We start from the raw sequence: 115,343 nt of genomic DNA, 5'->3' as shown, positions 1-115,343 counted from the left end.
GGAACAAGATTAATAATACGATACGCAACTGCTGTACCAGTTGGATTCGCTCCATACCAAACAGACGTTGAGGCTGTTTTCCATTGAACTTCTATCGCATTATAAGAACCAGCATCCCAAGTGAGTTTAGTCGCAGTTGCGCCTAATATTGCCGTTAATGCTGGAGCTTCGCAAGTAATAGCATCAACTCTTGTCGTAAATGTACCCTGATTAGCAATAGTAGATCCATTACTATATACAAGTACATAGTAAGTAGCACCAGCAGTAAGGCCATTTAATTCAATAACCTCTTCTCCTGCTGCCGTAGTAGCATTAGCACATTGCAAACTACCCAATGAACCACAAGCAGAACCACCCAATACGCTAACAACAGGATCAAAAGAACCTGTTCCTGTTACTGTAACGCGGTGTGTCATTGCACTTGTAGCAACAAATTTGTACCACACGTCATCGTCAGCAGTACCAGCACAACCAGCACCTGCCGCCGAAGCAGAAGAACCAACCGTTGTGCCAGATATAGCAGCAGCATTCACAGTAAGAGTGGTTGCAGCCGAACAGTTATCATTAACAGGAGCTGGTGCGACTGTTGTGAAGCTATAAACTACTGTTGTGGTAGCAGGGCCATTAGCGTTACGCGGAACAACTCTCCAATAATAAGTCGTGCTGTTGGCAAGCGTTGGTGTAAATGTATTAACCAAGCTATTGTTTACCACCAAAGCACCAGCAGACATACTTGTTACAGCCGTTTGGCTTGTGCTAAAATAGACATCATAACCACTAGGGAAACCAGAGCCAGCAGACCAAGAAAGAACTTGGCTCGTTGCAATATTAATTGCTCCATTAGCAGGAACAAGACTTGTTGCAGCAGAAGGCACAGTACCTGTCGTAGTAAAGCTACGAGTTTCGCAACTTACAGCACCTCCATTAGCATTCTTAGCAGTAACACGCCAGTAATAAGTAGTGTTTTCTGCCAAAGTAGCAGCAGGGATTGTGTAAATAGTTGGAGAGGTAACCACATTAGCATTTACAACATAAGAGGTAAATGAAGCTGAGGTACTTATTTGTATATCATAGCTTGTAGGAGCTATAGTACCTGCAGAAGCAGTCCACGATAACGCGTTACTGTTTGCTGGCACAATGGTAGTAGCACCAGCCGTTGGAGCTGTAAGCGTAGCACAGTTTGGAACTGGGCTATATACACCAATATTGAAACCTGTCGTTGGCGTACCACCATTAGCTGAGTGATAAACACGTACATAATAGGTACCCGCAGCTGTAATTGGTGTTGTTACTTCAGTTCCTCCTGTACTTGTATTATTCACACATTGAGCAGAAACCAGTGCACCACAAGCACCTGTATATACTTGCAACACAGGATTAAACCCAGTACCGCCAGTTACTTGTACCAGTACAGGATTTGTACCTGTTTTGGTGAAAGTGTACCAAACATCATCATCAGCAGTACCTGAGCAACCACTCGAAGATTGAGTTGCATTGGCTGTATTGCCAGAGGCAATAGGAGTCCATGTACTACCAGCCACAGTAAGAGCTACCGCACCCGCACAGTTATCATTAGCCGGCGGCGGAACAACAGCATAAACAGATAAATTAAATACACCTGAACTTGTTGTACCAATATCATAAACACGTACATAGTATGTACCAGCAGGCAAGTTGTTTACACGAAGTGTATCAGTACCACCAGCACCAGCAGAATTAATGTAGCCAATTTGTTTAAATGTACCATTGCCCAATAGAGTATCTAGTTGAATAACTCCATTAAAGTTATAACCACCCAATACGGATACTTTAGTATTGGCAGCAACAGTACTAGTAAACTTAAACCAAACATCATTTGCACTTACAGTACTACTATTCGTTCCTGTATATGTTGGATTAGTAGCCGTAGAGGCAGCTGTACGATATACAGTACAATAATCCACACTTACGCCCGACGATACAGCCACGGTTTTAGCAGTAGTAGGATTGTCATACGAAGGGGCTGCAAGCGTTGCTGTTGGCAGTACAGCCGAAGTATTTGGGGTAAATGAAATACGTGAATTACATTTTGGAACCCATTGCAAACTTGTAGGAGTTGCGCCAAAACTTGTAATGTTAGCACTTGTTTGTGCAATCACATTACCAGAAAGCGAACCGCTCAAACCTGTTGCATAAGCCCAAGAAGTGTTATTTGAACCATCAAAACCTTTCATTGAACCATACACAAACTCTAGTTTACCAGTTGCTTCATATAGTTTTACTTGATAGTTCAAGCTAGTTCCTGCATTGCTAGATCTCTCCATGCCAGACCATTCTACAGTCAATACACGGCTACCAGGAGCACCTGATATTTGATATTTAATAGGCGATGAAGTACTTGCCAAATAGGCTGCATTTCCTGTATTTCCTGCCAAAACCAAATTTGCCCAAAACGGCGCAATACGTTTATTGAAATACGCATCAATATAGCCTAATCCTTCCGTTGAAGAAGTGGGTGAGGTATAATTACTGCCTAATATCAAATCAGGATTAAAAGTCAAGAATCCATTTGTATGAACTCTAAAAGCATTCACTTTCACCCCTTGATATTTAAAATTAAAGCTAGTTAAATCAACAGCACCGCTCCATGCATCATCAGAAACAGTAGAGCCTCCACCATTAGAATTTAGCCAGCCTGAGATAGCAGTACCCGAAGGCAAGATCGAAGTAAAATCGGTACTATCAATCGCTATATCATACTTAAATGGAGCATAAGCATTTACACTCACAGGAGGCATAGCATCGTTAGAAGTATTTGCATCACCATCGATAGTAGTAGAGGCATTAAATACATAAGTACCAGTTACAGACATATCAAAGCTTGTACTAACATTTACATTAAGTGTTGCATTAGAAGCTAATGTTCCTGTACTAATCACAACGGGAGTTAAGTTTACTACTGTTGAGTTAGGCAATGTAACAGCAGCATTAACTGTCAATGGTGTTACTGAAAAATCTAATGTTCCAGAACCAGCATTCAGCACTGTTACAGTTACAGTTTGTCCCGCCGCAGCAGTCAGTCCCAAAGCAGGAGCAGTTATTGTCGTTGCTTTTACATCTGTAGGAAAATCTGAATAAATTTCAAAATCATCTACCCACAACGTAGGAGAACCAGAAGACCACACACTTCTAAAGCGAACCTTAGCAGCTTTACCCACATAACCCGCCGAAACAACCGCAGGAACATCAGCAAAACGAACTGATTTTGTAACGAAACTGCTTGAGGTAACGTGATTACTATTATTGATTGTATAGATTGGAATATAAGTTACACCACAATCAAAAGAGGCCTCAACCACAATCGTATTGCTTCCAATAGACAATGAAGAGCAAGTAAAACCACTTGTCATCGCATACTTAAATCGAACAGCCGAATTTGCAACAAGATTACCCATTTTAGGAGCAATTAGTTGAAAATTGGATCCCGAAGAATATGCTTGTCCAGTAATAGCACTATTAGGCAAGCATGGTGTATTTACAGAAACAGCAACATAGCCTTGAACACCAACAACTCCCCATCCATCAAAATTACCTTCAAAATCTTGTTGGTATGGATATGCCTGTGCTACTTCTACTGTGCGCGTCGTGGCGGCAATCGCATTGTTTGCGCTTGCGCCATCACCAGACATAACAGTTGTAGCATTAAAAGTGTAAGTACCGGCTGCTGTCATATCGTAAGTAGTCGAAACTACTACATCTTGCGTTGCACCAGCTACCAATGTGCCAGAACTAAGTACTACGGGAGCAATTGTAGTAACTGATCCAGACGGATTGGTTACTGCCACCGCCACAGTTACATTGTTAGTAGCAAAGTTAATAACAGAAGTACCTTCGTTTTTAATTTTAACAGTTACTGTTTCAGCAGAAGTATAACAACCTGTAGCTATAGGAGATACTAATGCATTGGCACTCATATCTATTGCAGGTACTTCTACAACAGCAATGTCGTCAACATACAAATAATATTGATCGGCTATTGAATAGGCATTAAATCCTACATAATAAACACCTGTTGATGGTGCTACAAATGTTTGGGCATCAATATTTGGTGTTATATTTACAACATTCGGATAGTCCGCTAATGTCGTTGTCATTCCTGCAACCGAAGCCACAGTACCATACGATACTTTTAGCTTCTCGGGATATGAAGCACTGTAACAACCATATCTGTAGGATACTTTGTACGTTTTTCCCGCTTCTAAATTAAGCCCTTCTGTAAAGAACCATGTATTCGCATCATAATCAATATCATACGAATATTGTAAGGTTTTACTGTTAAAGCCATTACCTGGAGCAGATGCAGTAACCCAATTATTACCACTAGTATTACCAGCATTAAATACAGAAGTACAATTTGGCATTGCAGGAACTGTTGCAGATTCAAAATCTTGTGTGTATGGTAGGTTTAAAGACACACAAGGTGTTGTAAACGGTATTGATGCCACCCAAGTACTTGTACCACTTACACCACAATTGGCACGAACGTATGCCGTATAAGTAGTTGTTGGTAGCAAACCCGTAACTGAAGCAGCAACCACACCTGCCGCTGTAGTACCACTTGCCGCTAATCCTGTAGAGCCACTTCCTGCGGCTCCACTTGTGCGCACTTCCCATTCATATCCACCTGTTGGTGCAGAAGTAGAAGCCGTCCAACTCAATGAAGCTGTGCCGCTTGTAAAAGAAGGAACAATCAAGCTTACTGGCTCTACGCAAGAAGGGGTTGTTTCTACCACAAAATCATCTACGTGAAAATCTATATCAAGAGATGTACTGGATGTCGTAGCCACAAATGCAAAACGTACCAAACCCGAATAGCTGCTTAATGCCACCGTTTCTGTTTGTCCCGTATTGCTATAAGACCCTGCCCCCGTATATGTTTTTAAGATATTGGCGTTAGACCATGTAGTACCACCATCAGTAGAAATTACCAAATCTACTTTATGAGTTCCCAATGTGGATTGAACCGTAGTTCCTGCATAGTTAGTTACTGCAATTTTATATTTCAAGCGATAAGCACCAGGTGTAGCCCCCAAATTTAGGTATTGAGACAATACCCAATCGTTTTTATTGCCGTACAGATTTATTTTAAAACCTTTATTTCCTGCTACATTCGCAAAATCAGATGAAGCCCATGCCGTTGATGTTCCGCTCAATGTAGAAGAGGCTGCTAACGTTCCTTTTGCCGAAGCCCAGCAAGAAGGAGGATAGGTATCAAACGTTTGTACCGCTGTTGGTGCATTTTCTGGGTTACACAATGTCGTAAATGTAGAAGAGGAGGCGACCCACGCACTATAACTGCCTGTACCACAATTGGCACGAACATATACAGTATAAGTAGTTGTGGCAGTAAGTCCTGAGACTGAAGCCGTAACCACACCTGCCGCAGTAGTGCCACTTGCTGCCAAACCTGTAGCTCCACTTCCTCCTGCTCCACTTGTACGTACTTCCCATTCATATCCACCTGTAGGGTTAGAAGGAGAAGCCGTCCAAGACAATGACGCAGAATTATTCGTAAATGATGATACCGTTAACGCTGTTGGCTCTACGCAGCTTGGGGCTGTTTCTACCACAAAATCATCTACGTGAAAATCTATATCAGGAGATGTACTGGATGTCGTAGCCACAAATGCAAAACGTACTAAACCCGAATAGCTGCTTAATGCCACCGTTTCTGTTTGACCTGTGTTGCTATAAGACCCTGCCCCCGTATATGTTTTTAAGATATTGGCATTAGACCATGTAGTTCCACCATCCGTAGAAATCACTAAATCTACTTTATGAGTTCCCAATGTAGATTGGGCTGTAGTACCAGCATAGCTAGTTACTGCAATTTTATATTTCAAGCGATAAACGCCAGGTGTAGCCCCCAAATTTATGTTTTGAGACAATACCCAATCATTTTTAGTATCATACAGATTTATTTTGAAGCCTTTATTTCCTGCTACATTCGCAAAATTACCTGAAGCCCATGCCGTTGATGTTCCGCTCAATGTAGAAGAGGCTGCTAACGTTCCTTTTGCCGAAGCCCAGCAAGAAGGAGGATAGGTATCAAATGTTTGTACCGCTGTTGGTGCATTTTCTGGGTTACACAATGTCGTAAATGTAGAAGAGGAGGCGACCCACGCACTATAACTGCCTGCACCACAATTGGCACGAACATATACAGTATAAGTAGTTGTGGCAGTAAGGCCTGAGGCTGAAGCTGTAACCACACCTGCTGCCGTTGTACCGCTTGCCGCTAATCCTGTAGAGCCACTTCCTCCTGCTCCACTTGTGCGCACTTCCCATTCATATCCACCTGTTGGTGCAGAAGTAGAAGCCGTCCAAGACAATGACGCAGAGTTATTTGTAAATGATGATACCGTTAACGCTGTTGGCTCTATGCAGCTTGGGGCTGTTTCTACCACAAAATCGTCTACGTGAAAATCTATATCAGGAGATGTACTGGATGTCGTAGCCACAAATGCAAAACGTACTAAACCCGAATAGCTGCTTAATGCCACCGTTTCTGTTTGTCCCGTATTGCTATAAGACCCTGCCCCCGTATATGTTTTTAAGATATTGGCGTTAGACCATGTAGTACCACCATCAGTAGAAATTACCAAATCTACTTTATGAGTTCCCAATGTAGATTGGGCTGTAGTACCTAGATAGCTAGTTACTGCAATTTTATATTTCAAGCGATAAACGCCAGGTGTAGCCCCCAAATTTACTTTTTGAGACAATACCCAATCGTTTTTAGTGCCATACAGATTTATTCTGAAGCCTTTATTTCCTGCTACGTTGGCAAAATCACCTGAAACCCATGCCGTTGATGTTCCGCTCAATGTAGAAGAGGCCGCTAACGTTCCTGTGGCTGATGTCCAGCAAGAGGCAGGATAAGTATCAAACGTTTGTAAGACTGTTGGTGCATTTTCTGGGTTGCACAATGTCGTAAATGTAGAAGAGGAGGCCCAGTTGCTATAGATACCGCTGCCACAATAAGAGCGCACCCAAAGTTTATAACTTGTGTTAGCCGCCAAACCCGAAGCTGAAGCCGTTACTACACCAGCCGAAGTCATGCCATGCGTAACATCGTTGCCAGTACCTGCAGAAAGAGTACTTGGCACAATTTCCCATTCATAACCACCCGTAGGGTTAGAAGTAGAAGCTGTCCAAGCCAACGACGCAGAAGAGGTAGTAATCGAAGATACCGCAAGAGATGTTGGTAGATTACAAGAAGGAGTAAACGATGATGAAGCAGTCCAAACACTTGTACCACTGCCTCCGCAATCCGAACTTACATAAAAATAGTGGGCAGAACCAGGAGTCAAACCTGTAAGGTTGGTTGTAAGCACACCCGCAGCCGTCGTACCACTCGACACTAAGCCCGTAACACCACTTCCTGCTGCCCCACTTGTACGTACTTCCCATTTATAGCCGTTAGAAGGTGCAGGAGAAGCCGCAGGCCATGTAGCCGTAGCCGTCGTAACTGCTACCGCAGACATTGCCACGCTCGCAGGAGCAACACAGCTCGGAGGTGTAAATGCATATATTTGACCAGTAGCTGGTTTGGCAGAAATATTGGCCGTTTCTACTGTAGAACTTACCGTAGGAGCTGTACCTGAACCATTAAGCGACAAATAAGTACCTGATCCAGTAGTAGCACCTGCTATACCGATGGAAGCAGTTCCTGAGCTAACAGCTCCAGACTCTTGCTGGTAAATAAACTCTATTTTATTTGTCCCCTCATACAACTTTACTTGAAAAGAAATCGTAGAACCTGTTGCATTATAGTTCCATTGCCAATTCAAATATTCAATAGTAAATACTTGAGAGCCTGCCGTTCCAGTAGTAATATATTTAGCAGACCCAGTACCACTTGCCCCATCCAAATCATCCCATAAAGGAGCTAAAAGAGGGCGGCGACCTGTTGTTGTTGCCAAATTATTAGTACTAGTAGTAGTAGCCGAAGTATTGAATGAAACAAATCCATCAGACGCTGCTATCACATTCGTATAGTTTACACCATTAAACGTAAACGTAAAGCCAATCGGAATAGACGTAGATGTTTTGAAATCACCTAAAAAGTCAGCAGCAGAGGTAGAGGTAGTAACATTTGTACCGCCACTAATCGGCGTAAACGTACCTGCTGAAGCGGCAAAACTATAACCACTTACTTGCCCCCACGTTCGGGTCGGAGACAGTACCACAGAGGCCAGCACCGCCACTACACCGAGCGCGCGCGTAAGCCATTTTTGAGGTTTGTACAGATAATTCATTTGTTAATAAACGGTTAATAATTGAAAAAATAAGGACTTATAAATAGTAGATATACTACCACTATATTCCATACAATTCTAATAATTAAAACATCATAACGCAAGTTTTACCCTCAAACACGCATTTTACTTCGATTAACATACTTATTTTTTCGACTAATTTTTTCGATATATCTAACCTTTATTGATTTTTTGATTTTTTTAATTTATTTTGGATAAAATATCCATATTAAGAATACATACAAAATATTTAAACCAAAAATACAGCCATATACAAAATTTTATTTCGAAAACACAGCTCACAATTTTCTCAAAAAAAATCCGAATTACTCTTATTTTAGATATAAAAAGCACAAGAGTGCCTTTATTTTAACAAATATTCTATATAAAAAATAATATTTAATACTAAAGTAATATTTAATTAAATTTACCTAAAAAAAGCCTGCACCCTCTCGGATGCAGGCTTTTTTTATAAAACAATCGCATTTTTACAGGCCACCCACCACGACTTCGGTCATGTGCGCAGGATCATAATACTGCTGCGCCAAACGCTGCAACTGCTCTGCTGTAGTGTTGCGTATGGCATCAATATACTGGTTATAGTAGTCGTATTTCAGCCCGTCGAAATGTACCGTTTTGAAGCGTTCGGCCAGTGCAAAAGGCGTGTTGATGGAGTTGGCAAAGCTGCCCAACATATAATTACGCACCGTATCCAACTCGTCGGTTGGTACAAGTTCCGTGCGCAAAATTTCCATTTCTTTATAAATTTCCTCAATCGTAGCATCAGCTACGTTTTTGTTCACGTCCGTACCGATTACCATGTAGCCGCTGTTAAACGTCGGCACAACCGACGAATGAATCCCGTAAGTATAGCCTTTTTCTTCTCGGATATTTTTCATCAGGCGAGAACCGAAGTAGCCGCCAAAAATTTCGTTGAGCAATTTTAGTCCCAAATAATCAGGGTGTTTGCGGCTCACCATCGCACGCCCCACGCGCACCGACGCTTGTACGCTACCTTCTTTGGGTAAGAAAAAACGTTGTTTATGTGCCGTTTCCGCAGGTGCGGCCACTAATTTTTGGGCAGGTACGCCAAACGTGATTTGTCCCAAAGTCTGATCTATGGCTTTGAGCAAACTGTCAGGATAATGCCCCGACAACATCACTTCAAAAGGCTGTACAGCAACGGTTTGAGCGTAATAATTACGCAATTGTTCGCTGTTTTGCGCCATGATTACTTCTTCCGAAAGTGCCACGCTCAAAGGGTGATTTGCCCCAAAAATTTCTTTTTTGAACTGCACACCCGCCAAATACGCCGTTTTTTCCAAATTAACGCGGTGCTGTTGCAGGCTAATATTTTTGAGGTTTTCCAGTTCTTCTTCAGGGAACGAGGCTTGCGTAACAATCTCGGCGATAAGCGGCAACAAATTCGGCAAAAACTTCGGCAGCGTATAAACCGATAAAAACGTGCGTTCCGCGCCAGTTTGCACTTCCATAAATGCGCCATATTGCGCGATTTGCTCGGTTATCTGCTTGGAAGTGTGGGCTTTCGTACCTTCGGCCAGCATTTTGGCCATAAAAAACGAAACGCCGTTGGCTGGCTGATTCACCGTGCCGCTATTAAAGAAAATTTCCAAACCTACTACTTCTTGTTTGCCCGCGTTGAGCGTGTAAAGGTTTGCGCCGTTGTGCAGGCGATGGCACTGCGCGTGCGGCATATCAAAATGCGTAATTGGCTCTATGGCAGGAGCTTGGGTTCTATCTAATGGCATATTTTGCTGTGTTAATACGCTTTACATTTGTAGCGCATATCCATAAATAATTACAATTTGTATTTTGGTAAAAACGACCGAAAACTACTTGTTTCGCAACTGCTCCACCTGATTGGGTGTAAGTCCTGTTACTTCTGCAACAAATTCATTATCAAGTCCTTTTTTGATTAAATTTTCGGCAATCATTCGCTTCTGCTGAAATTCTGCATCAGATTTTAGCGACAATATTTCACTGGCCTTATAATGCAAATAATCCAAGTATCGGTTATAGCCATATTGGTCGTCGGCAGGCAGGCGCATAAAATCCAACACCTCTCCTGCTTGCCGCAAACCTTTGGCCTTAAACTCGTCTTTCACTTCGCTATTTTTCAAGAAATAAATCCATTCGTCGAGCGTGTCTTTGGCCACATCGTCAAAATTATTCACCTTAAGCACATAAAATTCGGGGAAAATATCCGCCACATTTTCTTTCTGAAAAGCCGTTTTTTGTCGTTCCGAAAGTCCCAAAGTGTCGTGCCTATGCAGGCCATAAAAATTGGTAACACCTTTGTAAATGTAGTCTTGCCCTTGCCCCAAATCGAAATAAACGATATTGACCGAAATTATTTTCTTAATCTCGGCGTATGGCTGCCCCAAACGCAAATTTTCCGTCAGAATTTTGGACGCGCCATAAGCCATTCTTTGAAAAAAATCTATTTCGTAAGTATTCTGTATTTCTACAATAATGAGTTCATTTTTAGCATTTTGCGTAAGAATATCCACCCGATTAAACTTGTCGTCTTCGGCCTCTTGGTTGCTTTCGCTTTCCAAAATCCGCTCGATGCGAATATCCTCAAAAAGTAACTCACTCAAAAAACCTTCCAGCACACCAAAATTAGCTTTGTTGCGAAGTAGTTTTTTGACTGCCCAATCAAAACGAATTAGTTTTTTTTTCATCTGAAAAGATTATTTATAACACTAATAATCAACGCGTTGCATTTCGCGCTTGATGTCGCGGTCTTTGATGTCTTCGCGTTTGTCGTAGAGTTTTTTACCACGCGCCAAAGCAATTTCCAACTTCGCAAAACCCCTGTCGTTGATGAACATACGCACGGGAATAATCGTAACGCCGTTGTCCTGCGACTTGTCCAACAATTTTTTCAATTCTTTGCCTTTGAGCAAAAGTTTGCGGTCGGTTTTGGGTTGGTGGTTGTTGTATGTGCCTTCCGTGTACGTGGAAATGTGCATATTCACCACAAACAATTCCGTGCCTTTAAACGTACAAAACGCGTCTTGCATTTGTACTTTGGATTGGCGAATCGACTTGATTTCCGTTCCGCGCAGCACCATTCCCGCCACAAAAGTTTCTAAGAAATGATATTCAAACGAAGCACGTTTATTTTTGATATTAACAAATTTTTCGACTTTTTCTTTCTGAGCCATAATATTTTAACTAAAACAAGACGAAGGCCAAACGCCTTTCGCCACCTACAAAATTACGTTGATGTTGCAAAATAACAATTGGTTTGCAACAAGCCCCTACACTATCGTTTTTTAGTCCGTGTGCCGTGCCGCTGCTGCTCCTTAGCGTGCCGTTTGCACATTATTTTTTTAAGTTTTTGGAATAAAAACGTACTTTGGGGAGATTTTTATAAAAGAAATTGCGTTTTGTAACCGAACATTTCCTTCTTAAATCAGTTCCATGATAGAAAATATTTTAATACAACTCAAAGCCTACAAGAAAAAATATTACCAAAATCAGCTACTCAAAGGCGCGTTGCTTGGCGTTGGGCTGCTGGCCGCGGCGTATTTGCTGGTAAACGTATTGGAATATTACGGCAATTTTGGCAAAGGTGTCCGCACTACTTTGTTTTTCTCGTTTTGGGGTGTATTGGCATTTGTATTTGTGCGCTGGATACTGATTCCTGTGGCGCGATTGCTCAACCTCAACAAAGCACTTTCCGACGAGCAAGCCGCCCAGCAAATTGGTCAATTTTTCCCAGAAATAAAAGATAAGCTACTCAATACCTTGCAGTTGAGCCAAATGACCGTAGCCGAAAACTCTTTGTTGCAGGCCAGCATTGCCCAAAAAACGCAAGAACTTTCGGTCGTTCCGTTCACGCAAGCCATCAACTTCGGCGAAAACCGCAAATATTTGCGCTACGCCGTGCCGCCTATCGGAATAATCATACTTATATTACTTTTTGTTCCGCAGCTTTTCACCGAAAGCACTACGCGCATTTGGCGTTATCAGGAAACGTATTTACCCAAAGCTCCTTTCGATTTTGTGTTGCAAAATAGCGACCTAAAAGCCTATCAGGGAGAAGATTACGACATCAAACTACGCATTGCGGGGCAAGCCTTGCCAGCACAAGTCTATTTGCAACTCGACGGCAACCGCAAGCAAAAAATGGAGCTTCAGGCCAACGGCGATTATACATTTACCCTCAAAAATATTCAAAAACCCGTTGGTTTTTCGTTTGAAGCGGCAGGCTTTAACTCCGCCGAATACGATTTAGAACTCATCAGCCGCCCGAACCTGACAGGCTTTAACGCACGCCTCGAATATCCTGCATATTTGCACAAACGCAACGAAAATTTGAGCAATGTCGGCAATTTCACTGTGCCTGCGGGTACGCTTGTGCGTTGGGATTTTGAAGGCATCGCAACCGACAGTTTGTACGTGGTGGCTGGTGGCCAAATGCTGGCCGCCGAACCCGAAAGCGACAATCATTTCAAGGCTTCACGCAAATTTGTACGCTCCACCGACTACGAAATTAAGCTCAAAAACAAGCAGGCCGCCAACAAAGAAAACATCAAATACCGCGTGGACGTAATCCCCGATTTGCACCCACAAATTACGCTGGAGCAGTACCGCGACACGGCATTGTTCAATTTTATGGTGTTGGGCGGCAACATCAGCGACGACTACGGACTCACGCGCCTGCAACTCACTTACAAAGTAACCGACAGCAAAGGCCACCTTCGACAAAAGGAAAAACACGTGCCTATTCGCATCAATTCGGGGCAGGCAAGCCAAAGTTATTTGTACCAATGGAACATTGATAGTTTGCATCTAAAACCAAACGAAAGTCTGGAATATTTCGTAACGGTTTGGGACAACGACGGCGTAAGCGGTGCGAAAAGTTCGCGCTCGCGTAGCTATCAATTCCAAATGCCTTCGGCACAAGATTTTGAAAAAGAAATGGACGCTTCGGCAGAAAAAACCGAAAAAGCCTTAGACGCCAACACCAACAAAGCCAATGAGTTGCGTAAAGAATTGCAAAAAGTAAAAGACCGCCTCAGAGGAAAGAAAACGCTTTCGTGGCAAGACAAAAAAGCCATTGAAGAACTGCTCAAAAAGAAAGAAGATTTGCAAAAACAAATCGAGCAGATGCAAAAGGAAAACGATTTGAACAAAGAAAAACAAGAGCGTTTTGGGCAGCAGTCGCAGGACATCAAAGAAAAATATGAAAACCTGCAAAAGCTCATGAACGAACTTTTGGACGACAAAACCAAAAAGTTATACGAGGAACTCCAAAAACTTTTGGAAGAAAAAACTTCGCCCGAACAACTCCAAAACACGCTTGAAAAAATAGACAAGCAAGAGAAAAATTTGAGTAAAGAGCTTGACCGCGCCTTAGAATTGTTCAAAAAGCTACAATTTGAGCAAAAAATGGAACAAAGCGTGAAGAAGCTCGACGAGTTGGCCGAAAAACAAGAAAAATTGGCCGAAAAAACCGAGCAACAGCAGGACAAAAAAGGCAACGAGGCCGCACAAGAAGAACTCAAAAAAGAGCAAGAGGAGCTTAACAAAATGTTTGAGGAACTAAAAGAAGACCTCAAGGCCTTAGAGGAGTTGAACAAGGGAATGGAAGACCCATCGGAAATGCCCGACACCGAAAACGAACAACAAAACGTTGATAGTGAGCAAGAAAATAGCTCGGAGCAGCTCAACCAAAAGCAAAACAGCAAGGCAGCCAAATCGCAAAAAAATGCGGCAAAGGAAATGAAGAAAATGAGCAAGTCTTTGCAAGCCTCGATGGAAAGCCAAGAGAGCCAAGAAAACGAGGAAAACATGGAAGATTTACGTAACATTCTCGAAAACCTCATTACGCTGTCTTTTGACCAAGAAGATTTGATGAAAGAGTTTAGGCAAGTAAACCAACTCGACCCGCGTTATATCACGCTGTCGCAGCAGCAACTCAAACTCAAAGACGATGCCGTAGTAATCGAAGATAGTCTTAACGCATTGGCTAAGAGAGTGTTCCAAATTCAGTCGTTCGTAACGCGCGAAGTCGGCGAAATGAAAGGCAACATGGAAGAAAGCGTGGAAGCCATTCGCCAACGCAGACAAGGCGTGGCCGCAGGCAAACAGCAGTTGGCCATGACGTCTATGAACAATTTGGCTCTATTGCTCAACGACGTGCTCAAACAAATGCAAGAGCAAATGGCGCAGTCCAAACCGGGCAGCGGCAAAGGCAAAAAGAAAGGCAAGCAAAAAGGCGGCGCAGGCGGCATGAGTGAGTTACAAAAACAACTTAATCAGCGCATTGAAGGCCTCAAGAAAAGCGGAAAAAGTGGCCGCGAGCTTTCGGAAGAGTTGGCCAAATTAGCCTCCGAGCAAGAAGCCTTGCGCAAAGCCTTGCAGGAAATGGAAAAAATGTCTGGTGGTGGAGAAAATGGCGGTGAAGGCGGCGAGAAAGAAGGCGGCCAAAAGGCTGGCAACAAACTCAGCGAGTTGAAAAAAGAGATGGAAAAAACCGAACAAGATTTGGTGAACAAACGCATTACGCAAGAAACCATCAACCGCCAACGCGAAATTTTGACGCGACTTCTGGAGGCCGAAAATGCCATGCGCCAACGCGAACAAGACCCAAAACGCGAATCCAGAACGGGCAAAGAACTCACACGTCAAATTCCGCCATCGTTTGAGCAATATCTCAAGCAAAAGGAAAAGCAAGTGGAGTTACTCAAAACTATTTCGCCAGCGGTTACGCCATTCTACAAACAAGAAACGAACCGTTATTTCCAAGAATTGAAGAATTAGTTATACGACTGAAATAAAAAGGGAGACCATTAGGTTTCCCTTTTTATTTGTCCAAGGTCTTAATATTCCACTTAACACAGCTTTTAGGCCTCATTCTGGGAAATTAAAACGCCTATTTGGGACACTCAAAAACACTTTTGGGAGAGTTAAAAAATGGCTTTCGGGGCACTTGATTAGGTTTGCATCAGCGAATTTAATTTTTGTACCATGAAAAGAATAAACATACTCTTTCTTCTGCTGGTCTTGATTTTCAATCAAACGAAAAGCTTCGGCCAAAACAATGACGGCGCATTAGACCCCACGTTTACGTCTATGGCCAACGAACAAGTAAATGCCATTGCCGAGCTTTCCGACGGCAAATACATTATTATAGGCAAATTTACCCAATACGACGGCATTGCCCGAAATGGCGTGGCGCGGCTCAATGCAGACGGCACACTCGACCAAAATTTCACGGTCGGGACAGGCGCAAACGCCGAAGTAAAATGTGTGTTGGTGCAGCCAGATGGCAAAATCCTAATTGGTGGTTTCTTTACCCAATACAATGGCGTAGCCGTTTCGCGCATGATACGCCTCAACGCAGACGGTACACTCGATGCCACGAACATGCAAACCATGGCCAACGGCGATGTTTATACGATGACGCGCCAAACGGACGGCAAATATTTGGTGGGCGGCAATTTTACTACTTTCAATGGCGTAACCCGCAACCGCATCACACGCCTTAACGCAGACCTTAGTACAGATACCAGCTTCGCTCCTATCGGCGCGGGAGCTTCGATTTATACCATTACGCAGCAAACCGACGGCAAAATATTGATTGGCGGGCTTTTTGAGTTTTTCAATGGCGTGGCGCACAGCAAAATAGCACGCCTCAACGCAGACGGCAGTTTGGACAATACGTTTTTGGCACAACTTCAAACTGGAAGTAGTTACTATATCACGAAAATAGCGTTACAAAGCACTGGCAAAATTATTATTACAGGTTCATTTTATAATGTAAATGGCTCTAATGATAAATTATATATTACACGTTTGCGTGCCTCCGATGGCCTTAATGACGACACCTTTAATAACATTTTTTTAGGCACAGGCTCTAATCACGGAACAAATTCTTTTATCAATAATGCGATTGTTACCAGCGACGACAAAATTATTATTACGGGTCCTTTTACCGTATATAATACGGTGATACGCAATGGACTGGCACGCGTTACCGCCGAAGGGCTTTTGGATGATACATTTTTCCCTGGCAGTTCTTCTCTTGGTTTTATGACGCCAATCGGTCTAAATGCACAAGGAATGGGCTTATCGTACAATTCCACTACCAAAAAACTCATGGTAGTTGGTCAATTCACGTCCTATCACCTTACTACTACGAACGTAAATCGTGTGATTAGGGTAAAAATGAATGACTGCACCAACACAAACATTACCACACAACCCACAAGCCAAGCGGCGTGTTTGGGCGGCTCGGTAACACTAAGCGTAGCCGCAACGGGAAGCAATTTGGCTTATCAATGGAAAAAAGGAACGACCAACATCGGAACGGGCGCAACACTCACACTCAACAACTTAACTGCCGCACAATTCGGGACAGATTATAGCGTGGATATTACGGGCGGTTGCGGAACAGTAACTTCCAACACTTTCGCCATTACCCAAATGCCAGAGACCGTCATCAGTACACAACCAACAAGCCAAGCCGCTTGTTTGGGTGGTTCGGTAACGCTAAGCGCAGTCGCGACGGGAAGCAATTTGGCTTATGAATGGCAAAAAGGAACTTCTAACGTCGGGACAGGTGCAACGCTCACACTCAACAATTTGGTAGCCAATCAATTCGGGACAGACTACCGTGTTATTGTTACGGGTATTTGTGGTTCGGTTACTTCCAACACCTTTGCCGTTACGCAAAATGCAGCGACTGACATCAGCACACAACCCACAAGCCAAGCCGCTTGCTTGGGTGGCTCGGTAACGCTAAGCGTAGCCGCGACAGGTAGCAATTTGGCTTATCAATGGAAAAAAGGAACGACCAACATCGGAACTGGTGCAACACTCACACTCAACAACTTAACTGCCGCACAATTCGGAACGGATTATAGCGTAGTCGTTACGGGTGGTTGCGGTTCTCCAATCACTTCCAACACTTTCGCTGTTACGCAAAATGCCGCGACGGCCATCAGCACACACCCCACAAGTCAAGCCGCTTGTTTGGGTAGCTCGGTAACACTTAGCGTAGCCGCGACAGGTAGCAATCTTTCGTATCAATGGAAAAAAGGCGCGACCAACATCGGTACTGGTGCAACACTCACACTCAATAACTTAACCGCCGCACAATTCGGAACGGATTATAGCGTAGTGGTTACGGGTGGCTGCGGTTCTCCAATCACTTCCAACACTTTCGCTGTTACGCAAAATGCCGCAACGGCCATCAGCACACAGCCCACAAGCCAAGCGGCTTGTTTGGGTGGCTCAGTAACACTAAGCGTAGCCGCGACAGGTAGCAATCTTTCGTATCAATGGAAAAAAGGCGCGACCAACATCGGAACTGGTGCAACGCTCACACTCAACAACTTAACTGCCGCACAATTCGGAACGGATTATAGCGTAGTCGTTACAGGTGGTTGCGGTTCTCCAATCACTTCCAACACTTTCGCTGTTACGCAAAATGCCGCGACGGCCATCAGCACACAACCCACAAGCCAAGCGGCGTGTTTGGGCGGCTCGGTAACGCTAAGCGTAGCCGCAACAGGTAGCAATCTTTCGTATCAATGGAAAAAAGGCGCGACCAACATCGGTACTGGTGCAACACTCACACTCAACAACTTGACTGCCGCACAATTCGGAACGGATTATAGCGTAGTGGTTACGGGTGGCTGCGGTTCTCCAATCACTTCCAACACTTTCGCTGTTACGCAAAATGCCGCGACGGCCATCAGCACACAGCCCACAAGTCAAGCCGCTTGTTTGGGTAGCTCGGTAACACTTAGCGTAGCCGCAACGGGTAGCAATTTGGCTTATCAATGGAAAAAGGGTACAACCAATATCGGCACTGGTGCAACGCTCACACTCAACAATTTAACTGCCGCACAGTTCGGAACGGATTATAGCGTAGTAGTTACGGGTGGCTGCGGAACGGTAACTTCTAATACATTTGCTTTAACTAAAAAAGATACGTTCCAAACCGTGCTAAACATCAACTTGCCAGTAGGCCAAATCTACAACTTTGGTAGCCAAGTACTTTCGCAAGCTGGGATGTACAGCCTTACGCTTCCTGCTTCCAACGGCTGCGACAGTACCGTCATTTTGCACCTGTCGTACATTACGGGTATAGACGACCAACTCGCCACCAATGCCGCGATTTCTGCTTACCCGAACCCAAGCAAAGGCAAAGTATTTTGGAATATTGCAGAAGGCAAAACGGCTCAAATTCAAGTGTTTAATTTACAAAGAAAATTACTTGTAGCACAATCGGTTAGCACCAACAACAACACACTTGATTTATCGGCGTTGGCTTCGGGCGTGTACGTGGCACGTGTACGCGAAGGCAATCGCCAATATAATTTGCGCATCGTGAAAGAATAACACAGCCGCGATGTATTATCCCACCAAAAAGGCCTCTAAGTTTTAGAGGCCTTTTTGGTATAAATTAGATATATCAAATCCCTAACATTGTTTCTACTTGGGCTTTTTTCTCGCTGCCAATCGGCACGCGCTCGCCTGTGCTCAATTCCAAAACGCCATTGCCTGTCTTGGAGTAAGTACGCACGTATTGCAGATTGACGGTGTACGAACGATGCACGCGCAAAAAATTAGGCTTTTGTTCGAGCTTATCAAAATAACTTAAACTCTTGGAAATCAATATTTTTTCTCCCGAAATCATGTTTATCACCGAATAGCTGCGGTCGGCGGTAATCACCACAATTTCATCTATTTTGATAAGGCGTATGCCTTCGCTCATCGGCAAACTGATTTTATCCCACTGCGAAAACATCAGATTTTCCTCCGTGAGTTGCTTGTACAGTTTTCCGTTTTGTTGCTGCGTATCGCCCAAAAATCGTTTTTCGGCTCGCTTCAAAGCTCTGGCCAACTCGTCGGGCTGAAGCGGTTTGAGCAAATAATCAATCGCGCCAACCTCAAAAGCCTTAAGCGAATACTCACTGTAACCCGTCAGGAACACCGTACTGAAATTCACTTCTTCGGGCAAAAAGAACTGGAACAATTCAAAACCAGGGTATTGCGGCATTTCTATATCACTGATTACCAAGTGCGGATGGTGTTGCTTAATGGCAATAACGGCCTCTGGTACGGTGTGGCATTGCGCCACGATGGTATGCTCTGGGTGAAACTCGCGCAACAACCCCGCCACCGCTTTCATTACGTTTGGCTCGTCGTCAATCAGTAATATTTTTAGCATAAGATGTGTATTTGATGTGAATGAATGCTTTTGTTCCTAAAGGTAAACCATTGGCCAGCAAATCAGTATAGCCAAAAGTAATGTTGGTTTGTAGCAGCAAGTTGTAAAGATTTATTCGTTTGGACAAGGCATTGGTAGAAAAAGAAACGTGTCCGCTTTTGCGCTTTTGGGCGGCGGCCTCTCGGCCTATTCCGCTGTCCGTTACCTCAATTTGAAGGCTATTGTCGGCGGTATCCAACACAAAATCTATCAACAAACGCCGCTCTCCCGTCTGGTGCGCCAATCCGTGTTTGATGGCATTTTCTATCAGCGGATGAATGAGTTGTGTGGGAATATTTTTTTGCAAATTCAGTTGGCTGTCCGTCCTGATTTCCCAGCGAATGGAGTTGTCGAGGCGCGAATTTTCAAGTTTAATATAGGTTTCCAGATGCGTAATTTCGTCTTTAATACTAATCCATTTTTTGTCCGAAAAATCTAAAATTTTGCGCGTAAACTTGGCGTATTCGCCCAAAAGCTGCACGGCGGTTCGCTTGTCGCCGTCCATAATCATGCCCTGAATGGATTGGAGAATATTAAAAATAAAATGCGGATTCATCTGCGCACTCACCGCCGTCAGTTGCGACTCTATCAAAGCTAACTCATTGGCTTGCTGTTGTTTTATTCTTTTTATTCTAAAATAAATGAACACCAAACCAACCGCTAACACTGCCACTGCCCACAGCACTATTTTTAAACTTATGGTAAACGGCTTGGCCGACACCGTCCAAGTCAGGCGTTGGGTTTGGGCGGCATAAAACGGCGAACTTAACCGAAATTCGGCCCAATGCGTACCTGCGGTTTGGGCTATTAGTTGCCATTTTCCGCCACTTTTCGCCAAACTTTGCCATTGCGGTTGCTCGTCGGTGCGCACACTAATAGCCTCGATTTGCGCTTCACTCAATGCGATTTGTTCGTATTCAAAATCAATGGCCGCACCTTCGGCAATTGGGCTACTGTCCTGCAAACTCACCAACAAACGCGCCGTAGTGGCGGCAACAGGCTTTCGGCGGCTGATTCTGAACAAACCGCGCGTACCGACCACCCAAATAAATTGCGGAGAAAGTGCCAAGTTTTTTATTTTTAGAGACAAAACATCTTCCACCCCAAAAACGCATTGTTTGGCCGCCGTGTGCGGGTTTAACGCGATTACTTGCTGCTTTTTGTTGATATAAAAAACACCTTCTGCGTCGGCTGCCAATGCCATAATATATTCATTTTCAGAAAATTGCTGAATAAATTTCGGCCAATTATTTTCCAAAACTTCAAACTGAAATAAACCTTTCGTACTGCCTACCCAAAGTTGCGAACCACACACGGCCATACAACGCGCCGTAATGCTTTGGCCGTCAGGCGTGCGCAACTCGTGGCCGTTGCCGCTTCGGTCAAAAACCCAAAGTCCATCGTCATAACCGACGGCATACGCCCATTTTCCCGCCAAAGTTTGGCAACTAATCGCGCGGCCATTGCGCAAAGGCAAGATTTTACGCGTTCCCATCGCCACGCGCAAAGCGGCTTTTTCGGGTTCTTGAGGCGCATCAAAAATATTGGCCCCTACTACACAACTTTCTGTAAACAAAGCCATTAGCCAATCTCCGCCGCGCGTGCGGGTGGCCATTCGCCCCATCAAAGCCAGTTTTTGCAGTTGCAGTGTTTTGGCTTGCCAAATTCCTTCGCTGGTCAGCAACCTGCCGCCCGTCATGGGCTGAATGAAAGCAATTTCGCGTTTGGCGGTTTGTCCAGAACTCCACAACTGCGCGGCGGCGGTGTCCGTGCGATGCAAACGCCCGTCCAAATCGCCCAAAATGAGTTGATTTTTATCTACCAAAATGGAGCAAAAACGCTTGTCGGCAAAACTTTGCGCTATGCTCAAACTTTGCACCTGAAACAATTTTCCGTCCAGCGTCGAGAGCCAACGCGTACCACTTTCGTTGCTTACAATGTCGCTTACGCGCTCGCCTGCAAGCAGTTGCGTTGCGGGGACATTTTCGTTGGGCAAACAAATAGCCCCATCGTTGGTACAAAACCACAGGTTTTGGGCTTCCTGCACGCTATGAAAAACGCGCACGTTCGCCGCTATTTGCCCATACATTTTTCTACCCAAAAGTTCCACTAACGGAGCCGTGTACAAATTGCCTTTGTGCGTGCCAACAGGCTGGCCGCGCCACCACGTAAGCTGCAAATCCGTTTGCGCAAAAGGCGTTTGAACTTGCTTAATTCTTTGGTTTTCAGTAAAAAATAATTTGCCTGTGGCCGTCAGCCCCGCGATTCGTTGCGTTTTATTTTCTGTATCAAAAGTTGTAAAAACCTCGTTGGCGGGCAGTTTGAGCAAAGTGTCGGCGGTTTGGTGCGTGTAAGCAAGTATTGCTTTTTCGTAACAAATAAAAAGCTGGCGGCCTGCCGTGTTCATGTTGATAAGGCGGCCAAAATGCGTGGGAGTTGGCAGCACTTGCAGCGAGTCGGCACGCAACGTAAACACGTTACCCGAAAAGTTTCGACACCAAACCGTTCCGTCGGAGGTCTGGCACAGGCTCGACAAACTTTGCGCGTAGCGGCTGGGAGCTTCCCATTTTCGCACGCTTTGGCCGTCGTAGCGGTACAGCCCTTCGTCTGTGCCAATGTACAAATAGCCGTTGGGTTGGCCTATCATCAAATCATAAATTTCTGATGGAGCAATCCGCAATTTCAGGTTTAAATTTTCGGCAAAAGGCGTTTGCGCTTGACTCAATAATACATTGATTATCAAGAAAAAGCAAATTATAAACGGAATAAAAGTGTGTTTCATTGTGCCTTGAAAATAGCCAAATTCTTTGGGTTTTCAAGGGCAATTTTTAGAAGATTTTTACAAAAAAAATCAGCCCAATTTCAATTTGTTGCAGTGTCAATACAATTGAAATTGGGCTGATAGATTTATCCAAAAAACTTAGGCGATTTGCTCGGCCAAATCTTTTTCTACTTTCAAATTTTCGATAATAAAACGCTGACGTTCAGGCGTATTTTTACCCATAAAATAATTGAGCAACTTCGCAATTTGGGTTTCTTTTTGCAAAATAACAGGCTCCAAACGAATGTCTTCGCCAATGAAACCCGCAAACTCTTCGGGCGAAATTTCTCCCAAACCCTTAAAGCGTGTAATTTCGGGTTTTGGCCCTAATTTCTTAATCGCTTTCTGGCGTTCGGTGTCCGTGTAACAATACTGCGTTTCTTTTTTGTTGCGTACCCGAAACAACGGCGTTTCCAAAATGTACACGTGTCCGTTACGCACCAATTCGGGGAAAAACTGCAAGAAAAACGTAAGCAACAGCAAACGAATGTGCATTCCGTCCACGTCGGCATCGGTTGCGATTACGATACGATTATAACGCAAGCCTTCTATGCCATCTTCGATGTTTAGGGCGTGTTGGAGCAAGTTAAACTCCTCATTTTCATACACAATTTTCTTGGTCAGGCCAAAGCAGTTGAGCGGCTTTCCGCGCAAACTGAACACGGCTTGCAATTGCACATCTCGCGATTTGGTGATAGAACCACTCGCCGAGTCACCTTCTGTAATGAACAAAGTAGTGTTATGACGTGCGTCGTTTTTCTCGTCCGTGCGGTGTACGCGGCAATCGCGCAATTTGCGATTGTGCATATTGGCTTTTTTGGCGCGGTCGTTGGCCAGTTTCTTAATGCCCGCAATTTCTTTGCGTTCGCGTTCGGACTGCAAAATACGTTTGAGTAGCGCGTCGGCAGTAGTTGGGTTTTTATGCAAAAAATCGTCGAGGTATTTTTTCACAAAATCATTTACAAAACTACGCATCGAAGCACCTTCGGGGGCAACATTCAAAGAACCCAATTTTGTTTTGGTTTGCGACTCAAACACAGGCTCTTGCACACGCACACTGATAGCCGCCACGATAGAGGCGCGAATATCTGCCGCATCAAATTCCTTTTTGTAAAATTCGCGTACCGTCTTTACCACAGCTTCCCGAAATGCCGCCAAGTGCGTCCCGCCTTGCGTGGTATATTGGCCGTTCACGAACGAATAATATTCCTCGCCATATTGGTTGGAGTGCGACATCGAAATTTCTATGTCATTGCCTTTCAGGTGAATAAGCGGATAACGTAAACTTTCCTCGTCGGTTTTGTGGCGCAACAAGTCCAACAAACCATTTTGCGAAAAATACTTTTGTCCGTTATAGTTGATAGTCAGGCCAGCGTTCAAGAAAGCATAATTCCAAAGCTGTTCTTGTAAATATTCGGGTCTGAAATGATAATTCTTAAAAATTGTGTTATCGGGTTCAAAAGCAATAAAAGTACCGTTGCGCTCTTTGCTGGGTTGCTCGGCGGCATCGTTGTTTAGTATTCCTTTTTCAAATTCCGCGATTTTGGTTACGCCTTCGCGCACGGATTGCACCTTAAAATAATTGGACAAAGCGTTTACGGCTTTCGTACCTACGCCATTTAGCCCAACCGATTTTTGAAATGCTCCCGAATCGTACTTGCCGCCCGTATTGATTTTGGACACGCAATCCACGACTTTGCCCAACGGAATACCTCGTCCGTAATCGCGCACTTCCACCCGATGTTCCGTAATTTTTATATCGATAGTTTTGCCATAGCCCATCACGTGTTCGTCTATGCTATTGTCAATTATCTCTTTGACAAGCACATAGATACCATCGTCGTAGGCCGAACCGTCGCCGAGCTTGCCGATATACATACCCGGACGAAGGCGTATGTGTTCGCGCCAGTCAAGCGATTTGATACTGTCTTCGCTATAATTTACGTTGTTTGTTTCTGCCATTCTTTTTCTTACTAATCAAAAAAACGTCCGCAATTTAATGATACCTCTTCGAAAATACAGTGTTTAATTTTAAAATAAGCAATTGCCACCCAACGAATCTACAACCATTTCGCTATAAAACCGCAAAGGTATATTTTTTATAAAAAACTAAATATCAACCTTTTAAATATCAAAATACACCCTATAATTCGCTGATTATTAGCGTAAATTTTTTGCTATGGGTTCTTGTGCTTAAATTTGACGGCTCTAAACATAGCAACACAAAGCCGCTGGCGGTTTGGGAGGATTGTTAAAAAGATGTATATTTAACCCAAATAAATCTGTAAATTACAGTAAATCAGTTCGTTTACACAACTAAAAGCGCAATGATATTTTATTCTTCGTTATCAAAAAATATTCCTGATGCCAATGCTTGCCCCAAACGGCCAGTGATACTTTCCATAACGTTTCTGATTGCACTTGTATTGGCTTTGGTTGTGCCTTCGGGCGTGGTAATGGCGCAAAAAAAATCTAAACGTTCTATCAGTTACCGCGACAAGACTGTTTATACCAAAGTTCCCAAAAGCTCGCTAAAGGAAAAAAAACGTAAGAATAAAAAGTTTACGCGTTCGCAACTGCAATACAAAACATTGCAGGCCAAAAAGCAACGCGCCATGGAAAAGCGCGATAATAAGCGCAATACACGTTCTCAGTTGCAGTACCGCACTTTGCGTCCTGAAGACCAACGGGCCATGGAAAAACGCGACAATAAACGCGATACACGTTCGCAATTGCAATACAAAACACTACCGCCCAACAAACAGCGCGAAATGGAAAAACGCGACAACAAAAAATGGGCTAATTCAGAACTTCAGTACAGAACCATGCACCCCGAAGACCAACGCGCCATGGAAAAGCGTGATAACAAAAAATGGGCTAATTCGGAGCTACAATACCGCACCATGCACCCGCGCGACCAACGGCGCATGGAAAAACGCGACAACAAGCTTTGGACGCAATCGCAATTACAATATCACACCATGTTGCCGGAAGACCAACGCGCCATGGAAAAACGTGATAATAAAAAGTTTGCCAATTCTGAACTTCAATACAGAACCATGCACCCGCGCGACCAACGACGCATGGAAAAACGCGATAATAAGCTAATGGCCGATTATGACGCGGGCTATCTGAACAGCAAAGCCGAACGCCGCGCCCGCCGCAGGAGTTTCTTTTTTCCTGAAGAATATCGCGCCAATACGCCAATGGAAAAGCACCGTAAAGCACGTCATACTTCTCGCCGCATTGCCGACTGGGAAGGAGACATAGCCATACGCAAAAGCGGCAAAAATATGCACCCAAGTTCAGTGTATTTGGGGCGTGCTTACTCCAAATCATTAGAAGGCAAAGAGCGTTACAGAAAAAGAATGTTACGTAAAACCCGCCGCAACAAAAAAGAATATCTCCCACCTTATTTGCGCGAAAAAGAACACCGTCCGCGCTACGACAAAGAAGCCGAAAAAGGGATTTGGGAAAATGGTATTTGGGAATAAACAATTTATAATCAATCAATTATACTATGAATTGGATTGCACTTACGGCAGGCTCTACACTCGAACAAATCCAGAAAGATTCTGCCCAACAACCTATTCTAATTTTCAAACACAGCACACGCTGTTCGATTAGTGCCACTGCCCTGAGTCGCCTCGAAAGAGCTTGGCAGCAAGGCGACGTAGCCAATACACAAACCTATTTGTTGGATTTGATTGCCTATCGAGAAATTTCTAACCAAATTGCCCAAGTGTTTGGCATCGGGCACGAATCGCCACAAATACTGCTGATTCGCAATGGCCAATGCGTATTCGATGCAAGCCATTGGGATATTGATTACCAAGATATTAAACAAAAAATAAACGCATAGCGTTAGTACACTACACCAAATTTCAATTACCCAATTTTTTACACCAAAAATCTACCTATTACACCATGTACAACACCGAAGCACTCAAAGAACTGCTTTATAAAATGGCTGATGACCAGCTAATTATAGGGCATCGCAACGCCGAATGGACAGGCATTGGGCCTTTGCTCGAAGAAGATATTGCGTTTTCGTCGATGGCACAGGACAAAGTAGGCCAAAGCCATGCACTGTACAATATTTTGCATGAGTTGGGAGAAAAAGAACCCGATACTATTGCTTTCACGCGACCTTCCGAACAGTTTCATTGCTGCCAGTTAGTAGAATTGCCTATCGGCGAATATGACTTTTCGCTTATACGTCATTTCTTGTTTGATAATGCCGAGTTAGTGCGTTTTGAAAGTCTGAGCCGCAGCAGCTACAAACCGTTGGCGCAATTAGCCCAAAAAATAAAAGGCGAAATCAAATACCACGTTATGCACGCCAACACGTGGATAAAACAACTCGGCAACAGCACAGACCACGAAGCACAGCAACGTTTGCAAACAGCCCTCAACGAGGCCATGCCATACGCATTAGGGATATTCGAACCGTCGGCTTTTGAGCAAGAGCTCATCGCAGGAGGGATTTTTGAGGGAGAAAAAGCCATTCAAAAAGAATGGCAGCAACGCATCGAAAAAGTGATAGATAGCACCAATCTTATGATGCCAGATACTACGATTTTGGCCGCCAAAACAGGAGGCAGAGCAGGCCGACATACACCTCATTTACAACCACTTCTGAGCGAAATGGGCGAAGTGTTCCGCTTAGAGCCTGATGCAAAATGGTAATCTGCTAACGTTATGAAAACCATCACAGAAGCAGTCATTTGGCAATGGTTGGAGGTAGTAAAAGACCCCGAAATTCCGACACTTTCACTCGTGGACATGGGCGTAATTACGTCCGTAACACTGGAAAATACGGGAACTGTTCGCGTGGAAATGACTCCTACATTCACGGGTTGCCCAGCCATTGAGGTAATGCGCAAGGAAGTAGAACAAACACTCAAGGCGCATGGCGTGGAGCAAATGCAAGTGCGCGTGTCTTTTGATACGATTTGGACTTCTGACCGCCTGACGGAAAAAGGTCGCGCGGATTTGCTCAAATTTGGGCTTGCGCCTCCGCCAGTACATGAGCAAATATTTGACATAGATATACTTAGCCATGTACCTTGCCCTAATTGTGGTAGTACCGACACGGTTTTGCGTTCGCCTTTTGGCCCAACGCTATGCCGTTCGTTGCACTATTGCCACAGTTGCCGACAAGGTTTTGAGCAATTCAAACCATTATAAAATATTCTTCGATTATCAGTAAAAAAGATATGACTCGTTTTCGCGCTTTTTTTTATGCGGCTCTGGTGGCTGCCACTTTCCAAACGGCTTGTAACAATTCGGACAGTTCGGGCAATTTGTCGGTAGAACAATTGCAAAAACGCGCCGATTCGCTTAACGTGGAAATGGATAAGTCGTGGGCGGAAATGATGCGCTCCGACGACAAGAAAATAACTCATATACAATGGCTTATGAGCAAAATGGATTCGTTGGGTTATTGCCATACGGATTCGCTGCCAAGTGCCTGCGACACGTTGCAGAAATTATACACGCGCCTGACTAAAGAGCGTTATACGCCTGCAACCATGAGCAATAGTTTGCTTATCGACAACTACGATTTGCGTACCGATTCGCTTTTAGACGGCATCAGTCATGTGCTGGAGCAAAAACCAGACTCGCTGACCAACCCGACTATCAAAGATTTATACCAAAAAATCAGGCAAGCCGACGACAGCGTTATTTATTTCCATAGCCACTACGACAAGCAAGTGGACAGCTATAATGCCTTTTTGGATTTTCATGGCGAAACACTCGAAAAAGCAGGCTATCCAGCCGACCGCGTACGCGAAAAACCATTATTCAGACCTGTAAAATAACGCCTAATTATCAACTAAAAAGCCGCTGCAATCCATGAATTACAGCGGCTTTTTAGTATATCAATATTTTGTTTTCTTAAATAGCACCTTCCAATACTTCTTTGATAGGAACGCGTTTGCCATCTTTATAACTCACGATCCACGCGTCTTTTACGCCCATTTCGCGCAAATATTTCTTGAATGTGTCGGCCTCCCAATAGTCGCGGAAGTAGCCCAATGTATATTTTTTAGAACCGTCTTCGTCCACATCACCACTAAAATTAGGGTTATTGTTAAAGTATTTGGCCAAATCTTTATTCTTAAACGAACCAATCTGCACTTTAAAAATAATGCCTTTGCTCGAGCCTGCTGGCTTGGTTGCATCCACTTCGGTTTTGCCTGCTGTTTTAGCACCTGCACCACTCTTCTTTAGTTGGTCGAGTTGAGCTTGTAGCTTAGCATTTTCGGCTTTTGTATCGTTCAGCTCTTTTTGTGCATCGTTAATGATTTCATTCAGGCGTTTTACTTCGCCTTGCGATTGCTCACGTTCTTGCACAATTTTCTTAAATTCTAACGGGTCTGTTGCTTTCAGTTTCTTAGCCCATTCTTTTTTGTCGTCTTGCGAATACGCAACGGTTGCGGCAGTAAGTGTCAAGAGCAACCCCAGAAAAAATCTTTTATCCATATAGCCTGTTACGTTCAAATATGTAAGTTTTTGTGCATGGTGGTAAAAATACAAAAAAAAGATTAGCTACAAAGTATTTATTCCAAATCCCCACAAAAAAACCCCGAATGTGCTAAACAAACGGGGTTTTTCTCGTAAAAATAATGTTTTAAGTTTATTTCAAGCTACCAACCATGTCGGCAGGAATTACCCATTCGTCAAATTGCTCAGAGGTAAGCAAGCCCAATTCGATGGCTGCTTCACGAAGCGTTTTGTTTTCTTTGTGTGCCTTTTTAGCAATTTTGGCCGCATTTTCATAACCGATGTGCGGGTTAAGAGCTGTTACGAGCATCAAAGAGTTTTCAAGATGTTTCTTAATTACGTCGTAGTTTGGCTCGATACCTACCGCGCATTTGTCGTTGAACGAAACGCAAGCGTCACCGATAAGCGTAGCCGATTGCAACACGTTGGCAGCGATTACAGGCTTAAATACGTTCAATTCGAAATGGCCAGTTGCACCACCCACCGAAACGGCTACGTCGTTGCCGATTACCTGCGCACAAACCATCGAAAGAGCTTCTGGTTGCGTTGGGTTCACTTTGCCTGGCATGATAGACGAACCTGGTTCGTTGTCTGGGATAATGATTTCGCCAATACCTGAACGTGGGCCAGAGCTTAGCATACGCACATCGTTCGCAATTTTCATGAAAGAAACAGCCGCACGTTTGAGCGCACCCGAAAGTTCTACCATCGCATCGTGAGCAGCCAACGATTCAAATTTGTTTGGAGCAGTTACGAATGGCAAACCTGTAAATTCAGCAATTTTAGCTGCAACCAACACGTCATAACCTTTCGGTGTGTTAAGGCCTGTACCTACGGCAGTGCCGCCCAAAGCCAATTCTTTTACAGCTTCCAACGCATTACGCAAAGCACGAATGCTATTGTCGATTTGTTGTACATAACCCGAAAACTCTTGGCCAAGCGTAAGTGGTGTAGCGTCCATGAAGTGCGTACGACCCACTTTCACTACGTTCATATATTCTTCTGCTTTGCTGGCCAATGTGTTACGCAATTTTTGCATACCAGGGATTGTAACATTTACCACTTGGGTGTAAGCGGCAATGTGCATCGCTGTTGGGAAAGTATCGTTAGACGATTGAGACTTGTTTACGTCGTCGTTCGGGTGAAGCACTTTTTTCTCGTCCAAAAGAGAACCACCTTTTAGCACGTGCGCACGGTTAGCAACCACTTCGTTTACGTTCATGTTGCTTTGCGTACCCGAACCAGTTTGCCAGATTACGAGGGGAAATTCTGCATCAAGTTTGCCAGCGATGATTTCTTCGCAAACTTGCGCGATAAGGTCGCGTTTTTCGGCAGAAAGTACGCCAAGTTCATGGTTTGCATAAGCTGCCGCTTTTTTCAAATAACCAAAAGCATAAATAATTTCTTTTGGCATACTGGCCTCAGGGCCAATTTTGAAGTTGTTGCGAGAGCGTTCTGTTTGTGCGCCCCAATACTTCTCGGCAGGTACTTGTACCTCGCCCATCGTATCTTTTTCTATTCTGTATTGCATGACTTTTTATTGAAAAAGAAAATGAAAATATGTGAGTTAAAATTAACTGAAAATGAAATACTTATATATAAAATTGCAACCTTTTAGGGGTTTTATATAAAATCAAAATTATTTGCGTTGAAGCTGCGCGATGAAACGTTCTTTGTCCGAAATCACATCTAACAATTCTTTTACGCGACGCTCCGACTCTTCTTGCGTAGCTTGTAATTCTTCCGTGTTTTGGCGCATTTCTTCTTCTTGCGCACGCATTTGCTCGGCCTGCATTTGGGCATCAGCCAAAAGGCGTTTGGTTTGCTCATTGATGCGAATAGCCGACAAAGTACTGGCAATGCTTTCGCCAATTTTTTCCACAAAAGCGATTTGATGTTCCTCGAAAGGATGGAAAGCCGCCAGCTCTATCGCTCCAAAAACTTGTTCGTTGATTTTGAGCGGAACCACCAACAAATAACTTGGATTTTCGCCACCAAGCCCCGACGTAATACGCAAATACGAGGTTGGAATATCGGTGAGATAAATCGTATCGCCTTCGGCAACGGCCTCTCCTATCAGCCCTTCGCCAAGCTCTACGCGGCGTTGCAAATACTTCGTGCGGTCGTAGGCATAGCAGGCCAACATTTCGATGTACGTGTCGTGTTGGTTGGTGTCGTTGAGGCTGAACAAACCGCCTTGTGTGGCCTTCACATATTTCACCAAATTAATGATTACTTCGTGTGCCAAACCTTCGATGTTGTCGGATTGCTTGCGCAAAATTTCGCCCACGTGCGCCACGCCTTCCGTAGCCCATTGGCGTTTGGTGTCTTCGGCGGCCACTTGTTGCAGTTTGTCGCGCATGTTCACCAAAGAACCTGCTAATGTATTCTGATTCAATGTTTTATTTTCGTCGGTAAGGCCGTTAAATTCCACATCAAATTTGCCTTCGCCTACGCTGCTAATAAAGTTGATGGCGTTGGTAAGATTGGTAATGAGGCTTTGGGTAACAGCTTGCTCATCCGTAATATCGAGGTGATGCCCCAAGTTGAGCAACAAATTACGATTGTTATTGTCTATATTTTCAAAAATTTGGAGGCGTGACGCTTTTTGGTCGCGAGTATTTTTGATAGCAAATAAAATAATAGCTATTACAAAAATACTTCCTACGATTCGGAATACTTGGCTACTTTTATTCTGTCTGTCTAGGCTGTCGTTGCGTTCTGCCAACAAATCGGTTTCTATTTCGCTCATATCAGCAATAATGAGGCGAATATTATCCATTATGATGCGGCCTTTATCAGTTTTCACCAGCTTAACGGCTTCGTTCAAACCATTGTTGCGGCGAGCAGTAATGGAGTTTTCCATTTCGTCAAATTTTTCGGCAACTTTAGCTGAGAGTTTGGCCAAGTTCTTACGCTGTTCGGGATTGTCCAGCAGTTTTTTAAGATTGTCCAGTACGTTATTGGATTGCGTACGAGCTGCCAAATACGGTTGCAAATAATGTTCTTCTCCCGTAATCAAATAACCACGCTGGCCTGTTTCGGCATCTTTGATAGCAATCGAAAGCGCATCTACTTGTTGCAAAACATTATAAGTATGAATCAATTGATTGCTATTTTCTTCGAGTGCCGCATCATTAGAAAACGTAATAAACGTATTGACAATCAGAACAAAAACCGAAAAAGCAAGTAATATTTCGATGGTCAGGTTTTTGACTTTACGCCAAACGAGTTCAAAGTTTAATTCCGTCATATTTTTGCTACGTTAATGAGGATAAATTGCATCGGGTTGCTACTGGGCAAAAGTCGTAAAAAAATGCTTAAGAAACAGAAAAGCATTGTATAAAATCTGCTGGTAAAAATTGTATTAGTTGGCGGGTTTGGTACACCAAGCCGAAAGCCCCGTAATCATGTCGGCGTGGCCGAAAGCGTCCGAAGGGCGATCCGTGCGCACCAAAAGCCAATATAGCGGAAAAAGCGCATATCGCAAACCTTTGCGCAAAAGTCTGGGCGCAGAGCCATAGCCCACCCACATTCCAAGCATTTGCGCCAAAGCCCTATTCCAGCCTCCAAGCGAATGAAGTTCGGGTGGCAAAAAGCCAGCATTTTGAATATGTCTTCGGAGCGAAAAAGGCGTGTAACGATATTCGTCGTGTGGCACTTCGTGCAAAAGCCACAGAAACGGCACGGTCAAAAACAAGTTTCCGTTGGGGCGCAAAACCCTGAAAATCTCGCGCAAAACCGCTTCGGGGTCAGCGCAATGTTCCAGCACTTCTGTCAGGATTACAGTATCTACACTTTCGTTGTCGAGCGGAATTTTTTGGCCGTCCCACAACAAATCGGGCTGCGTGGTATAAACATTGGCCTTGTAGTCGTACACGTCCAAATCCAAACCAATGTATGTTGTTGCTTTGGTTACATTACTCAAAACCAGCGGTTTATATGGCATATTTCCGCAACCTACATCCAATACAACGCCTTTAAATTTGGGTAAATTTTGATGCAAAGCCGTTAGTACGCCTTCGCGGGTTGTGTAATGGTGCATAGACGATGGCCTACACTTTATTTTGGTAAAACCCGCCGACAAATCCTGACTCATCGAATTATTTTTAGTTGAAAAATCAATACAAAATGCTGCTTATACACGCCAAAGCTGCCGCCACGACGTGAATTTTTCAGAACGGTAAATGTATCCATAAAATTCGTATAGCACAAAAACCAAACTCGGCAAACTCGCCGTCAGTGTGCCCAACGCGATACCAGCCAAACCAAACCACCGATAAAAAATCAGCGATAACACAATATTCAAACCTGCTTCAAACAAAGAAAAATAAGAAACGCGTTTGTGTACGCCCATGCCCGTCAGGAACGCCGAAGGCACGTGCAAAATCGCATGTATCAGCATATAAAACGCAAAAATGCGCATAATGACAGGGTCAAAACGGCCCGTATCGTCGCCCAACCAAAGTTCCAACACTTTTATTCCCAAGAAATACAGAAAAAGAAAAGCGGGTACGGCCACCCCTGCCGTAAAAACCAACAAACGGTTATGAATTTGCAGCAATTCCGAGTATTTATGTTGGCTGTTGAGTGTCGTAATTTTGGGTAATTTCATGTCCGAAATTTTCATGATAAACTTCAGGGCAATGTCTGGAATGCGATATGTTTGGGCATACACGGCCACAAAAGCCGTTCCCGCCAACTTGCCGATCAGCAAATTATCCGAATAAAAAACGATTTGGTAGCCAATCCCAATCAAGAAATAATACAAACTTGGTTTGGCCATTTCTCGAAAAGTGATTTTGTCGTAATAATGATGGCTTAGGCGAAAATCTAATATCTTTTTTGCTTGCACGTACAAGGCGATCACATAGACAAACGTAACGCCAAACGTAGCCCAAACAATCCCAACAAGACCATAACCCATTTTTACCATCAAGAAAATGAGCAGGTTAGTAAAAATAATTTTGAGCAGTTCCAGAAAGTTTTTTTCTACAATCTTCGCCGACGAAAGCATAATGTTATAGAAAATAGAAGAAAGAAACGATAACAAAAACGTACCGTAAGCAGGCCAAAAAGCCAGTTTTGCCACGCGTACATTTTCGGGCGAAATCTTGAAAAAATGCTCCATTCCCCAATAAATCACAAAAGCGACTACCAAGCCCACCGCCGAAAAACCAACTAACGAATAAAAAACCGTACTAACTAACTTACTGATTTCCTGCGGGTTGTCGCGGCGTTTGGGCAGCTCGGTGAGCAGCGACTGCAAAAAGCCCATGTTCGATAGCCCAAAATAAGTGATGATGGTGGTGAGCAAAACCCAAATCCCGAACTCTTCCGTGTTGAGTTGCTTCCAAGTGTAAGGCGTGAGAAAAAACAAAGCAGCGTAATTAACCAACATGATTAAATACGTGCTGCTCAGATGTTTAATAAAATTTTGATTCTGGACTACTTTGCCTTTTACGTTTTTTATCATTGGCTTGAAAAATAAATTTTTATTGTTTTGGCTGCGCTGCTGGACAAGAGGCCAAAACTTTCTTGATTTCACGCACCGACTCCAACACTCGCGGCGAAGGGCGCGAAGTCAAATCGTCGTTGAGTTCGTACACGCATTTGTTGCGGTACGCATTCACTTGTTTTAGTTCGGGGTACAAGCTAAAAAACGTGCTGTCCATTTTTCCGAAAGTTCCCCCAAAAATAACGTCTGGATTCATCTTTAGAATGTACTCGCGCATGAGTTCGGGATAAATTTTAGCAAAAACCGTATCAATGGCATTCTCGCCACCCGCCAAACGGATTTTATCGGTCATCAATGTGTTTTTTCCGTAAGCATAAATCGGGTTTTGCCACGTGATAGCCAACACTTTAGGCCGAGTCTTCGGCATTTGGGCTTCGGCTTCAAACGTGCGCAATTCCGCTTCGAGCGAGTCGAGTACGTGCGTTGTTTTTTCGGGTTGTTGCATTAGGTTGCCCATCATGCGCAAATCGGCCAGCAAATCGGAAGCCGTAACGTAGCGTTGAAAATAGACAGGAATACCCAAACTTTTGAGTTTCTCGGCATTTTCGGGCGAGGTCATGCCTTCTTCCGTGAAAATAATATCAGGCTTTAGGCCTACAATCGTTTCTATGTCAAGCGGATACGCCGAAATTTTCTTTTTGTTTTTAACCGCTTCAGGATAATTACAAATGCTGGTAACGGCCAAAATTTGCGAGTCGGCACAAACAGCAAACAGCATTTCGGTCATGGCGGGCGAGAGCGAAACCACCGTGTGCGGCGCGTGTGGCATGATTATTTTATTACCCAAATCGTCGGTAAGTTGCAGCGACTGATTCGTCGCTTTTTCGGTCGGAGCACTACACGAACTGAGCAGGCCGCAAGCCAACGCAAGGCCAAAAAGTAATTTTCTGATTTGATTTATAAGGTGCATTTGTAATTTTGTTTGCCAATTTTAATGAGTTAGACAATTATGAGAGTTGTAGAAGAAATCGTACGTCCCGAATCCAAAATCACTATTTTTTCGTGGAACGGGAAATTTATTATTAAGTTCGAACAAGACGTTTTGGAACAAACCTACAAAGTAAGCGAACTTGACCTTACCAGCGAAGCCGATGTAAAAACGATTCTGTCTGAGGCGTTTATCGCAACCGTAGAACAGCGTTTTGCCCAAATGCGCAAGGATTTTTATACGGCAATGGACGGGATTTAATCTAAGTCCACGTGGTGTTTCCAACGCCTATGCGACCAAAGCCAGTTGGACGGTGCGCGGCGAATAGCCGCTTCCGTTTGCCTGACATAACCTTCCAAAATTTGGTGAGAATTTTTGTCGTAAGGCGGCTTGGCAATATCGTGATAGGTCACTTCATAAAACCCGCGTTTGACGCGTTTCATTTCAGCAAAAATAACAGGATAACCCAACGAGTAAGCCAACCGTTCCGTACCCGTAAAAAAGGCAGTCGGGCGATGCAAAAACAACGTTTTGTAGGCTAATTTGGGCGAAGATGGCGTTTGGTCGGCTACCAGTGCCACTACGCGCACTTCGTCTTTATAGCGGAGGCTTTCACGCAAAATTTGGGTGTCGGCAATGAGTTTTGCGCCAAAACGCGAGCGAATCGACAGCATTACTTTATCAAAAAATTGATTGTGCAAAGGCTTATACGCGCCGTGCGTCGGGTACGAAAAAGCCGTACCGCAACCTGGCAGCAACCATTCCCAATTGCATTGGTGTGTCGTCATAATGAGCACGGGCGTACCCGCGTCGAGCATATCAGTAAGGAGCGGTAAATTAGTGGTTTGGACGCGTTGTTGCATCTGTTCTACGTTCATATCCAGCACTTTAAACGTTTCCACAATCACATCGCATAAGTTGCGGTAAAAATCTTTACTGATAGCGTCCAGCTCGGCGGCAGATTTTTCGGGAAAACATTTTTGCAGATTTTCGATGATGACTTTACGACGATACCCAATCACGTGCGCCATCAGCACATACAAGAAATCTGAAATAAGATACAATGCCCAAAAAGGCAGTTTGGAGATAAGTCTGATAAAAAACATAAGTAAAAACAAAAGCCAAAATTGGGCGCAAACCTGTAAACTTAACAACAAAAATAGTAGGTTTGGGGCAAATGTAGCTCTAAGATGTAAGTGAGCGAAATTTTGCTATTTTTTTTCGGACTAAAAGAAAGCCGTCTAAATTTGTGCGGCAAACCTCCAGAACCTTATCGTACAACTATGGGATTATTTGATTCTTTTGGCAAAATGCTTAACGTAAATGAATTTGTGGCCAATCTGACGGGCTATTTGGAAAACCGCTTGGCACTGGCCAAAGTGGAGATGCGCCAAGAAATTAGCGATGCGATTGGCAAACTAATGTTTTTTTTGGTCATCGCATTCGTTGGCGTAATGGCACTGATAATGACCAGCATTACACTTGGTGCATTCTTAAATTTTATATTTAATAGTCAATTTTTAGGTTACTTAATCGTTGCTTTTTTATATATTACAACATTTGGTTTATTAATGCGCTTCAGGGAACACCCTACCGTAAAAGGTAAAATAAACAATGCCATATCTCGTTTTTTTAAAGAAAAAAATAAGTTAAACACCGATGAATCTCAACAATCCAGCAACACGCAATAGTTTCAGCAGCGACGACGACGAAAAAGACTTTTTAAGCCAAAGCACAGACCGCTTTAAACAAGCCCTCGAAACCCAATTACAAGATTTTAAGAAAAATGCTGGCTATTGGGCGCGTACAGGTGCAATTGTGGGCGGTGTGTTGGTGGTTACTTACTTTGTTACCAAAAAAGTTTTCTTCTCAGGAAAAAGTAAGAAACAATCTGGCAAAGCCGACGGCATAGCCGTAGCAGAACCCAAACAGGATTCGTTAATTATTTCTATGATAAAAAGCTCAATTGCAACGTTTTTACTCTCTATTGCCAGAGAAAAAATCATTCAATTTATTGAGCAAATGAACAACAAAAATGACGCAGGAGCCGACAAAAACGCTGTTTCAAAAACTTATTCAAAATAAACAATTAGGGAAGAAATCTTTTGCGGTGCTTATTGATCCAGACAAGGTCAATATGCACCGCCTTTCTGACATGGTGGCGCAATGCCATGCCCATGAAGTAGCCTATTTTTTTGTGGGCGGGAGTCTTATCGCCTCCGACGGGCTGCACAGCTTGGTTACGCGTCTGAAAGAATTGAGCGATATTCCTGTCGTATTGTTCCCTGGCAGTAATTTGCATTTGGTTTTTGAAGCCGACGCGATTTTGTTTTTGTCCTTGATTTCGGGGCGCAATCCCGAATTTTTAATTGGGCAACACGTAGCCGCCGCGCCATTATTGAAAAAAAGTAAATTAGAAATTTGGCCAACAGGCTATATGCTCGTGGATAGCGGCGTACAAACAACCGTTTCGTACATCAGTAACACGACCCCGATTCCTTACGACAAAAATTCGGTAGCAGCCTGCACCGCCATGGCGGGCGAAATGCTTGGCCTCAAACTCATGTATCTGGACGCGGGCAGCGGCGCACAAAAACCAGTCAGCGCACGCATGATTGCAGCCGTAACCAAAGCAACCGATACGCCCCTGATTGTAGGTGGCGGCATTACCAACGCGCAAGCGGCTCGCAGCGCATTGGAGGCAGGCGCAGACGTGATTGTAGTGGGCAATGGCATCGAAAAAGACCCTTCTTTGCTCGTAGAAGTGGCCAAAGCCGTACAGGAACTAAATGCAAAAACTGAATATCTGCCCTAAAACTTGCACGAAGTAGTTTGTGTGCGTTTTGGGAAAATAATACTCTTTTTTTATAAACACCCACCAAAAAATACAACCAACAAACATTGCTTTTGTACAAAAGCAATTACAATTATATCAAGGGAAAGCGATTACAAATCAATGTCTTGCACGATGTTTTACAAAATTAAATATGGCAAAACCAACAATATACCATATTTAACCAACCGACAAATATTCAAATAAAAAATAAACTATATAGTATAAACTTAACATAAAACAAGCAAGAAGCAGGCATTTTTACTGTAATTATTCGTGGGATAATGCTTTTTGTCAATCCTTTTGTATTTTTATTCTATATTTTTTATTAGGTTTGTAGCTACATTCGGGTAGAAAGTCCTAAGAAATCTATCTTCACAGATAAATCCTTTATATACTCCATGAAAAAGAATATTTTAAGCATTGCAATTCTAAGCACCGCATTACTACTGTATAGCTGTGGAGGCGAAACTAAAAAAGAAACAGAAGAAGACCCATTGGCTGAAACAGAGACTGCGACAGATGCAAACTCAGAGGTTATTTCTCCCGCGGTGTTCAATGATGTATTGAACTCCATCCCTTCTCCTATCGAAACCTCGTCGCTTATCAAAGAATCGGGCGGCAAATACGACAAAACGTTCCTAAATCCGACTAAAAATACAGGTAATTATACTACTAATTACTACAAAGCACTGAACCTGGGAATTTATGGCACGGATCTTGGTTACACGAATATGTACAGCCAAAGTCAGGATGCAATTTTCTACATGGACGCAGTGCAAGAAATGGCCAAAGGACTGAATATCAGCCAGTTTTTTGACATTACAACTATCAAGCGTTTGGCAACGAACAGCAACAATTTGGATTCGCTTTTATTGATTACAACTTCCAACTTGCAAAAAATCAATGTGCATTTGCAAGAAAAAAGCCAAGCGAATTTGAGTTTACTTATCGTAGCTGGCGGCTGGATGGAAGGTCTGCATCTGATTTGTAAAGTAGCAGAACAAAAACCAAACGACAAGCTCAAAGAAAAAATCGGCGAGCAAAAGATTATTTTAGGCCGTTTGGTGGTGCTGATGCGCAACAGTGCTAAAGACGAACAAACAAAAGCGTTTTTGGCTGACATCGAGAAACTCTCTGCTGCCTACAAAGACGTAACCATTAACGAGCGCATTGAGGGCGAACCCCACATGGAAATTGTAGATGGTATTCCGACTTTGGTGGATAACAAAACGACAACCGTATTCATTAGCGATGAGCAAATCAAAACCATTACCAGCCTCACTGCTGAAATTCGGGACAGAATTATCAACAAAAAGTAAAACCTTCAAAATTAATCACAACATGAAAAAGCTCCTTATCGCAATTGTAACATTTTGTTTCTTTGCCATGTTGCCGAAGGCTTCATTCGCGCAATGCGATGCCGAAAAGTTTATGGATAATTGTAACGCCAAGCTTGCCAACGGTTACAATTTCTTGAAAAGTTTCTCGATTGATGGTGGAAAAGCAACCAGCGGAAAAGTAGAATACTCTTACGTTTTCAGTAAAGACAGTAACTATTTGATGACGCTTTGTAGCAAGGAAGGCGATGCCAAGAAATTGGTTGTTACGCTTTTCGATGCTAATCGTAAAGAATTGGGCAGCAATTTTGATGCAAAATCAAACTCGTTTTTCCCTGCTTTTGCTTATAAGTGTTCTGCAACAGGCATTTATTACTTGTCATTCTCTTACCCTAACGGACAAGGCGAATGCGCGGGTAGTGTATTAGGTTTCAAACGCCAATAAATTAAGTCAAGAAAATGCAATATTTGAAAACAGCCTTTTTGTCTCTGGTAGTGATGGCATTAGCTACTTTAGCTCCAAATAAGTCTTATGCCCAATGCGATGCCGCTGGCTTCATCGACCACTGCAATGGCAAGTTAGTGAACGGTTATAACTTCCTTAAAAGTTTCTCCATAGACGGCGCAAAAGCTGGCAACGGTGGAAAAGTAGAATACTCTTACGTTTTCAGTAAAGACAGTAACTATTTGGTTACGCTTTGTGGAAAAGATGGCGATGCTAAAAAACTCATCGTTACGCTCTACGATTCGAACCGTAAAGAATTAGGTAGCAACTTAGACAAAGCCTCTGGGGCATTTTATCCCGTGTTTGGCTACAAATGCTCTGCCACAGGTATTTATTATTTGTCGTTCTCGTATCAGGGCGGCGGCGAATGTGGTGGTAGTGTATTGGGCTTCAAACGCTAAATAATTAGGCAAACAAAAAAGCTTTTTATTTGACCAAAATTTACACAAATAAAAAACCCGTATAGACTGGCTCTGTACGGGTTTTTTATTGGATTCGAGGTTAGGTTATTTTATTTTTTACCCAACTGATTGAGCAATGTTTCTACGGCTTTTTCCAATTGCTGGTCGCGGCCTTTTACTACTTGCTCGTATTCATTGTTTACTTTTACATCTGGCTCAAGTTGTTGGTTTTCAAGATATTTACCTTTTGTATCTTTCGCACCAACTTCAGGAATACCAAAATAAAGTGTCGGATCTTGGAGCGTTTCCCACCAAACGGCAGTCATTGTACCTGGCACGGGCATACCCACAATTTTACCAATACCCAACGTCTGGTACACATACGGGAAAGCGTGCGCATCAGAGTAGTTACTTTCACTTACCAGCAAGGCACTTGGCTTAGTCCATTTCGACATTGGGTCGTGGCCGAAATCCTGACCGCGCGGCGAAAGCGTAACGTATTCTTTACCCGTGAAAAGCGTCGCCAAGTCATCGTGCAACCAACCGCCACCATTAAAGCGCGTATCAATTACAATAGCTTCTTTGTCCGAATATCTACCCAAAACCTCCGAGTAAACTTCTCTAAAACTTTGACTGTTCATGCCTTGCACGTGTACATATCCCAAACGGCCACCCGAAAGTTTTTCTACTTGCTCGCGGCGGCGTTTTACCCAACGTTCGTACAAAAGTTCGTTTTCACGACCCACAGACACAGGTTTAATGGTCTCGTCGCGGCGTGTTGCGCCACCCGCTTCGGCGATGGTCAGCGTTACAGGTTTGCCCGCTTTGCGATTCAGTAACGGGTAATAATCCATGTCTGGGGTAATAAGTACACCGTCTATTTTTTCGATTACGTCACCCACTTTCACGGCTTTTTTGGTTTGTTGCAATGGGCTTTTGTCCATTATCTCCACGATTTTCAAACCATTGCCTTTGTATTTTGTATCATAAAAAGCCGCTAAAGAAGCCGTTTGGTCGGCTTGTTTGCTGCTATGACGGTAGCCCGAACCCGTGTGCGAAGCGTTCAACTCGCCCAACAACTCGCTTAGCATTTCCGCAAAATCGTAGTTGTTGTTGATGTGTGGCAAAAATTTGTTGTATGCTTTTTTGTAAAAATCCCAGTCCACGCCATGCAAAGCAGGGTCATAGAATTTCTTTTTCACTTGTCGCCAAGCGTGTTCAAAGAAATAGGCACGTTCGCCGCTGCGGTCAAGATTCATTTCACTTCTGTACGAAATGCCTTTTTTCTTGCCATCGCTCAACGAAATTTTGGAAAGCGAACCATCGGCCACCACAAAAAGACTTTCGCCGTCTTTGCTCATTTCCATACCCACCGAACCAGCATCTAATTTGGCTAACAACTTGGTTTCATGTTCCTTAAAATCGTTTACCCACAAATCAAAACCTTTTTCAAAACGGCTCATGTAATACAATTTCGTGCCGTCTTTGTTGAGGAATGCGCCACCGAGTTGCGAAGAATGAATCGTTAGGCGAACGCGACGATCTTCCAGATGCTCGAAATCTATTTCGATAGGCTTTACGCTTTCCTCCTTTTTGTCGTCGGACTTGCCTTTTTTGTCATCTTTCTTTTTATCGTCTTTTTTATCCTCCTTCTTGTCGTCTTTTTTGTTGGTTTCTTTCCAAGCCTCGTACTCCTCTTTGCTCATTACAAATTGATTGTAAGCATCTTGCGTAAAGAACAAAGCGTACATATCGTCTTGTGCGCCCCAACTGCCATGGCTGCGCATACCTTGTCTGTCCGAAGACCAAAGCATGGCTTTGCCGCCTAATTGCCAAATCGGGTTGGTATCCGAATAGCCGCTATTGGTCAAATTTTTCACTTTGCCTTTGCCGTCTGCCGAAATGAGACCAACTTCAGGCAAAAACAAATGCGTAGTAGCATAATTCACCAAAAACCATTTGCTATCTGGCGACCAGTTGTACCATTGGTCTCCGTCCGAATACGAATAGTTGTGTTCTTTGCCCAAAATCGTGCGAACTTGTTTGGTAGCCAAATTAATTACACGCAAAATCACGCGTTCTTCCAAAAAGGCAACTTCCTTTCCATCAGGCGAATACATCGGCTGAAAAGTTTCGGCTTCCGTTTCCAACAAAGGTTCTTCTTTGATTTCGGTTGCGTTATAGAAATGCTTTTCGTCTGCTTTCACCAATTTGGTTTGGTACAAATTCCAACTGCCGTTTCTTTCGCCAGCGTACAAAATAGATTTTCCGTCGGGGCTAAAACTCACATTGCGTTCTTGCTCTGGCGTGTTGGTAATGCGTTTGGTGGTACCGTATTCTACCGCCGTTACGAACACTTCGCCACGTTCCACAAACACAACTTCTTTGCCGTCGGGTGAAACAGATATTTCCGTCGCGCCATTACCAGACGTAAGCAATTCTTTATCCGAATTGGCAAACTCATAAGGCAACGTAACATTGATTTTACGTGGCTCGCCGTTGGCTTCTTTCACATAAATTTCACCGTCAAACGAATAACAAAGTTTGTTGTCTTGCGAAGCGGTCAGGAAACGTACAGGATGTTTGTCGTAGCGCGTAATTTGGGTATTTTGTTTCGTTCCCAAATCCAACTGATGCACATTGAAAGTGCCTGATTGTTCGCTCAAATAATAAATACTTTTCTCGTCGGCAGCAAAAACAGGATTGCGGTCTTCGCCCATAAACGAGGTGATATACTCGTGTTTTTGTGTGGCTACATCGTACATCATCACATCACGCGCCACCGCCGAAGTATGGTGTTTGCGCCATTCGTTCTCGTAGCCTTTGCGGTTGTAGTAAAGTAAACGCTTTGCAGCTTTGTCGTAAACGGCTTCTTGTGCGGGCACGGTTAGCACTTGTTCGGGACGGCCACCCGCTACCGACACGGCGTAAAGCTCAGGCAACACGCCACTCGGAAACATCACGTTTTCGGGCGAGTCGGCAATTACGGCATTGTACAACACTTTTTTGCCGTCGGGCGTAAAAGATGTCGGCAACTCACCACCCGAAAACGTGGTGAGGCGTTGCGCTGTGCCACCTTGCGAAGGCATCACGTACACATCAAAATTGCCATTGCGGTCGGAGGCAAAAGCCACTTGCTTGCCGTCGGGCGACCAAACCGCTTTGTAGTTGTAGGAATTGTTCAGGGTAAGGGGAACGGCAACACCGCCATCAGCAGAAACTTTGAACAAGCTACCTTTGTAGTTGAAAATAATTTCTTTGCCATTGGGCGAAATAGCTGGATAACGCAACCACAAAGGGGCGGCGGTTTCTTGTCCCATCGCTACGGCACACTGCAACAGCAACGCACCCAGTAAGGATTTTTTCATAAGGAAAGAAAAGTTAAGTAAAAAAATACGCTGGCCAATGTATAAACTGCCATGATACAAAGCTATTGATTCCCGCAAACAAAACAGTTCGGATTATACCAACCGCCCAAAATGCAGGAACAACGGCACAAGCAACGGACAAAAGATACACGAACGCTCAAAAGGTTGCTTTTCCATTCGCCCCGAAAACGCTACCTTCGCTTTCTGATAGATTTTTTTCCTTTTGATTGAATAAAAAAATATGCTTGGCCTCAAACTTCCCACAGACCCACGTTGGACGGACATTGCGCAAAAAAATATTGAAGAAATATTGATAGACCACGCCTATTGCGAACAAAAAGCCGCTTCCAGTGCCATTTCCCTGATTATCCAATATCCCGAAAAAGCAAAGTTGGTGGACACACTCACCGAAATTGTAGCGGAAGAATGGAGTCATTTTGAACGCGTGCTGGCCGAACTCAAAAAACGCGGCTTGCAACTCGGACACGCACGCCGCGACGTATATGTAACCGAGCTGCTCAAACTCGAACGCAAGGGCGGCGATGCCGATTGGCGACTATTGGATAAATTATTGGTTTGCGCCATCATTGAGGCGCGGAGTTGTGAGCGATTTCGGTTGCTTTCGCAAGAAATCAGCGACACGGAACTACGCAAGTTTTATTATGAGCTAATGGTTTCGGAAGCAGGCCATTACACTACATTTGTGGATTTGGCTAAAGAATATCGCCCCGCCGAAGAAGTGAGGCAACGCCTTAACGAACTACTGGAAGCAGAAGCCAAAATCATCGCGGATATGAGCATCAGAGGCGACAGAGTTCATTAAAACAACCATTGCATAGCCGAAAGTATTATCTTTGTTTTTTGTTTCGGAAAAAAGACTAAATGAACATTACCTTATCCCATTCTGGCAAGCAACATTCTTATAAAGTAGCCAAAGCCCTTCTCAATTTGGGGGCTTTAGATGTCTTTTATACCAGTTCGTACATTACCAACACGGCACTGCAAAATTATTTGCTACAAAAAGGAAATACCTATTGGACGCGCCGCTTTGAAGAAGGCTTGGGCGGAAAATATGTAGAAGCTAATTGGCGTTTTGAACTAAAAGAACTGGCCTTGCGCCGCTTGTACGGCAAAACGTCAGTTACTCAAAATGCTGTTTACCAAAGGGATATGGATTTTGATAATTATGTAGCAAGTCTGTTGCGCAAACGCAAGTCTGATGTGTACTGGGGTTTTCAGGGAAGTTGTTATGAAAGTTTGGCGGCAGCGACCCAAACAGGCAAGTTGGCTGTTTGTGAGTTGGCCACCGCACACGTAAAGTCCGCGCAACAGATTTTGGGAGAAGAAGCGCGTTTGCACCCAGAGTGGGCAGACAGCATCGACAATTTGGTTTTTCCTGCACATTACGAAAAAAGATTGGCAGAAGAACCACATCGCGCCGACCGTGTAATCGCGGCTTCGTCGTTTACGCGCCAAACGCTATTGGCCGACGGCATAAGCGATAACAAAATTATTGTATTGCCATTGGGCGCGGCCATAGACCATGTGCCGTATATAAATCCAGAAATCACCAAAGGCGCAGACATTACAAAACGTCCGCTCAGATTACTGTATGCGGGCACGGTTACGCAGCGCAAAGGCATGAAATATTTACTTGATGCTATGAAACTTTTGCCTAAAGGCGCGGCAGAATTGCACATCGTGGGCGGCATACAAGGCGCAGGCGAGGCATTTGCCAAAGAAAAAGATTGGTATTCGTATAGGCCAGCCGTTTCGCAAATGGAAATGTTTGGTTTGTATCAAGAGTTTGATGCGCTGGTGCTGCCAACGATTTTTGAGGGATTCGGGTTGGTAATAGTGGAAGCAATGGCCGCAGGCTTGCCCGTGATTACAACACCTCATTCTATTGGCCCAGAATTGATAGAAAACGATAAAAACGGCTACATTGTGCCTGTTCGGGATACGAAGGCATTGGCGCAAGCTATCGAAACTTTGCGCGGAAAAGATGCACAGGCTTACACACAAATGCGCCTTGCAGCTCGCAACGCAGCTTTGCAGTATTCATGGGAAAGCTATGAACAAAAATTATCAAGTATTTTGGCAAATCAACTAAAAGCATGGGTATAACGGGCATCACCATTGTTACTTATTTATTGGTCTTATTCGCGTTATATGTGTTTTTAAAATATAATGATGAGTGGATTGCGCTAATCGTATTTTTCTTTATTTCGTCGGGGCTAAATCGCTATAATGTAGTGATGGACAAAAAAGCCAGCTGGGTAAGAGTTGCCTACTCAAGAGGAGTAGATTTTTTTAAAATGACGGATGAACTTGGTTTAGAGGCACTCAATCTCTTTTTATTTGGTACAACCATGCTCTCCATAAGCTATTTTTATTTTTCAGTCCAACTAAAAAACGTAAAAGTTAAAAAAAAAGACACCCCACAGCAGCTAAACGCATATCTAAATATACATCAGCCAACAATTATCTTTGGTTTTATTGGCATTTTTGTGGTCAATACGGTAACAAAAGCCTTCGGTAGTCTACTTTCTGGTGCAGGCTCATATCTAATGCTATTCGGGATGGCACTAGGCGGAATGATTGTACTTATTTATATTACCATTCAAAGTTTATCATTAAGGCAAAATTTTTTTTCAAAGATTCTACTTACTGTGATAATGCTTTTTGCCATTGTCAATTCTTATGACCCTTACTTGCGATTTCAATTTTTGTCATGGGCTATTGCTGCAGGTATTGTGTTCCTAAAAAATAAAAGTATAACACAAAAACTCATGTATTATGTGGTAGGTGGAAGTGCAATCATAATTGTATTTGCAATAGCAGGGGTATCTCGTTCTCAAAATTTATCCAAATTATCTGTTTCAGAGATTATGGATAAAGCATTGGCTAGATCGAGTAATGCCGAAGATTCCAATATGCTTGATGGATTTATGATGACATTACAAGTTTATCCACAACATCTTAATTATCAATATGGAATGCAACATCTCGAAATTTTGATGCGCCCAATTCCTCGTGCCTTATGGCCAGACAAACCACCTGGAGGATACGCCAACAAATTAGGATTAAATGACAATATGCAAGGAAACTATGTTGGTATTTCAGAGTCTCTGTATGGAACATTTTATGGGGAAGGAGCAATCATAGGCATTATCTTATTTTGTATATTATATGGTTATTTATTTGCAAAAGCATTTCAATATGCAGATAGATATAGTTCAGATATAAAATATCTTCTAAAGGGTGTTATTTTGGCCTCCACTATTCCGCTCATGCGAGGCGGGGACTTGCCTGGCATCATTGCTTTTGTGGGGATGAGCTATTGGCCCATATTTTTATTATTACGAGGATATACCAACTATATTAACGCTGAAAATCTCCGAAAAAAACGTATTAATTCCCGCTTGGCGCATCAAGCTAAACTTATGCAACAAAATCAAAACTTAACCAAAACTGATGCTACAATTTAATAAATTTCATTTTTTTAATACATATAAAGAATAAAATTTATTTTTTTAAATTTGCTAATATGCCTCTAAAGCTATATTTTTAACCTTAAATTACAAACGACAAAGTATCGTTTAAATTCAATAACAGACACAATCGTCGTGCTTTTATTCAAAACAGGTGCATAGTTCTTACATAAAAACAATTAACCTTATGCTAAAATATTACATACATGCTAAGGGAATCATACTTTTATGTTCGTTGATATTATTATTAACGAACACTAGTTGCAATACTTATCACTATGGCGCAAAAACAAGAGGCTGGTCTTTTGTCTATCGCCTTAATCCGTTGGTAAAAAATGGCACTAATTGCCACAAAATGGCTGCGTACGGCGGAAAAGCTAAGCGTAAAAAGGTAAAAGGCTACGAACCCCCTGGCGGTATGAAAAGTCTGGCAGGAAGCCCTCCTATTTTTAATGCCAGTAGCAATAGCAATCCTTTACCACAGACACCACCACCTGTTGTTACCCAACAACCCAACCCTACGCCAGTACCCGAAGAACGCATAGACAAATCTATTCCACCTCCAGACCCAACACTTACCAAAGACCAAGTAAAAAACTATAAAAAATTAGGCTTAAAACCTAAAGTAGTGCTACAACCTGTTTATTTTGAGACGAATAGCGGGGTCGTGGATGTAACACAAACAGCACAGTTTAGTGATGCCATGCAATACGGTTTGGACGGTTACATTATCTTGGTAGAAGGCCATACCGACGACGTAGGAACAGAAGAATCCAACGACAAACTTTCGCAAAAGCGTGTTGATGAGGTACAAAATGAACTGACCATCGTAGGCGTACCAGCCGATAGAATACAAACAGTTGGGTATGGCGAACGCCAACCAATCGTTCCAAACACTTCAGCTGCCAACAGAAAGAAAAACCGCCGTGTACAATTCTTAATCTTCTAATAAAACAAAGCCCCCCCCACCGACAAAGTGGGGTTTTCTTTTTGCTAAAAATCAAAATATTCGGTTGGTTTCTTGGCGGGCTTTTTGGCGGCAGGCTCGGCCTTTTTCTCCTCTTTTTCCCTGTCTTGTTTGCGGAACAAGTTCTTAAATTCTTCTTTTTCCTGCTTCCAACTCTGCTTGATTTTTTCTTTTACGGCTTGTTTGTCATAAGCTATCTTAAAATCGTCGGTTGTGCCTTTTACCGTCAGCATCACGGAAGTTTTCCCGCCTCCCTCCTCTCGAATTGCCCCGAAAGCCGCGTCGCGGTCTGGACGCGCAAAATTATTCAGCGGCACTTTGAGTTTATAATCCATTTTTTTGTCGAAAGTCTGCGTTCCCATCACCGACACGGCAAACACATTGGATTTTATTTCCATTTCAGGAATATAAAGCGTCTGATTTTCAAGCCTAAATGTATTTTTCAGTTCCGCAAAACGCAAATTACTTAACTCCTCGCGGTCAATAAATTTGGAAAGTTGTTGCATCGGTTCAAAATTATTCAACTGCCCATTGGCAATGGAAGTAACGGCCTCCGCCCAGAGTCGGCGCGTATCAATCTCCAATTTTTCATTAAAATACACTTTGGCGCGTGTGTCGGTCGTCAGTTTGCCGCGTATTTGCTTGTGCGTCAGGAATTTTTGATTAAAATCTTCAAACAAATAAAACACGCTATCTGCATCAATTTTCTGAAATTGTATGCGCAAATCGGCCAACATATCGTCTTGTTTTTGGGCGTTCAGTGTACCCGTTAAACCAATTTTCCCGCCCGCCAATTGCATCGAAAACGTTTCGGCATTGGCTTGTTGCGAAGCCAACGTAAACAAACCCGTGATTTTTTTGGGGTGAAATTGACGAAAAGCCAAATTGTCGATGTCGCACTGCAAACGCAAAGCCAACTTAGGCGAAATCACAAATTTATATGGCTCTTCTTTCGCTGTATTCTCCTTATTTTCAGCTGATTGCCCTGACGCAGAAAGCAATTCGTCCAAATCTAAATTGCGAGATTTAAAACTGGCATCAAGGCGCAAATCAGCATGAGGGAACAAGAAAAATGCAATGGAATTTTTAAAATAACCGTCCAAAGCAAAATCGCTGCCGCCTGCTCTGCCCTGAAATCCCGAAACAGCAATATCATTTTTGTTAAAAATAAAATTGCCTTCCAGCCCCGTAAACTCATAAGCTTTGTTTTTGAGCTTAAAATCAAGGTTTTGAATCGAAAGTTCGCCGTCGGTTTGCGTGTTGCTGATCGTCGAAACGGATTTGAGGTCGGCCAAACGGCCTTTAAAATCCAACGTCAAATCCAAGTGGCCACGCGCAAAGTCAATGGCTTTTTGCGGAAATAATTGAAAAAGTGATTCTACATCAAAATCCCCCGAAAAGCTAAGTTCCAAAAACGGGTCTTTGAAATTACGAACAGCGACACTTGCTTCAAAAAGTTTATCATCAAGGCTTCCACGCAATTCGCGCATCGCAAAAGTGCCTTCTCCCGCATTAGAGAAATGCCCTTTAAAGCCCACTTTTTCAATGCGTTTTTTGAAATCTGGGTGATAGAACGCCACATTTTTACAACCAAAATCCAACGAAATGGCAGGTTGTTTTTTCTTAGAAACTTCGCCTTTGGCTGTGCCTTCAAAATAAATTTCGCCTTCGCTTTGGTAAGCACTTACTTTCTGATACAGCGATTTGGGCAACAAAGAAAGCAGACTTGGAATGGTCGTATTTTTTCCTTCAAACGACAAATCTAAAAGCGTTTTTGGCGCAGTGGTTACAGTGCCACGCACGCCAAATTCCATTTTTTCTATCTGAATATCAGTCGGTTGTATCGTTAATTGATTCTGAATTTTATCAAAAACTAATTCAGTCAGGAAGTTGATATTTTTTTCTTGGAAGAAAATCTCTTGCCCGCTTTTGATGCGATTGACCAACAGTTTGCCGTCTAAAGTAGTGCGTACTGCCGCGCTGTCCAGATGCAAAGAAGCTTTGAGTTGGCGTGCCAGCAAGTCGAATGTTTGCGACGAGTCGGGGCTGTATCGCACCAACATCGCATCAAGTTTTATTTGATTGAGATGGAATTTGATGGGTTTGGCTTGCGTAGTAGTTGGCGCAGTAGTGTCAGGTGCTAAAATCAGATAATTGGGATTGCCGTCGGCATCTTTTCGGATATTAATTTCACCTTCTTCGGCCACCACTCTATTAATTTCGTATTGGCCATTTATCAACTTAAGCAAACCAAACGTAAAATACAATTTCTTGGCTTTGAGCAATGGCGTTTGGCTACCTTTGATACTTTCCGTTACGCTAATGTCGTGAAAAGTAAGTGCCACACGCGGAAAAGTATCCCAAAATGTCAGTTCAATTTTGCTCACCGAAACGGGTGTGCGAAGTTTCTTGTTAGCCTCTTCCACAAACAACCCAATGAGTTTGTCTTGATACACATAAACCAGCGTTGCCGACACGGCCAGCAAACTAAACAGCGCAATGAACGTGTAAAGCACAAAGCGAACAATAAACTTTCTCAATTTTTTGATGCGAAAAGATTAAAAATCGGCCAACATAACAAAGGCCACAAAGTTACACAAAATCATAGCCCATAACGCTATAAAATTAGCCGTTATTTCAGGGCAAAAATAAAACCCAACTCAAAGAAGTTGGGTTCTGACTGTATGTATTTTATGCTAAATTAAATTTTATGTTTCATAATCTCAAACACGTTGGTGCGTACTGATGTACAAATCGCATCAGTTGGTAAGTCATTGGCATCCAAGCCAAAAGGCTCCTCAATTTCTCCCGCAATAAAGTCCAAACCAACGAAAGCGTAGAAGATAATCATGACAATGGGCACAGACCAATAATGTATTTCGTGGATAAAGCCAAAAGGCAAGATAAAAATAAACAAGAAAATAAATTTCATTAGGTGGATTTTGTAGGCCGACGGAATCGGAGATTTTTTGATACGTTCGCAGCCTCCTAAAATATCCGTAAGAGCTTCCATTTGCTTATCCAACATCATAAATTGTTCTACAGTAAATGTCTTCTTTTCGTACAAATCATTGACTTTCTGATACATAATAGATGCTATGCGATTAGGAACATGGGATGTATTCATCAAAAATTCGGTGGTATAAGTCTTATCGAGTGGCAAAATTTCGTCGGCACGCACACCGCTACGCAAATGTTCCTTGAGTGCATACGAATAATTAATAATCGTTTTAGCAAAAAAATCGCGGTTTTCTTTGTCCTCATTTGGTAAATACGCATTGAATTTCAAGGCCAAATTGCGGCTCGTATTGAGCAAAGCACCCAACAAACGGCGGCCTTCCCACCAGCGATCATACGAAGTATTGGTACGAAATACCAACAACAAACCCAACACAATACCCATCAACGAGTAAATGAACGAAGGAATTATCATTTTGTCATTGATATAATTATTATTCAAATACACCAACGCCAACGTATAAGTCCCCGCCGTAAGAACACCAGGTGTGAGATTATGGAGCGTTTTACTTGAAAAAAATAGCTTAACAACTTCAATCCAAGTAGTAGAATTATGCTCAATCATACTGTTTCTATGTTTTTGATTTAATAGCAGAAAGATTTACAATGTTAAATAATTTATTGATTAAATTTTATTATTTCCTATCAAAAAATTAGGTATAGCTATAAAAAATAAGCCCCACTTCCTTGAGAAGTGAGGCTTAGTATATGGCATGAAATCCAGATTATGCTTCAGTTGTTGGTTCTGAAGATTCTGAACTTTCTTCAGCAGCAGGAGTTTCTGTGCTTTCAGCAGCAGCTTTAGGGGCAGTGCTACGACGGCTACGACGAGTTTTAGTAGCAGCAGCTTCTTTAGTTTCAGCCAAAAGAGTTGTGTTATAGTCCACCAACTCAATCAAGCAAACTTCAGCGTTATCACCCAAACGGTTGCCTAATTTAACGATGCGAGTGTAGCCACCTGGACGGCTAGCAATTTTCTCAGCTACATCACCAAACAATACTTTTACGCTCTCTTTATTTTGAAGATAAGAGAATACAGTACGGCGAGAGTGTGTAGTATCGTTTTTTGCCTTTGTAAGCAAAGGCTCAATATACTTGCGCAATTCTTTAGCTTTGGCAAGTGTTGTTTCGATACGCTTGTGCAATATCAACGACGAAGCCATGTTTGAAAGCATAGCTTTGCGGTGAGATGCAGTGCGACCTAAGTGATTAAAACTTTTTCCGTGTCTCATTTTAGTTAATCTTCATCAAGTTTATACTTAGATAAGTCCATACCAAACGTCAATTGTTTTTCAACCATGAGTTGTTCCAATTCGGTAAGGGACTTTTTACCGAAGTTACGGAACTTCATCATGTCCGACACTTCGAGTCTGGCCAAGTCGCCAAGTGTTTTGATGTCTGCGGCCTTCAAGCAATTGTAAGCGCGAACAGACAAATCAAGGTCAGCGAGCGAGGTTTTAAGCAATTTACGCATGTGTAGCATTTCCTCATCCACCGCTTCATCTTCTTGTGGTTTGGCCACTTCGAAGGTCATCGTCTGGTCAGAGAACAGCATAAAGTGCTTAATCAATATATTGGCAGCACCTTTCAGTGCATCTTCAGGGTGAATAGAACCATCAGTTTCTATATCGAGGAGCAAACGCTCATAGTCTGTTTTTTGTTCTACCCTTGTATTTTCAATACTATACTTTACGTTTTTGATAGGCGTAAAGATGGCATCAATAGGAATAACACCTGTGAGTTGTTCTGCTGGCTTGTTTTCGTCCGCAGGTACATAGCCTCTGCCTTTTTCCAAAGTGATTTCCACTTCAAGTTCACGCGAAGAATCTATGTTACAAATCACTAAGTCAGGGTTGAGAATCTGAAACGAAGGGGTAAACTTCTCAATATCTCCTGCTTTGAAAACTTCCTGATTACGCAAATGAATCTGGATTTTGTTGTCAAGCACGTCAGATACTTTCTTGAAACGCACCATTTTGAGGTTCAAGATAACTTCAGATACGTCTTCCACCACACCTTCAATGGTTGAGAACTCATGCAACACGCCTTCTATTTTCACAGAAGTAATGGCATATCCTTCCAATGAAGAAAGAAGGATTCGTCTCAAAGCATTGCCAATCGTAACTCCGTACCCTTTTTCAAGTGGTTTAAATTCGAACAAGCCTCTGAAATCGTCGGCTTTTTCCATCACCACTTTTTCAGGCATTTGAAATGCTAATATTGACATAGTCGTATGTGGTTTGTAAGTAGAAAGTTAAAATTACTTAGAGTACAATTCGACGATAAGTTGCTCCTGAATGTTTTCAGGGATAGCATCTCTGTCAGGGTATGACACGAATGTACCGCTTAATTCAGCACTATTCCACTCCAACCATGGGAATTTCTTTGCGCTGCGAGCAGAAAGACTTGTAGTGATCGCCTCCAAAGATTTTGATTTCTCACGTACACCTATCACTTGACCTGGTTTTACAGAGTATGAAGGAACGTTTACTACTTCACCACCTACTACGATGTGTTTATGTAGAACTAATTGGCGAGCCGCACGACGTGTAGGAGCAATACCCAAACGGTACACTACGTTGTCTAAGCGAGCCTCAAGGAAACGAAGCAAGTTCTCACCTGTAACCCCATGCTTACGAGCAGCTTTGTCGAAAAGGTTAGCGAACTGACGTTCCAAAACGCCGTAAGTATATTTTGCTTTTTGTTTTTCGCCTAATTGAACAGCGTATTCAGATTGTTTTCTTCTCTTTCCGCGGCCATGTTGTCCCGGAGGATACGCTTTCTTTTGTAAAGCTTTGCTTGCGCCCAAGATTGGTTCATTGAAGCGACGAGCAATTTTAGATTTTGGTCCTGTATAACGAGCCATTTTCTATGTTGATTGTTGTTATATATGATAGTAAAGCGTCAGGCAACAAAAACGTAATTCAGAAGGTTTCCCGCCCGACAAGATAACCAAACCTATACTCTTCTGCGTTTAGGCGGGCGGCAACCGTTGTGTGGTAGCGGAGTTACATCGCGGATGATAGTAACTTCTAATCCAGCGGCTTGTAATGTACGAATAGCTGACTCGCGTCCAGCACCAGGGCCTTTTACGAATACTTCCACTTTACGCAAACCTAATTCAAAAGCTGTTTGAGCGCAGTTAGCGGCAGCTGTTTGAGCAGCGTAAGGTGTATTTTTTTTCGAGCCTTTGAAGCCCATTTTACCAGCAGATGACCAAGAAATTACTTGTCCTGCGTTGTTGGTAATTGATACGATAATGTTGTTGAAAGAAGCCTTAATGTGCACTTGACCAGTAGCTTCCACTACTACGACACGCTTTTTAGCTTTATCTTTTCTTTTATTTCCTTGTGCCATATCACATAAAATGTTAAACGGAGGTAATCCGACAAAAAGTGCCAGCAAAGCCAGCACTCATGCCATCTATAATCGGTCAATGATTACTTACTACTTAGTAGCTTTTTTCTTGTTGGCTACTGTCTTACGTTTACCCTTACGAGTACGTGAGTTGTTTTTAGTACGTTGTCCACGCAAAGGCAAACCTTTACGGTGACGAAGGCCACGGTAGCAACCGATGTCCATCAGGCGTTTGATGCTCATCTGAACTTCAGATTTAAGCACACCTTCCGTTTTATACTCAGCACCGATGACAGCACGAATGGCATTAGCCTCATCTTCAGTCCAAGTGCTTACTTTTTTGTTTGCATCTACACCTGCTTTAGCAAGTATAGCCTTTGCAGAGCTGCGGCCTATACCGAAAATATAGGTTAAGGAGATTTCACCGCGCTTGTTATCTGGAATATCTACTCCTGAAATTCTAGCCATAGTATAAAATGATTATCCTTGTCTTTGTTTATAGCGAGGATTTTTTTTGTTAATAACGTACAGTTTGCCTTTGCGTCTGATGACTTTACAGTCCACGCTGCGTTTTTTAATTGAAGCTTTTACTTTCATTGCCTGAGTTGATTTGAATGGAATAAGATACAACTTCACAGCTGTACCTCTACGATTTTACTTGTATCTGTAAACGATTCTGCCTTTTGTTAAATCGTAAGGCGACATCTCTAATTTGATTTTATCGCCAGGCAGAATCTTAATGTAGTTCATGCGCATCTTGCCAGAAATGTGGGCAATTACTTGGTGTCCATTTTCTAACTCTACTCGAAACATAGCGTTAGAAAGAGCCTCCACGATAGTGCCGTCTTGTTCGATAGAAGTCTGTTTTGCCATATCAAAATTGGAATACTTCGTCTATGTATTGAAATGTGGTTAGGATTTGTGGTTTGCCTTCGACAATCGCTATCGTATGCTCAAAATGAGCTGATGGTTTGCGGTCTGCCGTGCGAATTGTCCAGCCATCTCTATCTTGAAATATTTGCTTTTTACCTAAATTGACCATCGGCTCAATGGCAATCACCAAGCCTTCGCTCAACATAGTACCTTTGCCTTTCTTTCCATAGTTGGGAACTTCTGGACTCTCGTGCAAACTGCGTCCTAATCCGTGACCAACTAATTCCCTTACAACGGAATATCCTTTGGCTTCTACGAATTGCTGTACTGCACTTCCTATATCTCCCGTACGGTTTCCCGCTTGTGCCGCTTCTATTCCTAAAAATAAAGAGGCTTTCGTGTCAATAAGAAGTTGCATTGTTTCTTTCTTCACATTCCCTACAGGGTAAGTGTAGGCACTGTCGGCATGAAAGCCATTGAGCAAAACACCGCAATCTACAGAAACTATATCTCCGTCCTTGATTTCATAATCGCTGGGCATTCCATGAACTACAACATCATTAACGGAGATACAGAGTGAATAAGGGAAGCCATTATAACCTTTAAAAGAAGGATGAGCTCCGTTATCCGAAATATACTCGTAAGCTAATTTGTCAAGCGACTTGGTCGTGATTCCAGATTTTATTGTCTTAGAAACCAAACCTTGCGTGCGGCCTAACAAATCACCGCTTAAACGTATCAGTTCTATTTCCTCTAAGGTTTTGTATTTAATACCTTGCTTTTCTTGCGACATAAACCTTAGGCTACTATTACGTTTTGGTCATTGTCCTTGAATTGGCCGCTTTCCATCAATCCTTCATAGTGTTTCATGAGTAGATAGCTTTCAATTTGTTGTAAAGTATCAAGTACAACACCAACCATAATCAAAAGAGATGTTCCCCCAAAGAACTGAGCGAAGTCTCTGCTCACGCCCAATTGCGTTACCAATGCAGGAAGGATGGCTACTGCTGCCAAGAAAAAAGCACCTGGCAAAGTAATTCGGTCTATCACATTAGCAATATAATCGGATGTCTGTTCTCCTGGTTTTATACCTGGGATAAAGCCGTTATTACGTTTCATGTCTTCAGCGATTTGGTTTGGATTCACCGAAATAGCCGTATAGAAGAATGTGAAAACAATAATCAAGACGGTAAAAGTAAGGCTATACTGCCAAGACGAAGGATCGCCGAAAGTAGAGCCAATGTAGCCCGCAACTTCGCTTTCTTCTCTGAAGGCAGTCGCTACAATCGCAGGAATAAACATCAAGGATTGAGCGAAAACGATAGGCATAACACCTGCTGAGTTTACCTTCAAAGGAATGAATTGGCGTTGGCCACCATATACTTTGTTACCAATTACTTGTTTGGCATACTGAACAGGTATCCTGCGAGTAGCTTGCGTAAGCATTACTACGCCCATTACCACAAAGAACAATACTACAAGCTCCAGAACGAATACTAACGCACCGTCCATGTTACGAGAAGCAGCTTCTTTGATGATGGCACCTGGCAAACGAGAGATGATACCAATCATAATTAGCATCGAAATACCGTTACCAATACCTTTTTCGGTGATTTTTTCTCCAAGCCACATACAGAAGATTGTACCTGCTGTAAGCGTAATCATGGAAGAGGCAACGAAAAGGGTTTTACCAAAATAAGGGTCAATAGCGTCGGCAGGGATGGTAGCTGTAACGTAGCCAACAGACTGCCCTAATGTTACTAATACAGTCAGGAAGCGAGTCATTTGGTTGAGTTTTTTTCTACCAGACTCACCGTCTTTCTGTAGTTTTTGGAAATGAGGCACGGCCACCGTAAGCAACTGCACGATAATCGAAGCAGTGATATATGGCATAATACCTAGACCAAAAACAGACGCATTGCTAAACGCACCGCCTAAAAACGTGTCCAAAAGCCCGAAAATACCAGAGGTATTGCCTTCGAGTTTGTTAGCATCTACGCCAGGAAGCACGATGTACGAACCCAAACGGAAGATACCCAAAAACAACAGAGTATTGATAATTCTGACTCTTAGATCTTCAATAGAGAAGATATTTTTAAGCGTTGTGATAAACTTTTTCATACAAAAATTTAGAGAACAGTAGCTTTGCCGCCAGCTTTCTCGATAGAAGCTACAGCTGTAGCTGAGAAAGCGTGAGCTTTTACTTCAACATTAGCCTTGAATTCGCCGCGACCAAGAACTTTTACTAAATCGTTCTTAGACATCATGCCATGCTCTTTCAAGAAATCTGTATCAATTACAGATGGGCTATATGTATCAGCAAGTGTTTGCAAAGCATCAAGGTTGATAACTTTGTATTCTACACGGTTAGGGCTTGTGAAACCAAACTTAGGTACACGGCGTTGCAAAGGCATTTGACCACCTTCAAAACCCATTTTCTGTTTTGTACCAGAGCGTGAGTTTGCACCTTTATGACCACGTGTCGAAGTTCCACCCTTACCTGAGCCAGAACCACGTCCTACACGTTTGATGTTCTTTGTAGAACCAGCGGCTGGTTTGATAGTATGTAAATTCATGATTATAATTCTGTTACAGTTACTAAGTGATTAACTTTATTCACCATACCAGCGATTTGAGGAGTATATTCTACCTCTACGCTTCTGTTGATTTTACCCAAGCCCAAAGCAACGATGGTTGCTTTTTGTTTGTGGGATTTGTCGATAGTGCTACGCACTTGCGTTATTTTTACCTTTGCCATCGTTGAAATTACCCGTTAAATACTTTAGTCAAGGAAACTGCACGATGCTGTGCTACTGTTTGTGGGTCACGCATACGAGCAAGTGCATCGAAAGTAGCTTTTACTACGTTGTGTGGGTTAGAAGAACCTTTTGATTTCGCCAAAACGTCTTTAATACCAGCACTTTCCAATACGGCACGCATCGCACCACCAGCAATAATACCAGTACCTTTAGCAGCTGGTTTCAAAAGAACAAAACCACCGCTGTACTTACCGTGCATTTCATGTGGAACTGTGTCTTTTAGAATAGGAACTTTAATTAAGTTCTTTTTTGCGTCGTCGATACCTTTAGTGATTGCGTCTGTTACTTCGTTAGCTTTACCTAAACCGTAACCTACTACGCCATGACCATCGCCAACAACAACAATAGCAGAGAAACTGAAACGGCGACCACCTTTTACCACTTTTGCAACGCGGTTGATAGCCACAACTTTTTCTTTCAGCTCAATATCGCTTGATTTTACAGATTTCAGATTGATTTGAGACATTGTTTTTAGAATTTAAGCCCACCTTCGCGAGCACCTTCAGCAAATGCTTTTACTCTACCGTGATACAAATAGCCATTACGGTCAAATACTACTTCAGAAACGCCAGCAGCTACAGCTTTTTCAGCGATTTTCTGGCCTACCGATTTTGATAGCTCCACTTTAGGTGCTTTCACATCTTTCAATTCTGAAGAGGAAGCACTCACCAAAGTACGGCCACTTACGTCGTCAATCAATTGCGCGTAGATGTGAACGTTACTTCTGAAAACAGATAGTCTAGGCTTGACAGCAGTACCACTTACTTTTTTACGGATACTGGCCTTTATTTTTAGTCTTCTAAGTTCTTTTTTACTTGGCATTTTGCTTATTATTTAGCGGAAGTTTTACCAGCTTTTCTTCTAACCACCTCACCAACGAAGCGAACACCTTTACCTTTGTAAGGCTCTACTTGACGTAACGAGCGGATTTTTGCAGCCACTTGGCCAATCAATTGCTTGTCAATTCCTTCCAATGTAACTACTGGGTTTTTACCTTTTTCAGTAACAGCACCTGCCTTAATTTCTTGAGGAAGTGTCATTACGATGTTGTGAGAGTAACCTAAGCTCATTTCAAGGTTTGCACCTGTCATCGCAGCTTTGAAACCTACACCCACCAATTCCAACTTAATGGTATAACCTTCACTTACGCCCTTAACCATGTTTCCCAACAAAGAGCGATATAGACCGTGCATGGCTTTGTGTCTTTTCTGTTCAGTAGGGCGAGTAAGCACCAATTGGCCACCTTCTACCTCTACTTTAATATCAGAATCAACCGCTTGCGACAATGCACCTTTAGGTCCTTTTACTGTAACCTCGTTTGAAGCCGATACCGATACCTCTACGCCTTTTGGAAGGTCAATCGGCTTTTTTCCAATTCTTGACATTTGAGTATTCCTCCTAAATGATTAATAGATATAGCACAATACTTCTCCGCCTACGTTAAGATCGCGGGCTTGCTTGTCTGTAACAACTCCTTTAGAAGTTGATAACACAGCCACACCCAAACCACTTAGTACACGTGGCAAGTTTCCTGTACCTACATACTTACGCAAGCCTGGCTTGCTTACTCTAACCAAGCTCACGATGGCTGGTTGTTTCGTTACTGGGTGATACTTAAGAGCTATCTTGATAGTACCTTGCACGGCATTATCTTCAAATTTATAGCTTTGAATATACCCTTGGTCATACAATACCTTTGTAATGTCCTTCTTAATGCTAGAAGCAGGTATTTCTACAATTCTGTGGTTTGCCTTGATGGCATTCCTCAATCTTGTAAGATAATCGGCTATCGGATCAGTTGTCATTTATTTTTTATATCTGTTTGGATACATTTTTATTTTGGGAGTGCAAATGTAGAAATTTATTTACAAACAAAAAATTTTTATCGTTTTTTTTTCGCACTATCTATCAGGCATTTAGAATATTCATTCCAAATACCGCCCCTTTTTATTTGCTATTCTCATAGCGGCACTAAAACCTTGATATTCTGCTTAAAATTCCAATTGCATCTACGCAACACACTATAAAATATAGGCCTGCCCCTTCTTCGGGATTTCTACTTGCCCAAATCCTTCTTGCTCAAGCGTCTGTTTGAAAGCCAACATCGTATCATATTCGCCATGAACCACAAAAAGTTTTTGTAGCTGAGTCGGTTTTTGCTGTTTTACAAAACTTAACAAGTCGTCCAAATCAGCATGGCCACTAAACACGTCCGTGCGCTCCACATTAGCCAACACAGGCACTTCTTTGTTTCCGATGCGCAATGTTTTTTGGCCATTGGTCAGGCGATACCCCAGCGTGCCCTCAGCCGCAAAACCAATCATCAAAATAGTACAATATGGATTCTGAATATTCTTGCGAATATGCTCCTCTACCCTTCCGCCGCTTATCATTCCCGACGAAGAAATGATAATACAAGGCTCGTGATAACTGGATACGGCGCGACTTTGCTCCATGTTTTCCACGTAGTGCAAGTTCTCAAAATCAAACAATTCCTCATGTTCTTCCTGAAATTCTTGCGCGTCGGCATTAAGCAGTTTTACATATTTTTGATGAATCTGGGTGCTTTGCAAAGCCATTGGGCTATCCGAAAACACTTTGATTGGTGCAATACTTTCCTGTGAATATAATTTATTCAAGGTATAAAGCAACGCTTGCGTACGCCCAACACTAAATGCAGGGATAATCAAACGGCCTGGAATGTCGATGCAAGTACGCTTAATCACGTCGGCCAAAATATCTTCTGGCTTGCCTTTGGCTTCGTGGCGGCGGTTGCCGTACGTGGATTCGCAAATCAAATAATCAACTGGCGGAAATGGCGCGGGGTCTGGCAACAAGGGATAATTATGGCGACCAATATCCCCCGAAAATCCTATTCGTTTGGTCTGGCCATTTTCCTCAATTATTTCTACCAAAATATTGGCCGCACCCAACAAATGCCCCGTCGGGATAAAAGTAACGTACATATTGTGGCGCACTTTGAAGCGTTGCTGAAAAGCAATCGTAACAAAACGCTCTACGGCTTCGTCCACGTGGCGTTCCAAGTACATATCCGACGTATCGGGCGGCGGTTGATGGCTGCGTTTGGAACTGCGGCGGCTGCCATGAATGGCTTTCAGCTTGTTGCGGTGCAAAGAAGCCGAATCCATCAACAATAATTTTGTAAGCGAATAAGTAGCTGATGTACAAAGGATTTGACCTTCGTAACCTTCGCGGATAAGGTTCGGGAGATTGCCCGAATGGTCGATGTGCGCGTGCGTGAGCAACACCAAATTAATAAGAGAAGGCTCAAACGGAAACAACAACCCTTGTCTTTCTCTGAAGTTCATTTCAGCAGATTCTTCGCGGTCGCGTGCCATTTCTGTACCGCAATCAATCAATATTCGGTAGTCGTCGTCGAGTTCGAGCAAAAACATACTACCAGTTACCTGTCGGGCTGCTCCCCAAAATGTTAATTTCATTACTTTAAATATATTTTAGAAAATAGCCTCATAGTGAGCTATTTAGTACAAATCGTGTCCTGATGATGCAACAACAAATGGAGGTGTGGGGGCGGCCATGAAAACCTAAAAGTTCACAAGTTACAAATAATTGTCGTGCATTAGGCCGTAAACTTATAAAATTCGCTTATAGTTTCGGGCAAAAGCACATTTAATTCCCAAAATCATTTCGCAAGGCTTAAAATAAGTCTAAATTTAGGTTCTGTGTTTAATTTCTTAATATTGTGCCTTTCAACTAATCCGTTTTATTTATGTTCAAAACGTTATATCAAACAGCTTTGCTTATGCTTATTCCGTTGGCAGCAAGCGTTTTGGCCAAAGCCGAAACATCCGCACAAGCCCCAAAGCTCGAATATGTGCTTTCTGTAACTGAGCCGCACGCCCATTATTTTGATGTGGAAATCAATGTGAGCGGCCTCAAACAAGATTATGTAGATTTGAAAATGGCCGTTTGGACTCCTGGTTCGTATTTGGTGCGCGAATACGCTCGCCAAGTGGAAGGTTTTAAGGCCGAAAACGCAGGCAAATCTTTAGGTTTTGACAAAATCAACAAAAATACGTGGCGCGTACAAACCCAAAACGCCGATAAATTTTCGGTAAAATATCGCGTGTATGCCTACGAACTTACCGTGCGTACCAGCTACGTGGATGCCACACAAGGCTACCTCAACGGCGCAAGTGTTTTTATGTTTTTGGACAAAAAACAAGACCTTCCGTCCACGCTTACCGTAAAGCCTTACGCGACTTGGAAAGAAATCACGACCGCGCTCAAACCTATTGGCAAAGACAAGTGGGTGTTGAATGTTCCGAATTTCGACACCTTGGCCGACTCTCCTATTCAGTTGGGCAACCAAACCATTTTTAACTTCACGGCTTCGGGCATCGACCACAAAGTAGCCATGTGCGGCGAAGGAAATTACGACATCGCACGCCTTCAGGCCGACATGAAAGCCGTAACGGAAGCCGCCAAAGATGTAGTTGGCGAACACCCTTGCACCGATTATACTTTTATCGTGCATAACACCCCGACAGGCGGCGGCGGTTTGGAGCACCTCAACTCTACTACCTTAGTAACCAGCAAATTTGGTTATCAAAACCCAAGCAGCTACGAAGGATTTTTGTCGTTGGTGGCGCACGAATATTTCCACCTTTGGAACGTAAAACGCATTCGTCCGAAAGCCTTAGGCCCATTCGATTACGAAAACGAAAATTATACGCATTTGCTTTGGGTATCGGAAGGCTTCACGGCTTACTACGATGATTATTTGGTACGTCGTGCGGGCATTACTACGCCAGAAGCATTTTTGAATGTGGTAGGTTCTAATTTTTCTTATATCGAAAACACACCTGGAAGCCGCTACCAGTCGGCAACCGAATCGAGCTTTGACGCTTGGATTAAATATTATCGCCCAACCGAAAACTCTAACAATGCGAGCATTTCGTACTACAACAAAGGCGGCGTAGTGGCTACTATTTTGGATTTAGAAATTTTGCAAAGCACTGGCGGCACAAAATCCCTTGACGATGTGATGCGTTACCTTTACCAAGAATATTACAAAAAACAACAACGCGGTTTTACGGACGAAGAAATGCAAAAAGCCGTTGAGTTGGTGGCAGGCAAAAGCATGGACGAGTTTTTCAAAAAATATATTTGGGGAACAGATGCCATTAACTACGGTTCGTATTTGGCTTATGCAGGCTTGCAACTGACAGACCGTTTTGCCACACGTCAAGAAGCCTATTTGGGAGCAAACGCTTCCAATCAGGGCGGGAAATTGGTGGTTACGTCGGTAGTTCGCAATAGTCCAGCCTACAAATCAGGTATTTATGTAAATGATGAAATCATTGCCATCGACAAATATCGCGTAGGTTCAGACCTTGCCAGCAACTTGGCCAACCGCAAAATTGGCGAAAAAGTGAAAGTATTGGTTTCGCGCGGTGGCGTATTGGAAACCGTAGAACTTACGTTGGAGCGTAACCCTGTGGTTAGCTACCAAATCTCTCGTGTGAGCAACCCAACAGCACAACAAGAAACGATTTACAAAAAATGGCTAAGAATTAAATAAAAGTCAATTCTCAATATTATTCAAAAAGCTAACATAAACTAACATTGTTTGTGTTAGCTTTTTTATTACTTTAGTGCATTGTTTGGCGGGTTGCAATCGCTATTTATTATCAAACACATAAAAAACTAGGATATGGGATTTGTAAAAGAGTTTAAAGATTTCGCTGTCAAAGGCAACGTAGTGGACATGGCCATCGGTATTATTATCGGTGGAGCTTTTGGTAAAATTGTATCGTCGTTGGTAGAAGATGTGATGATGCCACCATTGGGGATGCTCACTTCTGGACTGGATTTTACAAGACAAAAAGTAGTGATTCAGAAAGAAGTAATAGATGCCGCTGGTGCTATCAGCCAACCAGAAGTAGCCATTCGTTACGGTAATTTTATTCAGGTAAGTATTAACTTCCTGTTAGTGGCAATGGCCGTTTTCTTTTTGGTTAAAGTAATCAATCGCCTACGTGCTGCAGAAGAAAAAGCGGCGGAAGTAACGCCACCTGCTCCACCAGCACCGCCAGAGCCTACTACTCAAGAAAAATTATTGATGGAAATACGCGATGCACTGCGCAAATAAGCTTATAACGCTGATTCTGTGTGAAGATTTAATTTTATCAAAAAAAACTTTACACACGTAAGAGTTTTGTGTATATTGCTACGACAATAGAACGCAGACAATCAACACTTAGAACCAAAAACAAAGACATAAAATCTTAAACCCTCATTTCTTATGGCAATAAAAAAGAAATATAAAGCCGTAATGCTCATCGACGACAATGAGATTGATAACCTCATTAACCAAAAAATCATTGAGGCATCTGATGTTGCCGAGCATATTTTATCGCACACGGGTGCAAAAGCCGCACTTGAATTTTTAAGAAACGTAGAAAAAATGGCTTCCATCAAAACGGATATGTTGCCAGAAGTCATTTTTTTGGATGTGGATATGCCACTAATGGATGGGTTTCAATTTTTAGATGAATTTGAAAAACTTTCTGATGACATCAAAAAGCACTGTGGAATAGTAATGCTTACTTCTTCCATCAACCCACAAGACCTGAATAAAGCGAAGAAAAGTGCTTACGTCAAAAAATATTTGAATAAGCCTCTTACGCAAGATGCTTTAGACAAACTGAGCGTTTAGTTTTCCATAAATAAAAAAGCCTCTTTTACTTCTGTATAGTAAGAGAGGCTTTTTTATTTCTTTTTAATTCTATTCTAAAGCCCTTCGCACTCACAACGCAGCTTCCACAATTGGAGCGGCAAAGGGTGCAATGTTTCGGGAACTACTTTTTGCAAACGGCGTTTGCCTGTGCGCCTGTCGAGCATGGCAAATGCCTGAATAATAGGATTTTGGCTTTCGTGTGCGGCCTCTATACTCGTGTTGGTATATTCCCAACAAGCATCAAAAAAATCTTCTCTGGAAAACTCCCCTTTTTCGGCGGCTTGGTCTGTATGGCGTTCTTCGGGAGCGATGCGCTCATGTATGGCGGGCGTATCCCAGCCGAAACGGTTACCGTTGTCGGGTGTCGAAAAATTAACGATTTCGACTTTGTCGAGCGTAAGCCAAGCCCGAACCATATAATAACTGCCTGTCGTGTAGCGCGTTGCAAAAACATGAACCCTGCCTTGCACGCTCGGCGCAAAGTTTTCTTCCATTTTTTGTTTGAGTTTGCTCCATTGCATAGCCGTTCAGTTTTTTTTAGCTGCGCATTAAATCCGAATACGTTTTTTTATTCTTCACAAAATATTCAAACACAATGCTATACGCCGTGCGTTTGGCTTCTTGCTTGGCAAATTGGCGTGCGTGTCGGCGTGCTTTTATCCAGTGCGGAAGGCCGCCATAAAACGCAAAATGCGCCTTAATGATAGCCCAAGTATCTTTGGTTTGTCCCGAAAAAAACATCTTTGCGCCAGCCACGCCGTCCAGTACCAAGCGCGTAAAAATAATCGGGAAAAGAGAAGCCGTCGGCAAATTTTTGAATAACAATACAATGCCGTTGCGGAAATTGAGGAATGTTTTGCGCGGATTGTTTTTGGGCAATGTACCACCTCCTAAATGAAACACGACACTTCCACCACAAGCAAACACCTGATAACCTGCGTTTTGCATACGCCAACACAAGTCAATTTCTTCCATGTGCGCAAAAAATGCTTCGTCCAGGCCGCCTAATTTTTTATAAACCTCCAAACGCACAAACATACACGCGCCAGTTGCCCAAAATACGGGCGTTGTATCGTCATATTGGTGATTGTCAGTTTCGAGCGTATCAAAAAGGCGACCTCTACAAAACGGATAACCGTATTTGTCCACAAAACCGCCTGCCGCGCCTGCATACTCAAAAGATTCTTGCGCCAAATAAGCCCTAATTTTGGGCTGACAGGCCGCAATCTGCGTGTTAGAATCCATCAGAGCCAAAAGCGGCGCGAGCCAGCCTTGCGTTACGGCAACGTCCGAATTGAGCAAAACCGCATATTCTGTGTCGATATGTGCCAACGCGTCGTTATAACCTTTGCTAAAGCCCCCGTTGGTGCTGTTTTGGATAATGTGCACCTGCGGATAATGGCTTTGCAAAAATGCGACAGAATCGTCTGTGGAGGCGTTGTCGGCTACCACAATGGCCGCTTCTGGGCTATGCGCCACCACCGAAGGCATAAACTCTTGCAAATGCTTACGTCCGTTCCAGTTGAGAATCACGACCGAGACACGAGGCGCAACAAATTCCATATCTTATTGATTTTGAGAAGATTATTAACAAAAAAGCAGATGCTATGAAACGACAAAAGAGCTCACAAAACATTGCAAGCTCTTTTGAAGGCATATAGCGTACAAATAAATTGCGCTAAAATTATGCTTTATGGCTTTTTTCGCTTGAAACAGTAAGTTTCTTGCGGCCACGTGCGCGACGAGCAGCTACTACACGACGGCCATTAGCTGTAGCCATACGCTCGCGGAATCCGTGCTTATTTTTTCTCTTGCGCAAAGAGGGTTGGAATGTTCTTTTCATCGTCTTATACCACTTTTAAAATACGGGTTGCAAAACTACAAATTTTTCTGAAAGTAACAAATACTAACAGTCTTTTTTATAGCATTTTATATAAAACCATTGCCAAAGCAACGGCCTAATTTTGATTTTTGGGAAAGATTTTGTCCGAAAAAATTATTCTTCGTCTTCTTTCATGTTGTGATACACAGCCTGAACGTCGTCGTCTTCTTCAAACTTTTCTAACAGGGTGTGAATCTCTTTTTGCTGGTCGGGCGTAAGCTCCGTTGTGTTAGTCGGGAAGCGTTGAACTTCAGCACTTTGAATCTCAATATTGCGTTCTTCAAGGGCTTTTTGCATCGCGCCAAAATCCGAGAAACCCGTGTAAATAAAGATAGAACCTTCGTCTTCAAACATTTCTTCCGCACCAAAATCAATGAGTTCTAATTCCAAATCCTCTACGTTGTTACCTTCGGCAGGAATTTTAAACACAGATTTACGCTCAAAGATAAAATCCAACGAACCCGTTTTGCCAAGTGTGCCGCCCGCTCTGGTAAAATAGCTACGTACGCTGGCTACCGTGCGGTTGATGTTGTCGGTCGCACATTCCACCAAAATAGCGATACCGTGAGGGCCGTAGCCTTCATATACCACTTCTTCAAAATCTTTTTCGTCTTTGGAATGCGCACGTTTGATGGCCGCTTCTACTTTATCCTTCAACATACCAGCGTTTTTGGCGTTTTGGATAAGTACGCGCAAACGCGAGTTTGTTTCTGGATCAGGACCGCCTTGTTTAGAGGCCATTGTCAATTGTTTACCCAATACGGTAAACTGACGCGCCATGCGTCCCCAACGTTTCATTTTTCTTTCTTTCCGAAATTCAAATGCTCTTCCCATAAGTATATTTTTTCAATTATAGTTAGAAATCTGATAACCATACGGCCGCACCTTACAGGTGCAGCGTCCTTTAAAAAAGCAAAATTAGGTAGATTCCCAAAACTATCCAACCAGCAACATGAGTCCCTGCACCGATTCGCTCGAAATTCTACAAGAAATGCTTTCCAAATTTTGTGCTAAAAGAAAAAGACCCTCGTGGCACAAGCAACGAAGGTCTTTTTCTTGAATATTTTCAACGGTGATAAATATTACTTTTGAGCAGAATCCGTAGCGGCAGCAGGTTGCGTACCTTGTGCAGCAGGAGCAGCGTTTTGCTTAGGTGCAGGTTGCGAAAACTCCATTGCTTTTTGTACGTTGGCACTGCGTGGCGTTTCCGCAGATGTTGCACCAGTACCTAACAAAAAGTGTGAGCCTACACTAATTACCATAATGGCAATCATAAAGCCCCACGTTAATTTTTCCAAAATATCACCAGTGCGTTTTACGCCCATTAGTTGGGTAGCACCGAAATTAGAACTCATAGCTCCACTTTTAGAGTCTTGAGCTAATACAACAAGTACCAACATTACGGCCAGTACAATTATCAAACCTATGGCAACTGCAATCATTGTCTAATTGGGTAAAGAATATTTATGTTTATAAAATTCTGACGATAAGAATGTTAGTCCATTTTTTCAAGACTCTCGATTCGGGACGCAAAGTAACTTGATTTTTCGGGATATTTCAAGATTAACTTGCGATAAATTTCGATGGCTTTATTTATTTTGCCCTGACGCGTAAGAATAACAGCAAAATTTTCAGAAACTAGCGTTTCATCTATACGAGAACTATCCGAAGCCAAATCGCCTAAACTAGAGCCAGACTGCACCATATCATTTGCCTGCGGCATACGCGGATTAGAGACAATAAATTTATCTATCAATTCAATCTGCGCCTTACGGTCTGGTTTTTCGCTAAAAGCAACTCCTTTTCCCGCTGTGTCGTCAGTTGAAGGCGTAGGCGTTTCTTGCTCTTGATGAGCTTGCTCGTTTTGCTGCTTTTGGGCTGCTAACTCGCGTTTGGTGCGTTGCAATTCTTCAATTGTCGCTTTTAGCTCATTGATTACCGAATTTTCTACAGGTTTATTGGTTTCTGGTACGGCCTCTGTCGTGTTAGCAACAGGCACAACTGGTTCATTTTCAGCAATATTAGACGACCACTTAGAAGCAACTTCCGAAATTTCTTGCTCCAAAGAAAGTGGTGTAAACGAATCATTCGGTTCAGTATATGGCAAAGGCATCGGCTCGGCGGCAGCCTCCTCATTATTTTCGGGAACAAGCGCGAACATAGATTCTAACACACGCGAAGGTGAAGAATGCCATTGATTTTCTGAATAAATTAAATTTTTGAGAGCCGTTCGACTAGCAGAATAAACCGCTGCAGTTTTCAAACGCTGCAAAGCCATCATATTATTTTTGTCGTGCGCGTTCTTGGCCAATAGCACATGAGCTAGTTGGCAATACGGGAAATTTACCGTCATTTCTTCAAGAGCCTCTGCTTCTTTAGGAGAAATGTCGGAAGGGTGTGTTATAATATGTAAAAATTCCTGTTTGTTCACGTTATATATTACACCTGTTGTGGCTTATTGTCTTATTGTTTTTATTATTTGTGGTCGTAACGCCCAAATTTCCTGCAATAATAATGAATAGTGCGTATAATTTATACTGTGTTTTTAAAAAGTTTATGCAATTGTTATTGGCAAGAAAAAATACAACAAGTCAAAACACCATATAATAACCTGATTACAAAGGTAATATAATATAAATACCGTAAAATAACATCTATTTTAATTATAGCATATAAAATTAAAATATTATGAATTACTTTTCCAAAAACAATACACGATATTTCCTCAAAAACAGATTACCTTACATTTTTATTCTTTTCCCAAATATTATATGGCACATTTCGGTAAATAACACCGCTCTTACAACAAAAAAAGCGTTGTATGACTTTTTGCATTAGCTATTTTAAAGATAAATAATATATTGCCGACCTAATTAGTAGTAAATTTCTGCTAAACATGAATAGCGTATTTCTTGATTTAAGTCAATAAATATTAAAATATTAGTACATAAACAACTTTTATCAAATATTAAACAGCTGAAAATCAAGAATATTTGCGCAAACGAATATGCGGTTTTTAAATAATAAAATTGTTCTTTTACATTTGCCTCAAATCCCAATAACTGAGAACACCTTATGGATAAATATTCCTATATCGCAAACGGTCATGGCTCTTTTTTTGATGAGCTATACGCTGCGTACAAGCAAGACCCCAGCTCTGTAGATATTAGCTGGCAAAAATTCTTTGAAGGTTTCGAGTTTTCGCAACAATTCAGCGAAAATGGACAAGCTGCCCCTGTTTCTGGCGGTGTTTCTGACAAAGAAATTAAGGTTTTGGCACTTATTAACGCCTACCGCACACGCGGACACCTCGAATCAAAAACAAACCCTGTTCGCCCTCGTAAAGATCGTCACGCATTTTTGTCTTTGGCTGATTTTGGCCTAAGCGATGCCGACCTTGATACGCCTTTTGCGGCAGGTGCAGAAATTGGCATCGGAACAGCTCCGCTTCGCAAAATCGTAGAATCGCTCAAATACATTTATACTGGTACGGTTGGTTTTGAATACACGTACATTCGCGAACCAGAAGTATTGCAGTGGTTGCGTGCCAAAATTGAGAAAGAAGCCTTAGAATTTAAGCCTTCTTTGGATACAAAAAAACGCATTCTTTCCAAACTAAACGAAGCCGTAGTATTCGAGAACTTCTTGCATACCAAATACATCGGCCAAAAACGTTTCTCTTTGGAAGGTGGCGAAACAACCATCGCCGCACTTGATGCCATCATTTCGCGCAGTGCCGATTTGGGCGTAGAAGAAGTGATTATTGGCATGGCACACCGTGGCCGCCTCAACGTATTGGCCAACATTATGGGCAAAACGTATGAAAACATCTTCAACGAATTTGAAGGTACAGCAACGCCAGACCTTACGATGGGTGACGGCGACGTAAAATATCACATGGGTTATTCGAGCCAAGTAGTTACGCCAACTGGTAAAAAAGTTGACCTTAAACTTGCGCCAAACCCTTCTCACCTTGAAGCGGTAAACCCTGTAGTAGAAGGTTTTGCACGTTCTAAAGTAGATGCACAATACGGCGGAGACGCTTCTAAAGTATTGCCAATCTTGATTCATGGTGATGCTGCCGTAGCGGGTCAAGGCATTGTGTACGAAGTGACACAAATGGCGAAATTGGCAGGTTACTACACTGGCGGTACGCTTCATTTTGTAATCAACAACCAAGTTGGTTTTACAACAGACTTTACAGACGCTCGTTCGGCGATTTATAGCACAGACGTTGCCAAAATCATTGACGCGCCAGTTATTCACGTAAATGGCGACGACCCAGAAGCTGTAATTTACGCCGTACAATTGGCCAGCGAATACCGCCAAAAATTCAAAGGCGATATTTTCGTAGATATGGTTTGTTACCGTCGTCATGGACACAACGAAAGCGATGAACCAAAATTCACGCAACCAGCTCTTTACAACATCATTGCCAAGCACCCAAATCCGCGCGAAGTTTATAACAAAAAATTGATTGAGCGTGGCGATGTAGATGCACAATTGGCCGAAAACATGGACAAAGAATTCCGTGATTTGTTGCAAGACCGCCTGAATTTGGTAAAACAAAAACCATTGCCGTACGCTTACCAACCAATGGAAAAAGAATGGCAAGAGTTGCGTCGCTCGACACAAAGCGACTTCGACAAATCGCCAGAAACAGGCATTTCGGAAGAAACTGTGGTACAAGTAGCCAAAGCACTTACGACTGTTCCTGAAACATTTAAGCCAATCAAACAAGTTGAGAAATTGTTGAAAGACCGTCAAGAAATGTTCTTCGAGACAAAACAACTCAACTGGGCAGCGGCCGAATTGTTGGCTTACGGTTCTATTTTGTCGGAAGGCAAAACGGTTCGTTTGAGCGGCCAAGACGTACAACGCGGTACTTTCTCGCACCGTCATGCCGTAGTAAACGATTCGGTTACCAACGTGCCGCACAACAGCTTGGCGCATTTATCTGAAAATCAAGGTAAATTCCATATTTATAACTCATTACTTTCTGAGTACGGCGTGTTAGGCTTTGAGTTTGGTTATGCAATGGCCAACCCTAACGCTTTGGTATTGTGGGAAGCACAATTCGGTGATTTCGCGAACGGTGCGCAAGTAATGATTGACCAATTCGTAGTTTGTTCGGAAACGAAATGGCAACGTATGAACGGTTTGGTAATGTTGTTACCACACGGCTACGAAGGCCAAGGCCCAGAACACTCAAACGCGCGTCCTGAACGTTTCTTGCAATTGTGCGCCGAATACAACGTGGTAGTAGCGAACATTACAGTTCCTTCAAACTTCTTCCACTTGTTGCGTCGCCAACTTACATGGCCGTTCCGTAAGCCTTGTATCGTGATGTCGCCAAAATCTATGTTGCGTCATCCGTTGGCTGTGTCGCCGTTGTCGGAGTTTACACAAGGTCATTTCCGCGAGGTAATCGGCGATGCTTACGCAGACGCAGACCCTAAAGCAGTGAAAAAAGTGCTTTTGTGCTCAGGCAAAGTGTATTACGATTTGTACGAAAAACAACAAGCCGAGAAACGCAACGACGTGGCCATTATTCGCGTGGAGCAATTGCACCCATTCCCAACCAAACAGGTGTACGACTTACTCAACAAATACAAAAATCCGAAAGTATCTTGGGTACAAGAAGAGCCTGAAAACATGGGCGCGTGGAGCTACGTGTTACGCCAATATCGTTATGTACAATTAGACATCGTATCGCGTAAGCCAAGTGCTTCGCCTGCAACTGGTTATGGCAAAGTACACGCCAAAGAGCAAGAGGAAATCTTGAAAAAAGCGTTTACTATCTAATCAATAAAAAAGAATCAACTTCCCGAAAGCTTAAATACTTTCGGGAAGTTGATTCTCAATTTTTTATGTAAATATTGAAATGACTTTTTAATAAAAGTTATAACACAATGAAAGCCAAATACGTCAATCCATTTACGGATTTTGGATTTAAGAAAATCTTTGGAGAGGAAGCCAGTAAGGACATTCTTATTGATTTCCTGACGAGTTTGTTGCCCGACAGTTACATTACAGACCTGACTTTCAACGACAAAGAAAGGTTGGGTTTGAGCCAAGACGACCGAAAAGCCGTTTACGATATTTATTGCGAAAACAAAAACGGTGAAAAAATTATAGTAGAATTACAGAAAGCAAAACAGAATTATTTTAAAGACAGAACCATTTATTACGCTTCGTTTCCGATTCAGGAGCAAGCCGAGCAAGGCAAATGGAATTATCAACTAAAGGCCGTTTATTGCATCGGCATTTTGGATTTTACGTTTGACGAAGCCAAGCAACAGAAAAACGAGGTAGTTCATACCGTGCAATTGAAAGACCAAAACAATCAGGTTTTCTATGATAAACTAAAGTTTGTCTATCTGGAAATGCCGCATTTTGACAAACCAGAGCAGGCACTTGTTACGCGCTTGGACAAATGGTTGTATTTTATCAAACACTTAGAAGATTTCCAGAGTATTCCCGAAATTTTCAAAGATGATGTTTTTGCGCGGGCTTTTAACAAAGCCGAAATAGCGCAATACAGCAGCGCGGAAAAAGACGAGTACGAACAAAGTTTGAAAACCTACCGCGACTTAAAAGGCGTAATTGATACGGCTTTTGATGAAGGAAAGTTAGAAGGGCTTCTGGAAGTTGCCAAATCAATGAAAGCCGACGGCGAGCCTATCGAAAAAATTAAAAGATACACGGGATTATCCGAAAATGAGATAAATAATTTGTAAACAACAAGTATTGTCAATTTCTGGACTCATAAAAATACGTTAAGAATAAACTTTTAACAATTGCAAAAAGCCCTCTACATGGCCAAGAAAATGTTGGCGGCGGGCGAAACAATTACGAAAATTACACTTTACACCAATCTTTCGGAAGCGGAAATAAACGATTTGCGCTAATGTTTCAGGTTGGGGTTTATTTATCAATAAATTTCTTCAATTATCACAAAATATAACACCGATGAGCTTAGAAATTAAAGTGCCTACAGTAGGCGAATCTATCACGGAAGTAACAATTGCCACTTGGAACAAAAAAGATGGCGATGTAGTAAAATTAGACGAGGTTCTTTGCGAACTTGAATCTGACAAAGCAACTTTTGAACTCAATTCTCCAGCCGAAGGCGTACTACGCATCGTAGCGCAAGCAGGCGAAACTCTACCTATCGGTGCGCTTATTGCAAAACTTGAAAATGTTGGCGCAAGTGCTGCAGCTGGAGCAGCAGCTCCTGCCGAAACGCCAGCCGCTGCTGCTCCAGCTGCAGCTGCTGCCAAAACAATAGAAATGAAAGTTCCTGCGGTAGGCGAATCTATCGCTGAAGTTACGGTAGGTACTTGGTCTAAAAAAGATGGCGATTTCGTTAATCAAGACGAGGTAATCTGCGAAATAGAATCAGACAAAGCAACTTTTGAATTGAATGCTGAGGCTTCGGGCGTGTTGCGCATCGTGGCTCAGTCGGGCACTACGCTTGCCATCGGCGATGTGATTTGTCGCATCGAAGGTGCTGGCGCGTCGGTTGCTGCTCCTGCCGCTACGCCTTCTGCACCTGCTGCCGCTGCGGGAAGTGCTGCTTCTTCGTCGTATGCTTCGGGTCATGCCTCGCCAGCTGCTGGCAAAATTTTGGCCGAAAAAGGCATGGAAGCCGCACAAGTAATCGGTTCGGGTGTGGGTGGCCGCATCACGAAAGAAGATGCGCTTAAAGCTACGCCAGCTCCAACCAAACCAGCTGCTGCACCTGCTGCCGCTGCGCCTGCACAAGTTACTTCTGGTGCATTTGGCGGAAGCCGCAACCAACGTCGCCAAAAACTTACGCCTTTGCGTAAAACAGTTTCGCGCCGCTTGGTAGCTGTGAAAAATGAAACGGCGATGCTTACTACTTTCAACGAAGTAGATATGAAGCCAATCATGGATTTGCGTAACAAATACAAAGACAAATTCAAAGAAGTACACTCAGTAGGTTTGGGCTTTATGTCGTTCTTCACGAAAGCTTGCGCCGTAGCTCTTAAAGAATTCCCTGCTGTAAATGCTTACATTGATGGCGACGAAATCGTTTATAACGACTTCGCAGATATTTCTATCGCTGTATCTGCGCCAAAAGGGTTGGTAGTGCCAGTAATTCGCAATGCGGAAGATATGAGCTTTGCTCAACTGGAAAAAGAAGTAGTTCGTTTGGCTACTCGCGCACGCGACAACAAATTGACTATCGAAGAAATGACAGGCGGAACCTTCACAATCACTAACGGTGGTATTTTCGGTTCGATGCTTTCTACGCCAATCATCAACTCGCCTCAATCGGCTATTTTGGGTATGCACAATATCGTAGAACGCCCTGTGGCTGTTGGTGGTCAAGTAGTTATCCGTCCGATTATGTACGTGGCATTGTCTTACGACCACCGCATTATCGACGGTCGCGAATCGGTTGGTTTCTTGGTACGTGTAAAACAACTCCTCGAAGACCCAACTCGTTTGCTTTTGGAAGTGTAATCTTCTGATTATTTAAAAAATACGAAGCCCTCGCAAACATTGATTTTGCGAGGGCTTTTTTTATAGAGAAAACCAAAACAGCTATTATTTCGCGCCGTAAACACCACGCAAATAATCTGCTACAGTTGTTGGTTTTTTACCCAAAAGATTTTCCAAATCTGAGCTAACTACATCTAACTCATCTTTTTTGATGGCCGTAGCAAAACCCGAAAGCATTTCTACAAATACATCTGGTACGCCTGCACCTTTCAACACGTCCACATAAACTTCCAATGGCGCATCGGTGTAGCTGATTGTTTTACCAAAAATCTCCGACAAAAGAGCCGCCACATCGCCATACGAAAGAGCTTCAAGGCCTGTAATGTCGTATTCTTTGTTTTCGTGACCAGTACCTGCCAACACATTGGCGGCAGCTTCGGCCATATTTTCGCGTGTGGCGTAAGCTACGCGGCCATTGCCTGCTGGGAAAAATACACCTGTTTCGGCTACTTTTTCACCCACGAACATCGGCAATACGTCGGCGTAAAGCGTGTTGTTAAGCAAAGTATAAGCTACGCCAGATGCTTTTAGATGCGCGTCTGTGGCCAAGTGGCTATCTGTGATAAGTTTCACGGATTGCGACGAAACATTTTTATTGGCCGCCACACTCGTATAAACAATGTGTTTTACGCCAGCTTCTTTGGCGGCGTTGATGGCGTTGATTTGTTGGCCTGCGCGGTCGTTGAAGTCGCTTGACGACACCAATAACAATTTGTCCACGCCTCTAAATGCAGCCACCAACGACGCGTAATCGTGGTAATCACCCTGACGGATTTCTACGCCTTTAGCGGCCAAATCTGCGGCTTTTTCGGGTGTACGCGCCAACGCTGCGATTTGATTGGCTGGAACTTTTTTAAGCAAAAATTCGATGGCAAGGCCGCCCAAATGGCCAGTTGCGCCTGTTACAAGTATCATATTTATTGTGTTTAAAAAATTTTGAATCTGAATTTGTTTTTGATGAATCAAAATTACATACCTTTGCTATACATTCGTAACTACTATACTAAAGTATAGCACTATACAACAATAAACTATATTGATTATCAGCATAAAATATGGAAAGAGATTATAATATTCAGGCTGGAAAATGTTCGATTCAAGACGCATTAGCCATTCGCGACACGCTCGACTTGCTCAATGGCAAATGGAAACTTCCGATTATGGGAGCTTTGTTAGGCGGCAAAAAACGCTTTAAGGAACTGGAACGCGCCGTAACAGGCATTACGCCGAAGATGCTTTCCAAAGAATTGCGCGATTTGGAACTGAACCAAATGGTCAGCCGCACGGTACACGACACACTTCCGCCTACTGTCGAATACGAAATTACAGAGTATGGCCGCTCTTTAGATATTGTAATTATTGCGATGCGTGACTGGGGCTTTTTGCACCGAAAACGCATTTTTGGAGAAATGACCGCCACGCACTCGGCAGAAGTGCCCGCAAGTGCCTAAAAGTTAAAAGCCTCTATACAAGCATAATAGCTTCTGTATAGAGGCTTTTTTTATGGGACATAATAAATTTAAATCAAAACAAATTGTATTCTGCAAAAATGACAGTAACAATACATATCTATTGCAAACGTTTGTGATGCTTATTTAGAATTATTTGAAATAACACAAATGTCATTGTATTGTATTGGTTCGGACTGTAATTTTGAGCAAAATCGTTTTAGTAACATTTTTATTCAAAAAAACTTTTAAACACATAATTAAACAATGAGTTGGATTTCACAAACATTATCGAGTTCCATTGGCCGAAAACTGGTGATGGCACTGACAGGCTTGTTTTTGTGTACCTTTTTGGCGGTTCACATGATAGGCAACTTACAACTTTTCAAGGCTGATCACGGCTTGGCATTCAATGAGTATGCTGTGTTGATGACGACAAACCCACTAATCAAAACGGTTTCGTATGGTTTGTATTTCTTCATCTTATTGCACGCGTTTCAAGGTTTTGCCCTTACGTTGAAAAACAAAAAGGCGCGTCCTGTGGCTTATGCAGTGTCTAAAGGTTCGGCTAATAGCTCTGCTGCTTCTCGCAACATGGCGTTGCTTGGCACAGTGTTGTTGGTGTTCATTGCCGTTCACATGGGCGATTTCTGGGCTGAATACAAATTCGGTCATGTGCCTTACACACAATTTGAGCAAGACCTAAAAACTGGTGAAGTAAAAGCTACTTCATTGGGTGCTGATTTTGTGATGCACGGCAAAAAACAAGAGTATTTGACCAACGACAACCAAACACGTGTTGTTATCGTAAAAGACCTTTACGAGGAAGTAGAAGAAGAATTCAAAAACATTGCTTTAGTAGCATTCTATTTGCTTGCAATGGCTGCTGTTTCTTTCCACTTGATTCACGGCTTTAAGAGTGCGTTCCAAACGTTGGGCGTTAATCACCCAAAATACAACGGTGCTATCCAAACGGTTGGCATTGTCGTATTTGGCGTTTTGATTCCGTTGGCTTTTGCCGCGATGCCTGTTTATTTCTTCTTAAAGGGTTAAGTTTCTTCACATTTCTAAAAACAGCTAATATATATGTCAAAATTAGATGCTAAAATACCCGCAGGGCCATTAGAGACCAAGTGGACAAAATACCGTTCTACTGTTTCGTTGGTAAACCCTGCAAACAAACGTAGTTTGGAAGTAATCGTAGTGGGTACAGGTTTGGCTGGTGCTTCTGCTGCCGCTACACTTGCTGAGTTGGGTTATAAAGTAAAAGCATTTTGCTTCCAAGATTCACCTCGCCGTGCGCACAGTATCGCCGCGCAAGGTGGTATCAATGCTGCTAAAAACTACCAAAATGACGGTGACTCGGTTTACCGTTTGTTTTATGATACAATTAAAGGTGGTGACTACCGCGCACGCGAAGGCAACGTTTATCGTTTGGCCGAAGTGTCGGGCAGCATCATCGACCAATGCGTGGCACAAGGTGTACCTTTCGCTCGCGAATATGGCGGGTTGTTGAGCAACCGTTCGTTTGGTGGTACGCAAGTACAACGTACTTTTTACGCTGCGGGTCAGACTGGCCAACAGTTGTTGTTGGGTGCTTACTCTGCCCTTCAACGCCAAGTAGGTATGGGCAACGTGGCCATGTACACTCGTCACGAAATGATTGAAGTAGTAACGATTGATGGCAAATGTAAAGGCATCATTGCTCGCAACTTGATTACGGGCGAATTAGAGCGTCATTCAGGCCACGCCGTATTGCTTTGTACAGGTGGTTATGGCAACGTGTTCTACCTTTCTACCAACGCGATGGGTAGCAACGTAACAGCCGCTTGGAAAGCACACAAAAAAGGTGCGTTCTTCGGCAACCCATGTTTTACACAAATTCACCCTACTTGTATCCCTGTTTCGGGCGACCACCAATCAAAACTTACTTTGATGTCGGAGTCGTTGCGTAATGACGGTCGTATTTGGGTACCTAAAAAACAAAACGACACACGCGCTGCCAACCAAATCCCTGAAGACGAAAGAGATTATTATTTGGAGCGTCGTTATCCTGCTTTCGGTAACCTCGTGCCTCGCGATATTGCTTCGCGTGCTGCCAAAGAGCGTTGCGATGCTGGTTACGGTGTAGGTACTTCCAAAATGGCCGTTTACTTGGATTACGCTTCAGCGATTGAGCGTTACGGTAAAGCCGAAGCCCTCAAACAAGGCGTTCATAATCCTTCTGCCGCACAAATCCGCGATTTGGGCAAAGCAGTAGTAAAAGAAAAATACGGTAACTTGTTCGATATGTACGAGCAAATCACTGGCGAAAACCCTTACGAAGTGCCAATGCGTATTTACCCAGCAGTACACTACACGATGGGCGGCCTTTGGGTAGATTACAACCTGATGACAACCGTTCCGGGTCTTTACGCTTTGGGCGAAGCTAACTTCTCAGACCACGGCGCGAACCGCTTGGGTGCTTCTGCCTTGATGCAAGGTTTGGCCGATGGTTATTTCGTAATTCCTTACACAATCGGAGCTTACTTGTCTGGCGAAATTCGTAACAAAGCCGTTCCAACAGACCACCCTGCTTTCGTGGAAGCAGAGAAAACAGCCCAAGATCGCATCAACAAATTGATGAGCATCCAAGGCCAACAATCTCCAGAATCTTTCCACAAACGCTTAGGCAAAATCATGTGGGATAAATGCGGTATGGCGCGTAATGCGGAAGGTTTGAAACAAGCGATTGTAGAAATTCAAGCACTTCGCAAAGAGTTCTGGTCAGACGTGCGCGTATTGGGCGAAGCGAACGCTTTCAACCCAGAGCTTGACAAAGCAGGTCGCGTGGCTGATTTCTTGGAGTTGGGCGAACTAATGTGTATCGACGCATTGCAACGCAACGAGTCTTGTGGTGGTCACTTCCGCGAGGAGTTCCAAACAGAAGAAGGCGAAGCACAACGCGACGACGAAAACTACGCTTACGTAGCCGCTTGGGAATACAAAGGCGATAGCTTATTCGAACTTCACAAAGAGGAGCTTGCTTACGAAAACATCAAGATTTCTCAACGCTCTTACAAATAAGCCGATTTATTTTTTCTTACTAAAAAGCATTTACGACTATGAGTCACGGAAATATGAATCTGACGCTGAAAGTATGGCGTCAGAAAAACGCAAAATCAGAAGGCAAATTGGAGACTTACAATGTAAAAGAAATCTCTCCAGATATGTCGTTCTTGGAAATGTTCGACGTGCTTAACGAGCAACTCGTACACGAGAACAAAGAACCGATTGCATTCGACCACGACTGCCGCGAAGGTATTTGCGGTATGTGCTCAATGTACATCAACGGCCAACCACACGGCCCAAAACAAGGTATCACTACTTGCCAGTTGCACATGCGCAGCTTCAAAGATGGCGATACTATCGTGGTAGAACCTTGGCGCGCTTCGGCTTTCCCTGTGATTAAAGATTTGTCGGTGGACAGAACTGCTTTTGACCGCATCATGTCGGCGGGTGGTTATGTGTCGGTAAACACAGGTAACGCACAAGATGCCAACAACCTTCCTATTTCGAAAGAATCTGCTGACGAAGCATTTGCGGCGGCGGCTTGTATCGGTTGTGGTGCTTGCGTAGCGGCTTGTAAAAACGCTTCGGCCATGCTTTTCACTTCTGCTAAAATTTCGCAATTGGCATTGTTGCCACAAGGCCAAGCAGAACGCCAAATCCGTGCAGAAAAAATGATTGCTCAAATGGACGAAGAAGGTTTCGGTGCTTGTACAAACACTGGTGCTTGTTCGGCTGAATGTCCAAAAGGCATTTCGTTGGAGCACATCGCACGCCTTAACCGCGAGTATTTGGGTGCTAAATTCTCTTCACACAGACTATAATTTTAGAAACTGTTTGATACAAAAAAGGCTGCTTCTTTCTGGGAGGCAGCCTTTTTTATTAGAAAAAATATTGATGATTTCTGTTAATAATTTCACGCAGATAGCGTTCATTTTCAATAGATTGCTTACTACAAAGATACCCAAGCCTAAAGGTTTTTTCGACTTCAACATAAATCCGTTAGGATTGAAATATTGGTAGCAAAAAATCAATTCTCAATCAATTTTTAATGCCGTAAGCGTGGCATCTTCTTTTTTGGGTAAAAATCTAAATCCCTTTGATGCGTGCCGCTTTGAGCAAACCCGCCACGCTAATCGCGTCTGTGATGCGGTTGTCCATGGCCATTTGTACGGCTTCGGCCAATGGCAAACGCCAAACGCGCAATTGTTCGGTTTCTTCGGGTTCGTCTTCTCCCGCTTCCAAATCTTCGGCCAAGAAAATAAAACCTTCTTCGTCGGTTACGGAGTTGGACGTATGAATACGCGCAATGTTCGTCCACTGCTTGGCCGTAAAACCTGTTTCTTCTTTCAGTTCGCGCTGCGCCGAAACCAAAATATCCGTGTCCAGTCTGCCGCCACCCATCGGGATTTCCCAAGAATATTCATTGAGAGAATAACGATATTGACCAACCAAATACGTGTAACCTTCGGCATCTATGGGAATAATGCCAATGGCTTTATTTTTGAATTGAACCACGCCGTAAATGCCTTTTCCACCACTGGGATTCAGCACTTTGTCTTCGCGCACATGAATCCACGGATTGTCGTAAATGTCTTGTGAGGAAAGCGTAGTCCAAGGGTTTTTATTCAAATCTTCTTTTTCTTCCATAAAAAAAACAGGCCAACTAATAGCGCGGCAGACGCAACAAACTCAAATCTTTATGTCTCATATTCAGGCGTTTGGCAATTTGTTTGCTGGTGAGTCCGCCTCTGTAACAATACACACCTTTCATAAACCAAACTTTATTAAAAATCATTTCCTCGAAGCCTCCCAACTCGTGCGCCATTACGATAAGTGGAGCTAAAATATTGCTGATGGCCGTCGTGCCAGTGTGTGCCACGCGCGAGGCGATATTAGGCACGCAATAGTGTATCACATCATAACGCTTGAATGTAGGCGAGTTATGAGACGTCATTTGCGAAGTTTCAAAGCAACCGCCTTGATCGATGCTCACATCTACAATCACCGAATTAGGTTTCATAGAAGCCACCATATCTTCCGACACTACGCATGGACTGCGGCCTTCTTCGGCTCTCAACGCCCCGATTACAACATCGGCGCGGCGCAACGCGTCGTTGAGGTTGGTCAGGTCTATGGTAGAAGTAAAAATTTGTTGGCCTAAATTTTCTTTGATACGACGAAGTTTATATATCTGATTGTCAAATATTTTCACTTCTGCGCCAAGCCCCAAAGCCGTGCGAGCTGCGTATTCGGCCACTGTGCCAGCACCCAAAATCACTACTTTGGTAGGCGGTACGCCCGTGATTCCACCCAAAATAATACCGCGTCCGTTGTTGTTGCTGTTCAGGTATTCGGCGGCAATAAGCATTACGGTACTACCCGCAATTTCGCTCATGGCGCGTACGATAGGCATTCCGCCCACTTCGTCTTCGAGCAGTTCAAAAGCTACGCCCGTAATATTTTTGTTATTGAGAGCCAGAATATAGTCTTCTGAAAGTTGCGTCATTTGCAAGGCCGAAAACAAAATCGAACCTTTTTGCATCAAGCCAATTTCTTCCACCGATGGCGGATACACTTTCAACACAACATTGCCACTTTCGTAGGCCTCTTTAGCCGAATAGGCAATGCGTGCGCCTGCTTCGCTGTACTCGTTATCAGCAAATTTGGAGGGGTTGCCCGCACCTGCTTGTACGATTACCTCATGGCCGTTGTTCACGAGCAATGCCACCGCATCAGGCGTAAGGGCAAGGCGTTTTTCTTGGCCTTCGGTTTCTTTGGGTACAACAATGGCTAAACGTTGGGTATTTTCGCGAACTTTCAATAAAAGTTCTTGCGGGTACAAGGCCGACTCTTTAGCCAATGCCTTTACTTCTGCATCAAAGGGCGTTTTCATGGGTTTGTTTGAATTAGCAATAGGTTTCGGCGGCCATCGGGCAGCGTTTCGATACGGATAATAAGACAATGGTCAGGCAGCAACGGGGCAATGCGTTCGCTCCATTCCACCAAACACAAATGTCCGCTATACAAATAGTCTTCCGTACCGATGTCTTCGGCCTCTCTAAGGGAGTTAATTCTATAAAAGTCAAAATGATAGATAGGCTCTTGTGCCCGTGTTCGGTACTCGTTTACCAACGAAAAAGTAGGGCTGCTCACCGTGTCTGTTACGCCTAAAGCCAAACAAATTGCTTTGGCGAGGGTGGTTTTTCCTGCTCCCATATTTCCTTCCAAAAGCCAAACTTTGGAGGCATTGGCTTGCGTACATACCCACTGAGCTGCTTGCTCTATCTCATCTAAGGAATAGGTGTATGTTAGCGTTAAATTCATTGGGTAAAAATACGCACAATGCCACATAAAACAAAGGCAATATCACAAAACTCTATATTGCTGGTATTGGGCTAAGAATGCAGGTTGTGATTATAACTTTTTCAATAAAAATAATTTACTGATAATCAGATTTATATCAAAAACATCCACATTTATTTTATTTTTTTATTTCAGAAAATTTGGAATTTAAAAAACGACTGCTACCTTTGCAGTCCCGTTTGATAACAGAGTCAAGCAAAGGGGAGCATAGCTCAGTTGGTTCAGAGCATCTGCCTTACAAGCAGAGGGTCACAGGTTCGAATCCTGTTGCTCCCACAAACAAGTAACAATACACAATAATAACCCTACGAAGGGAGCATAGCTCAGTTGGTTCAGAGCATCTGCCTTACAAGCAGAGGGTCACAGGTTCGAATCCTGTTGCTCCCACTACAAAAACAAAAAACGCAACTCTTACGGGTTGCGTTTTTTGTTTTACTATTTTTCTGCTTTGCTTTCTGCGGGCTTAAACTCCAATGCTGCTGAATTAACGCAATAGCGCAAACCTGTCGGCTGCGGGCCGTCTTCAAAAACGTGCCCCAAATGCCCCTCGCAACGGCTACACACAATTTCGCGGCGAATCATGCCATAACTTTTGTCCAGATGCTCGCCAATGTTGGTTTTGACGGCAGGCTGAAAAAAACTCGGCCAACCCGACCCCGAATCGTATTTGGTATCCGACGAAAAAAGTAATTGCCCGCAACCAGCGCAGTGATACGAGCCTTTTTCCTTGTTATTCAGATATTTACCCGTAAAAGGGCGTTCCGTTTCTTTACCGCGCAACACGCCGCACGAAAGCGGGCTCAATTGCTGTTGCCATTCTTGTTCGGATTTACGAACTTTTTGAGTGCTGTCTTCTTCTGTTTTCATAATGCTATTACAACCAATCGCTGCCCAGCTCAATGTAGGCAACAAGATTAACACAAAAATTAAATGTTTCATGCCAAAACTACGTTAGTTTCTGTCTCCTAAACGCCTAAACGGTGTTTAAAGTTTTGAGAAATAAACAGAAAAACAACCACGTATTTTTTAGAAGAAAAAAGCCGCCACGAAATTAATGCGGCGGCTCTCGAAGAATATTTATCTCGCCTAAAATTACGCTTCTACGTGCGTGGCATTGAGCATAAGATAATGTAAATCTGTGTTTTTGATAAATGACGGTAGCAACTCGCTTCCTACGCCATACATGGCCAATTCCACGAAATCAGCAGAATGATCCATGCTTATCCAGCCCACCGAATTGTATTTGCCTTGTATTTCGGCCAGTTTCTTAAACGGCATTTTGCGAGGGTTATAAAGCCCGTCTTCGTCTAAGTGCTGATATTGCCCCAACAAATCGTTGGCCTGCTCGGTGGTGATGGCAAAACCGCTACCAGCTTCCACACGCTCAATCACTTGCGCAGCAGTCATAAATTTATTTACTCCGCTCAAAATCCAGTCGTTAGATTGTTTGTATTTCTGAATAGAATCAAACATTTGGTTGGCTTTTTCGCCATAAATAAGCCCTGGATTGGCGTTTCCGTGATCGGTGGTGATGATTACCAGCGTTTCTTTGTCTTTTTCGGCAAAATCCAATGCCACTTTTACTGCTTCATCAAAAGCGATTTGATCGTAAAGTAACGCGCCAATGTCGTTGCCGTGTGCCGCCCAATCCACTTTGCCGCCTTCCACTTGCAGCGCAAATCCTTTCGGATTGCCTTTGAGGTGTTTGATGGCGGTTTGGGTCATTTCGGCCAACGTCGGGATTTTGGCTTGCAGTTCTGCGCTGCTGTTGCGGTCGATGCTGTAAGGCAAACCATCTTCATGAAAAACACCCAAAATAGGCTTAGAAGTATTGAGATTCAGCATTTGCGAACGATCGCGCACTACCGCGAAATCTTTGGCCGTAAAGGCCGAAAACATATCTTTTTTGTCTTCGCGGCCTTCGGGTGTGAAATGTTCCAAGCCGCCACCCATCATTACGTCAAAACGTAGTTCCAGATATTTTTCCGCAATTTCGGGTTGTCCTTTGCGGCTTTTGTTGTTCACACAAAAACCTGCTGGCGTGGCGTGTGTAATGGGTACAGTCGTAACACAACCTACGGCTTTGCCTGCGGCTTTCATTTTTTGCCAAATAGGTTTATAAAATTCGCCATTTGCGCCCACGTTCAGCGAACCATTTTTGACGCGCACGCCACCGCCCCACGAAGAACTCGCTGCGGCTGAGTCAGTTACCAAAGAACTGGCCGAAGCCGTATCCATCAGCGCACGCGTAATTTTGCGGTTACGGTCGCGGTACAAATCCAGCCAATAACTTCCGCGTCCTTCTTTGCGTTGCAAAAACAAATCAGCCATATTCAACGTGCCGATGCTCATGCCGTCGCTGACCAAAATAATAACGTTTTTCGCTTTTTGTTTGGCTTTCAGCTCGTCAATTGCTGCGGCTTGCCCATTAAATCCTAACATTGTACCTGCCGCCGCAAGCCCACCTAATCGCAAAAAATCTTTTCTTTCCATAGCAATTTATAAATACTCAATTTAATATTATTCGGTGCAAACAATAATAGATATAAAAGTTATATGTAATTGATAATCAAAATTTAAAAATCAATCACAAGTTTATTTCGGCGAGCAATTAACATAGTTTTGGGCAAATAAAAAAGGGACATAAATGTCCCTTTCGTTGTGTTGTTGTTAATTTATCTTAGTCCTTACTGTCCGACTCTTTGTAAATAGCCTCCAGTGCCGACAGACTTGTCATGATAAGCAACGGATATTGCTTATAATATTTGTTTTCTTTTTCTGCTTCATGCTCCTGCTCTTTATCTTCCTTATTACCAGCTAATTGTTGTTGGGAATTGGAGCAAGACGCAAAGCCCATTGTCATCGCAGCGAGTAACAAAAAGGCGAAAACCTTGTTTTTCATGGTCTGAAATAATTGGGGATTTTGAGGATAGAAGCTCTTAGCTTATTTTAGCTAACGCATCTATCTGACACAAATGTATATAAAACGTAAGATTGTGCAATATTTTTCCCGAAAAATATTTTAGTTGTTCATTGTCAAGGCCTTATAGTCTTTAAGTACGGTTTCCAAAAAATGTAAATTAGACCCTGTTTGGGTGTAAAGAAGACCTAATTGTTCTTTGACTTTGTCGGCGGTTTTTTGCAAAATCTCTTCGTTGCCAGTCTGTCTATATACCAAAACAATCTTCTGAATTACTTGTACGTCGTGGTCGGAAAGCAAATAAACATTGGCGTAAGTGGCCACATAGTTTTCTTCGATTTTATGTAAATTAATTACTTTTTCCAAATCCTGAATCTTGGTTTTGAGGTCAATAACGGTAGTACCTGCGGCAAGGTCACCGATTCGTTGGCCTTTTCCGTTGACAGCAATGACCACCAGCCCCACAGCACCGCCCATTTGCATATCCGCTAAATTTAAAATCCAACGCAAAAAATATTGCAAAAAACCTGCGCTACGCCCGTCAAGGCTAATGACTTTAATTTTCATTATTTTTTTACCGAAAGTCTGCCCGTCCATTTGCAGTTCCAACACCAAAGGATACACAAAATAAATAAGTAGAAATGTCAAAATCAGCCCTATGACCGCATCTTCGCCTGGTTGAATCGTTAGGGCTATGGTGATAAATAAAAAAGCAATAGCCGTAAGCACCAGAGAATCAATAATTTTAGCGGCAATGCGTTTTCCTAAATCAGCAATGGGATATTCGATGGTTACGTTTTGAGTTGTCTGTACTTTGATGGTTTGCATACTGTTTTGGGGATTGAATAGGCTCAATTTTAAGCATTTTTAGTAAGAACCTGCCATTTCTTTTTGAAAATAACTGTACTTTAGCACAAAATCTGCCCAGCAAATCCCATTTTTTATTCTAAAATTTAACATTAACCCTGTATTATTGTATTTATGAAAGGAATAGGCAAAGAATTTATCCACAAAGCGGGTTATGCCTTGCTGTTTGTAGGCCTGATGAGTGCCTGTGTTACACGCAAAAAATACGATGAAGTAACGGCACAAAGTGCGCGTTTGCAACAAGATAAAGCCGATTGCGAAACCAAACTCACGGCTTTGCAACAAGACAAATTGGCTTTGGACAAACAAATGAAAGAATTAGCGGAGTCTAACGACAAAATAAAACGCGATTCGACACACGCTGGTGGCATTTTGCGCCGTACACAAGCCCTTCTCAACGACGTTTCGGACAAATATGACAAGTTAGAAAAGTCTTATACTCAACTGCTTAATAGCACTATGGCAGAAACTGGCAATTTGTCGAAAGAGCTTTCGCGCCGCGAAAAAGAACTTTATGCGATGGATCAGAATCTTTCAGCCAACCGCACTAAACTCGAAGAAAATCAACGCCAACTTAATTTGTTGAGCGACAATTTGAAAGAACGCGAAAAACGCGTACAAGAATTAGAGAAAATTTTGGCCGACAAAGACAAAGCCGTAAACGACCTCAAAGCCAAAGTAAGCGGTGCATTGCTTAATTTCAAGGAAAAAGATTTGACGGTTTCTATTAAAAATGGCAAAGTGTATGTATCTCTTTCTGAGCAACTTTTGTTCAAATCGGGTAGTTTTGCAGTGGACAGCAAAGGTGTAGAAGCCCTCAAAAAGTTGGCTTCGGTGTTGCGCGACAATTCGGATATTAACGTAACCGTAGAAGGCCACACCGACGACGTGCCTTTGGCCAAATCGACGGCAGGCATGACCGACAACTGGGATTTGAGTGTGTTGCGTGCCACGTCTATCGTGCGCGTGCTGACCAACGAAGGCGTGCGCGGTAGTTCACTGACGGCGGCAGGTCATGGTAAGTTTTTGCCAGTTTATGACGGAACAAGTGCAGAAGCTCGCCAAAAAAATCGTCGTACCGAAATTATTTTGACACCAAAACTCGACGAGTTGTTCAAAATTTTATCGAACTAATAACCGTTTTATCATACACAGGCCGTACATCGGTCCGAACATCAAACGCCAATCCGAATAAAGCCGCATAGCTGCACGGATTGGCGTTTTTTGATTCTATGCCCTTGCGCTTCAATAACACTAACAATGTTTACGCGTTCTTTTTGTAATACAATAATTCACAAAAAAGGCCAAAACTTACACTATTCTTAGTACCTAAAAGCAGTAGTCTTTTTAAGAAAAAGTTCCGTTTTGTCAAATTAAATTTTGATATAAACAGAGTTTGTTCTCATAAAACTGATAATCAGTATTTTATATACTGCAATCGTTTGGTAAATGTAAATTACTGATAATCAGTATGTGGATAAGTTTTTAAAGTTATTTTTCTTTTTCTCAAAACTACCCATATTTTTGTAGAATGAATCTAAGCAAGGGTTCAATACATAAACGGAACTATTGCTTCTTGCTTTACTGTTAAGCAAAAAACTTACACACTTATCACAGTGTATTAGCAATATTTTTTACACCAAAATTAATCTCATTCTTAACCCAAAAATTTTTGTTTCCCAATACAAATACATTATCAATAAACTATGCAAGTAATTAAACGAGATGGGCGTCGCGAGAGCGTGAAATTTGATAAAATCACGGCCAGAATACAAAAATTGTGCTACGGCCTCGAAGAGCGTTTTGTGGATTCGATAGATGTAGCCAAAAAAGTAATTGATGGTCTCTATGACGGTGTAACTACTGCCGAGTTGGACAATTTGGCCGCCGAAACTGCTGCTGCCCTCACTGTAAAGCACCCCGATTATGCCGTGTTGGCTGCTCGTATTGCAGTTTCTAATTTGCATAAAACAACTAATAAGTCCTTTTCTAACACGATTAAGCGACTTTACCAATACATAGACCCCAAAACGGGAGAAAATGCCGCCCTCATTTCTAAAGAAGTGTATGAGGCAGTGAAAAAGCACGCGGCTTTGTTGGATTCGTCCATTATTTATGACCGCGATTTTGGCTATGATTACTTTGGTTTCAAAACATTAGAGCGTTCGTATTTGCTCAAAATAGATGGCAAAATTGTAGAGCGTCCGCAACAAATGTTGATGCGTGTGGCCGTAGGCATTCACCAAGACAACATCGAAGCGGCTATCGAAACCTATAATTTGATGTCGGAACGTTGGTTTACACACGCAACACCAACACTTTTCAACGCGGGTACGCCAAAACCACAGCTTTCGAGCTGCTTTTTGCTTACAGCCAAAGAAGATAGTATTGAAGGCATTTATGACACGCTGAAAGATTGCGCGAAAATTTCGCAGTCGGCGGGTGGTATTGGTTTGTCTATTCATAACATCAGAGCTACAGGCTCGTATATCAAAGGAACGAATGGCAACTCAAACGGTATTATCCCGATGCTACGTGTGTTTAACGATACGGCTCGTTACGTGGACCAAGGTGGCGGAAAGCGTAAAGGCGCGTTTGCGATTTACCTTGAGCCTTGGCACGCCGACGTGTTCGACTTCTTGCAACTCAAGAAAAATCATGGGAAAGAAGAATTACGCGCACGCGATTTGTTCTATGCTCTTTGGATTCCTGATTTGTTCATGAAGCGTGTAGAAGAAAATGGCGAATGGTCGCTTTTCTGTCCGCACGAAGCCCCGAATTTGTCGGAAACGTATGGCGATGAATTTGAGGAACTTTACACGCGTTACGAAGCCGAAGGCCGCGCACGCCGTACCGTAAAAGCCCAAGAACTTTGGTTTGAAATACTGGAGTCGCAGACCGAAACAGGTACGCCGTACATGCTTTATAAAGACCACGCCAACCGTAAGTCGAACCAAAAGAATATTGGTACAATTAAATCGTCTAACCTTTGTACCGAAATCATGGAATATACTGCACCAGATGAGATTGCGGTATGTAACTTGGCTTCGTTGGCTTTGCCAAAATACATTACGGCTGACGGTTATTTTGACCACCAACGTTTGTTTGAGGTAACGAAAGTAATTACCAAAAACTTGAACCGTATCATTGACATCAATTATTATCCAGTGGACGAAGCGCGTAAGTCTAATATGCGTCACCGCCCAATTGGTATTGGTGTGCAAGGCTTGGCCGATGCGTTTATTCGTTTGCGTATGCCATTCGATTCGCCAGAGGCTCGCGGCCTAAACAAAGATATTTTCGAAACAATATATTTTGCAGCCGTAACAGCTTCTATGGAGCTTGCCAAACGCGATGGTGCTTACGAAACGTTTGCGGGTTCGCCGATTTCGCAAGGTATTTTCCAGTTTGATATGTGGAACGTTACGCCAGATTCTGGTCGCTGGGATTGGGAAAGTTTGCGTAAAGAAGTAATGCAACACGGTGTGCGTAACTCTTTGATGCTTGCGCCAATGCCGACGGCTTCTACTTCACAGATTTTGGGTAATAACGAATGTTTTGAGCCTTATACTTCCAACATTTACAACCGCCGCGTATTGTCAGGTGAGTTCCCTGTGGTAAATAAACATTTACTTAAAGACTTGGTTTCGTTGGGCTTATGGAACGACCGCATGAAAAATAAACTTATCGAAGCCAACGGTTCGGTACAAAACATTGCGGATATTCCTCAAAACATCAAAGACATTTACAAAACGGTTTGGGAAATTAGCCAAAAAGCCATTATCGACATGGCCGCCGACAGAGGCGCGTTTATTTGTCAAAGCCAAAGCCTTAACATTCACTTGTTAGACCCGAACTTCGGCAAACTAACGTCTATGCACTTCTACGCATGGAAAAAAGGCTTAAAAACAGGTATGTATTATTTGCGTACCAAGTCGGCTGCCGACGCTATCAAGTTTACGATAGAAGCCCAAAAGCCACAACTCAGCAACACGGTGGTAACCATCGAGCAAAAAGCCTCTGACATGGCTTGTTCGCTGGACAACCCAGACGCTTGCGAGTCTTGCAGCGGTTAACCTACTGTTTATCAATAAAATAAAAAAACCTCTCTGAGTCATGTCGGAGAGTTTTTTTTTATTGTCTCAAAATGTAAATAAACTATTTCAGGACGTGGCGCGCCAAAAGAGCTTGCACATCATAAACGTTTACAGATTTATTAAATCTTTTGGAAATGCTTGGTAGAGCCTCACTCGAAATCCAGATTTTTAGCTCCGCGTCAAGGTCAAAAGTACCTGTAGTTTCTACGCTAAAACGCGTAATGGCTTTGTAGGCAATAGATAAATATTCTACTTTGCTGCCCGTAAGTCCTTGTACATCAACCAGAATCAGGCGTTTGTTTGTAAAAATAAAAGTGTCTCTGATAAGTTTGAAACCCATTTCGATACTTTCATCTTCAATCAAAAGTTTACCAAAATCTTTTTGTAAGTCGTCGGGGTTTACAGCTCCTGCATTCCCCATAATTCCAGAAAATAATCCCATCGTTTTTTTTGAATTGTTTTAGAATAATACGGCAATTTGATTAGATAAAATCACTTTAAAAAGCGTTCGTAAATTTGTTCGGGTAGTGGCTCGGCGGCCGTCGGCAATTGTGGTTTTGGTTTTGCCCAATCCAAGTGGCCGCGCTGCCAAGCATACGCCAATCCAACGGCCAAGATTAACACAAAAAATCCCATTTCGGCCAACGCAAACCAACCCCACGAACCGCCCGAAGCGGCTTGCAATTGCTCGTTGCCGAAAACCGTCGCCCACGGAAACATAAAAGCAAGTTCCACATCAAACAAAATGAAAATCAGGGCAATTACATAAAACCGAATATTGAATTGTCCCCAAACCGAACCGATGGCTTCTTCGCCACATTCGTAAGGCAAATTCTTTTCGGGATTGGGTGCATCGGGGCGCAAAACTTTTGAAATAAGTAAATTAATTCCCAAAAAAGCCGCTGCTCCCAACATGAAAAGCAACACTAATCCAAAACCCGAAATTTGAAAATCTGTTTGCATTTTCGTTAGGCTAATAAAATGTTTTTCAATGCTTTATACTCATTGGCAAGCTCAATTTTGTGCGCAGGATTTTGCAAAAATGCTTGCAATGCTTTCGGTACGGGTGGTGCAAAACCTAATTCCTGCATCACGATTTCGGGGAATTTGGCAGGGTGTGCCGTTTCCAACAATATCGTTTTGCGGGCGGCTAATTTATCCTGAAACTTACGGTAAGCTGCCGCGCCAACTGCGCCGTGCGGTTCGAGTACGCAAGCGTATTTTTTGTAAAAATATTTGATGGTCTCTACGGTTTCGGTGTCAGAAATGGCCACCGAAAGCAAATGTTCGCGCATTTGGGCGATGTCTGGGGCTTGGTGCGTGTAGCCGTCTTTGTCCAGCGTGCCGCCGTAAAGCTCAAAATATCTGGCCAAATTGCTCGGATTGCCTACGTTCATGGCGTTGGAAACAGCCGCCACCGACGGACTAATTTTTTTATAAATACCATTTTTCAGAAAATCAGGTACGGCACGGTTGGCATTCGTCGCGATAACCAAACGCTCCACAGGCAAACCCATCCGACGCGCCAATTCTGCGCCCAGCGAGTTGCCCAAATTGCCCGACGGAACTACAAAATTGATGGCTTCGTCTGTGTGTTCGGTTAATTTTTGCCACAAATAAAAATAATAAACGGCCTGCGGCAATACGCGGCCAACGTTGATGGAGTTGGCCGAAGAAAGATTGAGACTGGTTAGTTCTTTGTCTGCAAAAGCCTGTTTTACAATATTTTGGCAATCGTCAAACTTCCCGTCGATGGCCAGAGCCTGCACGTTGCCGCCGATGCGGATAAGTTGCTGTTCTTGTACAAAACTCACTTCGCGTTGCGGATACAGAATATAAACTTTCACGCCTTCGATGCCCTGAAACGCTGCGCCGATTGCGCTGCCCGTGTCGCCAGAAGTGGCCACCAACACCGTAAGTTTTTGTTGGGCAGGCAGAAAATAACGCGTCGCACGCGCCATAAAACGCGCCGCAAAATCTTTGAAAGAAGCCGTCGCGCCTTGGTCGAGACGCGCCACCCAGAAATTTTTATCTATGTTTTCCAAAGGAATATCAAAACCGTAAGCATCTGCGGCGATAGCGGCCAAATCGTCCTTGCTCATTTGTCCTTCCACAAAAGGAAAAAGCACTTCTGTAGCGATTTGGGCGTAGGTTTTGCCGCGCATGGTTTGTAGCTGCTCCGCCGAAAAGTGCGGCAGTGTTTCGGGCATAAACAAACCCGCATCTGGGGCGATGCCCATAAGCAATGCCTCCGAAAATGTATGCGTTGGTATATAGCCGCCCGCCAAATGTCTGTTGGTACTAAAGTATTTCACTCAATAAAGATGTTAGATAACTGTTTGGTTCAAAAATAGTAATTAGAAGTTAAATATGGCATGAAATGGTCTTAAAGTTATGAATAGGGCGTGTATTTTATTGCACACATAGCAAGTAAATGACGAATCATTATTTCTTTTACTTACACAAAAACAAAAGTACCTATATATCGATTTAAAAAAAGCAAGCATTTGTTTTAAAAGAACAATCTCTTACATTTTTTATCCGCAAATATTCGTCAATATAATCGGGCTCAAAAAAGTTTGCGAATACACAGAAAACCATTATTTTTGGGTGCTAAACAGTCTTTTGTTTGTTATTTATTTTACCAGAAAGACTAATATTGCATTTACACCAAATAAAATTTTACAAGGCTACCATTTACCCCAAAGTTTTGATAGCCAAAAATCACAGCCAAAAAATTATTACACCTTTTCACAACATATTAGAGCAAAGTGGGAAAAAAACAGCATTCAGACACGCTACTTGCCATTGACAAAGCAAGTGTTTTGGCCGACTATCGTTTGGGTCAAGCCAGCCGCCAAGCCAGTTTGCTAGGCCGCAAAGAAGTTTTTATGGGCAAAGCTAAATTCGGTATTTTCGGTGACGGGAAAGAATTAGCGCAATTGGCGATGGCCAAAGCCTTCCGCAATGGCGATTTTCGTGCAGGCTATTACCGCGACCAAACATTTATGTTTGCGATTGGCGAGCTGACTATTCAGCAATATTTTGCCCAACTCTACGCCCACACCGACGTAGAGGCCGAACCCGCTTCGGCTGGTAGGCTTATGAATGGCCACTTTGCTACGCGTATGCTCAACGAAGATGGTAGTTGGAAAAACTTGACCCAACACAAAAACTCTTCGTCAGACATCTCCCCTACCGCTGGCCAAATGCCGCGTTTGTTGGGCATGGCCTACGCATCCAAATTGTACAGACAAAACCCCGCCTTACATCAATATACGTCGTTTTCGGACAACGGCAACGAAATCGCTTTTGGCACTATCGGCAACGCTTCCACTTCCGAAGGAATGTTTTATGAAGCCATCAACGCCGCAGGCGTGTTGCAAGTACCAATGCTAATGTCTGTGTGGGACGACGAATACGGCATTTCTGTTCCGAAAGAATACCACACCACCAAAGGCAACATCTCGAAAGTTTTGGCTGGTTTTCAGCGAAATAACAAAGAAAAAGGCCTCGAAATTTTTACGGTTCGTGGTTGGGATTACGCCGCGCTTTGCGAGACGTACCAACAAGCTGCCGAACTTTGCCGCACGCAACACGTACCCGTATTGGTACACGTGCAAGAAATGACGCAGCCGCAAGGACACTCAACGTCGGGCAGCCATGAGCGTTACAAATCCAAAGAGCGTTTGGAATGGGAAGCTGATTTTGATTGCCTCAAAAAAATGCGTGAGTGGATTTTGGAAAACGAAATTGCGACCGCCGACGAGTTGGACGAAATAGAAAAACAAGCTGCTAACGAAGCCAAAGACGCACGTAGTGCCGCATGGAATGCTTTTGCCCAAAGCATCAAAGCCGAACAAGCCGAAGTGTTGGCCTTGTTGGATGCCTTGGCCGCCGAATCGGTACAAAGCCAAGCCGTTGGGCAATTGCGCGAAGCCTTAGCGGCAACATCTAACCCGATTCTTTCCGACCACTACAAAGCAGTTCGTAAAGCATTGCTAATCACGCGCCAAGAAAATACACTTTCGCGCCAAGCCTTGCAAGCGTGGTACGAATTGGCCAAAGAAAAAGCACACGACCGTTATAGCTCGCATTTGCACAGCGAGTCGGCGGAAGCGGCTTTGCGCGTGGCCACAGTTCCCGCAGAATATGCCGAAGAGGCACCGTTGGTAGATGGCCGCGAAGTAATGCAGGCTTGTTTTGATGCCATGTTTGCACGTGATGCGCGTGTGTTCGCTATCGGCGAAGACGTGGGCAAAATTGGCGACGTGAATCAAGGTTTTGCAGGTTTGCAAGAAAAATATAATGAAATCCGCATCACGGATACGGGTATTCGCGAATGTACGATTATGGGACAAGGCATTGGCGCAGCTTTGCGCGGCTTGCGCCCCATTACCGAAATTCAGTATCTGGATTATTTGCTTTACGGTTTACAAATTCTTTCCGACGATTTGGCGTGTTTGCAATACCGCACCAAAGGCGGCCAAAAAGCTCCGCTCATCGTGCGCACACGCGGCCACCGTTTGGAAGGCGTTTGGCATTCGGGTTCGCCAATTGGCATGATTCTGCATTCGTTGCGCGGCATGAACATACTTGTTCCGCGTAACATGACACAGGCCGCAGGTTTCTATAATACCATGTTGCTGTCTGACGAACCCGCTTTGATTATCGAATGTTTGAACGGTTACCGCCTCAAAGAAAAAATGCCTACCAACATCGGTGAAATGACTGTGCCGTTGGGCGTACCAGAAACTTTGCGCGAAGGTTCGGACATTACTATCGTAACGTATGGCTCTATGTGCCGCATCGTGATGGAAGCTGCCGCTACACTCGAAACGTTGGGAATTAGTGTAGAAGTAATTGACGTACAGACTCTTTTACCTTTTGACGTAAACCATAGCATTGTAGAATCTTTGAAAAAAACCAACCGCGTAATTTTTGCGGACGAAGACGTAGAAGGTGGCGCAACGGCTTATATGATGCAACAAGTATTAGAAATTCAAAACGGTTATCGTTGGTTGGATTCTGCGCCTGTAACCATTACGGCCAAGCCGCACCGCCCAGCCTATTCTTCGGACGGGGATTATTTCTCCAAACCTTCCGCCGACGACGTGGTAGAAACGGCTTACGCGATTATGCACGAGGTTTCGCCAACGGATTTTCCAGCGATATTTTAGAGAAAATTAAATTTCATAAATCAACAAAAACCCGCAATCCCAATACCAACGGGGTTGCGGGTTTTTTATACACTTAATTTTAACTCTATAATCAATTTATTTTTCCATTCGGTACGCCACGACTATCGCCGAGAGCACCGTAACCGCGCCAATCAGCAAGACGGAAGCCATTAGTCCAAACGCATCGGCCACCAGTCCCGACACCAACGCGCCGACGGCATAGCCCAAATCGCGCCAAAATCTGAATGCACCTAAACTTTCTGCGCGTTGTTGGGGGTGCGTAAAAGCCGCGATAGCTGCCAAAAACGTAGGATAAACCAAGGCCGTTCCCAAGCCCAACACTGCGGCCAAAGCCAGTAATAAGCCAAAATCTTGGGTGCGAGCTATCGCCAAAATCGCGAAACCTTGCGCCAACATTCCCCAAAAAAGCATTTTCTTTTTGGAATAAATATCCGACATCTTGCCTGTGAACAGTTGCCCAGAACCCCAAACTACAGGATATGCAGCCGCCAAAATGCCTATTTGTGCCGTGTCGAAAGCCTGTGTTTGTAGCAGCATCGGGAACAAACCCCACATCATGCCATCGTTAAGGTTATTAACAAAACCCGCTTGCGTAATGGCACTAAGCGTTTTGTTTTGGAAAGAAGTTTGCAGAAAAACATTATCTAACGCTGGGCGAATAGTTTGTTTAATTTCTTGATTTACAAAATGTTGTGTATCTTTCACCAAAACCCACGACAAGCCCAAACCCGCCAATGCAATCCCCAAACCCACGTAAAACGGATACGGTTTTATACCAAAGTGGCTGGCCAAATATCCCGTCACAAAAGCCATCAGGCCGACGGCCAGATAACCCGCAAACTCATTGAGTCCCATGGCCAAACCTCTGTCTTTTTCGCCGACAAGGTCAATTTTCATTACGACGGTGCTACTCCACGTAAGTCCCTGACTGACACCCAGCAAGACATTTGCCAAAACAACCCAATTCCAGTGAGGCGCGTACAATAAAATAATCGGTATCGGCACGGCCAATACCCAGCCTGTTACTAACAATTTTTTGCGACCGAATCGGCTTGCCAACTTGCCCGTAAAATAATTGGTCATGGCTTTGGACAAACCAAAAGCCATGATAAACGAAAGAACGGCAGTGCGGGACGTAACCCCAAAAACAGTGGCGGCGAATTGCGGAAAAATACTGCGTTCCAGCCCCACCATGCCCCCGACAAAAGCATTTATCACCACCAACAACGTGAATTGTTGCCAGTTTTCCTTTAGTCCCAAACGAATTTGATTGCTGGTCATTTATTTAAAATGCGATTTTATACAAACAAAAAAACCGATAAGAAAACAAGTAACTTATCGGTTTTTCAATTCTCTTTAGTGCAAAGCTTCTGCGACTTTTTCGGCGGTTGGCACGTCGTTGTAATGCCATTTGCCTTTCACTACACCATTTTGCAGCAACCAGAAACCTGGGTCGGAACGCATGATGGTTTTCAAAACTTTGCCGTCGGCGTAATAGTACGGAACAGCCAATTGCACTTCGTGGCGGAACGCCTCAAAGGTCGCGTGGTCGGAGGCCGTCAGGACAATCGGTTCGATTTTAACAGACGAAACACTTTCCAGTTGCTTTACCAACGCATTGATTTGCGGATATACACTTGGGTTGGTTTTGGCTACGTTGGTGATAATGATGCAAAATTTATTGCCTTCAAAAGTCTGTTTCGTGAAGTCGCCTTCGTCGTTCCAAACGCTATAATCCGTGATTTTGGGTTTCGCGCCAGCTTTCACGAGCTTTTCCACTCTGTCCACATATTTCCAAGTAGTATCTTTCCAAATGCCCGAATCGGTGTAGAGTTTATCGCTCATTTCCTTTTCTTCGCCCGATTTGGAGTTTTTAAGTTTGAACACATATTCGTATTTGTCGCCCTCTACACCTGGCGGCAAGGTCATGGATTCGGGAATATTGGCACCTACTTTGTAAGGGCGGAAATCAATAAAAGGCAAATGACGAATCGCCCAAATTGACACAAAAAATGCCGCTGCCGTGCCCGCAACCGTGATACTCATCGCAATTTTTTCTGACCAACTGGCCTGCAAATGTTCTTTGCCCCAAAGCAAAACCAAAATGAGCACCAGCAATACAATATCTTTGGTAAACGAACCCCAAGGCGTGAGTTTGATGGCATCGCCGAAGCAACCGCAATCCGTTACTTTATTGAAAAAAGCAGAATAAAACGTCAGGAACGAGAAAAAAGCAATCAGCCCGAACAAGCTCCAAACCGTTGCTTTGGGTTTATACAAAGCCAACAATGCAATCCCCAACACCACTTCCAGCACACACACCAACACGGAAAGCGTAAGGGCGTAACTAGCGAAAAAGTGCCAAAGGCCAGACATTACCGAAAGGCCAAGCGTGTGGTCTTCGGCAAAAACGTCAAAGTATTCTTCGAGCTTGATGGCTGTGCCTACGGGGTCGTTGAGCTTGATTAGCCCCGAAAAAATAAACAAAATGCCTACGAAATATTGGCAAATCAGTACAATCCATTTTTTCATGATAAATCCTAAAGTTATGAGTAAAAGAAATGAATGTTGGGTATAAAATTCTTTTTCAAAAACAAAACTAATGCAATCTTTCCAAAAATGGGTAGAAATGCTGTGTTAAAGAAAAGTTAATGCTTTGGGATCAACACCGCAACGCACCTTTTTAATTCCCCAAAAACAAACCAGCCCTCGCGTTGGTGGCGAAGGCTGGCAAGTTGTGTTATTGAAAATAATGTTAGTGCTGCACGCTGACTTTTTCGCCAACTTTTTGTTTGCCGACGATAAGGCGCAAATAATACATTCCTGCCGTCATTTGCTGCAAGTCGATGTCTTGTTCGTATTTGCCTGCGGCCATTGTGCCTTTTTCTTCCACAAAAACCCTTTTGCCGAGCATATCTATTAGCTCAATCGTTACTTCGTCGGCCTGCGCCACCAAATAACGAATGTTCAATGTTTGATTGGCGGGCACAGGGCTAACAGCCAACAAAAACGAATTGTTACTTATCACTTGGCAAGCACTGTTATTATCTGGCGTAATTTCTTGTGCGGGATTTGGTAGCTGCGTTTCGGCACAGACAAACGGCACTACATTATTGTTACGGACATTAAGTTTTGCCCCAAACGTATAAACCAACGCGGCATTTGGCAGAATACTACCCGTCCAAGTTTCCTGAATGGTCAGTCCGTCGCTGGTTTGTGCCTTCATGGTAAGTGTGTTTAGCTCTACATTACTTTCGTTTTGGATGCGGGCGGCGATGGTCAGTGAACCACTACCCGACACCGACAAATTCGACAATTTTACACCTTTGGTGATATTGACAAAAACCCCAGCCGAATGCGTTGCCGTATCGCTACAAGCATTGCGTATGGCTTTGAGTGTAACCATATACAAACCTTCAGCGGCATAAGTATGCGTCGGGCTGGTTTCGGTGCTGGTTTGTCCGTCGCCAAAATCCCACAAATAATTAACGGCATTGCTGGACGTATTTTGGAAACTGACATTAAACGGTGCACCCGTAAACGTAGTAGTTAGGACATTAAAGGCAGCCACTGGCGGCGCAGCTACTGGGAACGAGAAAATCGGAGAAGCCGCTTCGCAACCTTTTTCGGTGAAAATTTTGAGTTGTACACTATAACCCGTACCGGCAGGCAACAATACTTGCGGGTTTTGGGTGGTCATGGTCTGAATGATTTGGCTGTTTTGGGTAATAGTCCAGAACCAAGCCACAGGCACATCCGAAGGGGTTGGATAAGTGCTATTGTCATGGAAAGTAAACGGCGTGCCCACACAGCCTTCTTCGATGGAAATACTGGCCTGTGGTATGCCCGAAATCACGATATTTTGAGAAGTTGTGTTAGAGCATTGTCCGTCTTGTACTGTAAGGATCACAGGATAAACCCCAGCGTTTGCGAAGGTAAATGTTGGATTGGCAAGTGTAGAAGTTCCCAAATCGGCGGTATTGGTTGCATTGCGGAACTGCCATAAATACGTGAGGCTACCGCCAATACTGCTACTTTGATTGGTAAAAGTAACTGGTTTGCCCATACAAATGCTCTGAGCCGAAAATGCAGCCGTTGGCGATGGTGCAACCGAAATGACAATATCAGCGGTATCTTTACAGCCATATTGTGTCGTGATGATAAGTTTTACATTATAAAGCCCCACATTAGTATAAGTATGCGAAACGGTTGCTGCATTTTGAGTCGGCGTGCCGTCTCCAAAGCTCCAATCGTAGTTAGTAATCAGACCTTCCGAAATAGATGATGTCGCGCTTAAAATCAGTGGGCTATTACGGCAAGCGGCTGTGTTGGTGTTGATAACTGCTTCTGGGCGTGAATAAATAGTAATAGATTGTGATACAGTACTAACACAACCAACAGAATTGGTTACCTGTAATGTGATTTGACGCTGCCCAGCACTGCTATAAGTTATAGTAGGGTTCAGTTCGGTAGAAGTTTGGTTATCGCCTAAATGCCACAATACATCTATAATGTTAGCACTATTGCTATTGGTGGTAAAATGCACGGACGATCCTTCGCAAAAATCATTACTCACCCCAATACTAACAGCGGCTCCCAAGTTCGTAACATCTACTGTTTTGGTTACAACATTTTCACAGCCTCCATTTGCCCAAACCGTTAGGGTTGCCGTATAACTACCCACTTCCGTAAATAAGAATTTGGGATTCTTTCGGGAGGACGTGAACAAGATCGCTTGGCTTGCATCTTTTATGACCCATTGATAAACATTGATTTGGTCGCCAACATCGGTGGTACTTGCATCGGTAAAAGCAATGGAATCATTGGCACAAAGCCCAATACTTGAGTTTTGGAATGAAAAATTGGCTTGCGGAGGATTATAAATCTTAATAGTTTTTTGTTTGAGACTATTACAGCCTGAACCAGAGCCAACATTATAAGTTACGTTATAAGTGCCAGCTTGGGCAAATATGTGGCTGGCATCCTGAGTTGTGGCGGTATTAGCACTAGAACTTGGGTCATCAAAGTTCCAAGAGTAGGTAAGTCCTTGTGTATTAGGATCTACAACAGACGTGTGAGTAAACACAACTGTCTGACCATTACAAAACCCTCCCGATTGTATAAAATCAGCCGTAACGGGGTTTTTTACTTGTATGGGCTGAGACATACTATAACTATTGCCATTGGTATCCGTAACGGTTACGGCAATATTATAGTTGCCATTTTGGGTGTAAATTACATTAGCAGAATCCCCTCCTGCAACAATTGGACTGGCAACGTTACAAGGATTAGGAAACTTAAACTTATACACAAAGATAGGCACAGCAGCTGAAACACCAATAAGTTTGGTTTCTGAGCTATTGGTTGTCAGCATATCAAAACCAACCATATTATTTGCCAATCCACCATTATTTCCCATGTCCGTAACAGAAATCGCATTATTTGCCATCTTATCACCGAAGCTAATCTTAAAGTGATTATTTATATCATTGGAAAAAGAAACCACAACAGCATAATATTTGCCATTATCACGCCATAACTTAAGGCCAGTAGGAAACTTATTCGTGCCAATTGAGATACGTTTAAAAGATGGTTTTTGATGCAATCCTTTACTGAAATCTAATCTTACGACCGCCCCTCCTTGCTGGTCAGATACCAATGCATACCAGCGATTACAGTCTTTTATCATAGAAATACGCTGAATAGACACCGCAGAATCTACAACAAAAGAAGAAACTGAAGGACTATTAAGATACGAATTGCCAAAATTATAAACCGCTATGGTACGAGAGGCACTATTATTCACCACCAATAAATATTTCTGGCCATTTTCTTCTGCAAGCTCTATCCCATCAGGCATATTGAGTTGGCCTCTACCCGAAATCATCGAAAACTGAGGCGTGTTGCTAGATAATGATTCTCCATTCCAATTAAGGCGAACCAGTTGGCTTGCAATTGAGGCATTTATAACAGGGGCATTAGACAAAAAACCTATCCACTTTCCATTCTCTTTCACCAATTTAGCATCAAAGCAATTCAGAACTGCACCTTGGGTCGGGTAAATAAACGAACTTGCTCCATTGTCAAAGTTTGTACCAAAACGAGTGAAGATGATAGGCATTCCTTCACTGGTAGAAGCCACCAGCCCAAAATATTCTGAACCGTCTTTTACAATGCTTATTCCCCGAGCTCTTACCATATTGGGTAATATTGAAGATGACTCAAACGAAATATTATCACTCAAATCTCCCGCACACATATCCCAAGCTATCTGATTGGTTGTATCTGTATTGGCTGTAAGCAGAAGGTCTTGATTGGCGCAAGCATTAGCAGGCGTATTCATAGACACAGACGGACAAGCATATACAATATCAGCCCCTGCAGTAGTAGAAGATACTACCACCGAATCGGCAAAAGAACTTATCCAATCCCGCGAATCGGACGACTCCAAAGAAATATAATAAGTTCCTGCCTGTGTGTAGGCAAAGTTGTTGATCACTGCATCATGGCGGATAGGTTGCGGAGTGCTACACGGATTAGGAAAAGACCATTTAAGCACACCCAAACTATTGTTATTCAGAGCAGCAAAACCATGCCATTGAGAACCCACCTTAATAAATTGAGCATCGCGAATATCTACATCAGCAATAGAAAATATATTACCACTCCAAACTTGCCTACTCAAAGGACTCTCCATCAATGAGTTAAACTTAAAATAAGCCATAGTACCTATCCTTGTAACTCCGATTGCATAGATTTTACCCATTTCTCTGTGCAAAGAAAGTTTTACGAACTGATTAGTGGCGGTTATTTCTGTGAGGCCAGCCGTCCATTGTGTCGTAACATTTTGATAAGAAGGATTTCGATTGAGCGACATCCCAAAATTAAGGCGAATAATTTTACCACTATTACTCACCACTACCATATACCAAGTATTACAATCTCGAATAACAGACATACCATACAATGCCCCTGAGTTATTGGCTTGCAACACGGGATTATCTAAAAATGTAACGGTTGGCGTATTCAGAAACGAGGTACCAAAACTCAAACGAACCAATAAATTATTGATTTGGCCTACATTGTTACAAGTAATAAACGCATACAAAGAATCTCCATCTTGTACAATTTCGATGTTCTCAGGTTTGGTAATACCAGTTACAGCTAAAGGACTAGCTGTAACAATATCACTGTTCACTGAATCAGCAAAAAACAGTCGTACTAAATTTCCTGTGGACGAATTAATGGCCAAACCATAAAGTGCGGTATCCTTACGAAAAACTCTTACACAAACAGGAGCACTTAAAGCATTGGGCGTAGTGCCACTTGCTGGATTACCCAAAAGCACAGGAGTAGCAGTATTGGCAAACGAATTACCAAAATCAAAACGTTGCCACGGATTATTAATCGTAGCCGTGGTAAAAAATGGGGCAAACAAATAACACTTATTTTTATCTGCCACTACACTGACGTTGCGAACAAAATAACTTGACGTAAAGGACTGTTCCAACAATGGCATTTTGCTTAAATCACCAGCACATAAATCCCACTGAAATTTGCTAGCCCCCGCCGAACTTCCATTCGTCGCTCCGATATTAGCTAATGTGTTGGCAGTATGTGTACTTAAACTAAAATTGGTTTCGGGGCAATTTTTTAAAATATCTATCTGCTTCGTAACCGTATGCTTACAACCTTTGTTTGTTGTAATCGTAAGGCTAACATTAAAAATATCTGCTACGCTAAATATATGCACAGGATTAGAAAAAGCAGAAGTATTATTAGCTCCACTAGAAGGGTCGCCAAAATCCCAAGTCCAATCAACAATAGTTTGTCCAGCTGCTACCGTACTTATATCCGTAAACGGCACCGACATATTCGGAAAAATAAGTGTTGGCGCACTAAAATTGGCCGTTGGTAAGGGAAGTATCGTAACATTTCGCGTAAAACTTGAAATACATCCATCAGTAGAGGAAACTCTAAGGGAGACCGTATATGTTTTTATCTCTGTAAATTTATGCTTAGGATTTTGCGTCGTATCCGTTGTGTTATCTCCAAAACTCCAAAGCCTGCTTCCTTCCAAGTAAGCTGTCCCTGCAGGGAAAAAAGAGCTATCCGTAAATGCCACGGTATCTCCAAAACAAAGACTTTGGTAACCAAAATTCACTTCTGGCCCAAGCACCACATTGACCGATTTAGTAACCTCACTGATACAACCATTTCCCGTAACAATCTTAAGTTTTACATCGTAAGTACCAGGAGTAGTATAAATTGCTGCTGCATTTTTAGTATTAGCCGTAGTACCATTACCCAAATCCCATTGCCATGTTACTACTGTATCGATGGGAGATATAGAATTATCCGTAAAAAAATTCTCGCCACCCGAACATACAGGATTTATATACGTAAAATCTGCGACAGGTGCGGCAGCCTGATAGACTATTTTTCGCTGACGTGAATAAGCCACCCCATTGCCATCGGTAACCGTAAAAGTTACATTATACTGATCAGGTGTTGTATAAGTATGTGTTGCGTTGGCGGTTGTAGCAGTATTGCCATCACCAAAATTCCAAAGATAGGAGGCTGGCGTAGCACCAACACACGAATTACTTGTAAACACAAAGGTAGGATTGTTACACGAGCCTTCTATATTATATTTAATATTAGAAGAGGTTACCACAACAGAATCTCGTGCGGTGCTATTTCCATTAGTGAAAAGAGAAAAATAATATTTTCCTGGCGCATTATAGACAACGGACGGCAGAGCTGTCGTTGGATTAGAAACCGTAGCACTTGTACACAAAGTTCCCATGCGCAAACGATATAGTTTAGCATCGGAAGAAGCACTAACAAAATATGTATAACCCTGACTTTCTGCAATACCAAACCCTAAAAGAGTATTTGCTGAACCCAAGACAGGAAGAGGTGAAACCGTAGGATTAAGACTAAAAACATCATTAAAAGAAAGTAAATACATCCCCTGCCCCAACGAGCTAACTATGGCATAAAACTTGTTAAAACGCTTGAAAAGTGTAACATCAATCAACACATTACCCGCAATAGACCCTTTATTTATTTCTTGGAATGTTGCCTGAGAAAAGATAGAACTACCAAAATTAATTTGGTACAGTTGCCCGCCTAGCGTACTGGCAATTCCCACCCACTTATTACAATTTTGAAGTACCTTAAAGCGAGAAAATGCAGCACCTGACAACGAAGAAACAACAACGCTTGCCCCCGTAATGCCATTAGCCAAGCTATTACCTAAATTAACCACAATAAGATTTTGAGAACCTCCACCTGCTGTTAGTAAATAATAAGAGCCATTTTCTTTCACTATTTGTAGCCCACGAACACCTGCTAAACCTGGTAACGACTCTGCTGGCGATGCAACAGGCGTATTAGTAAGCGATGTCCCGAAGTTCAAACGAACAAAGGCATTTCCTCCTCCGTCATACGCCGACACAATTCCGTACCAATTGCCATTATCTTCTTTTATGACTGCGATAGAATAGCAACTACTCAGTCCCAAACCAAAAGAAGTGGAAATCGGCGGCTGCTCTAAGCCATTCACATAATCTAACCTTGTGATACTGTTACGGTCATAATTAGCTATAAATGAGTGCCATATCGTACCATCAAAAACCAAATCATGCCCATAAGTATTATCAGGAGACAATGAGAACTGCGCTATTCCTGTCGGGTTACTTAATGCTCCTCCATTACCACAAAAATCCCACTCATAACTCGAAGCCCCTACCGACGTATTGGTGATGGGAATGGGTTGATTGACGCAGACAGTGTCAGCATCAATGCTAAAAGAAGCCGTTGAGCATTGTTGCGCCTTACCCAAAAATGGAAGCATTGCAAGCAAACCAACTAACAAACGAAAGTAGAGGATACGAGTCATAAACCAGTGTTTTTGTGTTGAAAATGAGTGTATTGTAATGTTATTATTATTGACCTAATGCCTTGAAAACGCCATCTGGGTTGTTTTGAAGCTGGCGAACGCGTTTTTCCAAATCATTCACGCCCACAGGGTCAAGGCTGTTTACTAAATTGCTGTATTCGAGTTGCAAACTGGTCTGGACTTGCTGCACGCGCTCCATGTCATAACGCGCCGAATATTCCAACCACATCGAATCATTAAACAAAACATCCTGAATCTGAGACAAATTGCTCATTACTTGGCTGTTCTGTTGGGCGGTTTCTTCGGCTACTTTCTTGCGGCGACTTATCACCCAATATACGCCGCCGCCAATGGCCGCCAAACCAAAAATCCACAAACCCCAATTCGTAGCATTTTTACTTTTTTGCTCAGAATGTTCTTTTTCAGTGAGTTGTGTCAAGAATTTCTCGGCCATCAAACCTTGTGCCGAACGGCTTGCCGACGCTTTCAGGCCTTCGGGTTCTGCATTTTGTTTGGCCGTGCGTACCAAATTTTTATCAAAAGTGCCATCTGCATAAATTTTGTCGCCTGCCACCAATACTACCAAATGGCTACCGCCTGCCGCAATGCCTGCTTTCTGCAAACTGTTCAGCATACTTTCTGGTGCGCCAATGGCCTCTTTGGAAACTGCCACACGCACTTGCAATTTATATTCATTCTCCAAAACAGAGATTTGTTTTTCTACCAACTCCTTATCTTCGGCGGTGAATGCACCTGTTAAGTCCACCAATTTATTTCCGTTGGCGATTTGAGTTTCGTATTCGTGTAAAAATGGGTCTTTGCCTGCCGCCGCCGTGCTGGTGGCCGTAGCAGTTGCGCTGATGTTGGCCAGTGTTGCTTTGCTCAAACCGCAGTCCGAAAGTTGCTCCTCGAATTTGGTCATAGAGCTTGCGCCTGCTTTGTCGGGGTCGCCTTCAAGGGCTTTTTTGAAGAAAATAGCCGCTTTGTTGCACTCGCCCATTTTCTTATAACAAAGCGCAATCATGTAATTGCTTTTGCCTGCGTAATGTTCTGGGTTTTCCGACAACGACTTTTCGAAGGCTTCTATTGCCTTGCCGTAGTTAGACTGTTCGTAATACGATTTTCCATCTTTGAACGCCTTGCCACCTGGTGCAGCCAACGCCACCGAACCACTGAATAACATTGCAAAAGCAATAAGCCTATATTTTTTTGTAATAAAATTTTTCATGTTGAGGGGTAAAAATATTTGTTTAAAAATAATGCCGAACCCTAAAATACAAAAGTAAATCAGAATTCGGCAATTAAAATATTGTCAGAAAATTATTTATTGATTGTAAGATTATGGCGCAGGATACGACACCTCTACTTGAAAGCGTTTGCCCGAAGCCGAAAGCCGTTCGTAAGCCTTTTTGGAAATACGTAACAAAAGTTTGTCGTTAACACCTATATCAGGGAGTTTTCCAATCACACGCACAAAAACCATGCTGCCGTTCATTTCATTTTTCACTTGCAAAATCGAGCCGACAGGCGCGGTACGGTGCAAACAAAGATGTTTCTTGCTTTCGCCTCCTTGCTCAATTACTTCGGCCAAGCCTTTTTCTACAATACGGTCATAGCCGCCCACATTTACGGTGTTGCTACTCCCTACGGCTGGCGCACTGGTTTTGGCAGGTTCCACTTTCAGGACTTCTTTGTCTTCTTTTTTCTCCTCTTTCGGAGCTACAGACTGTGTAGCGGGTTTGCTGCGCGTGTCGGGCACAACTTGCGTTGGTTTGCCATCGCCTACATTAAGCACCTGACCAGCAGAAAGTTCCAAAGAGGTTAGGTTGTTCCATTTTTTCAAATCATCTACCGTAACATTGTATTCGCGTGCTACCGCAAAAAGCGTTTGGCCTTGTTCCACTACGTGCGTTTTGCCTGTGCTTGTGGTCGCGGCGGGTTTGGTTGGTTTTTCGGGTGCGGCGATTTTGGCTTCTGACCCGATACTCAACACTTGCCCAGCAGCGAGTTCATTGGAAGTAAGATTATTCCATTTTTTAATATCATCTACCGAAACATTGTATTGACGTGCTACGGCAAAAAGCGTTTGGCCTTGTTCCACTACGTGCGTTTTGCCTTTGGTGGCTGCTGGCTTTGGCGTGGTAGCTTTGGCCGTAAAAGCACGATTCGTAGGGACGCGAATCACTTGGTCTTTGGCCAAACCTTTACTAATTTCGGGGTTTTCTTTCTGAATATCAACCACATTGGCTTTGTAGAGACGCGCCACCGAATAAAGTGTTTCTTTGGCTTCTACTTTGTGCAAAATCACTTTTTTGCCTGCCTTATTTTCTACACCAACCGAATCTTTGATACTGGCATTGGCCGATACGCCCAGCAATAAGCCGACCGCACAAAGCCCCAACCAATACCATTTTTTATAAGTTAAGTTCATAACAAATGAGTTCTGTTTTATTAACAACCAAAAATAACTGTTGGTTAAATACAAAAAAAGTATCCCAACCAATTCCCGCAAGCCTTTCGGCCAAAAGCAGATGTAATAAAACCGCGCCGCTTTCTTGGTCTATTGCCAAAAAATAATTGCTCAAGCCTTTATCCGTTTCTGTGTTGCGAATATAGTAAGAAATAAAAATATACCGCCCTTGCTCCAAATAGTCAAACGCAGAAATAGGTGTATGGATTGTTTTTTCGGCCACAAAAGCCGCCAATAATGGCGTGTACGGATTGTTTTCGGAATAATGCAAAGGCATTTGCAAGTTCACGGCTTTGTTTTCGGCTACGCTGGGCAAAAGGTCGGGCAAGCGCACCGATTCCAACACATTCGTATTGGGCAGTTGCACGCGCAGCGTATGTATTTGTGTATCAATTTCTTTAAAAACAATATTTTCTTGCGCCCAAAGCAACGAACCTGTGCGCATATCGGCCAGCCAAACGCCTTCGTGTGTGGGCATTGTCGCAATGTTTTGGTATCTGAACAAGCACAAAATACCGCCATAAACCGCCTCAATTCCCCAATCTTCAAACGAGTCGATGCCGTCCCATTCCAAATACGGACAAAGAAATTCCCCCGAAAAACTATCCAACGTCATGAAATTGGCCAGCCGTTCGGCAGGATTACGCACCTCAATGGCCATCAAACCGCTACGCACACACGGAACAATTCGCCAAAGTTGGCCGTCAGTTTCGTAATGAAATTTCTTAGTTAAAACCATAATTTTGTTGCGCTCCAAATCGCGGCCAAAGGTAACGCATTTTGAAGCGTGATTTTACAATAAATTAATTGTCGGAAAAATAATTGTATATACAAGAACTTTTTCACAAAAAAGAACATTATCTGTTAGTTAAATATATTTTTATGCGAAAACTTATTCATTATTCCTTTATTTTATTGCTTATGCTTACAGCTTATACTTCCAGCGAGGCGCAGTCGTCGCTGTACTATTTGGTAAGAGAACCCAAAGTTAAAACGGCCAACCCGCCCTTACTGCTACTCATGCACGGCGTGGGCAGCAACGAAAAAGATTTATTTGGGCTGGCTAATTATCTGGACGAGAGATATTTAATCGTTTCGGCGCGTGCGCCTTTCAAAATTGCGGAAGGTAGTTACAAATGGTACGACCTTGATTTTTCGACGGGTGTGCGCCGCACCAACATCAACGAAGCCGAAAAAAGTCTGCAACTTATTTTGCAGTTTTTGGACGAGCTGCAAGCAAAATATCACTACGACAAACAGCGCGTTATCGTGTCGGGCTTTAGCCAAGGTGCGATTATGTCGTTGTGTGTGGGACTGACGCACCCCGAAAAAGTGCGCGGAATTGGCGTGTTCAGTGGCCGTGTGTTGGAAGAAGTCGTAAAACCAAAGTTAGCAGCCAAAGACAAATTCAAGCATTTTGAGGCATTCGTTTCGCATGGCACACACGACGGCGTTTTGCCAGTTTCGGACGCACGCAACACCAAAAAATTATTGGAAAGCCTGCAAATCAAAACGTCTTATCACGAATACCCAAGCGAACACAGCATCAGTCAAGCCAATTTGGAAGACTTCGCCGCATGGCTCAAAGGGATTAAGTAAAAATGAAAAAGCGGCTCATATCGTAACATTTGACATGAGCCGCTTTTTTTTGTTTTGGGAGGAATCAATAAATCCTATCTCTTTTTGTAAGAAGCGCGTCCCAACCATTTGGCCAGCGTTTCCACATCGGTATTAAACCAACTCAACGTCCAGCCAATAGCGGCCCGAAGTTTCCAGACAGGAGCAGCCAAACCATTCATACCTAAAGCCTTACCAAAATCTTGGCGTGCCGAAGCATATTCGCCGCGCACCAACTTAAACCGCCCCGACCGCGTGAAACTTATCACTTCCGCATCGCGATAGTAGCCGTCTATTTCTTTCTGACCAAAACGCAAAACGGCGCGTTGCTGCTCTGTCATGGCTTTGTAATTATCTGTAAAAATGCGGCGACCGCTGTCCAAAATATCCAACCCGTAGGTTTTGGTTACTTGGTAAGCGTGTACGCGCCAATAACCCAACACTTCATTGAGGAAAATAAAACGTCCGTGTCGCGCCAAAAGCATCAGCGTGGGCAAATCCACCGCAGGGAATTTGTAAGACTGCACGAAGCCGCCCAATTGCTGCAAAGCCGACTTGCGAATCAGGAACGTAAGCGGCGGCAAAAAGTCATCGAACAGCACGTTATAAATGTTGCAAACGGGTGAGTTGTCGTAAAAAGCAATGTTTTTGGCCAATTGCTTGGGATGCAACTCGTATTTTTCGGACAAATCCGTGTTGGCCGAATACGCACAACCCCAACACAACACCGCGTCGGGCTGCTTGTGCATGGCTTCCACCTGTGTAGCCAACTTGTGCGGCAACCAAATATCGTCCCCTTCCAGCACGGCAATCAAATCGCCTTTGCTTTCGGCCAATGCCAAATTGTAATTTTCGGCCAATCGGTAAATACCTTTATTTGCCTGATTAATCACCTTAATACGTGCATCTTTGGCGGCATATTCCGCCGCTACTTCGGCGGTGCGGTCGGTGCTGCCGTCATTGACGATGAGCATTTCCCAATGCGGATACGTTTGGGCAAGTACCGATTCTATACACGAACCAATAAATCTTTCGTGATTGTACGTCGGGGTGATAATGGAAATTAATTCAGACATAAAAAATATTATAAAAAAACAGAGATAACTATCTGTATTTAAGTTTTTTATTTAACGAGAAAGATACACAGCTCCGCCGATATTGTCGGCACTCGCACCCGTTACGCTACGCAAACAATTTACTTTTTCTTCGGCGCGGAGCTTACCCAAAAACGCAAAAATCAAGGCTTCTTTGTAGTTAATCAGCTTTTCGTTCGGGACAATTACTTGCGCCGTATCTGTTAGTTTTTCTTGGAGTTGGGAAATAAGATGTTTGTTAAATGTCCCGCCTCCCGTTACCAAAACGGTTTTGGGTGAAGTTGTAGGCAACACGTCAGCGGCTTTTATTACCGCCGCGATTTGTTCGGCGATATGCGCCGAACAGGTAGCCAAAATATCTTTTTCGGATAAATTAGCAGCTTCCAGCAAAGGCAAAACGGTCGTTTCTACCCATTCGCGTCCCAACGATTTAGGGTACGATTTTTTATAAAAATCCAGTGCATTGAGCTTGGCCAACAAATCGGCATTTACTTGCCCTTCTGCTGCCCAAAGTCCGTCTTTGTCGTAGGCTTTGCCCAAACGTTCTGCCCACGCATTGAGTACCATATTCACGGGACAAATATCAAAAGCAATTCTTTTGTTGGTGCTGTGTTGCTGAAACGAAATATTCGCGATTCCGCCCAGATTCAAGCAAAAAGTATATTGCCCGAACAACAGCGCGTCGCCAATCGGCACGAGCGGTGCCCCTTGCCCGCCCAAAGCCACATCAAGGCTTCTAAAATCGCAAACCACAGGCAAACCGCAAGCCGCCGCAATCGCCGCACCGTGTCCGATTTGGACGGTAAGTGCTTTGGCTGGCTGATGAAAAATTGTGTGTCCATGCGAGGCCACAAACTGCGGTTTTACTTCATATTTTTGACAAAAACGCTTTATAGCCTGTCCCAAATACGCCCCAAACTCACGGTCTGTAAGGGCAAAAGTAAATGCATCGCTTTGTGGCAATGCTTTCAGGCGAGCCTGCCACGCTGCCGAATACGGCGCGGTTTGGGCATACAAAATCTCAAAGCGTTGCGAGTTTGTTTCCGAAAACTGACAAAATGCAATATCTAATCCGTCGAGAGAAGTTCCCGACATAAGTCCAATTATAGTCATTGATTAATTTAACAAAATTATTGTGCTGTGTTCGCATTTTGGCGTTTACGCGCCGCAGCCATGGCCAGCACAAAACTAATTCCTCCCAAAACCAACATGGCCACCGTTTGGGACGTGTGCATCAGCAACGCCGACGTATCCGCACCTTGTTTAGTTTGGGCATAAAGTTCTACCAAAGTCAGGCTCACCATCGCGTGATACGCGCCCAAGCCGCCTTGTACGGGAGCTACCATCGCAAAGCTACCCGCCACCAAAATCACCAAAGCAGGCATCAAGCCCAATTCTGCCGTGTACGGCAATGCCTTAAAAGCAATCCAAACGGTAAGGTAATAACCTACCCAAATAAGGGCAGAATAGAGTAGAAACAGTCCTTTTTGTTCCATTTGCGCCACGCTTACTACACCTTTCCACATCCCTTTCAGGAAATCCACGACTTTCACTACCAACCCGATTTTAAGCAGTTTTTCGCGCAAAACCCAAGCCCCTATCAGCCCCACCACTCCTACGGCTGCCAAGCCCAAAAGCAAAGGAAGTTTGCTGGGTTGGCCTGCGGACATGGCATTTTTTTGTTCGATTTTGGCCAAAAAGAAATTAGTAAGCGTTGTAAATTCTAAAGCAAAAGCCAATGCCGTAACCGAAAGCAGCAGAATTACATCAAATATTCGTTCTACGACTACCGTCCCGATGGAATTATCCAATGGCACATCTTCGTTTTTGTTGAGCAACCCGCAGCGCGTAACCTCGCCCATGCGCGGCAAAATAAGGTTGGCAAAATAGCCCGCCAACACGGCCATAAACGTATTTTTGGCAGAAGGACGATAGCCCAAAGGCTGTAGAAGCAGTCGCCAACGTTCGGCACGAATCCAGTGACTCAATACCATCGGCACGAGCGAAAGCAGCAACCAAGCATAATTGGCATTGCGTAAATCATTGGCCATTTGCGCAAAATCGGTGTCTTTGTAGGCGTACCACAAAAGCAAACTTGCTAAGGCAAGCGGCAAGACATATTGAAGGACTTTTTTCATTTATTTATTAAAAATATTTTATTCATTTACTTGATTTTCACCTGAATTATCATCTGGCCTTGGTCTGCGCATAATCGGCTTAAATGGTTTTTTGGCAGCTGGCGGAGCAGTTTCGGGCGTTGATTCAGGAGCTGGCGTTTCAGCTACCGTTTTTATTTCCTCCGAAATGTTTTCTGCTGCTTTGGCTGGCTCGGTTTCTTCCGTTTTGCGGCGCATAATCGGCTTAAACGGCTTTTTGGCAGCAGGTGGAGCAGTTTCGGGCGTTGATTCAGGAGCTGGCGTTTCAGCTACCGTTTTTATTTCCTCCGAAATATTTTCTGCTGCTTTGGCTGGCTCGGTTTCTTCCGTTTTGCGGCGCATAATCGGCTTAAACGGCTTTTTGGCAGCAGGTGGAGCAGTTTCGGGCGTTGATTCAGGAGCTGGCGTTTCAGCTACCGTTTTTATTTCCTCCGAAATATTTTCTGCTGCTTTGGCTGGCTCGGTTTCTTCCGTTTTGCGCTTAATTATTGGCTTGAATGGTTTTTTCGCGGCTGGCTCGGTTTCTTCCGTTTTGCGCTTAATTATTGGCTTGAATGGTTTTTTCGCGGCTGGCTCAGATGTTGTTTCTGTTGGCGTATTGCTTACGATTTCCGTAGGAGGAGTTACGGCTTCGGGTGTTGGTTCTGTTTTTTTCTTAATAACAGGCCTAAACGGTTTTTTATCTGCGGGAGCGGCAGGCGTTTCGGCTGATGTATTTGCTGCTGTGTTAGAAGGAGCAGCAGCAGTTTTGGCGGCTGCTTTTTGTGCCTGAAAAATGTCGTATTCTTCGCGCTTTTGAGTGGCTTCGTCGGGCGTGAGTGTGGCAAACGGAAGATTAAGTTGTTTGAGGTCGAACACGCTTACATCGTAATTCGGGGTCATGGTCAGGCATTCGGTCGGGCAAACCACCGTACACAAACCACAAAAACAACATTTGGCCATGTCTATATCAAAACGCGCGGCGTAAAGGCGTTTGGTTGTGCCATCAGACGTTTTTCCGATTTCGCTCACGGCCTTAATTGGCTCTATTTCAATGCAATTGACGGGGCAAATTTTTACGCATTTGTCGCAAACAATGCAATCGTCCATTTCGTTGTGCAACTGATAGCGGCCATTGTCTGGAACTGGAATTTGTTGGAAAGGATATTGTAGCGTAACAATGCCCGTTTTTTGCTGAAAATAAGCAGGATTTTCTATGCCGATTGGTTCGCGCGATTCTTTGGCTTCGCGCAAGTGTCGAAACGAAAGTTTGAGCCCTTGCCAAGACGTGCCAAGACCTTCCAAAATACTTCCCCAATAACTATTATTTACTCCTTTTTTCTTCATAAAAATAGTCCCAAACAAACACAATGGCTTGCCGCCAAACGCAACAAGCCATTGAAAATCAAATCAATAAATTATACTTGCTCCAATCTGAAAGAATAATCTTCCATGATAAGATTAGCCAATAATTTGCGGCAGGCTTCCTCTACCTGTGCGTTGGCTTCCGACTCAGAGGCGGCCTCCAAAGCAACAGTAATGTGTTTGCCAATTCTTACATCAGAAACAGCCTGAACCCCTAAATTGTGTAAACCAAGTTGTACGGCTTTGCCCTGTGGGTCAAGGATTTCTTTTTGTGGCATTACGTCAATGTGCGCTACGAATTTCATATAAGAAAATAGTTTTAAATTGATTTTACCACCGAATAAGGCCACTAATTACAGAC

The 115,343-nt window shown here is 43.2% G+C and carries 94 protein-coding genes and 2 tRNA genes (2 of these 96 running past the window's edge); 34 read left to right on the top strand and 62 right to left on the bottom strand.

What is annotated here, in order from left to right; genetic code table 11:
* From BM090_RS11605 to smpB, 4 genes are all read right to left on the bottom strand, one after another.
* On the bottom strand, nucleotides 1-8,300 hold part of the coding region annotated (locus tag BM090_RS11605) for a fibronectin type III domain-containing protein (protein ID WP_143083953.1) (this coding region is incomplete at its 3' end). 189 nt of the annotated region lie to the left of the window's left edge; 8,300 of 8,489 annotated nt are visible.
* A gap of 488 nt (nucleotides 8,301-8,788) precedes the next feature.
* Complete coding sequence (locus tag BM090_RS11600) at nucleotides 8,789-10,069, bottom strand: M16 family metallopeptidase (protein WP_091512832.1); 1,281 nt, start codon at nucleotides 10,067-10,069, stop codon at nucleotides 8,789-8,791.
* 84 nt (nucleotides 10,070-10,153) lie between these two features.
* Nucleotides 10,154-11,005, bottom strand: coding sequence for an Rpn family recombination-promoting nuclease/putative transposase (locus tag BM090_RS11595; protein ID WP_091512829.1), 852 nt, complete (start codon nucleotides 11,003-11,005; stop codon nucleotides 10,154-10,156).
* 21 nt (nucleotides 11,006-11,026) lie between these two features.
* Nucleotides 11,027-11,491, bottom strand: a complete 465-nt coding sequence (gene smpB, locus BM090_RS11590) for an SsrA-binding protein SmpB (protein WP_091512825.1) — start codon at nucleotides 11,489-11,491, stop codon at nucleotides 11,027-11,029.
* A gap of 259 nt (nucleotides 11,492-11,750) precedes the next feature.
* Here smpB and BM090_RS11585 point away from each other — a divergent pair, with 259 nt between their 5' ends.
* Entirely contained in the window at nucleotides 11,751-15,098 is a 3,348-nt protein-coding gene (locus BM090_RS11585; protein ID WP_091512822.1) for a DUF4175 family protein, read from the top strand.
* Nucleotides 15,099-15,305: 207 nt separating this feature from the next.
* Nucleotides 15,306-18,686, top strand: a complete 3,381-nt coding sequence (locus BM090_RS11580; RefSeq protein ID WP_091512818.1) for a T9SS type A sorting domain-containing protein — start codon at nucleotides 15,306-15,308, stop codon at nucleotides 18,684-18,686.
* 73 nt (nucleotides 18,687-18,759) lie between these two features.
* On the opposite strand, the gene BM090_RS11575 is transcribed toward BM090_RS11580, so the two are convergent.
* The 3 genes from BM090_RS11575 to BM090_RS11565 form a co-directional block, all read right to left on the bottom strand.
* Entirely contained in the window at nucleotides 18,760-19,518 is a 759-nt protein-coding gene (locus BM090_RS11575; protein ID WP_091512814.1) for a LytR/AlgR family response regulator transcription factor, read from the bottom strand.
* A complete protein-coding gene (locus tag BM090_RS11570; protein WP_091512811.1) occupies nucleotides 19,496-22,339 on the bottom strand; it encodes a sensor histidine kinase in 2,844 nt (947 codons plus the stop codon). Before BM090_RS11570 ends, BM090_RS11575 begins: the two co-directional genes overlap by 23 nt.
* A gap of 138 nt (nucleotides 22,340-22,477) precedes the next feature.
* Nucleotides 22,478-24,340, bottom strand: a complete 1,863-nt coding sequence (locus BM090_RS11565; protein WP_091512807.1) for a DNA topoisomerase IV subunit B — start codon at nucleotides 24,338-24,340, stop codon at nucleotides 22,478-22,480.
* Nucleotides 24,341-24,705: 365 nt separating this feature from the next.
* On the opposite strand from BM090_RS11565, the gene BM090_RS11560 reads away from it, so the two are divergent.
* The 5 genes from BM090_RS11560 to BM090_RS11540 all read left to right on the top strand — a co-directional run bounded on the left by BM090_RS11560 (nucleotide 24,706) and on the right by BM090_RS11540 (nucleotide 28,203).
* Nucleotides 24,706-25,872, top strand: coding sequence for a hypothetical protein (locus BM090_RS11560; protein ID WP_091512804.1), 1,167 nt, complete (start codon nucleotides 24,706-24,708; stop codon nucleotides 25,870-25,872).
* A 26-nt stretch (nucleotides 25,873-25,898) separates the two neighbouring features.
* On the top strand, nucleotides 25,899-26,240 hold the full coding sequence (gene ytxJ, locus BM090_RS11555; RefSeq protein WP_091512800.1) for a bacillithiol system redox-active protein YtxJ: 342 nt from the start codon (nucleotides 25,899-25,901) through the stop codon (nucleotides 26,238-26,240).
* Nucleotides 26,241-26,305: 65 nt separating this feature from the next.
* Nucleotides 26,306-27,067: a 1,2-phenylacetyl-CoA epoxidase subunit PaaC gene (paaC, locus tag BM090_RS11550; protein ID WP_091512797.1), complete on the top strand. Its 762-nt coding sequence runs from the start codon at nucleotides 26,306-26,308 to the stop codon at nucleotides 27,065-27,067.
* Between the two features lie 12 nt (nucleotides 27,068-27,079).
* On the top strand, nucleotides 27,080-27,568 hold the full coding sequence (gene paaD, locus BM090_RS11545; protein ID WP_091512794.1) for a 1,2-phenylacetyl-CoA epoxidase subunit PaaD: 489 nt from the start codon (nucleotides 27,080-27,082) through the stop codon (nucleotides 27,566-27,568).
* Nucleotides 27,569-27,597: 29 nt separating this feature from the next.
* Nucleotides 27,598-28,203 (top strand): hypothetical protein, encoded by a 606-nt coding sequence (locus BM090_RS11540; RefSeq protein WP_091512790.1) that lies wholly within the window; start codon nucleotides 27,598-27,600, stop codon nucleotides 28,201-28,203.
* Between the two features lie 76 nt (nucleotides 28,204-28,279).
* Here the strand turns inward: BM090_RS11540 and BM090_RS11535 are convergent, their stop codons facing one another.
* From BM090_RS11535 to BM090_RS11510, 6 genes are all read right to left on the bottom strand, one after another.
* The gene (locus tag BM090_RS11535; RefSeq protein WP_091512897.1) at nucleotides 28,280-28,867 is read right to left on the bottom strand and encodes an SPOR domain-containing protein; all 588 of its coding nucleotides are present in this window, start codon (nucleotides 28,865-28,867) and stop codon (nucleotides 28,280-28,282) included.
* Nucleotides 28,868-29,021: 154 nt separating this feature from the next.
* The gene (gene fumC, locus BM090_RS11530) at nucleotides 29,022-30,419 is read right to left on the bottom strand and encodes a class II fumarate hydratase (RefSeq protein ID WP_091512786.1); all 1,398 of its coding nucleotides are present in this window, start codon (nucleotides 30,417-30,419) and stop codon (nucleotides 29,022-29,024) included.
* A 108-nt stretch (nucleotides 30,420-30,527) separates the two neighbouring features.
* A complete protein-coding gene (locus tag BM090_RS11525) occupies nucleotides 30,528-32,141 on the bottom strand; it encodes a CHASE3 domain-containing protein (RefSeq protein ID WP_091512782.1) in 1,614 nt (537 codons plus the stop codon).
* A gap of 114 nt (nucleotides 32,142-32,255) precedes the next feature.
* Complete coding sequence (locus BM090_RS11520; protein WP_091512779.1) at nucleotides 32,256-32,987, bottom strand: class I SAM-dependent methyltransferase; 732 nt, start codon at nucleotides 32,985-32,987, stop codon at nucleotides 32,256-32,258.
* 39 nt (nucleotides 32,988-33,026) lie between these two features.
* On the bottom strand, nucleotides 33,027-34,364 hold the full coding sequence (locus BM090_RS11515; RefSeq protein WP_091512775.1) for a lipopolysaccharide biosynthesis protein: 1,338 nt from the start codon (nucleotides 34,362-34,364) through the stop codon (nucleotides 33,027-33,029).
* Nucleotides 34,365-34,383: 19 nt separating this feature from the next.
* On the bottom strand, nucleotides 34,384-35,316 hold the full coding sequence (locus tag BM090_RS11510) for an ABC transporter substrate-binding protein (RefSeq protein ID WP_091512772.1): 933 nt from the start codon (nucleotides 35,314-35,316) through the stop codon (nucleotides 34,384-34,386).
* A 39-nt stretch (nucleotides 35,317-35,355) separates the two neighbouring features.
* Between BM090_RS11510 and BM090_RS11505 the strand changes: the two genes are divergently transcribed.
* Complete coding sequence (locus BM090_RS11505; RefSeq protein WP_091512768.1) at nucleotides 35,356-35,595, top strand: hypothetical protein; 240 nt, start codon at nucleotides 35,356-35,358, stop codon at nucleotides 35,593-35,595.
* On the opposite strand, the gene BM090_RS11500 is transcribed toward BM090_RS11505, so the two are convergent.
* Nucleotides 35,592-36,452 carry a lysophospholipid acyltransferase family protein gene (locus BM090_RS11500; protein WP_262487665.1) on the bottom strand — a complete coding sequence of 287 codons (861 nt, stop codon included), beginning with the start codon at nucleotides 36,450-36,452 and terminating at the stop codon, nucleotides 35,592-35,594. The two genes, BM090_RS11505 and BM090_RS11500, sit on opposite strands and share 4 nt — an antisense overlap.
* A gap of 165 nt (nucleotides 36,453-36,617) precedes the next feature.
* Between BM090_RS11500 and BM090_RS11495 the strand changes: the two genes are divergently transcribed.
* The 6 genes from BM090_RS11495 to BM090_RS11470 all read left to right on the top strand — a co-directional run bounded on the left by BM090_RS11495 (nucleotide 36,618) and on the right by BM090_RS11470 (nucleotide 40,413).
* Nucleotides 36,618-37,025: a phage holin family protein gene (locus BM090_RS11495; RefSeq protein WP_177199914.1), complete on the top strand. Its 408-nt coding sequence runs from the start codon at nucleotides 36,618-36,620 to the stop codon at nucleotides 37,023-37,025.
* Complete coding sequence (locus tag BM090_RS11490) at nucleotides 36,994-37,419, top strand: hypothetical protein (RefSeq protein WP_091512756.1); 426 nt, start codon at nucleotides 36,994-36,996, stop codon at nucleotides 37,417-37,419. The genes BM090_RS11495 and BM090_RS11490 overlap by 32 nt, the downstream gene beginning before the upstream one ends.
* On the top strand, nucleotides 37,370-38,149 hold the full coding sequence (locus BM090_RS11485; RefSeq protein ID WP_091512751.1) for a phosphoglycerol geranylgeranyltransferase: 780 nt from the start codon (nucleotides 37,370-37,372) through the stop codon (nucleotides 38,147-38,149). The genes BM090_RS11490 and BM090_RS11485 overlap by 50 nt, the downstream gene beginning before the upstream one ends.
* Before the next feature lie 419 nt (nucleotides 38,150-38,568).
* Nucleotides 38,569-39,489: a hypothetical protein gene (locus tag BM090_RS11480; protein WP_091512747.1), complete on the top strand. Its 921-nt coding sequence runs from the start codon at nucleotides 38,569-38,571 to the stop codon at nucleotides 39,487-39,489.
* Between the two features lie 22 nt (nucleotides 39,490-39,511).
* Complete coding sequence (locus BM090_RS11475) at nucleotides 39,512-39,952, top strand: hypothetical protein (RefSeq protein ID WP_143083952.1); 441 nt, start codon at nucleotides 39,512-39,514, stop codon at nucleotides 39,950-39,952.
* Nucleotides 39,953-39,966: 14 nt separating this feature from the next.
* Nucleotides 39,967-40,413, top strand: a complete 447-nt coding sequence (locus BM090_RS11470) for a hypothetical protein (RefSeq protein WP_091512739.1) — start codon at nucleotides 39,967-39,969, stop codon at nucleotides 40,411-40,413.
* Between the two features lie 110 nt (nucleotides 40,414-40,523).
* On the opposite strand, the gene BM090_RS11465 is transcribed toward BM090_RS11470, so the two are convergent.
* A complete protein-coding gene (locus tag BM090_RS11465; protein ID WP_091512736.1) occupies nucleotides 40,524-43,781 on the bottom strand; it encodes a S41 family peptidase in 3,258 nt (1,085 codons plus the stop codon).
* Nucleotides 43,782-44,022: 241 nt separating this feature from the next.
* Here BM090_RS11465 and miaE point away from each other — a divergent pair, with 241 nt between their 5' ends.
* The 4 genes from miaE to BM090_RS11445 all read left to right on the top strand — a co-directional run bounded on the left by miaE (nucleotide 44,023) and on the right by BM090_RS11445 (nucleotide 48,224).
* A complete protein-coding gene (miaE, locus tag BM090_RS11460) occupies nucleotides 44,023-44,604 on the top strand; it encodes a MiaE family protein (protein WP_091512732.1) in 582 nt (193 codons plus the stop codon).
* A 59-nt stretch (nucleotides 44,605-44,663) separates the two neighbouring features.
* Nucleotides 44,664-45,908, top strand: a complete 1,245-nt coding sequence (locus BM090_RS11455; RefSeq protein WP_091512727.1) for a glycosyltransferase — start codon at nucleotides 44,664-44,666, stop codon at nucleotides 45,906-45,908.
* Entirely contained in the window at nucleotides 45,899-47,272 is a 1,374-nt protein-coding gene (locus BM090_RS11450; protein WP_091512725.1) for a hypothetical protein, read from the top strand. The genes BM090_RS11455 and BM090_RS11450 overlap by 10 nt, the downstream gene beginning before the upstream one ends.
* A gap of 238 nt (nucleotides 47,273-47,510) precedes the next feature.
* Nucleotides 47,511-48,224: an OmpA family protein gene (locus BM090_RS11445; protein WP_177199913.1), complete on the top strand. Its 714-nt coding sequence runs from the start codon at nucleotides 47,511-47,513 to the stop codon at nucleotides 48,222-48,224.
* Between the two features lie 44 nt (nucleotides 48,225-48,268).
* Here BM090_RS11445 and BM090_RS11440 read toward each other — a convergent pair whose 3' ends face one another.
* The 18 genes from BM090_RS11440 to BM090_RS11355 form a co-directional block, all read right to left on the bottom strand.
* Nucleotides 48,269-50,782: an AsmA-like C-terminal region-containing protein gene (locus BM090_RS11440; protein ID WP_091512719.1), complete on the bottom strand. Its 2,514-nt coding sequence runs from the start codon at nucleotides 50,780-50,782 to the stop codon at nucleotides 48,269-48,271.
* A 161-nt stretch (nucleotides 50,783-50,943) separates the two neighbouring features.
* A complete protein-coding gene (locus tag BM090_RS11435) occupies nucleotides 50,944-51,825 on the bottom strand; it encodes a bestrophin family protein (protein ID WP_091512716.1) in 882 nt (293 codons plus the stop codon).
* Between the two features lie 160 nt (nucleotides 51,826-51,985).
* Nucleotides 51,986-52,492, bottom strand: coding sequence for a 50S ribosomal protein L17 (gene rplQ / locus BM090_RS11430; RefSeq protein ID WP_091512714.1), 507 nt, complete (start codon nucleotides 52,490-52,492; stop codon nucleotides 51,986-51,988).
* 5 nt (nucleotides 52,493-52,497) lie between these two features.
* On the bottom strand, nucleotides 52,498-53,487 hold the full coding sequence (locus BM090_RS11425; RefSeq protein ID WP_091512711.1) for a DNA-directed RNA polymerase subunit alpha: 990 nt from the start codon (nucleotides 53,485-53,487) through the stop codon (nucleotides 52,498-52,500).
* Nucleotides 53,488-53,520: 33 nt separating this feature from the next.
* Nucleotides 53,521-54,126: a 30S ribosomal protein S4 gene (gene rpsD, locus BM090_RS11420; protein ID WP_091512708.1), complete on the bottom strand. Its 606-nt coding sequence runs from the start codon at nucleotides 54,124-54,126 to the stop codon at nucleotides 53,521-53,523.
* A 92-nt stretch (nucleotides 54,127-54,218) separates the two neighbouring features.
* Complete coding sequence (gene rpsK, locus BM090_RS11415; RefSeq protein WP_091512706.1) at nucleotides 54,219-54,617, bottom strand: 30S ribosomal protein S11; 399 nt, start codon at nucleotides 54,615-54,617, stop codon at nucleotides 54,219-54,221.
* A gap of 90 nt (nucleotides 54,618-54,707) precedes the next feature.
* Nucleotides 54,708-55,085 carry a 30S ribosomal protein S13 gene (rpsM, locus tag BM090_RS11410; protein WP_091512703.1) on the bottom strand — a complete coding sequence of 126 codons (378 nt, stop codon included), beginning with the start codon at nucleotides 55,083-55,085 and terminating at the stop codon, nucleotides 54,708-54,710.
* A 12-nt stretch (nucleotides 55,086-55,097) separates the two neighbouring features.
* On the bottom strand, nucleotides 55,098-55,214 hold the full coding sequence (rpmJ, locus tag BM090_RS11405) for a 50S ribosomal protein L36 (RefSeq protein WP_091512700.1): 117 nt from the start codon (nucleotides 55,212-55,214) through the stop codon (nucleotides 55,098-55,100).
* 57 nt (nucleotides 55,215-55,271) lie between these two features.
* The gene (gene infA / locus BM090_RS11400; protein WP_091512697.1) at nucleotides 55,272-55,490 is read right to left on the bottom strand and encodes a translation initiation factor IF-1; all 219 of its coding nucleotides are present in this window, start codon (nucleotides 55,488-55,490) and stop codon (nucleotides 55,272-55,274) included.
* A 1-nt stretch (nucleotide 55,491) separates the two neighbouring features.
* A complete protein-coding gene (gene map / locus BM090_RS11395; RefSeq protein WP_091512694.1) occupies nucleotides 55,492-56,283 on the bottom strand; it encodes a type I methionyl aminopeptidase in 792 nt (263 codons plus the stop codon).
* A gap of 5 nt (nucleotides 56,284-56,288) precedes the next feature.
* On the bottom strand, nucleotides 56,289-57,611 hold the full coding sequence (gene secY / locus BM090_RS11390; RefSeq protein ID WP_091512691.1) for a preprotein translocase subunit SecY: 1,323 nt from the start codon (nucleotides 57,609-57,611) through the stop codon (nucleotides 56,289-56,291).
* An 8-nt stretch (nucleotides 57,612-57,619) separates the two neighbouring features.
* Nucleotides 57,620-58,066: a 50S ribosomal protein L15 gene (gene rplO / locus BM090_RS11385; RefSeq protein ID WP_091512689.1), complete on the bottom strand. Its 447-nt coding sequence runs from the start codon at nucleotides 58,064-58,066 to the stop codon at nucleotides 57,620-57,622.
* 2 nt (nucleotides 58,067-58,068) lie between these two features.
* The gene (gene rpmD, locus BM090_RS11380; protein WP_091512685.1) at nucleotides 58,069-58,248 is read right to left on the bottom strand and encodes a 50S ribosomal protein L30; all 180 of its coding nucleotides are present in this window, start codon (nucleotides 58,246-58,248) and stop codon (nucleotides 58,069-58,071) included.
* Nucleotides 58,249-58,256: 8 nt separating this feature from the next.
* Nucleotides 58,257-58,775, bottom strand: a complete 519-nt coding sequence (gene rpsE, locus BM090_RS11375) for a 30S ribosomal protein S5 (protein WP_091512682.1) — start codon at nucleotides 58,773-58,775, stop codon at nucleotides 58,257-58,259.
* 5 nt (nucleotides 58,776-58,780) lie between these two features.
* Nucleotides 58,781-59,131, bottom strand: coding sequence for a 50S ribosomal protein L18 (gene rplR / locus BM090_RS11370; protein ID WP_091512679.1), 351 nt, complete (start codon nucleotides 59,129-59,131; stop codon nucleotides 58,781-58,783).
* A gap of 8 nt (nucleotides 59,132-59,139) precedes the next feature.
* Nucleotides 59,140-59,694, bottom strand: a complete 555-nt coding sequence (rplF, locus tag BM090_RS11365; protein ID WP_091512675.1) for a 50S ribosomal protein L6 — start codon at nucleotides 59,692-59,694, stop codon at nucleotides 59,140-59,142.
* Between the two features lie 21 nt (nucleotides 59,695-59,715).
* Complete coding sequence (gene rpsH, locus BM090_RS11360) at nucleotides 59,716-60,114, bottom strand: 30S ribosomal protein S8 (RefSeq protein ID WP_091512672.1); 399 nt, start codon at nucleotides 60,112-60,114, stop codon at nucleotides 59,716-59,718.
* Nucleotides 60,115-60,330: 216 nt separating this feature from the next.
* The gene (locus BM090_RS11355; RefSeq protein WP_091512668.1) at nucleotides 60,331-61,770 is read right to left on the bottom strand and encodes an MBL fold metallo-hydrolase RNA specificity domain-containing protein; all 1,440 of its coding nucleotides are present in this window, start codon (nucleotides 61,768-61,770) and stop codon (nucleotides 60,331-60,333) included.
* Nucleotides 61,771-62,060: 290 nt separating this feature from the next.
* On the opposite strand from BM090_RS11355, the gene BM090_RS11350 reads away from it, so the two are divergent.
* The 3 genes from BM090_RS11350 (at nucleotide 62,061) to BM090_RS11340 (ending at nucleotide 65,012) form a co-directional block, all read left to right on the top strand.
* A complete protein-coding gene (locus BM090_RS11350; RefSeq protein WP_245756720.1) occupies nucleotides 62,061-63,875 on the top strand; it encodes a M61 family metallopeptidase in 1,815 nt (604 codons plus the stop codon).
* Between the two features lie 132 nt (nucleotides 63,876-64,007).
* Complete coding sequence (gene mscL, locus BM090_RS11345) at nucleotides 64,008-64,445, top strand: large-conductance mechanosensitive channel protein MscL (protein ID WP_091512664.1); 438 nt, start codon at nucleotides 64,008-64,010, stop codon at nucleotides 64,443-64,445.
* A 153-nt stretch (nucleotides 64,446-64,598) separates the two neighbouring features.
* The gene (locus BM090_RS11340; protein ID WP_091512661.1) at nucleotides 64,599-65,012 is read left to right on the top strand and encodes a response regulator; all 414 of its coding nucleotides are present in this window, start codon (nucleotides 64,599-64,601) and stop codon (nucleotides 65,010-65,012) included.
* A gap of 74 nt (nucleotides 65,013-65,086) precedes the next feature.
* Here BM090_RS11340 and BM090_RS11335 read toward each other — a convergent pair whose 3' ends face one another.
* The 6 genes from BM090_RS11335 to BM090_RS11310 all read right to left on the bottom strand — a co-directional run bounded on the left by BM090_RS11335 (nucleotide 65,087) and on the right by BM090_RS11310 (nucleotide 69,346).
* Nucleotides 65,087-65,554, bottom strand: coding sequence for an SF0329 family protein (locus tag BM090_RS11335; RefSeq protein ID WP_091512659.1), 468 nt, complete (start codon nucleotides 65,552-65,554; stop codon nucleotides 65,087-65,089).
* 16 nt (nucleotides 65,555-65,570) lie between these two features.
* Nucleotides 65,571-66,596: a glycosyltransferase family 2 protein gene (locus BM090_RS11330; protein ID WP_091512656.1), complete on the bottom strand. Its 1,026-nt coding sequence runs from the start codon at nucleotides 66,594-66,596 to the stop codon at nucleotides 65,571-65,573.
* Nucleotides 66,597-66,717: 121 nt separating this feature from the next.
* Nucleotides 66,718-66,876, bottom strand: a complete 159-nt coding sequence (gene rpmH / locus BM090_RS11325; protein ID WP_091512653.1) for a 50S ribosomal protein L34 — start codon at nucleotides 66,874-66,876, stop codon at nucleotides 66,718-66,720.
* A 153-nt stretch (nucleotides 66,877-67,029) separates the two neighbouring features.
* Entirely contained in the window at nucleotides 67,030-67,749 is a 720-nt protein-coding gene (locus tag BM090_RS11320; protein WP_091512649.1) for a YebC/PmpR family DNA-binding transcriptional regulator, read from the bottom strand.
* Nucleotides 67,750-67,997: 248 nt separating this feature from the next.
* On the bottom strand, nucleotides 67,998-68,357 hold the full coding sequence (gene secG, locus BM090_RS11315; protein WP_091512645.1) for a preprotein translocase subunit SecG: 360 nt from the start codon (nucleotides 68,355-68,357) through the stop codon (nucleotides 67,998-68,000).
* Between the two features lie 53 nt (nucleotides 68,358-68,410).
* A complete protein-coding gene (locus tag BM090_RS11310; RefSeq protein ID WP_143083951.1) occupies nucleotides 68,411-69,346 on the bottom strand; it encodes a hypothetical protein in 936 nt (311 codons plus the stop codon).
* 644 nt (nucleotides 69,347-69,990) lie between these two features.
* On the opposite strand from BM090_RS11310, the gene BM090_RS11305 reads away from it, so the two are divergent.
* The 3 genes from BM090_RS11305 to odhB all read left to right on the top strand — a co-directional run bounded on the left by BM090_RS11305 (nucleotide 69,991) and on the right by odhB (nucleotide 75,408).
* Entirely contained in the window at nucleotides 69,991-72,720 is a 2,730-nt protein-coding gene (locus BM090_RS11305; RefSeq protein ID WP_091512637.1) for a 2-oxoglutarate dehydrogenase E1 component, read from the top strand.
* Between the two features lie 107 nt (nucleotides 72,721-72,827).
* Nucleotides 72,828-73,655, top strand: coding sequence for an Rpn family recombination-promoting nuclease/putative transposase (locus tag BM090_RS11300; RefSeq protein ID WP_091512632.1), 828 nt, complete (start codon nucleotides 72,828-72,830; stop codon nucleotides 73,653-73,655).
* Nucleotides 73,656-73,887: 232 nt separating this feature from the next.
* Nucleotides 73,888-75,408: a 2-oxoglutarate dehydrogenase complex dihydrolipoyllysine-residue succinyltransferase gene (gene odhB, locus BM090_RS11295; protein ID WP_091512629.1), complete on the top strand. Its 1,521-nt coding sequence runs from the start codon at nucleotides 73,888-73,890 to the stop codon at nucleotides 75,406-75,408.
* A gap of 84 nt (nucleotides 75,409-75,492) precedes the next feature.
* Here the strand turns inward: odhB and BM090_RS11290 are convergent, their stop codons facing one another.
* Nucleotides 75,493-76,362: an SDR family oxidoreductase gene (locus tag BM090_RS11290; RefSeq protein ID WP_091512625.1), complete on the bottom strand. Its 870-nt coding sequence runs from the start codon at nucleotides 76,360-76,362 to the stop codon at nucleotides 75,493-75,495.
* A gap of 140 nt (nucleotides 76,363-76,502) precedes the next feature.
* Between BM090_RS11290 and BM090_RS11285 the strand changes: the two genes are divergently transcribed.
* The 4 genes from BM090_RS11285 to BM090_RS11270 all read left to right on the top strand — a co-directional run bounded on the left by BM090_RS11285 (nucleotide 76,503) and on the right by BM090_RS11270 (nucleotide 80,767).
* Nucleotides 76,503-76,898, top strand: coding sequence for a winged helix-turn-helix transcriptional regulator (locus tag BM090_RS11285; protein ID WP_091512621.1), 396 nt, complete (start codon nucleotides 76,503-76,505; stop codon nucleotides 76,896-76,898).
* A gap of 264 nt (nucleotides 76,899-77,162) precedes the next feature.
* Complete coding sequence (locus tag BM090_RS11280) at nucleotides 77,163-77,948, top strand: succinate dehydrogenase cytochrome b subunit (protein ID WP_091512618.1); 786 nt, start codon at nucleotides 77,163-77,165, stop codon at nucleotides 77,946-77,948.
* A gap of 33 nt (nucleotides 77,949-77,981) precedes the next feature.
* On the top strand, nucleotides 77,982-79,961 hold the full coding sequence (locus tag BM090_RS11275) for a fumarate reductase/succinate dehydrogenase flavoprotein subunit (RefSeq protein ID WP_091512614.1): 1,980 nt from the start codon (nucleotides 77,982-77,984) through the stop codon (nucleotides 79,959-79,961).
* 53 nt (nucleotides 79,962-80,014) lie between these two features.
* Nucleotides 80,015-80,767, top strand: a complete 753-nt coding sequence (locus BM090_RS11270) for a succinate dehydrogenase/fumarate reductase iron-sulfur subunit (protein WP_221405391.1) — start codon at nucleotides 80,015-80,017, stop codon at nucleotides 80,765-80,767.
* A gap of 265 nt (nucleotides 80,768-81,032) precedes the next feature.
* Here BM090_RS11270 and BM090_RS11265 read toward each other — a convergent pair whose 3' ends face one another.
* From BM090_RS11265 to tsaE, 3 genes are read right to left on the bottom strand one after another with little or no spacing between them, the layout of a single operon-like run.
* Nucleotides 81,033-81,593 (bottom strand): NUDIX domain-containing protein, encoded by a 561-nt coding sequence (locus tag BM090_RS11265; RefSeq protein WP_091512612.1) that lies wholly within the window; start codon nucleotides 81,591-81,593, stop codon nucleotides 81,033-81,035.
* Between the two features lie 16 nt (nucleotides 81,594-81,609).
* On the bottom strand, nucleotides 81,610-82,839 hold the full coding sequence (locus BM090_RS11260) for an alanine dehydrogenase (RefSeq protein ID WP_091512611.1): 1,230 nt from the start codon (nucleotides 82,837-82,839) through the stop codon (nucleotides 81,610-81,612).
* Nucleotides 82,836-83,270, bottom strand: coding sequence for a tRNA (adenosine(37)-N6)-threonylcarbamoyltransferase complex ATPase subunit type 1 TsaE (gene tsaE / locus BM090_RS11255; protein WP_091512610.1), 435 nt, complete (start codon nucleotides 83,268-83,270; stop codon nucleotides 82,836-82,838). Before tsaE ends, BM090_RS11260 begins: the two co-directional genes overlap by 4 nt.
* A gap of 240 nt (nucleotides 83,271-83,510) precedes the next feature.
* Between tsaE and BM090_RS11250 the strand changes: the two genes are divergently transcribed.
* Nucleotides 83,511-83,585 (top strand) — tRNA-Val (locus tag BM090_RS11250).
* A gap of 36 nt (nucleotides 83,586-83,621) precedes the next feature.
* Nucleotides 83,622-83,696, top strand: a tRNA-Val gene (locus BM090_RS11245).
* A gap of 48 nt (nucleotides 83,697-83,744) precedes the next feature.
* Here the strand turns inward: BM090_RS11245 and msrB are convergent.
* The 4 genes from msrB to BM090_RS11225 all read right to left on the bottom strand — a co-directional run bounded on the left by msrB (nucleotide 83,745) and on the right by BM090_RS11225 (nucleotide 87,057).
* Complete coding sequence (gene msrB / locus BM090_RS11240; RefSeq protein ID WP_091512609.1) at nucleotides 83,745-84,248, bottom strand: peptide-methionine (R)-S-oxide reductase MsrB; 504 nt, start codon at nucleotides 84,246-84,248, stop codon at nucleotides 83,745-83,747.
* A 153-nt stretch (nucleotides 84,249-84,401) separates the two neighbouring features.
* Nucleotides 84,402-85,802, bottom strand: a complete 1,401-nt coding sequence (locus BM090_RS11235; RefSeq protein WP_091512607.1) for an alkaline phosphatase — start codon at nucleotides 85,800-85,802, stop codon at nucleotides 84,402-84,404.
* 187 nt (nucleotides 85,803-85,989) lie between these two features.
* Nucleotides 85,990-86,187 (bottom strand): hypothetical protein, encoded by a 198-nt coding sequence (locus tag BM090_RS11230; RefSeq protein ID WP_143083950.1) that lies wholly within the window; start codon nucleotides 86,185-86,187, stop codon nucleotides 85,990-85,992.
* A gap of 144 nt (nucleotides 86,188-86,331) precedes the next feature.
* On the bottom strand, nucleotides 86,332-87,057 hold the full coding sequence (locus tag BM090_RS11225) for an RDD family protein (protein ID WP_091512599.1): 726 nt from the start codon (nucleotides 87,055-87,057) through the stop codon (nucleotides 86,332-86,334).
* A 153-nt stretch (nucleotides 87,058-87,210) separates the two neighbouring features.
* On the opposite strand from BM090_RS11225, the gene BM090_RS11220 reads away from it, so the two are divergent.
* A complete protein-coding gene (locus BM090_RS11220) occupies nucleotides 87,211-88,230 on the top strand; it encodes an OmpA family protein (protein WP_245756719.1) in 1,020 nt (339 codons plus the stop codon).
* Between the two features lie 572 nt (nucleotides 88,231-88,802).
* Entirely contained in the window at nucleotides 88,803-91,172 is a 2,370-nt protein-coding gene (locus BM090_RS11215) for a ribonucleoside-diphosphate reductase subunit alpha (protein ID WP_091512596.1), read from the top strand.
* 82 nt (nucleotides 91,173-91,254) lie between these two features.
* On the opposite strand, the gene BM090_RS11210 is transcribed toward BM090_RS11215, so the two are convergent.
* Genes BM090_RS11210 through thrC form a run of 3 tightly spaced genes read right to left on the bottom strand, consistent with a single transcriptional unit; the run spans nucleotide 91,255 to nucleotide 93,508 of the window.
* Nucleotides 91,255-91,635: a PH domain-containing protein gene (locus BM090_RS11210; protein ID WP_091512592.1), complete on the bottom strand. Its 381-nt coding sequence runs from the start codon at nucleotides 91,633-91,635 to the stop codon at nucleotides 91,255-91,257.
* 50 nt (nucleotides 91,636-91,685) lie between these two features.
* A complete protein-coding gene (locus BM090_RS11205; RefSeq protein ID WP_091512589.1) occupies nucleotides 91,686-92,156 on the bottom strand; it encodes an NADH-quinone oxidoreductase subunit A in 471 nt (156 codons plus the stop codon).
* Between the two features lie 5 nt (nucleotides 92,157-92,161).
* Nucleotides 92,162-93,508 carry a threonine synthase gene (thrC, locus tag BM090_RS11200; protein ID WP_091512586.1) on the bottom strand — a complete coding sequence of 449 codons (1,347 nt, stop codon included), beginning with the start codon at nucleotides 93,506-93,508 and terminating at the stop codon, nucleotides 92,162-92,164.
* Nucleotides 93,509-93,964: 456 nt separating this feature from the next.
* Here thrC and BM090_RS11195 point away from each other — a divergent pair, with 456 nt between their 5' ends.
* Nucleotides 93,965-96,373, top strand: a complete 2,409-nt coding sequence (locus BM090_RS11195; RefSeq protein ID WP_245756718.1) for an alpha-ketoacid dehydrogenase subunit alpha/beta — start codon at nucleotides 93,965-93,967, stop codon at nucleotides 96,371-96,373.
* A gap of 96 nt (nucleotides 96,374-96,469) precedes the next feature.
* Here BM090_RS11195 and BM090_RS11190 read toward each other — a convergent pair whose 3' ends face one another.
* The 6 genes from BM090_RS11190 to BM090_RS11165 form a co-directional block, all read right to left on the bottom strand.
* Nucleotides 96,470-97,675 (bottom strand): MFS transporter, encoded by a 1,206-nt coding sequence (locus tag BM090_RS11190; RefSeq protein WP_091512582.1) that lies wholly within the window; start codon nucleotides 97,673-97,675, stop codon nucleotides 96,470-96,472.
* Between the two features lie 75 nt (nucleotides 97,676-97,750).
* Nucleotides 97,751-98,926, bottom strand: a complete 1,176-nt coding sequence (locus BM090_RS11185; protein ID WP_091512579.1) for a BT_3928 family protein — start codon at nucleotides 98,924-98,926, stop codon at nucleotides 97,751-97,753.
* Between the two features lie 223 nt (nucleotides 98,927-99,149).
* Nucleotides 99,150-106,301 carry a PKD domain-containing protein gene (locus BM090_RS11180; RefSeq protein ID WP_091512576.1) on the bottom strand — a complete coding sequence of 2,384 codons (7,152 nt, stop codon included), beginning with the start codon at nucleotides 106,299-106,301 and terminating at the stop codon, nucleotides 99,150-99,152.
* Nucleotides 106,302-106,347: 46 nt separating this feature from the next.
* Nucleotides 106,348-107,529 carry a tetratricopeptide repeat protein gene (locus BM090_RS11175; protein ID WP_091512573.1) on the bottom strand — a complete coding sequence of 394 codons (1,182 nt, stop codon included), beginning with the start codon at nucleotides 107,527-107,529 and terminating at the stop codon, nucleotides 106,348-106,350.
* A gap of 111 nt (nucleotides 107,530-107,640) precedes the next feature.
* The gene (locus BM090_RS11170; RefSeq protein WP_091512569.1) at nucleotides 107,641-108,732 is read right to left on the bottom strand and encodes a LysM peptidoglycan-binding domain-containing protein; all 1,092 of its coding nucleotides are present in this window, start codon (nucleotides 108,730-108,732) and stop codon (nucleotides 107,641-107,643) included.
* Nucleotides 108,716-109,510 carry a DUF4905 domain-containing protein gene (locus tag BM090_RS11165; RefSeq protein ID WP_143083949.1) on the bottom strand — a complete coding sequence of 265 codons (795 nt, stop codon included), beginning with the start codon at nucleotides 109,508-109,510 and terminating at the stop codon, nucleotides 108,716-108,718. Before BM090_RS11165 ends, BM090_RS11170 begins: the two co-directional genes overlap by 17 nt.
* 143 nt (nucleotides 109,511-109,653) lie before the next feature.
* On the opposite strand from BM090_RS11165, the gene BM090_RS11160 reads away from it, so the two are divergent.
* Nucleotides 109,654-110,370, top strand: coding sequence for an alpha/beta hydrolase (locus BM090_RS11160; RefSeq protein ID WP_221405387.1), 717 nt, complete (start codon nucleotides 109,654-109,656; stop codon nucleotides 110,368-110,370).
* A gap of 74 nt (nucleotides 110,371-110,444) precedes the next feature.
* On the opposite strand, the gene BM090_RS11155 is transcribed toward BM090_RS11160, so the two are convergent.
* From BM090_RS11155 to pssA, 6 genes are all read right to left on the bottom strand, one after another.
* Entirely contained in the window at nucleotides 110,445-111,464 is a 1,020-nt protein-coding gene (locus BM090_RS11155; protein ID WP_091512561.1) for a glycosyltransferase family 2 protein, read from the bottom strand.
* 51 nt (nucleotides 111,465-111,515) lie between these two features.
* Nucleotides 111,516-112,595 carry an anhydro-N-acetylmuramic acid kinase gene (locus BM090_RS11150; RefSeq protein ID WP_221405386.1) on the bottom strand — a complete coding sequence of 360 codons (1,080 nt, stop codon included), beginning with the start codon at nucleotides 112,593-112,595 and terminating at the stop codon, nucleotides 111,516-111,518.
* Between the two features lie 17 nt (nucleotides 112,596-112,612).
* On the bottom strand, nucleotides 112,613-113,620 hold the full coding sequence (locus tag BM090_RS11145) for a lysylphosphatidylglycerol synthase transmembrane domain-containing protein (protein WP_091512553.1): 1,008 nt from the start codon (nucleotides 113,618-113,620) through the stop codon (nucleotides 112,613-112,615).
* Nucleotides 113,621-113,638: 18 nt separating this feature from the next.
* A complete protein-coding gene (locus BM090_RS18170) occupies nucleotides 113,639-114,964 on the bottom strand; it encodes a 4Fe-4S dicluster domain-containing protein (RefSeq protein WP_143083948.1) in 1,326 nt (441 codons plus the stop codon).
* Nucleotides 114,965-115,035: 71 nt separating this feature from the next.
* Complete coding sequence (gene purS / locus BM090_RS11135) at nucleotides 115,036-115,287, bottom strand: phosphoribosylformylglycinamidine synthase subunit PurS (protein ID WP_091512549.1); 252 nt, start codon at nucleotides 115,285-115,287, stop codon at nucleotides 115,036-115,038.
* A 25-nt stretch (nucleotides 115,288-115,312) separates the two neighbouring features.
* Nucleotides 115,313-115,343, bottom strand: the 3' portion of a protein-coding gene (gene pssA, locus BM090_RS11130) for a CDP-diacylglycerol--serine O-phosphatidyltransferase (RefSeq protein WP_091512545.1). Its footprint extends 665 nt past the window's final position; only the last 31 of its 696 coding nucleotides appear in the window; its start codon lies off the right edge, out of view; its stop codon occupies nucleotides 115,313-115,315.

It is taken from the genome of Flexibacter flexilis DSM 6793 (genome assembly GCF_900112255.1).
Classification (GTDB): domain Bacteria; phylum Bacteroidota; class Bacteroidia; order Cytophagales; family Flexibacteraceae; genus Flexibacter; species Flexibacter flexilis.
The sequence above is the reverse complement of the archived record's forward strand: the minus strand, read 5'-3'. Positions and strand labels throughout refer to the sequence as shown.

Coding starts and splice junctions, on each gene's coding strand:
- BM090_RS11600 (WP_091512832.1), bottom strand. CDS start 10,069: ATGCCATTAGATAGAACCCAAGCTCCTGCCATAGAGCCAATTACGCAT.
- BM090_RS11595 (WP_091512829.1), bottom strand. CDS start 11,005: ATGAAAAAAAAACTAATTCGTTTTGATTGGGCAGTCAAAAAACTACTT.
- smpB (WP_091512825.1), bottom strand. CDS start 11,491: ATGGCTCAGAAAGAAAAAGTCGAAAAATTTGTTAATATCAAAAATAAA.
- BM090_RS11585 (WP_091512822.1), top strand. CDS start 11,751: ATGATAGAAAATATTTTAATACAACTCAAAGCCTACAAGAAAAAATAT.
- BM090_RS11580 (WP_091512818.1), top strand. CDS start 15,306: ATGAAAAGAATAAACATACTCTTTCTTCTGCTGGTCTTGATTTTCAAT.
- BM090_RS11575 (WP_091512814.1), bottom strand. CDS start 19,518: ATGCTAAAAATATTACTGATTGACGACGAGCCAAACGTAATGAAAGCG.
- BM090_RS11570 (WP_091512811.1), bottom strand. CDS start 22,339: ATGAAACACACTTTTATTCCGTTTATAATTTGCTTTTTCTTGATAATC.
- BM090_RS11565 (WP_091512807.1), bottom strand. CDS start 24,340: ATGGCAGAAACAAACAACGTAAATTATAGCGAAGACAGTATCAAATCG.
- BM090_RS11560 (WP_091512804.1), top strand. CDS start 24,706: ATGATATTTTATTCTTCGTTATCAAAAAATATTCCTGATGCCAATGCT.
- ytxJ (WP_091512800.1), top strand. CDS start 25,899: ATGAATTGGATTGCACTTACGGCAGGCTCTACACTCGAACAAATCCAG.
- paaC (WP_091512797.1), top strand. CDS start 26,306: ATGTACAACACCGAAGCACTCAAAGAACTGCTTTATAAAATGGCTGAT.
- paaD (WP_091512794.1), top strand. CDS start 27,080: ATGAAAACCATCACAGAAGCAGTCATTTGGCAATGGTTGGAGGTAGTA.
- BM090_RS11540 (WP_091512790.1), top strand. CDS start 27,598: ATGACTCGTTTTCGCGCTTTTTTTTATGCGGCTCTGGTGGCTGCCACT.
- BM090_RS11535 (WP_091512897.1), bottom strand. CDS start 28,867: ATGGATAAAAGATTTTTTCTGGGGTTGCTCTTGACACTTACTGCCGCA.
- fumC (WP_091512786.1), bottom strand. CDS start 30,419: ATGCAATACAGAATAGAAAAAGATACGATGGGCGAGGTACAAGTACCT.
- BM090_RS11525 (WP_091512782.1), bottom strand. CDS start 32,141: ATGACGGAATTAAACTTTGAACTCGTTTGGCGTAAAGTCAAAAACCTG.
- BM090_RS11520 (WP_091512779.1), bottom strand. CDS start 32,987: ATGAGTCAGGATTTGTCGGCGGGTTTTACCAAAATAAAGTGTAGGCCA.
- BM090_RS11515 (WP_091512775.1), bottom strand. CDS start 34,364: ATGATAAAAAACGTAAAAGGCAAAGTAGTCCAGAATCAAAATTTTATT.
- BM090_RS11510 (WP_091512772.1), bottom strand. CDS start 35,316: ATGCACCTTATAAATCAAATCAGAAAATTACTTTTTGGCCTTGCGTTG.
- BM090_RS11505 (WP_091512768.1), top strand. CDS start 35,356: ATGAGAGTTGTAGAAGAAATCGTACGTCCCGAATCCAAAATCACTATT.
- BM090_RS11495 (WP_177199914.1), top strand. CDS start 36,618: ATGGGATTATTTGATTCTTTTGGCAAAATGCTTAACGTAAATGAATTT.
- BM090_RS11490 (WP_091512756.1), top strand. CDS start 36,994: ATGAATCTCAACAATCCAGCAACACGCAATAGTTTCAGCAGCGACGAC.
- BM090_RS11485 (WP_091512751.1), top strand. CDS start 37,370: ATGACGCAGGAGCCGACAAAAACGCTGTTTCAAAAACTTATTCAAAAT.
- BM090_RS11480 (WP_091512747.1), top strand. CDS start 38,569: ATGAAAAAGAATATTTTAAGCATTGCAATTCTAAGCACCGCATTACTA.
- BM090_RS11475 (WP_143083952.1), top strand. CDS start 39,512: ATGAAAAAGCTCCTTATCGCAATTGTAACATTTTGTTTCTTTGCCATG.
- BM090_RS11470 (WP_091512739.1), top strand. CDS start 39,967: ATGCAATATTTGAAAACAGCCTTTTTGTCTCTGGTAGTGATGGCATTA.
- BM090_RS11465 (WP_091512736.1), bottom strand. CDS start 43,781: ATGAAAAAATCCTTACTGGGTGCGTTGCTGTTGCAGTGTGCCGTAGCG.
- miaE (WP_091512732.1), top strand. CDS start 44,023: ATGCTTGGCCTCAAACTTCCCACAGACCCACGTTGGACGGACATTGCG.
- BM090_RS11455 (WP_091512727.1), top strand. CDS start 44,664: ATGAACATTACCTTATCCCATTCTGGCAAGCAACATTCTTATAAAGTA.
- BM090_RS11450 (WP_091512725.1), top strand. CDS start 45,899: ATGGGTATAACGGGCATCACCATTGTTACTTATTTATTGGTCTTATTC.
- BM090_RS11435 (WP_091512716.1), bottom strand. CDS start 51,825: ATGATTGAGCATAATTCTACTACTTGGATTGAAGTTGTTAAGCTATTT.
- rplQ (WP_091512714.1), bottom strand. CDS start 52,492: ATGAGACACGGAAAAAGTTTTAATCACTTAGGTCGCACTGCATCTCAC.
- BM090_RS11425 (WP_091512711.1), bottom strand. CDS start 53,487: ATGTCAATATTAGCATTTCAAATGCCTGAAAAAGTGGTGATGGAAAAA.
- rpsD (WP_091512708.1), bottom strand. CDS start 54,126: ATGGCTCGTTATACAGGACCAAAATCTAAAATTGCTCGTCGCTTCAAT.
- rpsK (WP_091512706.1), bottom strand. CDS start 54,617: ATGGCACAAGGAAATAAAAGAAAAGATAAAGCTAAAAAGCGTGTCGTA.
- rpsM (WP_091512703.1), bottom strand. CDS start 55,085: ATGGCTAGAATTTCAGGAGTAGATATTCCAGATAACAAGCGCGGTGAA.
- rpmJ (WP_091512700.1), bottom strand. CDS start 55,214: ATGAAAGTAAAAGCTTCAATTAAAAAACGCAGCGTGGACTGTAAAGTC.
- infA (WP_091512697.1), bottom strand. CDS start 55,490: ATGGCAAAACAGACTTCTATCGAACAAGACGGCACTATCGTGGAGGCT.
- map (WP_091512694.1), bottom strand. CDS start 56,283: ATGTCGCAAGAAAAGCAAGGTATTAAATACAAAACCTTAGAGGAAATA.
- secY (WP_091512691.1), bottom strand. CDS start 57,611: ATGAAAAAGTTTATCACAACGCTTAAAAATATCTTCTCTATTGAAGAT.
- rplO (WP_091512689.1), bottom strand. CDS start 58,066: ATGAATTTACATACTATCAAACCAGCCGCTGGTTCTACAAAGAACATC.
- rpmD (WP_091512685.1), bottom strand. CDS start 58,248: ATGGCAAAGGTAAAAATAACGCAAGTGCGTAGCACTATCGACAAATCC.
- rpsE (WP_091512682.1), bottom strand. CDS start 58,775: ATGTCTCAAATCAATCTGAAATCTGTAAAATCAAGCGATATTGAGCTG.
- rplR (WP_091512679.1), bottom strand. CDS start 59,131: ATGCCAAGTAAAAAAGAACTTAGAAGACTAAAAATAAAGGCCAGTATC.
- rplF (WP_091512675.1), bottom strand. CDS start 59,694: ATGTCAAGAATTGGAAAAAAGCCGATTGACCTTCCAAAAGGCGTAGAG.
- rpsH (WP_091512672.1), bottom strand. CDS start 60,114: ATGACAACTGATCCGATAGCCGATTATCTTACAAGATTGAGGAATGCC.
- BM090_RS11355 (WP_091512668.1), bottom strand. CDS start 61,770: ATGAAATTAACATTTTGGGGAGCAGCCCGACAGGTAACTGGTAGTATG.
- BM090_RS11350 (WP_245756720.1), top strand. CDS start 62,061: ATGTTCAAAACGTTATATCAAACAGCTTTGCTTATGCTTATTCCGTTG.
- mscL (WP_091512664.1), top strand. CDS start 64,008: ATGGGATTTGTAAAAGAGTTTAAAGATTTCGCTGTCAAAGGCAACGTA.
- BM090_RS11340 (WP_091512661.1), top strand. CDS start 64,599: ATGGCAATAAAAAAGAAATATAAAGCCGTAATGCTCATCGACGACAAT.
- BM090_RS11335 (WP_091512659.1), bottom strand. CDS start 65,554: ATGCAATGGAGCAAACTCAAACAAAAAATGGAAGAAAACTTTGCGCCG.
- BM090_RS11330 (WP_091512656.1), bottom strand. CDS start 66,596: ATGGAATTTGTTGCGCCTCGTGTCTCGGTCGTGATTCTCAACTGGAAC.
- rpmH (WP_091512653.1), bottom strand. CDS start 66,876: ATGAAAAGAACATTCCAACCCTCTTTGCGCAAGAGAAAAAATAAGCAC.
- BM090_RS11320 (WP_091512649.1), bottom strand. CDS start 67,749: ATGGGAAGAGCATTTGAATTTCGGAAAGAAAGAAAAATGAAACGTTGG.
- secG (WP_091512645.1), bottom strand. CDS start 68,357: ATGATTGCAGTTGCCATAGGTTTGATAATTGTACTGGCCGTAATGTTG.
- BM090_RS11305 (WP_091512637.1), top strand. CDS start 69,991: ATGGATAAATATTCCTATATCGCAAACGGTCATGGCTCTTTTTTTGAT.
- BM090_RS11300 (WP_091512632.1), top strand. CDS start 72,828: ATGAAAGCCAAATACGTCAATCCATTTACGGATTTTGGATTTAAGAAA.
- odhB (WP_091512629.1), top strand. CDS start 73,888: ATGAGCTTAGAAATTAAAGTGCCTACAGTAGGCGAATCTATCACGGAA.
- BM090_RS11290 (WP_091512625.1), bottom strand. CDS start 76,362: ATGATACTTGTAACAGGCGCAACTGGCCATTTGGGCGGCCTTGCCATC.
- BM090_RS11285 (WP_091512621.1), top strand. CDS start 76,503: ATGGAAAGAGATTATAATATTCAGGCTGGAAAATGTTCGATTCAAGAC.
- BM090_RS11280 (WP_091512618.1), top strand. CDS start 77,163: ATGAGTTGGATTTCACAAACATTATCGAGTTCCATTGGCCGAAAACTG.
- BM090_RS11275 (WP_091512614.1), top strand. CDS start 77,982: ATGTCAAAATTAGATGCTAAAATACCCGCAGGGCCATTAGAGACCAAG.
- BM090_RS11270 (WP_221405391.1), top strand. CDS start 80,015: ATGAATCTGACGCTGAAAGTATGGCGTCAGAAAAACGCAAAATCAGAA.
- BM090_RS11265 (WP_091512612.1), bottom strand. CDS start 81,593: ATGGAAGAAAAAGAAGATTTGAATAAAAACCCTTGGACTACGCTTTCC.
- BM090_RS11260 (WP_091512611.1), bottom strand. CDS start 82,839: ATGAAAACGCCCTTTGATGCAGAAGTAAAGGCATTGGCTAAAGAGTCG.
- tsaE (WP_091512610.1), bottom strand. CDS start 83,270: ATGAATTTAACGCTAACATACACCTATTCCTTAGATGAGATAGAGCAA.
- msrB (WP_091512609.1), bottom strand. CDS start 84,248: ATGAAACATTTAATTTTTGTGTTAATCTTGTTGCCTACATTGAGCTGG.
- BM090_RS11235 (WP_091512607.1), bottom strand. CDS start 85,802: ATGGAAAGAAAAGATTTTTTGCGATTAGGTGGGCTTGCGGCGGCAGGT.
- BM090_RS11225 (WP_091512599.1), bottom strand. CDS start 87,057: ATGCAAACCATCAAAGTACAGACAACTCAAAACGTAACCATCGAATAT.
- BM090_RS11220 (WP_245756719.1), top strand. CDS start 87,211: ATGAAAGGAATAGGCAAAGAATTTATCCACAAAGCGGGTTATGCCTTG.
- BM090_RS11215 (WP_091512596.1), top strand. CDS start 88,803: ATGCAAGTAATTAAACGAGATGGGCGTCGCGAGAGCGTGAAATTTGAT.
- BM090_RS11210 (WP_091512592.1), bottom strand. CDS start 91,635: ATGGGATTATTTTCTGGAATTATGGGGAATGCAGGAGCTGTAAACCCC.
- BM090_RS11205 (WP_091512589.1), bottom strand. CDS start 92,156: ATGCAAACAGATTTTCAAATTTCGGGTTTTGGATTAGTGTTGCTTTTC.
- BM090_RS11190 (WP_091512582.1), bottom strand. CDS start 97,675: ATGACCAGCAATCAAATTCGTTTGGGACTAAAGGAAAACTGGCAACAA.
- BM090_RS11185 (WP_091512579.1), bottom strand. CDS start 98,926: ATGAAAAAATGGATTGTACTGATTTGCCAATATTTCGTAGGCATTTTG.
- BM090_RS11180 (WP_091512576.1), bottom strand. CDS start 106,301: ATGACTCGTATCCTCTACTTTCGTTTGTTAGTTGGTTTGCTTGCAATG.
- BM090_RS11175 (WP_091512573.1), bottom strand. CDS start 107,529: ATGAAAAATTTTATTACAAAAAAATATAGGCTTATTGCTTTTGCAATG.
- BM090_RS11170 (WP_091512569.1), bottom strand. CDS start 108,732: ATGAACTTAACTTATAAAAAATGGTATTGGTTGGGGCTTTGTGCGGTC.
- BM090_RS11165 (WP_143083949.1), bottom strand. CDS start 109,510: ATGGTTTTAACTAAGAAATTTCATTACGAAACTGACGGCCAACTTTGG.
- BM090_RS11160 (WP_221405387.1), top strand. CDS start 109,654: ATGCGAAAACTTATTCATTATTCCTTTATTTTATTGCTTATGCTTACA.
- BM090_RS11155 (WP_091512561.1), bottom strand. CDS start 111,464: ATGTCTGAATTAATTTCCATTATCACCCCGACGTACAATCACGAAAGA.
- BM090_RS11150 (WP_221405386.1), bottom strand. CDS start 112,595: ATGACTATAATTGGACTTATGTCGGGAACTTCTCTCGACGGATTAGAT.
- BM090_RS11145 (WP_091512553.1), bottom strand. CDS start 113,620: ATGAAAAAAGTCCTTCAATATGTCTTGCCGCTTGCCTTAGCAAGTTTG.
- BM090_RS18170 (WP_143083948.1), bottom strand. CDS start 114,964: ATGAAGAAAAAAGGAGTAAATAATAGTTATTGGGGAAGTATTTTGGAA.
- purS (WP_091512549.1), bottom strand. CDS start 115,287: ATGAAATTCGTAGCGCACATTGACGTAATGCCACAAAAAGAAATCCTT.